This window comes from Streptomyces sp. NPDC127595 (assembly GCF_042671685.1).
In the GTDB taxonomy this organism is placed as follows: domain Bacteria; phylum Actinomycetota; class Actinomycetes; order Streptomycetales; family Streptomycetaceae; genus Streptomyces.
In genome coordinates, this window is sequence record NZ_JBHXWK010000007.1 from 293,509 (window position 1) to 408,851 (window position 115,343).

Below are 115,343 nucleotides of genomic sequence, written 5' to 3' on the forward strand. Positions count from 1 at the left end.
GCCCACACCCATCCCATCTCTGGGGCTGCGCCCCAGACCCCATGGGGTTGCCTTTCGGCCGCGGGCCGGTGGGGGCCTGTCGCGCAGTTCCCCGCGCCCCTAGGAGGGGCGTCCGCACCCACTCAACAGCTCACGCAGTATCCGCTCCCCCGCCGCGACCCCGAGCTCCGGAAGCGCCGTGACCGTGGGCGCTGTCCAACCGGCCTCCGCGAGTTCTCCGTGTCCCGGGCGCCATCCCCGGTCGGCGGCGAGCAGGAGGTCGGCGTCGAGGAGAGAGTCCCCGGCGGCCAGCGTCAGGGCAGCCCCCGTGCGCCGCGCGACCTCGTACATCGCCGCGCTCTTGGTGAGCGGCTTCGGTACGGCGTAGATCTTGCGGCCCTGGAGGGACACGGTCCAGCCGCGGTTCTCGGCCCAGACGGCGAGTTCCTTGACCCAGTCCTCGGGGAGCAGTTCGCGCTCGACGACGAGATAGACGAACAGGTCCTCGGCGACGCGGTGTTTGCGGACCCAGGCCGGGTCGGCGGTGGCCTCCATGTGCTCGCGCACCTCGGTGAGGGAGGCGCACTCACTCGCCAGCCGTGCGGTGACCCGCGCGTGCCAGTCGGCGTCGGACACCCCGTCGACGAGCAGGTGCCCGCCGTTGGCGCAGATCGCGTACTTCGGGGCGGGGCCCGGCAGGCTGATGCGCTGGTACTGCTTACGGGTGCGGGTCGTGGTGGGGACGAAGTCCGCCACCTCGCCGAGTTCGGCCAGGAGGGCGGCCGCGGTCTCCGTCATGTATGACAGCGGCCTGCTCTCGTGCACCTCGACGCAGAGCAGCCGGGGCGCCACCGCGTCCGGCATGGTCAGCGCGAGGGCGGCGGCGGAGTAGATGAGCGTGCGGTCGAGGTCGCTGGCGACGAGCACCTTGGGCGAGGCCGCCGAAGCAACCGCAGCCGCCGAAGCGAACGAGGCCGTGGAAGCCGCCGAGGCGATCGACACCGCCGAGGCCGTCGCGGAAGCCGTAGAAGCCCTGGACGCCCTGGAAGCTCTGGAAGACTCGGACATCAGACCGTCACCGACTTGCCGTCGGCACCCGTCGCACCGCGCGTGTACTTCGGGTGGATCAAACCCACGCAGGTGTACGGAAGTTCGGCGACCTCCTCGACGGGCACCCCGCGCTGTTCGGCGAGCAGCCGTACGTGGTCGAGGTCGGCGCCCGCTCCGGCGCGGGCCAGGATCTTCCAGGGGACGCGGCGCAGCAGCACCCGGGTGGTCTCGCCGACGCCCGGCTTGACGAGGTTCACGTCGTGGATCCCGTACTCCTCGCTGATCCGCTCGACGGCCCCCCAGCCCTCCCAGGTGGGCGTGCGGTCGGCGGCGAGCAGCTCCTTGGCCTGGGCGCAGGCCGCGTCGGCGACGTCGGGGAACCGGGCCGCGACGGCGTCCAGGAAGTCGACGGAGACATCCGAGCCGGCGAGCTCGCGGTAGAACTTCGCGCCGTGGAAGTCGTGTTCGCCGACGAGGTCGGAGCGCAGGACCGTGCGTGAGATCAGGCCGGACACCGTCGAGTTGAGGCAGGCGGAGGGGATCAGGAAGTCCTCGCGGGTGCCGTACGTCCGTACGCACGAGCCCGGGTCGGCGAGCACCGCGATCTCCGGGTCGAAGCCGGTGACGCCCTCGGCCTCCTCGAACTCCCGTATGGCATCGGCGAGTTCGCGGGTGATGGCGCCTTTGCCGGTCCAGCCGTCGACGAACACGACGTCGGCGGGGTCGTGGTGGGCGGCCAGCCAGCGCAGCGCGTTGGCGTCGATGCCGCGGCCCCGGACGATGGAGACGGCGTAGTGCGGGAGGTCGAGGCCGTGCCGGTACTGGGCCCAGCGGCGCATCAGGACGCCTACCGGGGTGCCCGCGCGGGCCAGCGACACGAGCACCGGGCGCGGTGAACGCTCTGCGAGCACCAGCTCGGTGACCGCGCCGACGGCCTGGGCGATCCGGGCGGCGGAGGTGTCGAGCGCGGCGTGGAACAGCTCCTGGTAGTGGGCGCTCGGCTGGTACTCGACCGGCAGCGACTCCGCGTAGTGCGCGCCGCCGCTCTGGATGGCCTCCTCGCGTTCCTCGGTCGGCGCCTCCAGCGTCACGTCCGAGAGGTCCTGCAGCAGCCAGCCGACGTCCTCCGGCGCGTACGAGGAGAAGGCTGGGCCGCGGAGGGGCTCGGGGAGCATGGAGGGCCTTTCGGTGGACGGGCGCCCGGGGACGTACGAGGGGACGACGGCGAGCAGGACGGTCCGTGTGTGGGCGGCGAGCTGCGCCAACAGGCCGTCCACGGCGTGCAGTTCGGGGGTGTCGGCGGTCGAGTCGACGACGGCGATGACGGCGTCGAAGCCGGCGCCGGCGACGTTGTAGGCGTAGCGCTCGCCGGGGCCGTCGCCCGGGTTGTCGTGGGCGGGGAAGACGAGCCGGCTGCGTATCGCGTAGCCGGGGTCGTCGAGGGCGAGTACCGGGGAGCGGGTGGTCGTGGAGTAGCGCACCTCGGCGGCCACCACCTGCTCCAGCTCGCGGGCCAGCCGCAGCGGTGCGTACATCAGCTCCTCGAAGCCGAGTACGAGCACGCGCCGGGCGTCGTCGGGCAGAGCTTCGGCGATCCGCGCGGTCAGGGCGGGCAGGGCGCCGTCAAGCCGTATTCGCTGGCCGGGTGTGAAGCCGTGCCGGCCGCCGTCGGGAACGCCGCGCGGCCAGCCGAGCTCGACGCGGGTGACCCTCGCGGCGCGTACCCGGGCCCGGGCACGCGCCGCGAGTACCGCGGGGCCCGCGGGCGCCGAGAGCGCCGCCGCCTCCTGCTCGGCGACCAGCGCCTGCCCCTTCTGCAGCACCCCTTCGGGGAGCCTCACCGTCCCCGACGCCGCCGTCACCAGGTCGACCCGCGCGCCGATCTCCCGCGCGAACTCGTCCAGGCGCCCCATGTCGGCGGCGGACCGCATGTCGACCAGGGCGACGACGACGTACCGCTCGCGCGGGTAGCGGGCGTGCAGGTCACGGATGGTGTTGAGGATCGTGTTGCCGGTGGAGAACTCGTCGTCGACGAGGACCAGCGGGCCGGGGCCGGCCAGCAGGTCAGGGTTCTCGGGGAGGAGCAGATGCGAGGTGGCGTGCGAGTGGGACTCCTCGAAGCCGCCCGCGCTGGCGACGCCGGGAACGGGCCGGCGGGTGGAGTGCAGATAGGGCGCGAGGCCCACCCCGTCCGCGACGCAGTGGCCGAGCCCGGTGGCCGTCTCGGCATAGCCGAGGACCACCGCGGCACGGCACTCATCGGCGCCCAGCAGATCCCGCACGCGCCGGCCGAGCGCGAACCCGTGTCCGTACACCACGGACGGCGACTGCGGCACATGCTTGCCCAGCACGTTCGACACGAGCAGATGCGCCCGCTTGGGGTTGCGCCGCAGCGCGAGCCCCAGCAGGTCGCTCAGCTTCTCGTCCCCGACCAGCTCGACGCCGAGCCGCTCGGCGACCCAGGTCCCCGTCCACACCACGTTGCTCATCAATCCCTTAATCGGTAAGAGGTCACTGCTGATCGGTTGGAGGTCACTGCGGCTGGTCGGGCCGCTTGGGTCTCGGCCGGGAACCCGCGCCTCGGTCGGGCATTCCGGCCTCGGTGGAGAATCCCGGCCTCGGTCGGGAATCCGGCCTCAGTCGGGAAGCCCCGCGGCCAGCAGCTCCACGAAGCCGATGTCCTCGTTGGCGACGCCGAAGACCTCGGCGCGCTGAAGGGTGCGCTCGGCCCAGGCGCGGTGCGGCTTCACCTCGTTCATCTTGTTCGTGTACGACGACCGCAGCACACCCCCGCCGCAGCGCTCGGGCCGCAGGATGTCCTGTGCGTCGCTGTACTCCTCGTGGCTGACCACGGACAACGCGTGGACGGCCGGCACGTGCGAGGGGTGGATGCAGGTCTTGCCGAGCAGGCCGTTGGCGCGGTCGAGGGCGATCTCGCGCAGCAGCCCGTCCAGATCGTGTTCGATGAGTGTCTGGCGCAGTTCCTCGACCTCACCGGCCTGGAAGGGGCTGCGGCGCAGCTGCGGCTTGAACATGCGCTCCTGGACCCGGAAGTACTCCCACACCGGCCCGGTCACGGTGAAGCCGGTGCCGTCGGCCCGCCCGAGTACGTTCACCACGTCGGCGATCACGGAGGCGACGATCTGGACGTCGTAGGCGGTCATGTCGGGCGCCCTGCGCAGTCCGTACGCCGAGCAGAAGTCGGTGACGCCGAGGCGCAGCGCGAGGACGCGGTCGCGGTACTTGGTGACCGTGCGGTGGATGCCCTCCAGGGTCTCCCTGCGGGACTCCAGGTGCAGCAGGCCGGGCGATTCGAGGACCGGCATGGCGAAGAGGCGCCGCCCGCTCGTGTTCTCGGCCACTGTGAGCGCCTCGAGGAACGGGACGCCCCGCTCCTCGGTGAACTTCGGCAGTACGAATCCGGAGAGCAGCCGTACCGCCGGGCCGAGCCGCTGGACGAGGTCCGGGATCTGCTCGGGTTCACGGACCCGTACGAAGAGCAGGGGCAGCTCGGAGAGGTGCGGCCGCTGCGCGAGGTCGGCGAACTGCCTGACCAGGTTCTCCTCGGCGCCCACGACCTCGGCGTCGTCGATCGAGTCCTCCAGGCACAGCACCATGGAGACCACGCCGCGCCCGGCCTGCTTGATGATGTCGTCGGCGAGCTGGGGCCTGGTCGCGGGGCTGTAGAGGGTGGCTCCCAGGGCCGCCGCGAGCACGTGCGCCGGCGAATCGGCGGTGAAGAGGCTCGGCTCCCGGTAGAAGAGACGCTGCCGCTCTTCCGGGGCGATATGACCGAAATGACGCATGAAACTCCCCGTCGCGGCTAGGCGGCCAGATCTGATGTGGCCGGTAATAGTACGTATGGATCAATGTCAAGGGTTCCCACCGGGCATGAAGTTCTGGTAACTCAGCCATGTCGACTGTTGTCCTGTCCCGGCCGGGGATATTCACCCCCGCGTTGTCCCGACCAGGCCCCAGAGGGCAGGATGACCGCATGACGCACGCGATGCTGAAGGGGTCGAACGTCCCGCTGGACGCCACAGCGGTGCGCGCTGTGCTGCGCTGGACACCTGGACAGGGTGTCCCGGATGTGGATGCCTCGGCGCTGCTCCTCGGGCCCGACGGTCGTGTGCGATCCGACGAGGACTTCGTCTTCTACAACCAGCCCCGCCATCCCTCGGGCAAGGTCAGGCTGCTCGGCAAGAAACGCGGTGCCGAGGGTCTTACCGACACGATCCAGACAGATCTGACGGGTGTCGAGTCCGCTGTCGGACAGATTCTGCTGGTCGCATCGGCGGACGACGTCACCTTCGACCGCGTACGGGGCTTGCGCATCCTGCTGTACGACGCGTCCGTCACGGGCGGCGAACCGCTGGCGTACTTCGACGTCAAGCCGGAGACCGGCGCCGAGACGGCGCTGATCTGCGGCGAACTGTACCGGCGCGGCGGGGGCTGGAAGTTCCGGGCGCTCGGCGAGGGCTACCCCAACGGTTTGCAGGGGCTGGCGGGCGACTACGGGATCTCGGTGGACGAATCGGAGACCGCCGTCCCGCTGACGGACCCCGCGCCGCCCGCCCCTGCGTGGTCCGCGCCCGCCCCGGCCCCCGAGACCTCCGTACCGCTGCCGCCCGAGCAGCCCGCCCCGGTGCCGCAGCAGCCCGCGTACGGCTATCCCGGCCCCCAGGCGGCACCGGCACCGGCCCAGCCCTCCTACGGCTATCCACAGCCGTCCAGCCAGCCCGCCTACGGCTACCCGGGGCCCCAGACCGCGCCGGCCGCGGCGCCCGCCTACGGCTTCCCGCAGGCGGTCGGCACCCTGCCGGACCCGGACTTCAAACTGCCGCCGCAGGGGCCGCAGTTCATCGGGCGCTGACGTCCGGGGTGCCGCTGCGCGGCCACCGCTCAGCGGCCGGCCTTGGACTTGTACCCCCGGCCCCACTGCAGCCCCCAGCCGTACAGCCGGTCGAGCTCGGCCTGGAATCCGTACACGAAGCGCACCTCGCGGCGCACGATCAGCTCGCCCTTGACGTTCTCGATCATCACGACGGCGCAGGAGCGGGCCTGCGGATGGCGTTCGTCGAGGCTGATCTCGACGCGTGGGCCGTTGCTCGGGAAGAGCGTGACGATGGCGTGCGTACGGTCGAAGGCCGGGGTCTGGTCGTAGATGTAGACGAAGACCAGGAGCCGCTGGATGTCGTCGCGGTGGTCGAGGTTGACGTAGATCGTCTCGCCGGAGGCCGAGCCGAAGCGGTCGTCGCCGCTGAGCTTGACGTACGGCGGGCCGTTGAGTTCGCCGAAGAAGCTGCCCAGCGGCTGGACGACGCCCTTGGAGCCGTCCTTGAGTTCGTACATGACGCCGAGGTCGAGGTCGACGTTGACCATGCTCTGGGTGTGCGCCTGGACCACTTCCGGCTTGAACGTGCGGAAGGGGTGGCGCAGCAGGCTGCCGCGTTGCGGCCCGCCTATGTCGGAGGTGCGCATGCGCCAGGACAGGTTGATGCGCAGGTTGCCGGTGGCCGCGCCCTGCTTGGTGAGCGAGACCGTGCGGTTCCGCTTGGTCAGCTCGATGGAGTTGGTGGCCGCGCTGCCCGAATCGAAGTCCGCCGATCGCCCGCGCCACAGGTCCTGCCAGATGCCCATTCCGCCCCCACGTTCCCTCTGTATGCCTGCGGGGCGGCCGCGAGGACTCGTCCTCGCGGCCGCCCCGTTCAGAGCGTTCCTCAACCAGGCCCGGGTCACACCCCGGAACCCGGACCGGGGTCAGACCCCGGACGTGACCTCGGCCTTGTCGTCCGAGCTCTCACCTTTTCCCTCTTCCGCCGCCAGCTTGTTGTTGCGGCGCACTGAGGACCAGAAGGACCAGGCGATCAGGACGACACCGGTGAGGCCGGTGATGAACTCGTTGATCTCGAAACGGATGGTGACGAGCAGGATCGCCGCGAGGGCGCCGATCGCGTAGTGCGCGCCGTGCTCCAGGTAGACGTAGTCGTCAAGGGTGCCCTGGCGGACCAGGTAGACGGTGAGCGACCGGACGTACATGGCGCCGATGCCGAGGCCGAGCGCCATCAGGATGATGTCGTTCGTGACGGCGAAGGCGCCGATGACACCGTCGAAGGAGAAGGACGCGTCCAGTACCTCGAGGTAGAGGAACATGAAGAACGCGGCCTTGCCGGCGAGGGCAACCGCGGAGACCGGCTTGCCCTCTCGCCTGGCCTCTTCCTCGGCCTCGTGCTCGCGCTCCTCTTCTTCTTCGAGACGGTTCTCGAAGAAGCTGGAGAGGCCGCCGACGATCAGGTACGTGATGAGACCGCCGACGCCGGAGAGCAGGACCGTCTCGGCCTTGTCGACGTGGATGCCGCCGTGCTGGTGGGCGTTAGAGGCGAAGTACAGCGCGGAGAGCAGCAGGACGATCAGCGCGATGCAGACCGACAGCATGTCGACCTTGCCGAGCTTGGCCAGCGGGCGCTCGATCCAGCCGAGCCACTTGATGTCACGGTCCTCGAAAATGAAGTCGAGGAAGATCATCAACAGGAACATGCCGCCGAAGGCCGCGATCGCCGGGTGCGCGTCGGTGACCAGTTGCTGGTAGCGGTCCGCGTCGTTCAGTGCCAGGTCGACGGCGTCGATGGGGTTGAGCGACGCGGTGATCGCCACGATCACGACGGGGAAGACCAGCCGCATTCCGAAGACGGCGATCAGAACACCGACCGTGAGGAAGATCTTTTGCCAGAACGGGCTCATCTTCTTCAGGATTCCGGCGTTGACCACCGCGTTGTCGAAGGACAGCGAGATCTCGAGGATGGAAAGGATCAGGACGATCCCGAACGCCGTCCATCCGTCGATCAACACCGCCGCGACCAGGCCGATCGCGGTGACCGCGAACGACCAGCCGAAGGTTTTCAGGACCACTGGTTACCCCATCGTGTGTTGGGGGGCTACCCCCGGACGAAGTCCGGAGAGGGTTTCCCCCCGCCGTACCCGGCTTTACGAAACGTTGACTCCGAAGTCTAGAGCGATGCCCCGCAAGCCCGACGCGTACCCCTGTCCCACTGCGCGGAACTTCCATTCCGCTCCGTAGCGGTAAACCTCGCCGAAGATCATTGCCGTTTCCGTGGAGGCGTCTTCGGACAGGTCGTAGCGGGCGAGTTCCTGCCCGTCGGCCTGGTTGACGACGCGGATGAAAGCATTGCTGACCTGGCCGAAGGTCTGGCCGCGGTTGTCGGCGTCGTGGATCGAGACCGGGAAGACGATCTTGTCCACATTGGCCGGAACCTTGGAGAGATCGATCAGGATCGACTCGTCGTCGCCGTCGCCCTCACCCGTGAGGTTGTCACCGGTGTGCTCCACCGAGCCGTCGGGGCTCTTGAGCTGGTTGTAGAAAACGAACCACTCGTCGCCGAGCACCCGGCCGGAGTTGCACAGCAGCGCGCTGGCGTCCAGGTCGAAGTCGGCTCCCGTGGTGGAGCGTGCGTCCCAGCCGAGCCCGATCAACACCTGCGTGAGGTTGGGTGCGGCCTTCGAGAGGGAGACATTGCCTCCCTTGGCGAGCGTGACGCCCATGATCTGGTCCTCCCCGAGGTCATACGTTCAGTTGCCGAGCGCGTCCGGCGCCGCACGTGAAGTGTGCGGCGCCGGACGGATGAGCCAAAGGGCTTTTACTCAGACGTTGACGCCGAAGTCCTGCGCGATGCCGCGCAGGCCCGAGGCGTAGCCCTGGCCGATGGCACGGAACTTCCACTCCGCGCCGTGCCGGTAGAGCTCGCCGAAGACCATGGCGGTCTCCGTCGAGGCGTCCTCGGACAGGTCGTAGCGGGCGATCTCCGCTCCGCCCGCCTGGTTCACCACGCGGATGAACGCGTTGCGGACCTGGCCGAAGGACTGCTGGCGGTTCTCGGCGTCGTAGATCGAGACCGGGAAGACGATCTTCTCGATGTCGGCCGGGACGCCGGCGAGGTTGACCTTGATCTGCTCGTCGTCGCCCTCGCCCTCACCGGTGGTGTTGTCCCCGGTGTGCTCGACCGAGCCGTCCGGGCTCTTCAGGTTGTTGAAGAACACGAAGTTGGCGTCACTGCTGACCTTGCCGTCCGGGTTCGTGAGGATGGCGCTGGCGTCGAGGTCGAAGTCGGTACCGGTGGTGGTGCGGATGTCCCACCCCAGACCGATGATGACCGCGGTCAGTCCCGGGGCCTCCTTCGAAAGCGATACGTTGCCGCCCTTGCTGAGGCTGACTCCCACGAGTCCTCCATTGGTGTTCAGGGGCGGGATGCCCCGACTGCGTTCGGTATCGGATCAACGTGTCGATCCTAGTGACGGGTTCCCGCACCCTGCAGGGCTTGGGACCGAACAATCACAGGGTGTCGAGTGCCTTGACGTACTCGTTCAGGTCCCGCGCGTCCGGCAGGGCGTTGACGACGGTCCAGCGGACCACGCCCTCCTTGTCGATGATGAACGTGCCGCGCACCGCGCAGCCCTTGTCCTCGTCGAAGACGCCGTACGCGCGCGAAGTGGTGCCGTGCGGCCAGAAATCGGAGAGCAGCGGGTAGTCCAGGCCCTCCTGCTCGGCGAAGACGCGCAGGGTGTGGATGGAGTCGTTGGAGACGGCCAGGAGCTGGGTGTCACGGTCGGTGAACTGCGGCAGGTTGTCTCGCAGGGAGCACAGCTCGCCGGTGCACACGCCCGTGAAAGCGAACGGGTAGAAGAGCAGCACCACGTTCTTCTCGCCGCGGAAGTCGGACAGCCGCACGGTGGCGCCGTGGTTGTCCTTGAGCTCGAAGTCCGGCGCCTTGGTGCCGACCGCGATCGCCATAGTCACACGCTTTCCTTCCAGGGGGCTGTTCGGGTGAGTCCACCCTACGCAGCGGTCATCGCGACCCCGGGGAAGGCCGGCACGGCAGAACGCCGGACCGGCTGAGCGTCTCAGCGGGTCCGGCGTTCGGGGACGAGGTCCTTCAGGCCGCATGTCCGGGGGTCCGGCGGCGGAAACCGCCGGAGTGGTTGCCCGGATCGGCCCGGCGGAGTATCAGCGCTTGCCGGACTTGGCCCCCTTGGGGGTGGCCAGCCGGCTGCCGCTCCAGTCCTTGCCCACGCTGGCGCTCTTGGTCGCAGACAGACCCGCGGTCGTCGCCGCTTCGGCGATGTCGCTCGGCTCCACGTAGCCCTCACGGCCCGTCTTCGGCGTCAGCAGAAGGATGGTGCCGCCGTCTTCGATGTACGTGGTGGCGTCCACCAGTACGTCGGTCAGGTCGCCGTCCTCGTCGCGGAACCACAGCACCACGGCATCGGCGACGTCGTCGTACTCCTCGTCCACGAGCTCGCTGCCGATGACTTCCTCAATGGCCTCGCGGAGCTCCTGGTCGACGTCGTCGTCGTAGCCGATCTCCTGGACCACCTGCTCGGGCTGGAACCCCAGCCTTGCGGCAGGGTTCGTCCTCTCCTCCGCGTGGTCCGCGGTCGCGCTCACGGGTTGCCTCCTGATCATGTTTCTGGTTGGGGTCTCCCCCGGCTTTGTCGGAGCTTGGGGAGTCTTCTGGCCACGCGCGTGCGCGAAGCATTGGCCGTAGTCCACACGGACGGGGCGGATCGCGCAAGTACCCGGCCGTCGAGACCGCCGAAACGGTGACGATCCTGGCGGTGTCGACGCAACTCCAGGCATGGAATCGCGGCACCCAGTGACGCGCACCACACCCTTCTGTCCTGTTTGTGAATTTCACAGCCCTTGAAGGGTACGAGACCCGAACGACTTTGCGGAACGCGTCACGGACTGAGCGTATCGTTGCGTTTTGGCCCGGCACGTCCCGACGTACTGCGTGAACGTCCCGGTTACCTCTCAGTAGAGGTGACGATTCCGTTCGCCGGGTACACGATGGGGAACGGTGTGAACACAGAGCAGTACAGCCCCCTCTGACAGCGAAGGAACAGCGTGGCTTCCGGATCCGATCGCAACCCGATCATCATTGGCGGCCTTCCCAGCCAGGTCCCGGACTTCGACCCTGAGGAGACTCAGGAGTGGCTCGACTCCCTTGACGCCGCCGTCGACGAGCGAGGCCGGGAGCGCGCCCGCTATCTGATGCTGCGGCTCATCGAGCGGGCCCGCGAGAAGCGCGTGGCCGTGCCCGAGATGCGCAGCACGGACTACGTCAACACGATCGCCACCAAGGACGAGCCGTTCTTCCCCGGCAACGAGGAGATCGAGCGCAAGGTCCTGAACGCGACCCGCTGGAACGCCGCGGTGATGGTGTCCAGAGCCCAGCGCCCGGGTATCGGCGTCGGCGGTCACATCGCCACCTTCGCGTCCTCCGCCTCGCTTTACGACGTGGGCTTCAACCACTTCTTCCGCGGCAAGGACGAGGGCGACGGCGGCGACCAGATCTTCTTCCAGGGGCACGCCTCGCCGGGCATCTACGCCCGCGCGTTCCTCCTGGACCGGCTGAGCGAGCAGCAGCTCGACGCGTTCCGGCAGGAGAAGTCGAAGGCGCCGTACGGACTGTCCTCGTACCCGCACCCGCGGCTGATGCCGGACTTCTGGGAGTTCCCGACCGTCTCCATGGGCCTCGGCCCGCTCGGCGCGATCTTCCAGGCGCGGATGAACCGCTACATGGAGGCGCGTGAGATCGCCGACACCTCCAAGTCGCGTGTCTGGGCGTTCCTTGGTGACGGCGAGATGGACGAGCCGGAGTCGCTCGGCCAGCTGTCGATCGCGGCGCGCGAGGGCCTGGACAACCTGACCTTCGTCGTCAACTGCAACCTCCAGCGGCTCGACGGCCCGGTGCGCGGCAACGGCAAGATCATCCAGGAGCTGGAGTCGCAGTTCCGGGGCGCCGGCTGGAACGTCATCAAGCTGGTCTGGGACCGCACCTGGGACCCGCTGCTGGCGCAGGACCGCGACGGCGTGCTGGTCAACCAGCTCAACACCACACCGGACGGCCAGTTCCAGACGTACGCCACCGAGACCGGCGCGTACATCCGCGAGCACTTCTTCGGGCACGACCACCGGCTGCGCGCGATGGTCGAGAACATGACGGACGACCAGATCCTGCACCTGGGGCGCGGCGGCCACGACCACAAGAAGGTGTACGCGGCCTTCGCGGCGGCCAAGGCGCACAAGGGCCAGCCGACGGTGGTGCTTGCGCAGACCGTCAAGGGCTGGACGCTCGGCCCGAACTTCGAGGGCCGCAACGCGACCCACCAGATGAAGAAGCTGACGACCGCGGACCTCAAGGGTTTCCGCGACCGGCTGCACATCCCGATCACGGACCAGCAGCTGGAGGGCGGCGCGCCGCCGTACTACCACCCGGGCCGTGACTCGGAGGAGATCCAGTACATGCACGACCGCCGCAAGGGGCTCGGCGGGTACGTCCCGACGCGCGTCGTGCGGTCGAAGCCCCTCGTGCTCCCCGAGGACAAGACGTACGCGAGTGTGAAGAAGGGGTCGGGTCACCAGGCGATCGCCACGACCATGGCGTTCGTCCGGCTGCTCAAGGACCTGATGCGGGACAAGGAGATCGGCAGGCGGTTCGTGCTGATCGCGCCCGACGAGTACCGCACCTTCGGCATGGACTCGTTCTTCCCGAGCGCGAAGATCTACAACCCGCTCGGCCAGCAGTACGAGTCCGTGGACCGCGATCTGCTGCTCGCGTACAAGGAGTCCCCGACGGGCCAGATGCTGCACGACGGCATCTCGGAGGCGGGCTGTACGGCGTCGCTGATCGCCGCGGGTTCGGCGTACGCCACGCACGGCGAGCCGCTGATCCCCGTCTATGTCTTCTACTCGATGTTCGGTTTCCAGCGCACCGGCGACCAGTTCTGGCAGATGGCCGACCAGTTGGCGCGCGGTTTCGTCCTGGGCGCGACCGCCGGACGTACGACTCTGACCGGTGAGGGTCTCCAGCACGCGGACGGCCACTCGCAGCTGCTCGCCTCGACGAACCCGGGGTGTGTCGCGTACGACCCGGCGTACGGGTACGAGATCGCGTACATCGTCAAGGACGGGCTGCGCCGGATGTACGGCCAGGACGCCGGGGCAAAGGACGCGGACGTCTTCTATTACCTGACCGTCTACAACGAGCCGATCCAGCATCCGGCAGAACCGGAGAGCGTGGACGTGGACGGCATTCTGAAGGGCATCTACCGCCTCAAGTCCGGTGACCAGGGCGTCATTCCGGCGCAGATCATGGCCTCCGGTGTCGCGGTGCCGTGGGCGGTCGAGGCGCAGCGGATCCTGGCCGCCGACTGGAACGTGAAGGCGGACGTCTGGTCGGCGACCTCCTGGAACGAGCTGCGGCGCGAGGCCGTCGAGGTGGAGCGGCACAATCTGCTGCACCCCGAGGAGGAGCAGCGCGTCCCGTACGTGACGCAGAAGCTGGCGGGGGCCGAGGGCCCGTTCGTCGCCGTCTCCGACTGGATGCGGTCCGTACCCGACCAGATCTCCCGCTGGGTGCCGGGGACCTACCAGTCCCTGGGCGCCGACGGCTTCGGCTTCGCGGACACGCGCGGCGCGGCCCGGCGGTTCTTCCACATCGACGCGCAGTCGATCGTGGTCGCGGTGCTGACCGAGCTGGCGCGCGAGGGCAAGGTGGACCGGTCGGTCCTGAAGCAGGCGATCGACCGCTACCAACTGCTCGACGTGCAGGCGGCCGACCCGGGGGCCGCGGGCGGCGACACGTAGTTCGTACGTCCGTCGAGGGGCGGTGGGGCCACGGGCCTCGCCGCCCCTTCCGCTGTCTTCTTATTGCTGTCTTCTTATTTACGATGCGGGCATGAAGGAGCAGTCGGCACAGGTCCGCTGGGAGCGGCGCACGCAGCGGCCGCTGCTGGGGTTCGCCCTGGCGTTCGCCGTCGCCTACGCCGTGCCGATCGTGTGGCCCGCCGCGGGTCACGAGGTGGCGTCCGTGTGCACGGCGGTGGAGTGGGTGGTGTGGGGCGCGTTCGCGGCGGACTACGCCGCCCGGCTCGTACTGGCCCAACAGCGCAAGGAGTTCGTACGGACGCACTGGCTGGACCTGATCGCGGTGGTGCTGCCGCTGGTCCAGCCGATGCGGCTGCTGCGGCTCGTCTCCACGCTACTGCTCGTCGGGCAACGGGCCCGGATCGCCTCCCAGATACAGCTCACGACGTATGTCGCGGGCTCGGTGGTGGGCCTGTTGATGTTCGGCTCGCTCGCGGTCCTCTCCGTGGAGCGGGAGTCGCCGAACGGGAACATCAAGACGCTGGGCGACGCGGTGTGGTGGTCGTTCACGACGATGACCACGGTGGGGTACGGGGATCACGCCCCGACCACCGGCCTGGGCCGCGTGCTCGCGGTCGGCCTGATGCTCTCCGGCATCGCCCTGCTCGGTGTCGTCACCGCGAACATCGCCGCCTGGTTCATCTCCCGCTTCGAGATGGACGACGTCGAGGAACGCCGGCAGACGGCCGCGATCACCGCCCTCACGGAGGAGGTACGCGCCCTGCGGGCGGAGGTGGCCGCGCTGTCACGGGGTAGGACGCCCGAGGACACGCCCTTCGCGGCGGAGGAGCACTCGCGCTAGAAGCGCGCCGGTCGCGACGGACCTGGCGGCGCGCTGCCCCCCTCCGGCAGCGCGCCGCAAGTCCGGTCGTCCTCCAGGTCGTACGGAGGACTTGACCCACTGTGACGTGCGGCGCGTGCCGGGTGCGAGGGATCTTTAGCCTTGTCACCCTGATAGGGGAAACGGCCCCTGGAGCGGGCCCGGGGACAGGTCCTGGACAGGGACAGGCCCTGGATGTGGTCGGCGCCCTAGATGTGGCCGGCGCCGACGCCCGCCTCCGCGTTGTCGCCCCGCTTGGTGAGCAGTGCGACGAAGACCGCCACGACGGCGACCCCGGACGCGACCAGGCAGGCCAGGCTCATTCCGGAGATGAAGGTGTCGTGGGCGACGGTCGTGATCTGCGCGGCGAGGGCGGCGGGCGTGTCCGGGGCGACCGGCGCGGCGCCGACCTGGACCGCCTCGGAGGCCGCGTCCAGCTGCTCCGGGGTGAGCGGGGGCAGCGTGGCATCGGCCCAGTTGCCCGCGAGGTCGCCGTCGACCTTGGAGGCCATCACGGCGCCCAGGACCGCCGTACCGAGGCTGCCGCCGATCTGCATCGCGGCCTGCTGGAGACCGCCTGCGACACCGGAGAGCTCCATCGGTGCGTTGCCCACGATGACCTCGGTGGCGCCGACCATGACCGGCGCGAGTCCGAGGCCGAGACCGGCGAACCAGAGCGACATGACGAAGCTGCCGGTGTTCGTGTCCAGCGTGGACATGCCGTACATGGAGATCGCGGTGAGGGCCATACCGCCGGCGAGCGGGATGCGCGGGCCGGTCTTGGTGATCAGGAAACCGGCCAGCGGCGAGCCCACGATCATCATTCCGGTCAGCGGGAGAAGGTGCAGGCCCGCGTCGACCGGGCTCATCCCGTGCACGTTCTGCAGGTAGAAGGTGACGAAGAACAGGCCGCCCAGGAAGGCGATGGCCATCAGGACCATCAGGACCACGCCTGCCGACAGCGGCACTGAGCGGAACAGCCCCAAGGGGATCAGCGGTTCCTTCACCCGCTTCTCCCAGAAGGCGAAGACCGCGAAGCCGAGCACCGAGGCGCCCAGGAAGGCCCAGGTCAGGCCGTCGCCCCAGCCCCAGGTCGGGGCCTTGATGAGGGCCCAGACCAGACAGAACATGGCGCCGGAGAGCAGGGCTATGCCAAGGACGTCGAAGGAGCGGGGCGCGTTCTCCGCGCGGTGGTCGGTCAGGATCAGCGAGCCGAGGACCAGCACGATGACGCCGATCGGCACGTTGATGAAGAACACCGACTGCCAGCTGACGTGCTGGACAAGCAGACCGCCGAGGATCGGGCCGCCCGCGGTGGACGCGCCGATGACCATGCCCCAGATGCCGATCGCCATGTTCAGCTTCTCGGCCGGGAAGGTGGCCCGCAGCAGACCGAGCGCGGCCGGCATGAGCAGCGCGCCGAACAGGCCCTGCAGGACACGGAAGGTGACCACCAGGGCGATGCTGTGGGAGAACCCGATGGCCCCGGAGGCCCCGGCGAAGCCGATCACGCCGATGAGGAAGGTCTGCCGGTGGCCGAACCGGTCGCCGAGCTTGCCCGCGGTGATCAGGGTGACCGCGAGCGCGAGGAAGTAGCCGTTGGTGATCCACTGGACGTCGGCGAAGCTCGCGCCGAGGTCCTTCTGGATGGCCGGGTTGGCGATGGCCACGATGGTGCCGTCCAGGGCGACCATCATGACGCCGAAGGCGACGGAGAACAGGGTGAACCAGGGGTGGCCGCGCAGCCCCGAGGACGGCGTCGGTCCGGAGACGGGTGCCGGGGCCTTGTCGGCCGGTCCCGTCGCGTCGACGGTGGTCTGACTAGTCATGTTTTCGAGGCTAGTGTCAGCCGCTGACAGTTGACAAACCAATTCACAAGTCGGTAACTGTCACGTCACTCGCGAATACCCTGAACCGGTCAGACGGTTCACAGGATGCGGACGATCCGGAGGCGGGAAACCAGAGAAGAGGGACCATGGACACGGCGGACCTTACCGGCCCGGCGCCACGACCCGGACTGCGGGAGCTCAAGAAACAGCGCACCCGGGACGCGCTCCTGCACGCCGCCCTCGAACTGTTCACCACCCAGGGGTACGAGCGGACGACCGTCGACGAGATCACCGAGGCCGTCGACGTCTCACAGCGCACCTTCTTCCGCTATTTCGCGGGCAAGGAGGAAGCCGCCCTCTTCACCCAGCGGCTCACGGAGTCGCACTTCCTCGCCGCCGTGCGCGAACGCCCGCCCCACGAAGCCCCGTTGGAGGTCCTGCGGCGCTCCGTCCTGGAGAGCTGGGACACCATCGGCGAGGCGATCGAGGCCGTCATCCCGATCGAACTGCACATGCGCACCCTCCGGTTGATCGAGTCGACACCCACGCTGCTCGCCGTCAGTCTGCGCCGCTCCGTGGAGCTGGAGGAGGAGATCGCGCAGGTGATCGCCGAGCGCGAGGGGCTCGACGTGGACGCGGACCCGCGCCCCCGTATCGCGGTCGCCGTCTTCGGCGGGGTGATGCGCGTGACGAGCCGCCTGTGGGGCCAGGGCGAGGACATCGGCGTCGAGGGAATCCGCGAACTGACCGCCTCTTATCTCAGCCATGTGGGGCCCGCATTGGCGGAAACATGGCGTACGGAATAACTCCTGCCGCACGGCGAGAGGTCCGATCGGCGTGCCCCATACCGCCCACTCCGCACGCAGAGTGACGGATCGCCCACCGGGTCTTGACTTTCCTTACCCAGCGTGAGGATTTAGCTCAAACTGAACACGCTTTGCCCCAATTACCCCACCAGAAACGTGATCCGGCTCACTCGGCTAACGCGAGACCCGTTTGTTCTCCTAGTGTGTCCTCCCAGTGACTTCCTTCGACGCTTCCCCCCAACTGAACGTCTGGCGCGCACTGCTCGCGCTGGCCGTTGTGTTCGTGATGCTGGCCACCGGTGGCTGGACCGCGGTGCACGGCCATCGGGGGTCGTCGGCCCTCGCAGCCTCGCGCTCCGCGTGGGAGCAGGGCACCCTCGCCGGTCGCCCGCTCCCGGACACCGACTCGGCGCCGAGCGTCGTGGCCCGCTTCTTCGCCTCGCTCGACGCCGGCCAGCGCGACAGTCTCGTCCGCCGCTACTCGCTCGCGGTCGGCAACATGAACGGCGCGCCCGTGACCCTGCGCTACCGGGCGAACCGCCTCGCCCTGGAGAAACAGCGCAAGGTCGAGCTCAAACGCATGCACGACACCCGGCTCTCGCCACTCGGGCAGCACGAGGCGGGCCGCCGCATGCACCGCTACGAGGCGCTGCTCGGGAAGGGCCGCAAGATCCTCGCCTTCGACCCGATGGGCGCGGGCCGGATCGCCGAGGTCGTCGGAGACCTCGACACGGCGGAGCGCGTCTCGGTCGTGGTCCCCGGCGTCGACACCAACCTGCTCACCTTCCAGCGCACGGCCAAGAAGTACACGGCGCCCGTCGGCATGGCGCAGTCCCTGTACTCGGCGGAACGCAAGGCGAGCCCCACCACGCGTACGGCCGTGATCGCCTGGGCCGACTACACCGCACCCAGCGGGCTCGGCATCGACTCGGCCACCGCGATGCGCGCCGAGGAGGGCGCGGTCCGGCTGAACGCCCTGGTGCGGGCGCTGCCGGGAAGCTCGTCGGTGGCGCTGTACTGCCACAGCTACGGCTCCGTGCTGTGCGGGGTCGCCGCCAAGGAACTGCCCACCCGGGTCTCCGACATAGCGGTCGCGGGCAGCCCCGGTATGCGGGCCGACACGGTCGCGGGACTGCACACCACGGCCCAGGTCTGGGCGATGCGGGACTCCGACGACTGGATCCGGGACGTACCGCATCTGGAGGTCGGCGGGCTCGGGCACGGCGCCGATCCGGTGTCGACGGCGTTCGGGGCGCGGGTCCTGTCCGCGCGGGACGCGAAGGGCCACACCGGCTACTTCGAGCCGGGCACCGACAGCCTCCACAACTTCGCGGAGATCGGCATCGGCGCGTACGGCTCGGTGGAGTGCGCGCACACGGATGACGCGTGCCGGACGGGTTTGTCCGGCGGGTCGTCAGCCTGACGCGCGTAGAAGCGAAAGGAACCGCGGTCCGCCAAGGGAGGCGACGCGGGCCTGTGTGCCGCATACGATGGCCCGCATGGGTGACGTACTGGCCGGATTTCATGCCGCCTGGGAGTTCGAGTCCGACTCCGTGCTCATCCGCTTCGAACGCGGAATCCGCACGCCGAAGCTGTTCCAGGCGCTCGGCGAACGCCGTATCCCGCTCGACGCGATCGCGGCGGTGACACTGACGCCGGGGAAGCGCGGCACGGTCGTGCTGCGGGCGGTTCCCAGACCGGGCGCCGATCCCCTCATCGAGGCGGCGGCGGGACAGCTCAAGGAGGGGTGCGACCCCTATCGCCTGGTGCTGCCCGCCGAGCGCGAGACGCTCGCCGAGTACTACGCGGACGAGCTGCGCGCGCAGCTCACGAAGGACGACGAACCCGCCGAGCGGTTTCTCGTCGGGGCGCCCGAGGCGCCGTTGCACTTCAAGGCGTACGACGGCAAGGCGTCCTTCGACGGCAGGTCGGTGTCCTTCCGGTGGTTCTGGACGGGCGCCTCGTCGGCGAAGTGGAAGGCCGGCGACCAGACCTTCCCCGTCGCCGCGATCAGCGGCGTCGAATGGCGCTCCCCCGAGGTCTTCGAGGGGCATCTGCGGCTGCTGCGCCGTGAGCCGGCGGACGCCCAGCCCGTGCAGGCCGATCAAGATCCGGCGGCGGTGGTGTTCGGGCTGGGGTACGGGCCGGTCCATGAGTCGTTGCCGTTCGCTGCGGCTGTGCTGGCCGCGGTTCGTGGCTCGGGCGGGGCGCCCGTACCGGCCCTCTCCCCGCCCGCGTCCCGGCGCGATCCCGCCGATATCGCCGAGCGCATCCGGCACCTCGGTGAGCTCCGCGACGCCGGCCTCGTGACGGACGAGGAGTTCTCGACGAAGAAGGCGGAGCTCCTGGCGGAGCTGTGACGCCGGGGCGGAAGAGTTGGATTCGCCCCCTCCGCCCCTACCCGTCCCGTACCTGGGGGCTGCCGCCCCCAGACCCCCGCTTCGCGCTGAACGCGCTCGTCCTCAGACGCCGGACGGGCTGAAAACCAGCCCCTCCGGCGTTTGAGGAGCAGGAAGGGCAGGGGCGGAGGGGGCGAAAAACCCACTCCACCCCAACCCCCGCTACTCCCGGCCCGCCGAAGTGAAGCCCATGTCCGCGTAGCGGTCGCCCGCTACCTTGGCGGCGATGGGCTCCAGGAGGGCCAGTTCGGCATCGGTGAGGACGATGTGGGTCGCGGCCGTGTTCTCCTCGACGCGCTTCGCCTTGGTGGTGCCGGGAATCGGCACGACGGCGAACCCGTACACGGCGGCCCGCTGCTGCGCCCAGGCCAGCGCGACCTGACCGAGCGAGGCCCCATGGGCGTCGGCGACGGTACGTACCGACTCGAGGAGCGCGAGGTTGGCGGCCGCGTTGTCACCGTTGAAGCGGGGCTGCTGACGCCGGAAGTCGCTCGCCGCCAGATCCTTCCCGGCGTCCGCGAAGGACCCCGTGAGGAACCCGCGCCCGAGCGGCGAGTACGGCACGAGCGCCACACCCAGCTCACGCGCCACCGGAACCACCCCGGCCTCGATGTCACGGCTGAACAGCGACCACTCCGACTGCACGGCGGCGATCGGATGGACGCCCTGCGCCGCACGCAGCTCCCCGCCCGTCACCTCGCTCAGCCCGAGGTGCTTGACCTTGCCCTCGCGCACCAGCTCGGCCATGGTCCCGACGGTCTCCTCGATCGGGATGTTCACGTCACGCCGGTGCATGTAGTAGAGGTCGATCACGTCGACGTCCAGCCGCCGCAGGCTGGCCTCGACGGCCTGCCGGATGTAGGGCGCGTCGTTGCGGATGATCCGCTTGGTCGGGTCGTCCGGCGGGATCGTCATGGCGAACTTCGTCGCGATGACGAGTTCGTCGCGGTGCGCCTTGAAGAACGGCGAGAGGAACTTCTCGTTCTCACCCTGACCGTAGGCGTCCGCGGTGTCGAAGAGCGTGACGCCGAGTTCCAGCGCCCGCTCCAGGGCGGCCCGCGACTCGTCGGCGTCGGCGGGGCCGTACGCGAAGCTCATGCCCATGCAGCCCAGGCCCTGTACCCCGACCTCGGGGCCGTCGGTTCCGAGCTGCACCTTCGCGATCTTGCTGTCCGTCATCAGGACCTCTCCGACGCCAGGGCACGCCCGGCGTCCGCGTAGAAAGTGATTTTGCGGTCGAGTACCGCGAGGGTGTCCTGGAGTTCGGCGATCCGGGACTGTACGTCCCTGCGGGTCGCTTCCAGGAGTTCGTAACGCTCGATGTAGGTGTGGTCGCCCGCGCGCACCAGCTCGGCGTACCGCACCATGTCGGCGACCGGCATCCCGGTGAGCCGCAGCTTGCCGACGAGGCCCAGCCAGTCGAGGTCGCGGTTGGTGTAGCGGCGCTGGCCGGTGTGCGAGCGGTCGATGTGCGGCATCAGCCCGATCCGCTCGTACCAGCGCAGGGTGTGCGCCGTCAGGCCGGTGTAGGCGACGACCTCGCTGATCGTGTAGTTGTCCTGGCCGTCCGGGCGCCGCAACTCCCGCTCAGGGGGCGCGACGCAGAGATCGGGACTGCTACCGGTCTCGGTGGCCTCGGCCGTGGTCTCCATCACCGTCATGACCCCCACGCTAAAACCTTGGAGTGCACTCCAAGCAAGTGGAACCATGAAAATCCCGTGACGTCGCCCGCTCACGGTGTCTACGTTGCGGATCATGACTCTTGTACGCCGTGCCGTGCCCGCGGACGCCGAGGAAGTACTGCGGCTGCGCCAGGTGATGCTCGACTCGGTACACCGCACCGATTCGCCCGGTACCTGGCACGTCGAATCGCTTCCCACCCTACGGCGCAGGCTCGCCGACCCCGACGGGGACTTCGCGGCCTTCGTCATCGACCATCCGGACCGGCCGGAGGCGCTGGCGGCGCTCGTCGCCGGGACGATCGACTACCGCATCGGGAACGCGGCCAATCCGCACGGCGCGATCGGGCACGTATTCAGCGTCGCCACCGATCCGGACGCGCGGCGCCGCGGCTACGCCCGCGCGGCCATGGAGGCGCTTCTCGACTGGTTCCGCGAACGGGGCGTACGGCAGATCGACCTCAACGCCTCCGTGGAGGCCGAGCCGCTGTACGCCTCGCTCGGTTTCGTGCGCAAGCCGGACCCCTCGATGCGGCTCCGGCTCTGAGCCGCTTAGGCTCGTAGGCATGTCCCTGCAGAGCCTTGCGCTGATCGAGAACTGGCCCGTTCCCACCGCCGCGGCGGCCGTCGTCCGCGCGGACGGCACGCTTCTCGGGAGCCATGGGCCCGGTGCGCGGCCCTTCCCGCTCGCCTCGGTGACCAAGCCGCTTGCCGCGTACGCCGCCCTCGTCGCGTACGAGGAAGGCGCGATCGAGCTCGACGAACCCGCCGGGCCCGAGGGCTCGACCGTCCGTCATCTCCTCGCGCACACCTCCGGACTCGCCTACGACGAGCACCGGGTGACGTCCGCGCCCGGGGAGCGACGGCTGTACTCCAACGCCGGGTTCGAGGTGCTCGGGGAGCACATCGCCAAGGCGACGGACATTCCCTTCGGGGAGTATCTGCGCCAGGCGGTGCTGGATCCGCTGGGGATGGCGTCGACCACGCTCGACGGGTCGCCCGCGAAGGACGGGGTGTCCACGGTGGACGACCTGGTGCGCTTCGCGGCCGAGGTCCAGGCTCCGCGGCTCCTGGATCCCCGTACGGTCGCGGAGGCGATGACCGTCCAGTTCCCGGGCACGAAGGGCGTCCTGCCGGGGTACGGACACCGCAACCCCAACGACTGGGGGCTCGGCTTCGAGATCCGCGACTCCAAGTCGCCCCACTGGACGGGGAGTTCATCCTCGCCGCGGACCTTCGGGCACTTCGGGCAGTCGGGTACGTTCCTGTGGATCGACCCCGTCGCGGAGGTGGCCTGCGTGGCTCTCACCGACCGGGCGTTCGGGCCGTGGGCCGTCGAGGTGTGGCCGCCGTTCACGGACGCGGTGCTCGAAGACGTCAAGAAGTGGTGAACGAAGCTGGAGTTGAGGGCTCCACCTGAGACGGTCACCGACCCGTTCGACTAGCCTCCCCCTGCACACATGCCTCACATATTTCGGGGGAGAACAATGGGCGAGACACAACAGGGCGGACATTTCCGCCCGTTGGAGGACGGCGACCCGACGGTCGTGGCGGGCTACCGGCTCGCCGCACGGCTGGGCTCGGGCGGCATGGGCACGGTCTACCTGACGTACACGCCGGGCGGGCACCCGATCGCGCTGAAGACGATCCGGCCGGAGCTGAGCGAGGACCCCGAGTTCCGCCGCAGGTTCAAGCAGGAGGTCCAGGCCGCCCAGCGCGTCCAGGGCCTCTACACCGCGCCGGTCCTCGACCACGACACCGAGAGCGCCACCCAGCCCTGGCTGGCCACCGCCTACGTACCCGGCCCCTCGCTGGCCTCGGCGGTCACCGAGCACGGCCCGCTGCCGGTGCCGACCGTCCTGCTGCTGGTCGCGGGGATCGCGGAGGCGCTGTCGGTCATCCATGGCGCGGGCATCGTCCACCGCGACCTGAAGCCCTCGAACGTGCTGCTCGCCGCCGACGGCCCCCGGGTCATCGACTTCGGCATCGCCCGCGCCGCCGACGCCACCGCCCTGACCAACACCGGTGTCTCCATCGGCACCCCGGCCTTCATGTCACCCGAGCAGGCCTCGGGGCGGGGTGAGCTCGCCCCCGCGTCGGACATCTTCGCCCTCGGCCAGGTCGCCGCCTTCGCGGCACGGGGCAGCTCGGCGTACGGGGACGGGCCCTCGCACGCCGTGCTGTACCGCATCGTCCACGAGGAGCCGGACCTCACGGGCCTCCCGGACGAACTCGGCTTCATCACACGCCTGCTGGCCAAGAACCCGGCCGACCGGCCCTCACCGGCCGAGGTCATCGCCCTGTGCCAGGAGGCCTCGCCCACCCCGCTGCGCCAGTCCGGGTCCTGGCTGCCGGACCCGATCGGCGAGCAGATCACCCGGCGCGTCTCGGCGTCTGCGGAACTGCTCGCGGCCCGCGCCGACGCCCCGGCGAAACCGGCCGCCCCGGCCGACGCGGTGCCTCCGCCGCCGACCGCTCCGGTCACCCAGCTCAGCGCTCCGGGCGTCGACCCGGCCGCGCACACGGTGCACGCGGCCCACGTCCCGACGCCTCCGCCCACCCCGCCGCCGTACGTACAGCAACCCGCGCACCAGACGTACCCCACGCATCCGACGGCGCCGTACCCGCCGCAGAACACCTGGCAGCCGCAGCCGCCGGCCCAGAAGTACCCGTACCCGTACTCCCAGCCCCTCCCGCCGCCCAAGAGCAACGCGGGCAAGGTCCTCGCGATCATCGCGGGGGCGCTCGTGGTGATGGTCGGCGGATGTGTCTCGCTCCTCGGCAACTTGGACGACACGACCAGCAACGCCGGCACGAGCTCCACCTCCGGCACCAGCGGAAGCTCGGACTCCAGCAACTCCAAGGCACTCCCCGACCCCAAGCCGGCCACTTACAAGGGCATCAACATCCCCGGCGGCTACTACGTACGCTTCGCCGACTCGCCGCCCACGCCGGTCGACGGCGACGGTCCGTACGAGGCCGACGGGGACCTCTACTACTACGTGGACAGCCTCCAGCTCACCGAGAAGCACGTGGGCAGCAGCAGCGACAAAATGGTCCTGCTGAACAACTCCCAGAAGGGCTCCCTCGACGTCTGCCGCGCCGAGACCCGGTTCGCGGAGACCGTGACCCTCGGCCAGCTCTCCAAGGGCACCCAGATGTGCGTCCACACCGCGTCCGGCCACATCGGCCTGGTGACCTTCCAGGGCTCGGCCCCGAGCGGCGACCCCAGCGACTACGTGTCGGTGGACATCACGGTGTGGCGGAACGCGGAAGAACCCACCTCCGACTAGCCCCGTCGCACGACGGTTGCGCCCGGCCGTCCGACGGCCGGGCCACCCTCATGCCGTCATCTCCCACACCAGTAGCTCCGCCGGAGACCCCGCCACCGCCTCCAGGTCCTTCGCGTCGGTGATCCGGGCCGCGTCGCCGGGGCCCAGCTCCTCGCCGTCCAGGCGCACTTCACCGCGTACGACATGGACGTACGCGTACGCCGCGTCCGGAATCGCGGTCCGCTCCCCCGCCGTCAGGCGGCGTACATGGAGCATGGCGCCCGCCTCCGGGACGGCGTACGGCGTGGAGTCCGCGATGCCGTGGACGATCTCGTAGGCGGGCTCGCCGCCGGGCTCCAGCGGGGCCAGCCACACCTGGACGAAGGTCAGCGGCTGTGTGCCGTCGTTGCGTTCCACATGGCGCACGCCGCCCCCGGCGCTCAGGCGCTGCACGTCACCGGGGCGGACCACCGACTCGTGGCCGGTGGAGTCGCGGTGGGTCAGCTCGCCCTCCACCACCCAGGTGACGATCTCGGTGTGGCTGTGCGGGTGCTCGTCGAAGCCGGCGCCGGGGGCGAGCCGCTCCTCGTTGCAGGCGATCACCGCGCCGAAGCGGAGGTTGTCCGGCTCGTAGTGGGGGCCGAAGGAGAAGGCGTGGAGCGAGGAGATCCCGGTCGCCGGGTCCCCTCCGCTGTAGCGCTCGTCGGCGCGGCGGACATCCATCACAGCCCCACCGTAGCCCCGCCCCCGCGCTCTCCCGGCGCTTACGACCTGGGGCGCGATGGGGAGTGGCGTCGCGACGCCCGGCACGGCCGCTCGCGGCGTAGCCGAAACGTTCTAGTAGCTCCGCTACGAGGACCTTCCGGCGCCTTGCGATCGACCGCACGGGCGCCGCTCCTTGACCCACTCGCAATCGCACCCAGGTCGTTACTCGCGACCCGCCGCCGCACACCTCCGTCCGGATAAGGCAGTCTTGTCCCGTGCCCGAACCCGAAACCAGCAACACCGCACGCCCACCGCTCGACGCCCGCGCGCACGCGGCGACCCTGAAGCGGCTGGAGAAGTCGGCCGGGAGTCTCGCCGCGCAGGCCATCGCGCGGATGGACGAGACGCTGCCCTGGTACCGGGCCATGCCCCCGGAGAACCGTTCCTGGATCGGTCTGGTCGCCCAGGCCGGCATCGCGGCCTTCACCGAGTGGTTCCGGCGTCCGGATGCTCCGCAGGCCATCTCCACCGATGTGTTCGGGACCGCGCCCCGCGAACTGACCAGGGCGATCACCCTGCGGCAGACCGTCGAGATGGTGCGGACGACGATCGAGGTCATGGAGAGCGCGATCGACGAGGTCGCGGCGCCCGGGGACGAGTCCGTGCTCCGTGAGGCGCTCCTCGTCTACGCCCGCGAGATCGCCTTCGCGACCGCCCAGGTGTATGCGCAGGCGGCGGAGGCGCGGGGTGCCTGGGACGCCCGCCTGGAATCGCTCGTCGTGAACGCCGTGCTGTCCGGCGAGGCCGACGAGGGCGCCGTCAGCCGGGCCTCGGCGCTGGGCTGGAACTCACCCGAACATGTCTGCGTGGTGCTGGGTACCGCGCCCGACGGTGACAGCGAGCTGACGGTCGAGGCGATCCGGCGGGCCGCCCGGCACGCCAAGCTCCAGGTCCTGACCGGGGTGCTCGGGGACCGGCTCGTCGTCATCGCGGGCGGCAGCAACAACCCGCTCGCCGTCGCCAAGTCGCTGATCGGACCTTATGCGGCCGGCGCCGTCGTCGCGGGGCCCGTCGTACCCGACCTGCTGGCCGCCACCCGCTCCGCGCAGGCCGCCGCCGCCGGGCTGAAGGCGTGTTTCGCCTGGCAGGACGCGCCGCGGCCGGTACTCGCGGACGATCTGCTGCCGGAGCGCGCGATCGCCGGTGACCCCGCCGCCCGCGACCAGCTGGTGGAGGAGATCTACAGACCGCTGGAGGAGGCCGGTTCCGCGCTTCTGGAGACACTCGCCGTCTATCTGGAACAGGCGAGCAGTCTCGAAGGCGCGGCCCGGATGCTGTTCGTCCATCCCAACACCGTGCGCTACCGGCTCCGACGTGTGACTGACGTCACCGGTTGGTCGCCTTCGGATGTACGCTCCGCGTTCACGCTGCGCATCGCACTGATCCTGGGGCGTTTGGCGGGCGGAGATCCACAAACCTAGGCTTTTGTCGGGGCCCTACAATTCCCCTTCGTGTTCTTCGTCCCTGTCCCCACGGGCGGTCCTGGCCGTCCACAAGAGAGAGTGTGAGAGTGCTCGTACTCGTCGCTCCCGGCCAGGGTGCCCAGACGCCCGGCTTCCTCACTCCTTGGCTCGACCTTCCCGGCGCGGCCGACCGCCTCGCCGGCTGGTCGGACGCCATCGGGCTCGACCTTGCCCACTACGGCACCCAGGCCGACGCGGACGCGATCCGCGACACGGCCGTGGCGCAGCCGCTGCTCGTCGCGGCAGGACTGCTGTCCGCCGCCGCGCTGGGCGAGGTGACCCCGGGCGCCGTCGCGGGCCACAGCGTCGGTGAGATCACCGCCGCCGCGTTCGCGGGAGTGCTGGACGACACCGCCGCGCTCCAACTCGTACGCAAGCGGGGCCTGGCGATGGCCGAGGCCGCCGCCGTCACACAGACCGGGATGTCCGCCCTGCTGGGCGGCGACCCCGAGACGACGGTCGCGCACCTGGAGAAGCTCGGTCTGACGGCGGCGAACGTGAACGGCGCGGGCCAGATCGTGGCGGCCGGCACGCTGGAGCAGCTCGCCGAGCTCGCCGAGGACAAGCCCGAGGGCGTCCGCAAGGTCATCGCGCTGAAGGTGGCCGGTGCCTTCCACACCCGTCATATGGCGTCCGCCGTCGACGCGTTGGCCAAGGCGGCCGAGGAGCTGGCTCCCGCGGACCCGAAATTGACATACGTCTCGAACAAGGACGGCCTTGCCGTGGCCGGCGGCGACGAGGTCGTCGCGCGGCTGGTCGGCCAGGTCGCCAACCCGGTCCGCTGGGACCTGTGCATGGAGACCTTCAAGGAGCTCGGCGTGACCGCGCTCCTCGAGGTGTGCCCCGGTGGCACCCTGACCGGTCTTGCCAAGCGTGCCCTGCCCGGCGTCAAGACGCTGGCGCTGAAGACCCCTGACGACCTCGACGCGGCTCGCGAGCTCATCGCCGAGCACAGTGCCTGACAAGGAGCTTGAGAGCATGTCGAAGATCAAGCCCAGCAAGGGCGCCCCGTACGCGCGCATCCTCGGCGTGGGCGGCTACCGTCCCGTCCGGGTCGTGCCCAACGAGGTGATCCTCGAGACGATCGACTCGTCCGACGAGTGGATCCGTTCGCGCTCCGGCATCGAGACCCGGCACTGGGCGAACGACGAGGAGACCGTCGCCGCGATGTCCATCGAGGCGTCCGGCAAGGCGATCGCCGACGCCGGGATCCGCGTCGAGCAGATCGGCGCGGTCGTCGTCTCCACCGTGTCGCACTTCAGCCAGACCCCCGCCATCGCCACCGAGATCGCCGACAAGCTCGGCACGGACAAGGCCGCGGCCTTCGACATCTCGGCCGGCTGCGCGGGCTTCGGCTACGGCCTGACCCTCGCCAAGGGCATCGTCGTCGAGGGCTCCGCGGAGTACGTCCTCGTCATCGGCGTCGAGCGTCTCTCCGACCTCACCGACCTGGAGGACCGCGCGACGGCCTTCCTCTTCGGTGACGGCGCGGGAGCGGTCGTCGTGGGCCCCTCCCAGGAGCCGCACATCGGCCCGACGGTCTGGGGCAGCGAAGGCGACAAGTCCAACACGATCAAGCAGACCGTGCCGTGGGACGAGTTCCGCGCCTCGGACCTGTCCGCCCTGCCGCGCGACTCCAAGGGCGAGATCAAGTTCCCCGCCATCACGCAGGAGGGCCAGGCGGTGTTCCGCTGGGCCGTGTACGAGATGGCGAAGGTGGCCCAGCAGGCCCTGGACGCGGCCGGGATCACCTCGGCCGACCTGGACGTCTTCATCCCTCACCAGGCCAACGAGCGGATCATCGACTCGATGGTGAAGACACTGAAACTGCCGGAGCACGTCACGGTCGCCCGCGACGTACGCACCACCGGCAACACGTCGGCCGCCTCGATTCCGCTCGCGATGGAGCGGCTTCTGGCGACCGGCGAGGCGAAGAGCGGCGACACCGCGCTCGTCATCGGCTTCGGGGCGGGTCTCGTGTACGCCGCCACGGTCGTTACCCTCCCCTAGACACACCGTCCGGATCTTTCCGGCCGGAGTACCGCCACCCCTCTGGATACATACCGAAGGAGCGCCTGACATGGCCGCCACTCAGGAAGAGATCGTCGAAGGTCTCGCCGAGATCGTTAACGAGATCGCCGGGATCCCCACCGAGGACGTCCAGCTGGACAAGTCCTTCACCGACGACCTGGACGTCGACTCGCTGTCCATGGTCGAGGTCGTCGTCGCCGCCGAAGAGCGCTTCGACGTGAAGATCCCGGACGACGACGTCAAGAACCTCAAGACCGTCGGCGACGCCACCGACTACATCCTCAAGAACCAGGGCTGATCGTTCCGGTCAACTTTGGGCTGACTGCCCGATCCCTGGGCTGACTGCCCCGCCACCCGGCGGTGGCGCCGCTGAATCCTCGTATCCGTTGGAGAAAGAATTCCCGTGAGCCCGACCAATCGCACCGTGGTCGTCACCGGTATCGGCGCAACCACACCGCTGGGTGGCGACGCAGCCTCGACCTGGGAGGGCCTGGTCGCCGGACGTTCCGGTGTCCGCGCCCTGGAACAGGACTGGGCCGCCGAGCAGGCGGTCCGTATCGCGGCGCAGATCGCCGTGGAGCCGAGCGAGGTCATTCCGCGCCCGCAGGCCCGCCGACTGGACCGCTCGGCGCAGTTCGCGCTGATCGCGGCCAAGGAGGCGTGGGCCGACGCCGGTTTCACCGACAAGGCGGGCGAGGACACGAACGTCGACCCCGACCGGCTCGGCGCGGTCATCGCCTCCGGCATCGGCGGCGTCACCACCCTCCTCGAGCAGTACGACGTGCTGAAGGAGAAGGGCGTACGCCGCGTCTCCCCGCACACCGTCCCGATGCTGATGCCGAACGGTCCGTCCGCCAACGTGGGCCTGGCCGTCGGCGCCCGCGCCGGTGTACACACCCCCGTCTCCGCCTGCGCGTCGGGCGCCGAGGCCATCGGCTACGCGATCGAGATGATCCGTACCGGCCGTGCCGACGTCGTCGTCGCCGGTGGTACGGAGGCGGCCATCCACCCGCTGCCCATCGCCGCGTTCGGCAACATGATGGCGATGTCCAAGAACAACGACGACCCGCAGGGTGCCTCGCGCCCCTACGACATCGCGCGTGACGGCTTCGTCCTCGGTGAGGGCGCCGGCGTCCTCGTCCTGGAGTCGGCCGAGCACGCCGCCAAGCGCGGGGTCCGCGTCTACGCGGAGGCGGTCGGCCAGGGCATCTCCTCCGACGCCCACGACATCGTGCAGCCGGAGCCCGAGGGCCGTGGCATCGCGCACGCGCTGCAGAACCTGCTCAACAACTCCGACCTGGACCCGGCCGAGATCGTGCACGTGAACGCGCACGCCACCTCGACCCCGGCCGGCGACGTCGCCGAACTGAAGGCGCTGCGCTCGGTCTTCGGCGACGACACCGACCACATGGCGGTCTCCGCCACCAAGTCGATGACCGGTCACCTCCTCGGTGGCGCGGGCGGCGTGGAGTCGGTCGCCTCGGTGCTCGCCCTGTACCACCGGGTGGCGCCGCCGACCATCAACGTCGAGAACCTCGACCCCGAGGCGGAGGCTGCCGCCGACGTCGTTCGCGGTGAGGCGCGGAAGCTGCCCGTCGAGGGACGGATTGCCGCGCTCAACGACTCGTTCGGGTTCGGTGGGCACAACGTGGTGTTGGCGTTCCGCACGGTCTGATCTCGGACCTGGTTGTACTGAACGGTGTGTGGCCCGAACCCCTCGGAGGGTTCGGGCCACATGTCGTTTCGTCGGCCGGCCGCCGGTGGGGGCTGGTCGCGCCCACGCGGCGGAGCCGCGTAATGTCACAGCCCCGCGCCCCTAGACGACCTGGTGGAGCCAGCGCACCGGGGCGCCCTCGCCCGCGTACCGGAAGGGCTCCAGTTCGTCGTCCCAGGGCTTGCCGAGGAGCTTGGCGAGTTCGGCTTCGAGGTCGGTCTCGCCACGCTGGGAGCGCAGCAGCGCGGCGCGCAGGCGGTCCTCGGGGATCAGGATGTCGCCGTGGATTCCGGTGACGGCGTGGTAGATGCCCAGCTCGGGTGTGCAGCTGTAGCGCTCGCCCTCGGCCGTGGCGCAGGGCTCGGCGGTGACCTCGAAGCGCAGCATCTGCCAGCCGCGCAGCGCGGAGGCGAGCTTGGATGCGGCGGAGACCTCGCCCTTCCAGGAGAACTCTGCTCTCCAGGTGCCCGGCGAGGCGGGCTGCCGGATCCAGTCGAGACTGACGCGTGTGCCGAGCACCCCCGCGACGGCCCACTCGACGTGCGGGCACAGCGCGCGGGGCGCGGAGTGCACGTAGAGAACTCCACGTGTCGTCACTGGGGCCTCCGGACAGAGCGACGCATCTTGTAACTTAGCGGGACAGCGGTGGCAGGGCTGCCACGTGGCGAGGCTACCGTGCGGCGGCGCAAGGAGTGTGACGTACCGTCGGTCCCAGCGCGCAGAAACATTGAGGTTTCACCCAAGGGGACGCGGTGTTGACCGACCGTGTCCGTCGGGGTAGTGACCGACCCTGCACAACGATCGAGGGGACCAGGGGATGCGGAACCGTAGCCACCGTTCGCGGGCCGTTCTCGCCGTCGTGGCGGCGGCCCTGCTGGGCGTCGCCGGTTGCGACGCCACGGGTGGCAACTCCCCGGCGCCGAAGGGCACCACGGCGGGCCGGCCGTCCCCGAAGCCCACGCCCGCCTGGGATCGCAGCCCCGAGTCCGTGGCCGCGATCGGCGACTCCATCACGCGCGGCTTCGACGCGTGCACCGTGCTGTCGGACTGCCCGGAGGCGTCCTGGGCGACCGGCAGCGACAAGGAGGTCAACAGTCTCGCCGTACGGCTGCTGGGGACGGCCGGGGCGGCCGAGCGCAGCTGGAACTACGCGGTGACCGGGGCGCGGATGGCGGATCTGCCCGGGCAGATGGCACAGGCCGTCACGGAGAAGCCGGAGTTGGTGGCGGTGATGGCGGGTGCCAACGACGCCTGCCGCGCGTCCGTCTCGGCGATGACGTCCGTCGCCGAGTTCCAGGCCGACTTCGAGGACGCGTTGGGCACCCTGCGTGCCACGCTGCCCAAGACCCAGGTGTACGTGTCGAGCGTGCCGGACCTGAAGCGGCTCTGGTCCGAGGGCCGTACCAACCCGGTCGGCAAGCAGATCTGGAAGCTGGGTATCTGCCCTTCGATGCTGGGTGACGCGGACTCCCTCAGCGCGGCGGCGACGCTGCGGCGCGACACGGTGCAGGACCGGGTGGAGGCGTACAACAGGGTTCTGGAGGAGGTCTGCGCCAAGGACAAGTACTGCCGCTTCGACGGCGGTGCGGTCTTCGACTACCGCTTCGGGACCGACCAGTTGAGCCACTGGGACTGGTTCCACCCGAGCAAGAACGGCCAGGCGCAGCTCGCGGAGATGGCCTATCACGTGGTGACGTCGAAGGATCCGGTGGCATGACACGGACCGCCGGTCGCCGCCGTACGGACCGGCAGCGACCGGATGGCATCAACTCGCCGTAGGACTTCTCAGAGCAGGGCCTCCAGGAGGATGGGGAGGTCGGTGAGGCGTTTGCCGGTGGCGTTGAAGACCGCGTTGCCGATGGCCGCCGGGACGCCGACGATGGTGATCTCGCCCAGCCCCTTGACGCCGATGGGGTCCGCCTGAGGGTCCTCGGTGTTGATGAAGGTGGCGTCGAGTTCGGGAACGTCGGCGTTGACCGGGACCAGATAGTCGGCCAGGCTCGCGTTGACGATCCGACCGTCGCGGTGGTCCGTGTACGTCACTTCCAGCAGGGCAATTCCGATACCGCCGACCATGCCTCCGATGGCCTGGCTGTGGGCCAGCTTGGGGCTGATGACCCGGCCCACGTCGTAGGCGGCGAAGATACGGCGGATGCGGACGAGGCCGAGCAGGGGATCGACCGACACCTCGGCGAAGACGGCGCCGTAGCCGTAGGTGGAGACCCTGGTGTCGATGGTGCCCGGCCCCCAGGTGGCCGTGGCTTCCAGGCTCGGAAGGTCGGCTCGGCTCAGGATCTCGCGGTAGCTGTCCCTGGTGCTGTCGTCGTCGCCCACCCGGAGATAACCCTCGCCGGCGGTCACTTGGGCGGGGTCGGCGCCGTGCAGGGGTGAGGCGGTGTCCGCGACCGCCATGGTGATGAACTTGTTCCGCAGGGCGTTGCAGGAGGTGAAGGTGGCGGAGCCCACGCTGGCCATGGTGGTGGCGCCCGCGTGCGGGGGCGCGGTGGGGTAGGCGGAGTCGCCCAGTCTGAAGGTGACTTTCCCGGCGGGCAGGCCCAGCGCGTCGGCGGCGACCTGCATGACGGACGTGGTGGTGCCCGGGCCCATGTCGCTGGTGGCCGTGGCCACCGTCGCCGTCCCGTCCGCGTCGATCCGCGCGCGCGAGCCGACGTCGCGGCGGTTGTTGTGGTAGCAGGCGGTGGCCATCCCCATGCCGATCAGCAGATCGCCCTCGGTGCGGCTGCGCGGGGTGGCGTCGCGCTGCGACCAGCCGAAGCGGCGCGCCCCGGTGTCGAAGCATTCGCGGAGTTTGCGGGTGGAGAACGGAAGCTTGGTCACCTCGTCCCTGGTGGGTTCGTTGCGCAGCCGCAGCTCGATCGGGTCGACGCGCAGATCGTGCGCCAGTTGGTCCATCGCCGTCTCCAGGGCGAAGGCGCTGGTGACGACACCCGGGCCGCGCATCGAGGACGGTGACTGGGCGTCGATGGCGGTGATCCGGTACTTGGTGCCGGTGTTGGGGACGCCGTAGAGGAACTTCGGCAGGTCGGTCATGCCCTCCTCGTACTCGTCGTAGCGGCAGGTCTCGGTGCGTACCTCATAGAGGAGGCTGTCGACGCGTCCGGCGGCGTTGGCGCCGAGTGCGAGGCGCTGCCGGCTGGCGGGCCGGTAGCCGGTGCCGTAGTAGAACTGGCGCCTGGTCAGGACGACCTTGACGGGTTTGCCGGCCTCGCGGGCGGCGAAGGCGGCCAGGGTTACGTGGTCGTAGGCGCGGATGGCGCTGCCGAATCCGCCGCCGACGAACTCACTGAGGACGCGGACGTTGCCCACCGGGATGCCGAGCGCGCCCGCGACGGTACGGGCGGCGCCCTGGACCCACTGGGACTTGTCCCAGAGCGTGAGCCGGTCGCCCTCCCAGCGGGCGATGGTCGACGGCAGCTCGATGGGGTTGTGGTTCTCCCGGCTGACGGTGAAGTCGAGATCCACCTTGTGGGGCGCCGAGTTGAAGGCGGCGTCCGGGTCTCCGCGGCTGTAGTCGGGGTTCGAGGGAGCCGTCACGGAGGTGGCCGTGGAGCTGTTGAAGTCGGTCATGACCTCCTGCCGGTTGTACGTCGCTTCGACGAGGGAGGCTCCATGCGTCGCCGCCTCCAGGGTGTCGGCGAGGACAAGGGCGATCGGCTGGCCGTAGAACACCACCTCGCTCGTCGAGTGGGCGAGCGTCAGGCTGCTGAAGTCGGTCAGCACGCGCACCACGCCGGGGTGGGCGCGGGCCGCGTCCACGTCGATGGCGGACACCGTGCCCCGGGCCGCCGTGCTGTTCACGATGACGCCGTACAGCAGCCCCTGGAACCGGTGTTCAGCGGCGTAGGTGGCGGCGCCGGTCACTTTGAGCCGGGCGTCGACACGGGAGAGCGCCTGCCCCACAACGGCGTCGGCCATCACTGCCCTCCGATGGTCATGAGCTGACGGCGCACCGTGCGTTCGATGAGCGCGATCTTGAACTCGTTCTCGGACAGCGCGGTCGCGCCGTCGGCGGCGTGGGAGGCCGCGTCCGTCCAGGTCTTGCGCCCGGGACGCTTGCCGACCAGCGCGCGCTCCACCTTCGGCAGCCGCCACGGCACGGTCGCGACTCCGCCGACCGCCACGCGGGCACCGCGGATGACGCCGCCCCTGATGTCCAGCGCGACGGCCGCCGACGCGAGGGCGAACTCGTAGGACTGGCGGTCGCGCACCTTGAGGTAGCCGGACCGCCGCGTGTGCGGACCGGCCGGGATCTCCACGGAGGTGATGAGCTCACCCGGCTTCAGGCTCTGCTCGCGCTGCGGGGTGTTCCCGGGGCGCAGGAAGAACTCCTGGACGGGGATGGCCCGGGCGCCGTCCACGCCGCGCACGTGGACGACGGCGTCGAGGGCCACGAGCGCGACGGAGAAGTCCGAGGGGTGGGTGGCCACGCACTGTTCGCTGGCCCCCAGGATCGCCTGCATACGGTTGTCGCCGTCGCGGGCGTCGCACCCAGCGCCCGGGGTACGCCGGTTGCAGGCCGAGTGGACGTCCCGGAAGTAGGGACACCGCGGGCGCTGCATGATGTTGCCGCCGATGGACGCCATGTTCCGCAGCTGCGCCGAGGCGCCCAGCTCCAGCGACTGCGCGATGACGGGGTACAGCGAGCGCACACGCGGATGTGCGGCGAGTTCACTCATCCGTACCAGGGAACCGACCTGGACTCCCGAGGAGGACACCGAGATGTCCTTGTAGGGGAGGCCGTTGATGTCCACCACGCGCGGCGGGCGTTCGACGGTCTCCCGCATCAGGTCCACGAGCGTGGTGCCGCCGGCGATGTACCGGCCGCCGGCGGCACCGGCTGTCAGCGCGGCTTTTTCGGTGCCGGGCTTGCTGAAGGCAAAGGGATGCACGGCAAGTTCACCTCTCCTTGGCGGTCTGCTGGATGGCCGAGACGATGTTGGTGTAGGCGCCGCACCGGCAGATGTTGCCGCTCATCCACTCGCGGATCTCCGCCGGGGAGCCGGTGTGCCCCTCCTCGATGCAGGCCACCCCGGAGAGGATCTGCCCGGGCGTGCAGTAGCCGCACTGGAGGCCGTCGTGATCGATGAAGGCCTGCTGGAGAGGGTGCAGTTCGCCGCCGTCGGCGAGCCCCTCGATCGTGGTGACCCGCTCGCCGTCGTGCATGACGGCGAGGGTGAGGCAGGAGTTGACCCGGCGGTCGTTCACCAGGACCGTGCAGGCTCCGCAGGCGCCCTGGTCACAGCCCTTCTTGGTGCCGGGAAGGTCCAGGTGCTCCCGCAGGAGATCGAGCAGCGAGGTCCGGGTGTCCACCGACGCCGACCGCTGCCGGCCGTTGACCGTCAGCCTGACCTCGGACTCCTGCACCGCGGCGGCCGCCGGCTGCCCCTGAGCGCTGTCGGACGTGAACGCCGTGCTCAGCAGGGGCGCGCTCACGACCGCCGTGGACGCCACCACGAAACTGCGCCGATTGAGGGTGGATGCTTCGTCGAACGTATCTGACATATGCCATGCCTTCCGGTATCCGAGAGCGATGGGACCGTACTCACCGAACTCTTCGAGAGAGATCGGCCAGACGCGCTCCGGCATTCCCCCACGGAAAGCTCTGTCGAGGAAATGCGCCCGGTTATCGTAACAGCGAAAACGCCGCTATTCCCGATATGAAGGCATCATGAAGCTTCGATGAGACGCATGGACGCGCTCGGACGGAATCTGGTACATCAATACTGTTCAAGACGGAGGAATATATGCGTGATCTGCTCCCGGCTCTCAATGAGTGGTTCGGCGAAAACAAGGCGTTCGCCGTCGCCCTGGTGACCGCGGTGGAAGGAAGCGCGCCGCAACGCCCCGGCGCCATGTTCGTCCGCGGCCCGGAAGGGCAGGCGCTCGGCGGGATCTCGGGTGGATGCCTGGACGCCACGCTCTATGAGCTGGCGGGCGAGGTACTGGCCGACGGCCGCGCCCAGGTGGCGCGGTTCGACAGCGGGTCGGACGACCTGTTCGAGCCCGGCCTGCTGCGCGGGGGAAGCATGGAAGTCCTTGTGCGGCGCGTCGACCCGGGCACGGACGAGGCCTTCGCGGCGGCCCTGGCGTCACTCGCCCGCGGGGCCTCAGTCACGCTCGCCCTGACCGTCGGCACCGTCCACCCCGAGCGCCTCGGCTCGACCCTGGTCATCACTCCTGAATCGGTCCACGGCACACTCGGCGCCGGCGAGTGGGACCGTGAATTCCTGCGCCTGTGGGCCGTCGGCGATTCCGGTGTTCTGAATATGAAGAACGACTCCGATGAGAAAACCTCATTTTTCCTTCACGAGATATCCGCGCCGCCCAGGATGCTGTTGTACGGGGCCGTTGATTTCACCCGGGCGCTCTCTCAGATCGGCGCATTTCTGGGATATCACGTGACCGTCTGCGACGCGCGTGCGGTATTCGCCGTTCCCGAACGGTTCCCGTACGCCCATGAAGTCGTCGTCAATCAGCCGGCGCGCCATCTGCACAGTGTGGAAACCGACCGCGACACGGTCGTGGTATCGCTGACACACGACCCCAAGTTCGATATCCCGCTGTTGTGTGAAGCACTTCGCCGTCCGCTCGCCTATGTGGGGGCCATCGGGTCACGTCGTACGTGCGCCGAGCGGAGCAGGTCGCTGGTCGCCGCAGGTGTGACGGAGCACCAGCTCGCCCGTCTGCGGGCTCCTGTCGGCCTCGACCTCGGCGGGCTCGGCCCGGAGGAGACCGCCCTGTCCATCGCCGCCGAAGTGGTCGCGGTACGCCATGGCCGCCCGGCCACGCCTCTTCGAGCCGGCACGGGGCCGCTGCACGCGGAACCCGCCGAAGTATGCGGCCCACTGTCGATGCGGGCATGATCAGGCCGTAGGGCTGCGCCGACGACCCGTTCGCGACCGGTTGACCTAGGCTTCCGATCATGTACGACGAACTCTTCGGCACCCTTCCGGACGGCACCCCGGTTCACCGCTGGACGCTGGAGCGCTCCGGTGTGCGGGTGCGGGTCCTGACGTACGGCGGGATCGTGCAGTCGGTCGAGGTGCCGGACGGGGCGGGGCGGACCGCGGACGTGGTGCTGGGCTTCCCCGACCTGGCGGGGTATCTCGCGCATCCACAGCCGTACTTCGGGGCGCTGGTCGGGCGGTACGCGAACCGGATCGCGGGCGGCCGTTTCCCGCTCGACGGCCGGACGTATCACCTGGCCCAGAACAACGGCACCAACTCCCTCCATGGCGGCGAGCGCGGCTTCGACAAGCCCGTGTGGGACGCCCAGGCGGTCGAACACGGGGTCCGGCTGTCGCGGGCCGCTCCGCACGGCGAGGAGGGCTTCCCGGGGCGCCTGGAGGTGTCGGCGACGTACTCGCTGGATGAGGGCGGCGCGCTGCGGATCGCGTACGAGGCGGTCACGGACGCGCCGACCGTGGTGAACCTGACGAACCACACGTACTGGAATCTGAGCGGCGGCGGCTCGGGGAACGCGGGCGGACACGAAATCCGCATCGCCGCATCGCGGTTGACGCCGGTGGACGCGGACCTCATCCCGACCGGCGAGTTCCTGGACGTGGCGGGCACCCGCTTCGACTTCCGGGAGGCGCGGAAGACGGGCGCCGGGTACGACCACAACTTCGTGCTCGACAAGGGGCTGACCGAGGCGCCCGTCGAGGTCGCCGAGCTGCACGATCCGGCGTCCGGGCGCGTACTGACCGTGGCGACCACCGAGCCCGGTCTCCAGCTCTACACCGCCGACCACCTCGACGAGTCGGGGCCCTTCGCACCCGGCGACGGCATCGCGCTGGAGACACAGCACTTCCCGGACTCCCCGAACCGGCCCGGATTCCCGAGCACCGAGCTGCGGCCGGGCGGGGTGTACAGGTCGGAGACCGTGTATCGCTTCGGGGTGCGGGACTAGCCGGCGCCCGCGGTCCCCCGCCCGTGGATGACCGTCGTGCCCCTGGTCACGCCTGGTCGGGGATCCGGGCCCCCGCGCCGGACACCCGTACGCGCGGGTCGCCCGCCCTGAGCTCCACCGTCAGCAGGCCGGGGCGGCCCAGGTCCGCACCCTGGTGGAGGGTGAGGACGGCCGCGTCCGGGACAAGGCCCAGCTCGCGCGCGTACGCACCGAAGGCGAGGGCCGCGGCCCCGGTGGCCGGGTCCTCGACCACGCCGCCCACCGGGAACGGGTCGCGGACGTGGAAGACGGAATCCGACTCCCGCCACACCAGTTGGACGGTGGTGAGGTCGAGCCGGTGCATCAGGGCTTCGAGCCGCGCGAAGTCGTAGTCGAGGTCGGCGAGCCGGGATCGGGTCGCGGCCACGAGTACGAGATGGCGGGCTCCCGCGAAGGCGATACGGGGCTCACTGGCCGGGTCCAGTTCGGCGGCCGTCCAGCCGAGCGCGGCCAGCGCCTCCGCGACATCGGCCGCACCGGCTTCTTCGACCGCGGGCTCGACGCTGGTGAGCGTGGCCCGCAGCTGCCCGTCGACCCGGGCGACGGTCACCGGGACGATGCCCGCCCGGGTGGCGAACACCAGGTCGCCGGTGCCGGACGGGGAGATCTCGCCCGCCTCGGCGAGGGCGATGGCCGTGGCGACGGTGGCGTGACCGCAGAACGGCACCTCGGCCTTGGGGCTGAAGTACCGGATGCTGTAGGCGCGGCCGGGGCGGTCGGCGAGCTCCGGGGGCGGCGGGCTGACGAAGGCGGACTCGCTGTACCCCACCTCGGCGGCGATCGCGAGCATCGCGGCTCCGTCCAGGGCGGCGGCGTCGAGGACCACTCCTGCGGGGTTGCCGCCGGCCGGGTCGGTGGAGAAGGCGGTGTAGCGAAGGACCTCGGGCGGCACGGATGGGGCGTCGCTGATCGTCATGCCCGCACCAACCCGAGGTCCCGCGCGGCTATTCCTGTTGCTCTTCCGGTTCCGGCACACAGTCCGGTGCGGCCAGCAGGTCCACCGCCTCCGGATGCAGGAAGCCGGGCGGCCAGGCCCGCAGGGCGCGCCGGGCCGCCCGGCGGTTGCGTGTGACCCGGTTCAGGAGGGCGGCGCGCAGTACGGGCCAGCCGTGGCCCGGATGGTGGGCGAGTGACTGGACGATCGGTTCGAGGACACGGTCGGCGATGCGGTCACGGCCGAGGCCGAGGTCGTCACCGGGGCCGTTCGCCAGCTCCGCCAGCGGGAGCAGACGCTCGGCCGCGGCGAGGATCGGGGGCAGGTCCGACGGGCGGGCGTCCCGCAGGAGGTGGTGCCAGGCATGGGCGTCGAACGGCTCGTGCTCCAAGTGGTCCAGAATCTGGCGCACCGGCCGCAGCCCCCGCCTGGCCGCTGCCCGGATGCCCAGGCCGAAGTCGGGGCGGACCGGGTCCGAGAGGTGGGTGAGGACCACCTCGTCCCAGCCGGGCAGGGCCAGCAACGCGGCGTATCTGCGCACGAGTTCGGTGACGGCGGCCGGCTCCCAGTCGCCGTCCGGGGCGTCGAGGCGCAGGTACCGCTCAATGCTGAGCAGGGCCCGCAGCCGGGTGAGGGTGCGGGGTGCGGTCGCCGCGAGTTCGGCGTAGCGGCCGAGGGCGGAGACGGCGTCCGGGTAATCGCGCAGCCCGGTGGTGGGGCCGCCCTCGCCGTCGGCCAGGGTGGCGAGGATGTCCCCGGCGCCTTCGAGAAGGGCTTCGTCGATACGGTCGGCGGGTTCCAGGAGCGCGTCGAGCAGGCCGCCGGTGGTGGCGGCGAGCGGGGCCAGGTACTCGTTCATGACGCCGTTGCGGAAGCCGTCGCGCAGGAGCCAACCCCGGATCACCGGGTCCTGGGTGCCTTGCAGGCGCTCGACCGCGTGGATCCTGCCCCAGCCGGTGACGCTGCGGGCCAGGGCGTGCAGGGCCTGGTCGGGCTCGTCCAGGGTGCGGCGCAGCGCGACCGCGGCGTACAGCGTGAACTCGTCGAGCGAGCCGAGCAGCAGCAGGAGTTCGCGGTCGCGGGTGTCACCGGCCAGGCCGACCAGGACGATCCCGGTCTTCACGGCGGCCCGGTGGGTGCCGGTCTCGGCGAGCCACCGCCCGATCGCTCCGACGGGGCCGCGCCTGACCCCGAGCTCCTTGAGTGCCGGGCCGATGCGGTCGGCGGTGCGCAACGCGTCGGCGCCGCCCCCGGCGAGCCAGTCGTGCAGTTCCTGGGCAGCGCCGAGATCGGATTCGAGGCCGGTGGTGAGGTCGAGGCCGGGGGCGGCGGCGAGATCCGCGACGCGGCGGGCGAGTCCTGCGACGGCGTCGCTGTCCTGGCCGATCCCGAAGTGCTTGGCCCGGACGGAGTCGAGGACGACACTCGGCATGAGGACCTGCTCGCCGCCCGGGGGCTCATCGGGATAGGGCCGCCCGTCGTCCGGCCAGGGGCCGGTGCCGTGCAGGGCGCTCAGCGCGAGCGCATGGGCGAAGAAGGTGGGCCGCGCGTCGGCGGTGGGGCCGGTCAACGGCCGGGGCGGAGGCCGCCGTTCCGTACAAGCTGAAGAGTCATGGCCCGATCCTGCACCGGCTCCGTACCCCCGGACAACCGCTTATCGCCCGGCCGTCCGCGGAAGGCCAGTGGTACCCGGACTCTGAGCGCTCTGTCCTTCCCGAGCCCCGGCCCGGTCTGTCAGGTTCCGGACCGGGACTGTTCAGGAGGGCGGCTCGTCCTGGGTCAGACGGTAATGCCCGACGCGAGGCGACGGTCCGCGATCGAGCGTCCTGCCTGGATCTCGTACGAACCCTTCACAAACGCCCACGAGTTCGCCGTCTCGTCCCAGACCTCGAAGGCGCGGCGCGGGAGTTCGACGACGGCCTCGACGCTCTCGCCGGGTCCTGCCTCCACCCCCGCGAAACCGGCGAGCCACCGGGCCGGGCGGGCGGAGTCCTGCTCGGTGGGCGCCAGATAGACCTGGACGACCTCACGCCCGGCGCGCTCGCCGGAGTTGCGGACGCGGATCGTGGCGGTCCTGCCGTCGACCTCGATCGACTCGTACGTCCAGTCGGTGTAGCCGAGGCCGTGTCCGAAGGCGTACGAGGGGGTGGCGCCGGCCTTGTCCCAGGCGCGGTAGCCGATGAACACGCCCTCTGTGTAAGGGAGTTCGCCGTCGGCCGGAGCCACCCGGGTGACCGGGGCGTCGCTCAGTGAGCCCCAGGTGGTCGGCAGGCGGCCGCCCGGCTCGTGGGCGCCGGTGAGGACGTCGGCGAGGGCGGCGCCGCCCTCCTGGCCGGGGAACCAGCTCAGCAGGACGGCCGCGACCTCCTCGCGCCACGGAAGCTCCACCGGGGAGCCGGAGTTGACGATCACGACGGTGTTCGGGTTGGCGGCGGCGACGGCGCGCACCAGATCGTCCTGGCGGCCCGGGAGTCGGAGATCCCTTCGGTCGAAGCCCTCGGACTCGACGCGCTCGGTGGTCGCGACCACGACGACGGCGGTGTCGGCGGCGCGGGCCGACTCGACCGCCTCCGCGATCAGTTCGTCGGCGTCGCGCCGCGGCTCCTGGTGGGCGAGCGTGAAGCCGATCACCTTCAGGGGGATGCTCTCGGGGAGATCGACAACGTGGGTGAGGGAGACGGTCACCGGTTCGCCCGAGGTCAGTTCGACCTGGGCGCGGGGCATCGGAGTGCCGAAGAAGGTGACGAACGGGTCGTCCTTCGCGGCGCGCTGGACTTCGTCGAAGTACGTCGTGCCGTCGATGGTGAGCGTGAAGGCGCCGAGGCCCTTGATACCGAAAGTGTGCGGGCCGCTGTCGCGCGGGGTGAAGGTGCCCGTCAACTCGACGGTGTGGAGGGCCGCGTGGGTGACGCCGGGCGGGAGGTCGTCGCCCATCCACTGGATCTGGCCGCTGGGCGCGGAGCCGCCGCCGATGACCTCGCCGGCCGCGTCGCGGCAGATGGCGCGCAGCTCGAACCCCTTGTCGGCGACGGCGAGTTCCTCGTTCGGGTCGGCTCCGACGGCGTAGGTCAGGCTGCCCTCGGGGAGGGCCGCGGTGAGGCCGTCGAGGGGCGAGACGACATGGGAGGGGAAGACGGTGGCTGAGCCGCCGCCGAGGACACGGGCGTCGCGGGCGGCGGCGCCGATGAGCGCGACGGTGCCGGGCCGGAGCGGGAGGGCTGGGCGTTCGTTGCGTACTTCGCTGCGCCCGTCGTTACGTACGTCGTTGCCCACTTCGCTGCGCACTTCGTTGCGTACGAGCACGAAGGCGCGGCGGGCGATGTCGCGGGCCAGGGCTTCGCCGTCGATGGTGGCGGGCGGCTCGGTCACGACCGGTTCGGCGCCGTCCAGGATGCCCACGCGGGCGGCGAGGCGCAGCACGTTGCGTACGGCGTCGTCGACCGCCGACTCCTCGACGCGACCGGCTCGTACGGCCCGCGCGAGCGGCTCGCCGTACACCGTCCGCGGGCCCGGCATGGCGACGTCGAGGCCTCCCTCGATGGCGGCGGTCGTGGAGCGGGCGGCCATCCAGTCGGAGACGTTGAAGCCGTCGAAGCCCCACTCACCGCGCAGGATGTCGTTCACGAGGTGGCGGTGTTCGGTCATCGTCGTGCCGTTGACCGAGTTGTAGGCGGTCATGATGCCCCAGGGGCGGGCGTTCTCGACGATGGCCTCGAAGGGGGCCAAGTAGAGCTCGCGCAGGGCGCGTTCGGTGACCATGTTGTTCACCGTGAAGCGGTCGGTCTCGGCGTCGTTGGCGACGAAGTGCTTGACCGTGGTGGCGACGCCGCCGGACTGGACGCCGTTCACATAGCCCGAGCCGATCCGTCCGGTCAGGTACGGGTCCTCGCTGTACGCCTCGAAGTGGCGGCCTCCGAGCGGGGAGCGGTGCAGGTTGACCGTGGGCGCGAGCAGGACGTGGACGCTCTTGCGGCGGGCTTCCTGGGCGAGGAGCGCGCCGGCGCGGAAGGCGAGGGCCGGGTCCCAGGTGGCGGCGAGCGCGGTCGGGGACGGGAGGGCGATGGAGGGGTCGGCGGCGGTCCAGCGGACGCCTCGTACGCCGATCGGGCCGTCGGACATGACCAGGGACTTCAGCCCGATCTCCGGGAGCGCGGGCAGCGACCACATGCCCTGCCCGGACAGCAGCCTCGCCTTCGCGTCGATGCCGAGGCTGCCGAGCGCCGCCTCGACGACCGCCTCGCGCGCCCGGTCCGGCGAGGTCTGCCCGGTCTTGGCGCTCACGGTCACTGGAAGTCGCAGCCCGGGTTCGGGGCGTCCTCGGACAGGGGGGCGCCGTGCGGCAGGACGTAGAGCACGTCCAGGACCAGTGGGGTGGTCCCGAGATTGCGGCCGATGTGCACGTGGTCGGAACCGGACGGCTCGGTGAGGGTGGCGCCGGCCGGGTAGACACCGTCGGAAGCACAGTCCGAGTCGAAGTGGCTCAGAGTGCCTTCCTTGACGAAGCCGTACAGCGTTCCGTCGTGGTAGTGCCAGCCGGTGCTCTGTCCTGCGGGGACGGTGATCTCCCGCAGGATGTAGTCCGTGTCGCCGACGGTCCTCTGCGCGAGCACGACGCCGGTGACTCCCGGGCCGGGAGGCGTCGCGTGGGCGGGTCCTGCGACGAGCGACAGGCAGAGGGCCGCGGTTCCCGCGAACCCGGTACGGAGCACGTTGTGCATGGGGGGAGTCCTTTCAACGGACGACGAGCCGGCGTTCCGTTGAGGATTCTGTCGTACGAGCGCGCAAGATTCACTGAGTTGGCCAGTTGGTCCAGCGGTCGCCGCGGCTACTTGCCACATCCCACGGCTTACGCCCGCTACATCCCATGGCGTACGCCCCATGCGCCACGGGATACTGCCGCCATTCGGCAGCACCCCACAGCGGCGGAAGGCCAGAACTCCCTTGAATCACATACGTACTCGGATCGGCGTACTCGGACTGACCCTGATGGCGGGGCTTGCGGTGGCGCCCACCGCGTCCGCCGCCCCGTCCACCGCCGGGACGCCCACCGTGGAGGAGCTGCGGCTCGACAAGGCCGCGCCCCAGGAGATCCTGCGGCGTTCCGGATTCGACACCGTGGCACCGGAGTTCGAGCGGGCGCTGGAGAAGGCCGGCTCGTACGCGCAGGCCGAGCGTGCCACCGTACAGCAGGGTGCGCGGCTTTGGCAGCGGGCCGTGGACCGGGCGCAGGGCCGGGGTCCGGCGGGCGGGGACCTGAGCCGGGACGACGACCGGCCGCTGTACTGGGCCCGGCTCGGTATGACGCGTGAAGTGCGCGAGTGGGAGCCGGACTTCGCGCTCACGGATGCCCAACGGGACAAGCTGCTGAGCAAGTTGGAGGTGTCCTCGCGCGGTCAGGACGCCATTCGTTATCCCCGGGCCAAGGGCGTGAAGCGGATCCTGGTCACCGGATTCGACCCGTTCACGCTGGACCGTGACATCCGGATCTCCAACCCGTCCGGAGCCAACGCCCTCGCCCTGGACGGTACGACGATCCAGACGGCGGACGGTCCGGCGCGCATCGAGACGGCCATGTTCCCGGTCCGCTGGGACGACTTCACCGACGGCATGGTCGAGCGGGCGCTGCGGTCGTCCCTGCCGCAGGTCGATCTGTTCACCACCGTCAGCCAGGGCCGCGTGGGCCGGTTCGACGTGGAGCGGACCAACGGGGCCTGGCGGGGCGGCTTCGGTGACAACCTGAACACCGGGGTCGCCGAGACCGTCCCGGTCACCGACCCGGCCTCGCAGCCGCAGTGGACGTCAACGACCCTTCCGTACACGGACATCGTGGCCGCGAACACCGGGCGCTTCCCGGTGTACGACAACACGTCGGTGACCGAGATCCCGGCGGGCGGCACCACCGCGGTCGTACGTCCCACCGGCCCGACCCCGGGTTCGACGGCCCGTGCCGGGGGCGGCGGTGACTACCTCTCCAACGAGATCGCCTACCGCGCGACGCTGCTGCGCGACCGTCTCGGCCTGCACGACAGTCTGCCCGGCGGTCATGTGCACACGCCTGTGCTGCAGTTCGGCACGGGGAACACGGACCCGGCGACCGGGGTGATCACGGACGCGGAGTTCGTACAGAACCGGCTGGACATCATTGCCCAGGTGCGGGCGATTTTGACGGTGGCGGTGGAGGCGGGGGCCTGAGCGTGGTGGCGGGCGCCGGTTCCTGGCCAGGGGGATGGGGGTCAGCCCGTGGACGGGTTCAGCCCGTGGACGCCCGCTCCTGGCTGTCCGCGCCGTTCCTGTCCCGGTCGCCGTCCGTCACCGTTTCCTCGCCCAGCAGGTCGCGGGCCATCAGCGTGGCGCCCGCGACCGCGCCGGGCATCAGGAAGACAGCGACGAACGGGACCAGGAAGGAGACGGCGAGGGGGGTGCCGAAGCCCCAGATCAGGGTCTTGCGGGAGCGGAGGAGGGTGAGGCGGTGGCGGAGGTCGACGCGGCGGCGTTGCATCGCCACCGCGGTCAGCTCCTCCGTGAGGAAGAAGCCGGTGACGAAGAACCCGATCACCGGTACGGCCGTCTGTCCGACGAACGGGATGAAGCCGAGGGCGAAGAGCAGCACGCCCCAGAGGGCGGCCCGTACGACGATACGGAGGCTGTCTCGGGCCGAGATCCACAACTCCCGCCACAGCGGCAGTCCCGACTCCGGGGCCGTGCCGTCCCTGGAGACGTCCCGGTCGACCTTCTCCGAGAGGTTCTCGTAGAAGGGCTGGCCGATGAGGAGCGTGACCGCGGTGAAGGTGACCACGGAGAGGAGGAGCGCGAGGGCGAACAGTACGGCGGTCAGGAAACCGCGGAAGAGGCCCTGCCAGGGGCTGCTCCAGTCGTCGGCGAACGGCGTGGCCCAGCCGATGAAGTCGTCGCCGTACACCGCCAGGGCGACGAGCGCCGCCGCGTACAACACGAGCGTGATCAGCCCCGGAAGCAGCCCGAACCCGTACTGCTTCCCATGCCTCCCCACCCACCGCTGGCCCTGCACCAAGTAGTTGAACCCCACCCCGAAGTCACGCATGGGGGAACCTTAGCGTCACTGATGAGCTGAGGTTTCCTGGGCGGGGCTGGGTTTCCGCCCGGATGGACAAGAGATCCCGCCTGTCGGCAGCCGGGTGCCCAGGGGGTCCCAGACCGGGGCGTGCTCAGCCACCTTGCGGGTTTCTCCACAGTCACGACTGGCCACACCTTCTCGCACAACATCGCCCGGAATAAGTACGGTCATCTCCCATACGGTTCGTGGGCTACAGAGTGTCGTGGGAGAAGTACCGGCGCAGGGGGAACGGGTGTAACGGCGGGACCCTGGTCGACAGCGGTACGGCAACGCTTCCCGCTAAGGAGACCGGCTGGAAGTTCTGGGAAACCTCTTCATGAGGACCCGGCCCTGGCGGCTCCCCGGCTGCGCTCTGGTGGCTGCCCTCTTCCTCACGGGCTGCGCCTCGGACCATGACTCGACACCCGATCGCGAGGCCGCGCCCTCCGCCACTCACCAAAGCACTGGTGCAGAACAGGCCGAGCAGAAGCTCACAGCTCAGGCCCAGTCGGCACTCGACGCCGTCACGAAGGCAGACAGCTCGAGTTCACCCCGGCCGGCGTGAGCTCGAACAAGCCGGTCCCGTGTGACCGGTCCGTGGTCTTCGAGCGGTTCACCGCCGAGGACTCGCTCCGCCTCGACGTCCGGGGGAAACCCGGCTCGACCGGCATGATCGCCTGGCGCATCAACACGGCCTGATTGCGTATCTGGTTCCCTCCTCTTCCGCCCCGACTCCCCCGGGCGGAAGTGCGCCCCTCCAGCACCGGGACGGCAGCGGTAGTGGCCGCGGCCTCCGATCTGGACCTGCCTGCTGGACCGGCCTGGGTGTCGTGCAGGTCGGCCCTCACGCCTCCGGCGTCGTCAGCCACGCCCCGATGCCCGCCATCGCGCCAGGCCCGTAGTCCGAGCCGACGCTTTGGACGAGGTCGGCGATCGAGACGGCGCGCAGGGACGCTCGCCAGGCCGCGTCCGCTCCGTTCATGGCGCGGGAGATCGCGCAGGGGACGGTGCATGCCTCGGGTGGGGTGGCCAGGGGGCCGCGCTGGCGGATCTCTGTGCAGACGAACGCCTGGGCGGGACCGTCGACGGCCTCGACCACGTCGAGGACCGTGATCGAGTCCGGTTCCCGGGTGAGTACATAGCCGCCCGCCTTGCCCTGCACCGAACGCACCAGTCCGGCACGCGAAAGCGACTGCAGCTGCTTGGCCAGATAGCTCGCCGAGACGTCGTGCAGCTCCGCCAGGCGGGTCGCGGGGACGGGCTCGTCGACCGAGGTGAGCACCACGCAGCAGTGCAGGGCCCACTCGACTCCGCCGGACATCTTCACTCGATCACTCTAACCAGACCCACTTGACTCGGACAGCACCTGTCCGAGTATATTCCCGGATAGAAGGTGTCCGGGTTTGGTGCGCGTGGCATCCGCGCGATCCCATGTGCCACATTTGCGGACATAACACCCAACTGAAAGGCATGTCATGAAGATCGCGGTCATCGGCGGTACCGGGCTGATCGGGTCGCAGGTCGTCAGGAATCTGAACGCCGCCGGGCACGAAGCGGTGCCGCAGTCGCAGTCCACCGGGATCGACGTCATCACCGGTAAGGGCCTGGTCGAGGCGGTGGCGGGGGCGGACGTCATCGTCAACCTGACGAACTCCCCGACCTTCGACGAAGCCTCCCCGGCCTTCTTCCAGACCTCGATGGACAACCTGCTGGCCGCGGGGCAGAAGGGCGGCGTCGGTCACTTCGTCATTCTCTCGATCGTCGGCGTGGACCAGGTCCCCGAGCTGGACTACTACCGGGCCAAAGCCCTCCAGGAGGAGATCCTCGCGGCCGGTCCGATCCCCTACTCGATCGTCCGCGCGACGCAGTTCATGGAGTTCGTCGACGCGGTGCTGTCGTGGACCACCGACGGCGACACCGTCCGGCTGCCCGCCACGCCGATCCAGCCGATCGCCGCCAAGGATGTGGCCGCCGCGGTGGCGGAGGTCGCCGCGGGCGCCCCCCTGGGAGGCATCCGCGACATCGCCGGCCCCGAGATCTTCACCCTGGACGAGCTGGGCCGGATCACCCTGTCCCGCAAGCCCGACGGGCGCACCGTGGTCACCGATCCCACCGCCGGGATGTTCGGCGCCGTCAAGGGTGACGTCCTCACGGACAAGGACGCCCACCTCGCCACCACCCGCTACACCGACTGGCTCTCCTGAACCCACCGCCCGCACCCGCTACACCGACTGGCTCTCCTGAACCCCAAGGCCCAGCCCACCCGCTACACCAGCTGGGTCTCCCCCAACCCCTCTCGCCCACCACGTGACATCACGAGTCACACCGGCGTCACCGCCACCACAACCCCCCGCTCCGCCGCGGGCGCCACCGCCGCCGATACGCGGACCGCGACCGAGCGGGCCACGCGGCCTGCGCGGGAGGAGGTGGCCAGGAGGAGCGGCTGGAGGTGCTCCAGGCGGGAGACGAAGAACTCCTCGCCCGCGATGACGAGCGGGCGGGCCGCCTTCGTGACAGCCGCGGCCGTCTCCGTGAGGTCGGCCAGGGGCGGCAGGGAAGCGCGTACGACCCCTGCCCCCACCGTGGCGGCCCGTTCCGCCAGGGCAACCTGGAGCGGGAGGAGCGGGGCCAGCGCGGCTGTCAACGCGTCGGTGATGCGCCGGAGTTCGGGGGAGGTGTCGCGCAGGACGTCCGCGGCGGCCCGTACCACCGGAGTCAGTACGAGGAGCAGGCCCGCGGCGACCCCCGCCGCCGCGGGCAGCAGCGGTGAGCCCGCCTCGACCAGTTCACCGATCGCGTCGGCGGCCTCCTCGACCGCGGGCGCCACCGCGTCGAGGACCGGCAGCAGGCTGTCGCCCAGCGCGGCGAACAGGACCTGGGCGGGTTCGCTCACGGGATGTGCCGCCAGCGGCGCCCCGCTGGTGCCGAGCCGGGTCAGTGTGTCCACCAGCCGGTAGAAGGCCTCCTGCGCCTGCGGCGACGCGCTCGCCTCGGCCAGCTCGGCCGTGGTCTCGCGCAGGACACGCAGCGCCTCCGCGCCCGAACCGTCCCGCGGGTCAAAGGTGTTGACGGCGATCTTGGTGATGTTCCCGGCCGTGTCGAGGAGTTGGCCGGTGATGTCGGTCGTGCTGCGTGCCATGCGCAGCACGTCCTCCCTGCTGGGGAGCGACGGAATCGGGGACATGGGGGCTCTCCTCGCCACGCGTGTACCACTCGGCCGTTGCCCTCAGCATGCCCCGAAGCGGCCGCACCCAGAGCCGCACAGGACCCCGAGCTGCACAGGACCCAGAGCCACACGGGACCCCGAGCGTGCCGAAACCGCAGGATCGAGTCTGCCCCGCCCGGAATGCGCCATCGGAGGCATCCATGACGGCGTGTGTGACGGCAACGCCCTCTTGTTGCGGGAGAGTCGAACAGGTACACCTCGCCGTACCGACCCTGTACCGATCCCAGGCATCACCCAGGAGGTACGACGCGTGCGCCTACCGAGACCCGTCCTGACCGCCACTGTCATCGCCACGGCGACCGGCTCACTCCTGCTCGCCCCGCACAGCGCCACCGCGGACCGCAAACCGCCGGTGCGCGAAGGCGCCGCGGGGAGCAGCGCCGCCAGGAACTCCGCCGGCGCCGCCCTCAACGCCCTCGCCACCCCCGTCACCGATCTCTCCGGCGCCTCCGCCGGCTACCCCCGCGAGCAGGTCCTCACCCCGGACCCGGTGAACCCCGCCGACAAGTCCATCAAGCTCGGCCTCACCCCGTACCACGCGATCGCCCCGAAGCTGAACTCCCTTCAGGAGCTGGGTGACCGTGTCAGCGTGGAGGTCGCGGGCGAGTCGGCCGGGGGCCACCGCCTCTACCTCGTCACCGTCACCGCGCCCGAGTCGGCCCGCGAGACGCGCGCCCAGGAGCGGATGCGTGAACTCATCGAGAACGCGCCGCAGTCGGCGGCCAAGGACCCGGCGTTGAAGAAGACCTACAAGACGCCGGTGTTCTTCAACAACAACATCCACGGCAACGAGTGGGAGGGCACGGACGCCGCCCTCGGGCTCATCGAGCAGCTCGCGACGGCCAAGGACAGCAAGACCGCCGGCCTTCTGGCGCACAGCCGCCTGTACTTCAACATCACCGCGAACCCCGACGGCCGTATCGCCGGCACCCGCGCCAACGCCAACGGGTTCGACCTGAACCGGGACTTCATCACCGCCTCGCAGCCCGAGGCCCGCGCGATCCGCCAGATCGGCATCGACAAGCAGCCCGCGGTCATGGTCGACCTGCACGGCTACGTCAACGGCACGCTGATCGAGCCGACGACCCCGCCGCACGGCGAGAACTACGAGTACGACCTCTTCCTCAAGAACACCTACGCCAACGCGCTCGGCATGGAGGCCGCCGTCAACGGTCTCGGCTACACACCCGCCGCCGACGGCGTGGAGCCCGCCCAGATCCCCTTCCGCGACCAGGAGGAGGGCTGGGACGACTGGCCCCCGATCTTCACACCGCAGTACGCGGCGTTCCACGGCACGGTCGCCGCGCACACCGTCGAGATCCCGATGCAGGTGAACAACGCCGTCTACGACTCGCTGCCGGTCGAGGAGTTGAGGCGACGCGCCGCGATCAACGTCGATGTCGCGGGCGCGGCCATGCGCGCGACCCTCAACTTCGCCCAGTCGCACCGGACTTCGCTCATCGCCGATCAGATCGAGGTCTTCCGGCGGGGCGTGACCGGCGCCGCGCAGGTGCCGGTCTCCGCCGAGACGGTCCCCGGCGTCCCGGGCATCGGCCCCGAGGACGTCTACACGACCGACTTCCCCCGCGCGTACGTCATTCCGGCCGGCGCCGCACAGCGCTCCGCGACCGCCGCCGCCCGCCTCGTCGACCACCTCATCGCCAACGACGTACGCGTCACCCGCGCGACCGCCGGATTCCGGCTCGCGGGACGGTCGTACGCGAAGGGCAGTTACGTCGTCGACCTGCGTCAGCCCAAGCGCGGGATGGCCAATGTGCTGCTGGCGGACGGGACGGACATCAGCGACAAGGTGTCGGTGATGTACGACATCTCGGGGTGGAGCCTGGGCCGGCTGTGGGGCGCGACGGTCACGCCCGTGCGCGGCGGCACCAGTCTGGCGGCCGTCCCGCTGCGCACGGTCGGCGCGGCCACGGACGTCGGGTACGTCGCCCCGCGCGGGGACCTGCGGCTCCGCCTCGACGATCCGCAGGAGATCACGGCCCTCAACTCCCTGCTGAAGCAGGGGGTTTCGGTACGGCAGGCCGCCGACGGCAGCGCGATCGTGCCGGCCTCCGCCCGGGCGAAGGCCGTCGCCCTCGCCCGTGAGTACGACGTCGCCTTCGACTCGACGAAGGTGACCGGTGGCACTCCCCTCCGCCTCACACGGGTCGCCGCCGCCGTCACCCCGGGCGAGCTGTTCGCACTGCGTGAGATGAACTTCGACGTGGTCCCGGTGTCGACGGCCGTCCTCAACGCGGGCTTCGACTGGTCCGGCGCCGATGTGCTGTTCGTGTCGTCGGGGCTCAGCTACACGGGCCTCAACGCGTCCGCACGGGCCTCTCTCGGCGCCTTCCTGGGCACCCATGGCCTGGTGGGGCGCGGAGCCACCGGCGCGACGCTCAACGCCGCCACGGGGCTGCTCGCGCTCAAGCCGGTGGCGGGCGACGGGGACGCCAACGGCGTTGTGCGGGTGGTGAATTCGGGTGCGCTCACCTCGGGCGCCCCCGACCACAGCTTCGTCTACGCCCCGCTCTGGTTCACCGAACTCGGCTCCGGGGTCCGCGTTGAACAGTCGTACGCGACGGGTGATCCGCTGGTCTCCGGGCACTGGCGCCCGCTGGCCGACGGCACGGCCGGGCCCACGGCGGCGGGCGGCCAGGCCTCTGTGGTCAGTGGTCCGCACGCCGTCCTCTTCGGCACCGAGCCGCTCTTCCGTGACCATCCCAAGGGTGAATTCCCGCAGGTGGCACGGGCGTTGCTCACGCTTCCGCGGTAGCGGGACCCGTACGACAGAGGCCGCACCCCACGTCCTTGGGGTGCGGCCTCCGCCGTGTGCAACGACTGCGGTCAGGCGAGCGTCACGGTGATGTTGCCGCGCGTCGCCTTCGAGTAGGGGCAGACCTGGTGAGCCTTCTCGAGCAACGCCGTGGCCGTCGCCGTATCCACGTTCGGGATGGTGGCGGAGATCTCGACGATGAGCCCGAACCCGTCCTCGTTCTTGCCTATGCCGACCTTCGCGGTGACGGTCGAGCCGGAGATGTCGGCCTTCTCCTGACGGGCCACGACGCCGAGGGCGCCCTGGAAGCAGGCGCTGTACCCGGCGGCGAACAGCTGCTCCGGGTTGGTGCCGGCGCCGCTGCCGCCCATCTCCTTGGGCGGATTGACGACGACGTCGACCTTGCCGTCATCGGTGGCTACTCGGCCGTCGCGGCCGTTCTCGGCGGTGGCGACGGCGGTGTACAGGACGTCGGACTGCTGGATGGACATACGTGCGTTCCTCCTTGGTCCGCCGCGACTCGCGCCCACGATCGCGACGATTTTGGAAAGAAGTTACCGCATGTCGGAAGTCCAGCAGAACCCCCGATGACCTCTAGAGCTTGACGATCATCTTTCCGGTGTTGTCGCCGCGCAGGACCCCGAGGAACGCCTCCAGGTTGTTCTCGATGCCCTCGACGACCGTCTCGCGGTACTTGAGCGCGCCCGAGGCGACCCAGGGGCCGACCTCCTGGACGAACTGCGACTGCAGGTCGTAGTGGTCGCCGACGAGGAAGCCCTCGATACGGCCGCGGGTCTGGATCAGGCGGGCGAGGTTCTTCGGGCCGGGGACGGGCTCGGTGCTGTTGTAGACGGAGATCGCGCCGCAGATCGCGATGCGGCCGTCCCGGTTGAGCTGCCCGATGGCCGCCTCCAGGTGCTCACCGCCGACGTTGTCGAAGTAGACGTCGACGCCGTCGGGCGCGGCCTCGCGAAGCTGTGCGTTCACCGGGCCGTTCTTGTAGTTGAACGCGGCGTCGAAGCCGTACTCCTCGACCAGCAGCTTGACCTTCTCGTCGGAGCCCGCCGAGCCGATGACGCGCGAGGCGCCCTTGAGCTTGGCGATCTGGCCGACCTGGCTGCCGACCGCGCCGGCGGCGCCCGACACGAACACCGAGTCGCCCTCCTTGAAGGAGGCGGTGCGCAGGAGACCGGCGTAGGCGGTGAGGCCTGTCATGCCCAGCACACCGAGGTACGTGCTCAGCGGCGCGGCCTCCGGGTCCACCTTGACCGCCTGCTTGGCGTCGACCACGGCGTACTCGCGCCAGCCGAAGAAGTGCAGCACATGGTCGCCGACCGCGATGCCCTCGGCCTTCGAGGCGACGACCTCGCCGACCGCGCCACCCTGCATGACCTTGCCCAGCTCGAAGGGGGCGACGTAAGACTTGGCGGCGCTCATGCGGCCGCGCATGTACGGGTCGACGGAGAGGTACTTGTTCCGTACCAGCACCTGGCCCTCACCCGGCTGCTGCACCTCGGCCTCGACCAGAGCGAAGTCCTCGGGCTTGGGCCAGCCTTCCGGGCGGCTGAGCAGGTGCCATTCGCGGCTGACGGCGGGGAGCTGGGGGGAGTCGGTCATGAGGGGGCGCCTTTCCTGCGGGTTGCGGGTGGTGCTGCCTGCGGCTCTGACTGTTCGGATACTTCAGCACCTGAAACAACCATGCTCCTGAATATTTCATGATGTCAAGTAACCGGGTACTCTGGAGTGCATGGCCACGCAGAAGACTCCCCGTATCGACCCGCTGACGCTGGAGGTCGTCGACCTCATCGCCACGGTGGTGGCGCGATATCACGAGGAGTACGAGGAGGCCGCCGGCGAGCACGCGCTGACGGGCGCGCAGGCGCGGCTGCTGAGCCTGCTGTCGCTGGAGCCGCTGCCGATGCGGCGGCTCGCGCAGAAGCTGAGGTGTGAACCGTCGAACGTCACCGGGATCGTGGACCGGCTGGAGGCGCGAGGGCTGGTCGAGCGGCGGCTGGACCCTTCGGACCGGCGGGTCAAGCTGGCGGCGGCGACGGAGGAGGGGCTGCGGGTTGCTCGCAGTCTGCGGGATTCACTTCGCTTTGCGCGGGAGCCGTTGGCCGGGCTGTCCCGGGAGGAGCGGGTGTCCCTGCGGGGGATGCTTCAGCGGATGCTCGCCACGTAGGGGGTGGGGTGGGGTTTGTTCGCCCCCTCCGCCCCTGCCCGTCCCTTGCTTCCTGGGGGCTGCCGCCCCCAGACCCCCGCTTCGCGCTGAACGCGCTCGTCCTCAAACGCCGGACAGGCTGAAAACCTCTAGCCCCGGATGGGCTGAAAGATCTCCGCCCCCGGACGGGCTGAAAACCCCTTAGGTGCACCACCACAAGAACTGGTCGCACGACTCCGAAGGCGAAGGGTCCGGGGTCGGGTCGGACGAGGTCGGGTCGGGGCTGGGGGGCTGGGAGGTTTCGGTGGGGATGGTGGACGTGGGGGCCGAGGTCTGGGGCGTTGTGATCGTTGAGGCCGACGCCTCTTCGTCGTCCTCGCCCTCGGCGGACTCCGAGGCGGATACGGACGCGGAAGGCGAGGGTGACTCGGAGGCGGACGGCGAGGCGTCGGCCGAGGCGTCGGTGGAGCCTGCCTGGTCCTCTAGAGGGAGGGCGGTCTCGGCCGGGGTGCTGGTGCCGCCCTCGGGCGACTCGTCGGCCGTCGCGGCCCGCGGGTTGGCTCCCGGCGCGTCCACACCGAGTTCGGCGAGGCTCAGACCGCCCGCGGCGAGGAACAGGCCGGCGCCGACTATCAGGGCCCCGCGGCGTCTTCGCCGGTGCGCGGCGGCCTTCCGGTCCCGTCGGCTGCCCCCACCCGGGCCCGAACCCTTACGCCGCCCACGGGGACGGGTGTCGTCGTCCTCGTGCCCGTCGTCGACATCGTCGTCCGCTTTCGGACGCGACTCGACGGCGTCCGCGTGTTCGCGGACCTTTTCGGCTGGTGTGCCGCACCCCGGGCATGCGAGGGCGCCATTGAGGTGCCTGTGGCACGGGAGGCAGTAGTCCATGACGCCGGAAGACTAAGTTCCCCATAGGTCACGTTCATAGTCGGAGCTGTGAATGTTGTGTGGTGAACCATCCCTTTCAATGTGCCGAGTTGGGGACGCCACCGAACATTCCCCGCCATCCTCAGGCATCCCGCGCGCATCACATCGAAACCGTTATGTGTTCGCCCCATTGACACCCCCCGGGCCGCCTCCTTACTGTCACGCCAGCATTTCGAACGAGTGACGAAATTTCGAACAGAGTCGAAGAGCTCAGGGGGCAACTGCCGTGCGCATCACGGGAATCAGCACACACGTGGTCGGGACGCCCTGGCGGAACCTGACGTACGTCCAGGTGCACACCGACGAAGGGCTCACCGGAGTCGGCGAGACCCGCATGCTGGGCCACACCGACGCGCTGATCGGCTATCTGCGGGAGGCGGAGGCCAACCACATTCTCGGTTCGGACCCCTTCGCTGTCGAGGATCTTGTCCGGCGGATGAAGTACGGCGACTACGGGCGGGCGGGCGAGATCGTGATGTCCGGTATCGCCGTCGTCGAGACGGCCTGCTGGGACATCAAGGGCAAGGCGCTCGGCGTGCCCGTCTGGCAGCTGCTCGGCGGCAAGGTCACCGACAAGGTAAAGGCGTACGCCAACGGTTGGTACACCACCGAGCGGACCCCGGAGGCCTACCACAAGGCCGCCCAGGAGGTCGTCGCGCGCGGATACCAGGCCCTCAAGATCGACCCCTTCGGCACCGGGCACTTCGAGCTCGACCACGAGGCCACCCTCTACTCCGTCTCACTGATCGAGGCGGTGCGCGACGCGATCGGCCCCGGGACCGAGCTGATGCTGGAGATGCACGGCCGCTTCTCGCCCTCGACCGCCGTCCGGCTGGCCCACGAACTCGCGCCCTTCAAGCCCGCCTGGCTGGAGGAGCCGGTGCCACCGGAGAACCTCAAGGCCCTGGAGAAGGTCGCCGGCAAGGTGGACATCCCGCTCGCCACCGGTGAACGCATCCACGACCGCGTCGAGTTCCGCGAGCTGTTCGAGAGCCAGGCCGTCGACATCATCCAGCCCGACGTCGGCCATATCGGGGGCGTCTGGGAGACCCGGAAGCTGGCCGCCACCGCGGAGGCGCACTACGTCCTGGTCGCGCCGCACAACGTGGGCGGTCCCGTCCTGACCGCCGCCTCCCTCCAAGTCGGCTTCACCTCACCGAACTTCAAGATCCTGGAGCACTTCAACGACTTCGCGGACGCGGAGATCAAGAAGGTCGTGAAGGGGGCCCCGGAGGTCGTCGACGGCTACTTCCACCTCTCCGACGCACCCGGTCTCGGTGTCGAGCTGGATGTCGACGCGGCGGGCGAATTCCCGCAGCAGCAGGCCCGGTTCGACCTGTGGGCGGACGGCTGGGAGCAGCGCAGGCCGAAGGGCGTCCGGTGAGTGCGGGGACGGCGGTCCTCGTCACCGCTCCGGGCGAGCACCGGCTGACCGGCCATGAGCCCAGGCGGCCGGATGCCGGCGAGGCGCTCGTGCGCGTGCACGCCGTCGGCATCTGCGGCAGCGACCGCGAGGTCTATCAGGGCAACCGGCCCGAGGGGTACGTCCGTTACCCCCTCACCCCCGGTCACGAGTGGTCCGGGACGGTGGAGGCGATCGGCGCCGGGGTGCCCGCGACGCTCCTCGGGCGGAAGGTCGTCGGCGAGGGCTTCCGCAACTGCCAGGTCTGCGACCGCTGTCACGCGGGCGAGACCACGCTGTGCACGGCGGGGTACGAGGAGACCGGCTTCACCCAGCCCGGCGCGATGGCCACCACCCTCACCCTGCCCGCCCGCCTGCTCCATGTCCTCCCGTACGACGCCGACTTGACGGCGGCGGCGCTGCTGGAGCCCGCCGCCTGCATCGCGGCAGCCGTACTCAAGGCCGGTGCGCTGCCAGGGGAGCGGGTCGCGGTCGTGGGCACGGGGACGCTCGGGATGTTCGCCGTGCAGTTCCTGAAGGCGGGCTCCCCGGCCGAGCTGCTCGTGGTCGGCTCCCGCCCCGACCGCGCGGAGCTGTCCAGGAAGTTCGGCGCCACCGATTTCCGCACGAGGAACTCGAAGAACGCACAGAACGCAGAGAACACCGAACTGCCCGCCGGCTTCGACGTGGTCGTCGAGACCGCGGGGTCCGCGTCCGCCGCGCGCACCGCCGCCTCCCTGCTCAGGCGCGGCGGACGCCTGGTCCTCACGGGCATTCCGGCGCCGGGCGCGGAGGGTCTCGACCCCACCGATCTCGTCGTACGGCAGCTTGAGGTGCACACCGTGTTCGGGGCGCCGCCGGATGCCTGGGCGCATACGGTGCGGGTGTTCGGCGCCGGGCTTCTCGACCCCCTGCCACTGGTCACGCACGAACTGCCGCTCGCCGAGTTCCCGGCCGCCATCGAGCTGGTGGGGTCCGGCGATCCGAAGGCCGGAAAGGTCCTGCTCCGCCCATGAACCAGGTCGATCCCATCCCATGAGCTGTCTCCTTCTCCTTCCCCTTCCGCTCCCCTGAGCAGGACGCCGGTGCGGGGTGTGACCACTCCGTGCCGGCGTACACCCCTCGACACGCACCGCGTCCGGAATATCGAACGCACCTCAGTCCAACGAACGCGAAGGACAGCTTGTGACCGACGCCCCGCCTCCGGCAGCCCGTCGACCCGGCGAGCAGGCGCTCGCCGCGCTCGGCCTGGGCGCGCCGCCCCTCTCCCCCGCCGACGCCTCGCCGCACAGCTTCCCGGGCGGCGGCCGCTGGCGTACCGAGGTCCCGTCCGTCGAGGGGCCCGAGGCCCTTGCCGTGGTCCTCAAGGAGTCCTCGCGGCTCGATGTGCCGATCCACCGGATCAGCCAGGGCAGCGGTGTCTGGATGCTGACCGACTCCGAGATCACCGAGATGGCCGAGGCGACCGCCGAACACGCCATCGAGCTCTGTCTGTTCACCGGGCCGCGCGGTACCTGGGACATCGGCGGCTCGGTGCGCTCCGACTCGCAGGGCGGCGGGCCCCGCGCCCGGGGCTACGACGGAGTCGCCGGATGCGTCGAAGACGCGCTCCGGGCAACGGAGTTGGGCGTCCAGTGCCTGCTCGTCGCCGACGAGGGTGTGCTGTGGACGCTGCACCGGGCGCGCGTCGCCGGGATCATCCCGGCCGACACGACCCTCAAGCTCTCGGCGCTGGTGGGCCCGGTCAACCCGGCCTCGTACGCCGTGTACGAGAACCTCGGCGCGGACTCCCTCAACGTGCCCAGCGATCTGACGCTCGCTCACCTCACCGAGATACGGCGGGTTTCCGCCGCCCCCATGGACATGTACATCGAGGCCCCCGACGACCTCGGCGGGTATGTGCGGATGTACGAGGTCGCCGAGCTGATCCGGCGCGGCGCACCGCTCTATCTGAAGTTCGGCCTCTCCAAGGCGCCCGGCATCTACCCCTACGGGCACCATCTGCGGGAGCTGACCCTGAGCACCGCCCGGGAACGGGTGCGACGCGGCCGGCTCGCTCTGGACCTGCTCGCGCGGCACGGAGCCGACGGTGACATGGCGCCGCTCGGTTCCCGACTACCGGGCGTGCTGCGGCGATTCGAAACGCCCTCATAATTCCACGCCAACCCCCTTCACAAAAGGCGACGCAGCCGCACACAATCCCACACACCTGTTCGTGGTCCCACCTCCCACTCCCCATCGGAAGCGTCCCCGCACCGCCAGACCGAACCGGCCCACACATCAAGGATGATGATCATGCGTAACCGCAGAGCCGCACTCGCCGCCATAGCCGGAGCCGCTTCCCTCGCCCTCACCCTCTCCGCCTGCGGGCAGAGCAGCGAGGGCGGCAGTGAGGACAAGGCGACCGATGCCGGTGACGCCACCATCGGCATCTCCATGCCCACCAAGTCCTCCGAGCGCTGGATCGCCGACGGCGCCAACGTCGTCAAGAACCTGGAGGCCAAGGGCTTCAAGACCAAGCTGGTATACGGCGAGGACGAGCCGGACCAGCAGGTCTCGCAGATCGAGAACATGATCACGCAGGGCGTGGACGCGCTGATCGTCGCCGCGATCGACAACAAGTCGCTCAACAACGTGCTCCAGCAGGCCAAGGACGCCGACATCCCGGTGATCTCCTACGACCGCCTGATCCTCGGCACCGAGAACGTCGACTACTACGCGTCGTTCGACAACGAGAAGGTCGGCGAACTCCAGGGCTCCTACATCGTCGAGCAGCTCGGCCTGAAGGACGGCGGCGAGAAGGGCCCCTTCAACCTCGAACTGTTCGCGGGCTCGAACGACGACAACAACACCCGGTACTTCTTCCAGGGCGCGATGACCGTCCTCCAGCCGTACATCGACTCGGGCAAGCTTGTCGTCAAGTCCGGCCAGACGGAGCTGACCCAGGTCACCACCCTGCGCTGGGACGGCGCCACCGCGCAGCGGCGCATGGACGACATCCTCACGGCCTCGTACAAGAGCGGCCGGGTCGACGCCGTGCTCTCGCCGTACGACGGCATCTCCATCGGCATCATCTCGGCGCTGAAGTCGGACGGTTACGGCAGTGCGAGCAAGCCGCTGCCGGTCGTCACCGGGCAGGACGCCGAGGTCGCCTCGGTGAAGTCGATCATCGCGGGCGAGCAGTCGATGACCGTCTACAAGGACACCCGTGAACTCGCCAAGGTGGCCTCGAACATGGTCGACGCGGTTCTCAACGACAAGAAGCCCGAGACCAACGACACCAAGACGTACGACAACGGCTCGAAGGTCGTGCCCGCGTACCTGCTGGTGCCGGTGAGCGTGGACAAGGCCAACTACCAGAAGGTCGTCGTCGACTCCGGCTACATCAAGGAGAGCGACCTCAAGTAGGCGGCTTCAAGTAGGCGGCTTCAAGTAGCGGCAGCGAGCTCAGGCAACCGCCGCACTCTAGGGATTGGAAGGCACGACCATGGCGGGACCCGTCCTGGAAATGCGCTCGATCGTCAAGACCTTTCCCGGCGTCAAGGCGCTGTCGGACGTCACACTGACCGTCCGTCAGGGCGAGGTCCACGCCATCTGCGGGGAGAACGGCGCCGGCAAGTCGACCTTGATGAAAGTCCTCTCCGGCGTCCATCCGCACGGGAGTTACGAGGGAGACGTCCTCTTCGAGGGCGAGATCTGCTCCTTCAGGGACATCAGGGCCAGCGAGCAGCACGGCATCGTGATCATCCATCAGGAGCTGGCCCTGGTGCCGTACCTCTCCATCGCGGAGAACATCTTCCTCGGCAACGAACACGCCACGCGCGGGCTCATCAACTGGAACGAGACCCTGCGACACGCCTCCGAACTGCTGCGCCGGGTCGGTCTGGGCGACCACCCGGAGACCCGCGTCACCGACATCGGCGTGGGCAAGCAGCAGCTCGTGGAGATCGCCAAGGCGCTGTCGAAGAAGGTGAAACTGCTCATCCTGGATGAGCCGACCGCCGCGCTGAACGACGAGGACAGCGGCAAACTCCTCGATCTCATCCTGGAGTTGAAGAAGCAGGGCATCACCTCGATCATCATCTCCCACAAGCTCAACGAGATCCGCAGGGTCGCCGACTCGGTGACGATCCTGCGCGACGGAAAGTCCATCGAGACCCTCGACGTGAAGGCGCCCGAGACCACCGAGGACCGGATCATCAGCGGCATGGTCGGCCGCGACCTCGACCACCGTTTCCCCGAACGCACCCCGTACGAGGGGGAGTTGGGCGCCGCCCCGGCCCTGGAGATCCGCAACTGGACCGTGCACCACCCGATCGACCAGCAGCGCAAGGTGGTCGACGACGTGTCGATCAGCGTCAGGCGCGGCGAGATCGTCGGCATCGCGGGCCTGATGGGCGCCGGCCGCACCGAGCTCGCGATGAGCGTCTTCGGGCGCTCCTACGGCCGGTACGCGGGCGGCACGGTCCTCCGGGACGGCAAGGAGATCCGGACGAAGTCCGTGCCCGAGGCGGTCGGACACGGGATCGCCTATGTCACCGAGGACCGCAAGCACTACGGCCTCAACCTCATCGACACCATCAACCGCAACATCTCGCTCAGTGCCCTGGGCAAGGTCTCCCGGCACGGCGTCGTCGACGAGCACGAGGAGCGGCAGGTCTCCGAGGGCTTCCGCAAGTCCATGAACATCAAGGCGCCGACCGTCTTCGAGCCGGTGGGCAAGCTGTCGGGCGGCAACCAGCAGAAGGTCGTCCTCAGCAAGTGGATCTTCGCGGGCCCGGAGGTGCTGCTCCTGGACGAGCCGACCCGGGGCATCGACGTGGGCGCCAAGTTCGAGATCTACACGGTCATCGACAAGCTGGCCGCCGAGGGCAAGGCGGTCGTCTTCATCTCCTCCGAGCTGCCGGAGCTGCTGGGGATGTGCGACCGCGTCTACACGATGGCCGCGGGGCGGCTGACCGGTGAGTTCTCTCGGGCGGAGGCCTCGCAGGAAACGCTGATGCGTCAGATGACAAAGGACAAAGAGGTAACGCGATGAGCACGGATCTGACCGCCAAGACGCCGGCCCCCGCGCCGCCCGGAAAGAGCGGATCGGCGGCGGGCGGCGGCCTGCTCCAGCTGGTGCTGGCCGGTCTGCGCCGCAACATGCGCCAGTACGGCATGCTGATCGCCCTCGGTCTGATCGTGGCGCTGTTCGCGGTGTGGACCGACGGCGACCTGCTGCTGCCGCGCAACGTCTCCAACCTGGTCCTGCAGAACAGCTACATCCTGATCCTCGCGATCGGCATGATGCTGGTGATCATCGCGGGCCATATCGACCTGTCCGTCGGCTCGTTGACCGCGTTCGTGGGCGCGTTCGCGGCCGTACTGACCGTGCAGCACGATGTGCCGTGGCCGGTCGCCGTGGTGCTCTGCCTGATGATGGGCGCGCTGGCGGGCGCGGTGCAGGGCTTCTTCATCGCGTACGGCGGCATACCGTCGTTCATCGTCACCCTCGCCGGCATGCTGATCTTCCGCGGTCTGACGGAGATCCTGCTGGAGGGCCAGACCCTCGGCCCCTTCCCGAACGGGCTGCAGGACCTCGGCAACGGCTTCCTGCCGGAGACCGGTCCGGACACCAACTACCACAACATCACCCTGCTGTTGGGCCTCGCCCTGATCGTCTTCGCCGTCCTCCAGGAGGTCCGCGACCGCAAGCGCCAGCAGGAGTTCTCGCTCGACGTGGTGCCCAGGAACCTCTTCCTGCTCAAGCTCGTCGCCATCAGCGCCGCGATCCTCGTCGTCACCATGCTGCTCGCCAGCTACAAGGGCGCGCCGATCATCCTGCTGGTCCTCGGCGTGCTGGTGGTCGGCTACGGCTACGTCATGCGCAACGCCGTCTTCGGCCGCCACATCTACGCGATCGGCGGCAACCTTCCGGCGGCGAAGCTGTCCGGCGTCCGGGACAAGAAGGTCACCTTCCTGGTCTTCCTGAACATGGGCGCGCTCGCGGCCCTGGCGGGTATGGCGATCGCCGCCCGCCTCAACGCGGCCTCACCGAAGGCGGGCCTGAACTACGAACTGGAGGCGATCGCCTCGGCGTTCATCGGTGGCGCGTCCATGAGCGGCGGCGTCGGAACCGTCCTCGGCGCGATCATCGGCGGTCTCGTCCTCGGTGTGCTGAACAACGGCATGAACCTCCTCAGCGTCGGCTCCGACTGGCAACAGGTCATCAAGGGCCTGGCCCTGCTGGCGGCGGTCGGCTTCGACGTGTGGAACAAGCGCAAGGTCGGTTCGTAAGTCAGCCGGGTCCCGCCGGAAGGCGTGGCCCCTCCATTTGCAGGAGCCGCAAAATGGAACTGAACAGACGTACGGTCATCGCAGGAGCCGCAGCAGCAGGAGTAGCCGCCACCGCCCTCGGCGGCACCGCACACGCCACCGGAAGTCGGACCCCCGTCAAGTCGCTCTTCGGCAAGCTCGCCGACGGCACCAAGGTCTACCGCTGGTCCCTGGCCAACGGCGGAACGAAGCTCAAGGTCCTGTCGTACGGCGGGATCGTCCAGTCCCTGGAGATCCCCGACCGGCACGGCACATACCGGAACGTGTCGCTGGGCTTCGACAACATCGAGGACTACGTCACCTCCAGCCCGTACTTCGGCGCACTGATCGGACGGTACGGAAACCGCATAGCCAAGGGGCAGTTCACCCTCGACGGCAAGAGCTACCAGCTCTCCGTCAACGACGGCGTGAACAGCCTGCACGGCGGCGCCAAGGGCTTCGACAAGCGGGTGTGGGAAGTCGAGCCCTTCACCAAGGGCTCCGACGTGGGCCTGTACCTGCACTACACGAGCGTCGACGGCGAGCAGGGCTACCCCGGCACGCTCAAGGTCAAGGTCACGTACACGCTGACCAGGCACGGCGACTGGCGCATCGACTACGAGGCCACCACCGACAGGGCGACCGTCGTCAACCTCACGAGCCACGTCTACTGGAACCTGGCGGGCGAGGGCAGCGGCTCGGTCTACGACCACGAACTGAAGATCGCCGCCGCCCGCTACACACCGGTCGACTCGGGCCTGATCCCCACCGGCGAGCTGGCGAAGGTCGCGGGCACCCCCTTCGACTTCCGGCGTACGAAGACGGTCGGCGAGGACATTCGGGTCGCGCACCAGCAACTGCTGTACGGGAAGGGCCTCGACCACAACTGGGCTCTGGACAAGGGGATCACGGCGAAGCCCGAGCACGCGGCGACCCTGCGGGACCCGTCCTCCGGCCGCACCCTGAAGATCGCCACCACCGAACCGGGCCTGCAGTTCTACTCCGGCAACTTCCTGGACGGCACGCTGGTAGGCACCGGCGGGCACATCTACCGGCAGGGCGACGCACTGTGCCTGGAGACCCAGCACTTCCCGGACTCCCCCAACCACGCGTCGTTCCCCTCGACCGTGCTGCGACCTGGGCAGACGTACCGTACGAGCACAGTGCACACGTTCGGCGCCTGAGGTCCCTGTGGAGCCTCTGAGGGTTCCCTGAGGGCTTCCGGGTTCCTTCGGTTGCCTGTGATCATTAACTCTCACCAAATTCACACGAGTTGAACAGCGCCCCCTCTGTATCCGTACCTTTGGGTGGCCCGCGCTCCCCCGCGCGGGCCACCCACAGACGGAGGGCCCGTCCTCCCCACCGGGCCCGCCCCCTACGGAGGTTCCATGGCCGACAACGTCACCTCGCTGTTCCGCAGCACGGCGGCGCACAGCCCCTCAATGGCAGCGCTCACCCGTGAGGGCGGCGAAGGGGCCGGTCCGGTCGACTTCTGTATCCCGTGCAACCCCTACTTCCCGACGCCCGCCATGTTCGACGATCTGGCGAGCCGGCTGCGCGAGATCATCACGTACTACCCGAGCAGCGCCGACACCATCACGGCCGAACTCTGCAACCTGCTCCAACTCCCGCCGCAGTGCGTCGCGATGGGCAACGGGTCGACCGAACTCATCACCTGGATCGACCACTTGCTGGTCCGGGAGTCCCTCGCGATACCCGTGCCCACCTTCGGCCGCTGGACGGACCAGCCGATGGAGACCGGCAAGCGCGTCGACATGTTCCCGCTGCAGGAGTCCAGCGGGTTCGCCCTCGACCTCGCCAAGTACGCCGAGTTCATCCGCGCCCGCGGCACCAGGGTCGCCGTCATCTGCAACCCGAACAACCCCGACGGCGGCTTCATACCCCGTCAGGCGCTCGTCCAGTTCATGGACGCGATGGCGGACCTGGACCTCATCATCATCGACGAGTCGTTCCTGGAGTTCGCCGACGCGGAGCACGAGCCGAGTGTCGTCGAGGACGCCGTGATGCGGCCCAACGTCATCGTGCTGCGCAGCCTGGGCAAGAACTTCGGCCTGCACGGCATCCGCTTCGGCTACCTCGTCGCCAACCCGGCACTCGCCGGCAAGGTCCGCTCGATGCTGCCCAAGTGGAATCTCAACTCCTTCGCGGAGACCGTGGTGTTCATGCTCAAGAACCACGGCCAGGAGTACATGCAGAGCCTGCACATGGTCCGCCGCGACCGCCTCGACATGGCCCAGCAGCTCTCCCATCTGCCCGGTCTGACGATCTATCCGTCACAGGGCAACTTCCTCTTCGTACGCCTCCCCGTGGGCGCCGAAGGCACCGTGGTCCGGGACCGGCTGCTCACCGAACACCGCATCCTGGTCCGCGAGTGCGGCAACAAGATCGGTTCGTCGAGCCGCTTCCTGCGACTCGTGGTGCGCCCCCAGGTGGACGTGCGTCGCCTGGTGTCCGGCCTGGAAGGCGTGCTCTACGGGACCAGCAGGAGGGGAGCCGCCGTACCCGAGATGGTCAACGGGACCAACTACAGCTCGGGTACGGCGGCGGTGGACAGACTCGTCGGCGCCACGAACGGAGCGGGCATGCCGGGGCTGGCGGCGCAGGCCGCGGCAATGCCGAGTATCGCGGGGACGCAGAATTTCGCGGGCGCACAGAATTTCGCGGGCCCGCAGACCGGCGGCTGGCCGGCACCTGCCCCCGCCCCCGCGCAGGTCCCCGGAGCCATGCCGGGGCTGGCGCCGGCCGCGGCGCCTGCCGCCGTGATGCCGCCGCCGGCGGCCCCGATGCCCGGGTACGCCCCGGTCCCGGCCGCCGGACTGCCCGCCTACACCCAGACCGGCATGCCCGGCATGGCGGCGGCCATGCAGGCGCCCCAGCCCGGTGTGATGGCCCCCGCGCAGGCCCCCCAGCCCGTCATGGCTCCGGTGCCGGGCGCCCACCCCAGCGGGCTGACGGCCGCGCAGGTCCGCGGCCGTACACAGCCAGAACCTCCCCCACAACCTCAGGCCATGGGCTGGCCTGCCGCGGGAGCCGTCTACAACCAGGCGGTTTAGCCGGACGGGAGCCGCGAAGGAGGCTGTGCCCCTCCCCGACTCCCGTCACGCACCTGCCATTTCACGCCGCACGCCGCACGCTGAACCTGCCGTACGCAGAACCGTCGTACACAAGCCGTCGTACACAAGCCGTGGTACGCAGAAGCGTCGTACACGACCGGGGTCAGCGGGTGGTGAGCATTCCTTCCCGCAGACGCGCCAGGGTGCGCGTCAGGAGGCGGGAGACATGCATCTGGGACACGCCGAGGCGCTCGCCGATCTGCGACTGGGTGAGCTCGTCGACGAAGCGCATCTGAAGGATGTGGCGGTCACGGTCGTCGAGTTCGGCGATGAGCGGGGCGAGGGCGTGGAAGTCCTCCACCAGCTCCATCGCGGGGTCCTCCTCGCCGATGAAGCTGGCGAGCGCGGTCTCGCCCTCGTCTCCGTCGCCGTGGATGGCGGCGTCGAGGGAGGTGGAGTTGTAGCCGTTGGAGGCCATCCGGGCTTCTATGACCTCGTCCTCGGTGAGGTCCATCAGAGCGGACAGTTCACCGACCTTGGGGGCGCGCCCGAGCCGGGTGCTCAGTTCCTCGGTGGCCTTGGCGAGTTCGACGCGGGCCTCCTGAAGGCGGCGCGGAACGTGCACGGCCCAGGAAGTGTCACGGAAGAACCGCTTGATCTCACCGACTATGTACGGCACGGCGAACGTGGCGAACTGGGTCTCCCGGGTGAGCTCGAAGCGGTCGATGGCCTTGATGAGGCCGATCATGCCGACCTGGACGATGTCCTCCATGTCGTCACCGCGGTGACGGAACCGGCCCGCCGCGTAGCGGACCAGCGACATGTTCATCTCGATGAGGGTGTTGCGCGCGTACTGGTACTCGGGTGTTCCCTCTTCCAGTACGGCGAGTTGAGCGAAGAACCGCGTCGACAGGTCGCGCGCGTCCTTGGGCGCGATCGTCTGCGGGTCGACGATCTCCGGCAGCCCTGCGAACCCGGTGTCCGTGTGTGTCCGGACTGCCGTCGTCGTGGTCGCCATCGTCGTCATCGTTGCCCTCCCTGGTCCGTCGGCCCTCTGCCATCCCCCGACAGAAGCGTGTCCGCCGTCTACCCGCGCATCGCGACCTCACTCCTCTCGGCACGTACCAATGTGTGAAGTCCTCCCCGTGACCGGGCCTGTGTGACGGAAGGCGGCTCAAGGTCCGCCCGGGAATGCGTTACAGCCCGCGCATCAGGGGCAGGCGTTCATCCGGAACAAAGGCCACCCCGTACGAGGAGGGCTTATGCGCACGCGACACCCGCGAGTGGACGGCCGCCCATTGACCCACGCGATCTTCGACGCCCGGCCCGAGGCCATCGCGGACGCGCGGGACCTCGCGCACGCCTTTATGAACAGCCTCGCGCCGGCGGTGGACGCCCTGACCGCGTCGAGCGTCGCCCTCGTGGTGTCCGAACTCGTCACCAACGCCGTACGGCACGCGCAGGGCACGTCCTGCTCACTGCGGCTGTGGGCGCGCCCCGGCGCCATCACCGTCGCCGTCACCGACGCGGACCCACGGCCGCCGCGGGAGCGCGCTCCCGACCTCACCGGCGGAACCGGCGGTTTCGGCTGGCCGATGGTCCAGAACCTGGCCAGCTCGGTCACCGTGAACACGGGTCCCATGGGCAAGACCATCCGGGCGGAGCTTCCCCGATAATCCCCGGGGCCGGCGGGCGGGGCGCAAGGCCACGAACTACCGTCGCGGGCATGGTCGAACACGATGCCTTCAGTGCCACCCGCGAGGGGTACGACGCTGCCGCTCCCACCTATGCGGAGCTGTTCCGCGACACGCTGCGGGACAGGCCCCTGGACCGCGCGATCCTGAGTGCCTTCGCCGAACTCGTGCGCGCGAGTGGGAACGGTCAGGTCGCGGACCTGGGTTGTGGACCGGGGCACATCACCGCCCATCTCGACGAGTTGGGGTTGGCGGCGTTCGGTGTCGACGCCTCTCCCGCGATGATCGAGCTGGCTCGGCAGGCCTGTCCGGGCCTGCGATTCGACGTGGGCTCGATGGCCGCGCTGAACATCGCCGACGGCGCGCTGGGCGGCGTACTCTCACGCTGGTCCGTCATCCACACCCCGCCGCCCGAACTCCCCATCATCCTCGCGGAGTTTCACCGCGTGCTGGCCCCCGGCGGCCACCTCCTGCTCGGCTTCTCGGCAAGCGAGGACCCGTCCCACCCGACGCAGCTCTTCGACCACACCGTCGCCCCGGCCTACCGCTGGTGGCCCGACCACCTCGCCACACTGCTCCGCGAGCACGGCCTGTCCGAGGTGGCCCGACTGACCCGCGAACCCGAGCCCACCGACAGGCGGCAGTTCCGAGAGATCCAACTACTCGCCCGCAAGGCATAGGCAGGCGTTCTTCTTCGACTCCGTTGCGGCGTGTCCTCCGGTGGGCCGGTCGGCGCGCCCCGGTGTCGTCCCATGCCGTACCCGTTCGGGTGGGTGTACTCCCTGCACCCGTGGGCAGCCGAGCGGGATGAGATATCTCTCCCGGGGCGGATCGTCCCTGGTCAGGGCGGTCTGGCGTAGGGCGGGGGCGGTGGCTGCCCAGGCGCCTCCCAGGCTGTGCGGGTACGGTCCGAGCCGGGCGGCGCGGGACCCCTGTGAGAGCCGGTGTGCGATCCCGTTGGGCTGCCGTTCACGCGCCGGTGCGGGTGAGCCGGATCCGCTGTGCGTCGCACCGGCAGGTATCGATCATTCGGACGATGGCTCCCGCACGGGCCGGACAGGCGGAATGAACAGGTGATACAGGCCGGAAGCGTCGCCGCCGAGCACCGGCAGCAGCACCAGCCCCTCGAACAGGACACGCTCCCGCCGACGCGGGGGAAGCCGCCGTCCGCTGCCGGGGGCGCGCCGCGCAGGCCACGGCTGTACGTGATCGACGGACTGCGGCTGATGGCCGCGCTGATGGTGGCACTGCACCACTACATCGGCACATACCGGGCCAACCAGCCCGGCAACCTCATCTGGGACCGTCCGGTCTCGGAGATCTTCCCCAGCCTCTTCCCGGCCGCCACCTACGGCTGGATCGGCGTGGAGTTCTTCTTCGTCATCAGCGGCTTCGTCATCTGCATGTCGAGCTGGGGCCGGCGGGCCAGGGACTTCTTCGTCTCGCGTGTCATCCGCCTCTACCCGGCGTACTGGTTCGCGGTGCTGTTCACCACCGCGGTGCTCACGCTGTGGCCGGCGGAGTTCACCGCCATCCCCTCCGTGAAGGTCATCCTCAACCTCTCCATGCTCCAGCAGGGCGAGGGAGCGCCGGCGGTGGACGGCGTGTACTGGACGCTCTGGTCCGAACTGCGCTTCTACGTCATCTTCATGCTGGTGGTGGCGACCGGACTGACGTACCGCAAGGTCGTGATGTTCTGCTGCGTCTGGGGCGCGCTCGCGGCCGTCGCGCACAACTCCGGGATTCCGCTGCTGGTGACGGTCGCCAACCCCGAAGCCGCGTGGTTCTTCATCGCCGGCCTCGCCCTGTACCTCATGCACCGCTTCGGCCAGGACCTGCTGCTGTGGGGCATCCTGGGCCTGGCCTGGGTGATGTCCCAGAACCAGCTACCGGCCCGGATCAGCGTGGAAAAGGTGTCGAGCTGGTCCGGCTCACTGATCCTCTACACGCTCTTCCTGCTCCTCATGGTGGGCATCGCGCTCGGCCTCACCGACCGGATCCAGTGGAAGTGGCTGACCACCGCGGGATCACTCACCTATCCCTTCTACCTCCTGCACTACGGCATCGGCACCACGCTGATCTACCACCTGCACGACCACATCGACGCCCGTCTGCTGGTCCCCGCGGTCGTCGTCGCGATGCTCGCGCTGAGCTGGCTCGTCCACCGCTTCGTCGAAGTACCGCTGGCCCGGAAACTCAAGCAGGGCCTGACCAGCGCGTTCAGCAGGCTGGACGCCAAGCACTGAACCGGGCCTAACGGGCCGGGATCCAGTCCTCGTTGTGCCGATGGCGGCCGAGGCCCACGGCCTCGAATTCGTCCTCGGCTCCACCGGCCCTCGCGCCAAGTCGGCGAAGGGCCTGGGCGATCGGGCTGCCGGCAGCAGGGAACGGCAGGCCCTCCGAGACGTGCAGCGGCCCGAGCACCACGGCCCCGTCGGTCCAGACGACGGCGCGCTGTTCGCCGACGCCACCGAAGTACTCGGCCTCCGCATAGGCCACCGGCCCCGCGGCGGACCACCGTGCGAGCAGTCCGTCGAAGCCGCCCGGCAGCCGCCAGAAACCCAGCGGCCCGACCGCCCCGCCGTCCGTGCCGGCTTCGAAGAGGTCGTCTGTCATCGGCAGCAGCGACAGGCCCTGCCCAAGAGGTACGACTGTGGCGTCGGCGAGGTCCTGCGACGCAGCTCGCAGCAGCTCTTCTCCGGCGATCACTGCCTGCAGTTCATAACCCACTTGTGGCCTCCCGCCCCGATCGGAGACCTCATCCTGCCTCACCGGCCCGGGAAGAACCGCATGCCCTCCCTCGCCCTCAGTCCGAGGCCGGGTGGAAGTAGTGGCCCTTGTCGAGGTCCTTCAGAAGCCCGGGCTGGGCCGGCTGCCACCCGAGCAACTCCCGGGTCAGCGCGCTCGATACCGGACTGTCGACCCCCAAGGGGCCGGCCAGCCAGCCGAAGTGCTCTCCCGCGTCCTCGGGAGCGATGGAAGCCACGGGGATGTCGAGATGGCGTCCGATCACTTCGGCGACGTCACGGATCGGCACACCTTCCTCGGCGACGGCGTGCAGCGTCGAGCCCGCCGGTGCCTTGTCCAGCGCGAGGGCGATGAGGTGCGCGGAATCGAGCCGGTGCGCGGCGGGCCAGCGGTTGGACCCGTCGCCGATGTAACCGGAGACGCCCTTGCCGCGGGCGATGCCGACCAGGGCCTTCATGAAGCCGTTGTCTCCTTCCCCGTGATTGGTCGGAGCGAGCCGCACGACGGAGGAGCGGACTCCGCGTGACGCGAGGGAGAGCGTCAGCTCGGCGGTGGCCAGCCGGGCCCGCGGGCCCTCGCTCCAAGCAGAACCGTCCGCGGCGGCACCATGCCCGTCCTCTTCGGTCCCCACCCGCCCGGAGGTGAGCCCGAGGGTCCCGGAGGCGATGAGCAGCGGCCGGCCGGAACCCGCGAGCACCTCGCCGAACGTCTCGACGGCACGGCGATCCGCCTCGGCGGCGCTCCCGAAGCCGCCCGAGAAGGCGATGTCGTGCTTGAAGGCGAGGTGGATCACACCGTCCGACGCGGCGGCTGCCTCGCGCAGAGCGTCGAGGTCGTCGAGCGTGCCGCGGTACACCTCCACTCCGGCCGCGGTGAGGGCGGCGGCTGCCGCGTCGGAGCGGGCGAGCCCGGTGACCTGATGGCCGGCGCCGATGAGTTCGGGGACGACGGCGGATCCGATCCAGCCGGACGCACCTGTCATGAATACGCGCATGAGAGACCTCCTGAGTTATTTCGGCGGCTCGCCCTGCGACGAGGCTCCGATGTCAGCGACTGTCATCAACTTACACCTGATGCCAGTCACTGTCATCACATAGAATCCACGGCATGGGTCGATGGGAGCCGAACGCGCGCGGCAGGCTGGCGCAAGCCGCACTGGAGCTCTACAGCGAGCGCGGATACGAACAGACCACCGTGACCGAGATCGCCAGGCGGGCGGGGCTCACGGAGCGGACCTTCTTCCGGCACTACGCCGACAAGCGCGAGGTCCTGTTCGAGGGCGCGAGCTCGCTGGAGGAGCTCCTCGTGGGCGCCCTCAGCGCCGCACCCGAGTCCGCGGCCCCGATCGACGCGGTGGCCGCCGCCCTCGACGCCGCCGCGGCCGTCTTCGAGGAGCGCCTCGAACACTCACGGAAGCGCCAGACGGTCATCGCCGCGAACGCGGAGCTGCGAGAGCGCGAGCTGATCAAGCTCGCGTCGCTGTCCGCGGCACTCGCCGACGCGCTGCGTCAGCGCGGCGTCGCGGACCCGGCCGCGAGCCTGGCCGCCGAGGCGGGGATCGCCGTCTTCAAGATCGCGTTCGACCGCTGGGTCGACGCGGCCAACCAGCGACAGCTCGCACGGATCATGCGGGAGTCGCTGGACGAGCTCAAGGCCGTGACCGCGGGCAAATAGCCGTCGACTCCAGACGCTTCGCAGACGGAACCCGGTCGTCCGTCGGAGGCTCTCACTCCCCCGGCTACCGCAGAGGGACCGGTCCGGCTCATCCCCCATCGCGTACGGCCCTCCGCTCGCAGGCACATTCGCGGCTACGCCCCCGGTCGCCGGACCATTCGCGGAAAGCGCCTGTGACCTGCGACTTCCCTGAACCGTCGACCGCCCGCCGAGCTCTGTGACCGTCTCGTCGCACACGCTGCCGCAACCGCCGTACGCGGACCTGTGTCCCTCTGCACGCCGGCCGCCCACGGGGTCGCGGCCGACGATTTCCAGGGGGAGAACACCATGCGCAGCATCACTCGAATCACCACTCGCGACATCACTCACCACACCACTCGCGGCGTCACGGACAACGCGTCCAAGGCCGGCTCCGGCCGCCGCGTCACCGCACTCGGACTCGCGGTCCTGTTCGCGGCGGCGGCCGTGGCCACCACCGGATGCGGCGGGAACTCGGACACGGCGGACCGTACGACCGCCGCCAAGCCGGCCGCTCCGAAGGCCGACGGGCTCGGCGCGGTGGAGGGCAAGGCGTACGGATACAAGCCGTACGTCTGGGCCACCCGCGCGCCGAGCACGATCGGCGTCTACGGCCTCGTCCTGCGCGGCCAGAGCTTCACCGTGGGCGGCCAGGTGAAGATGGCCCTCTTCAAGGACGGTGGGGTGCCGGGCGTTCCGAGCTGGTACAAGACCACCACCGCACGCTCCGTCTCCGGGCGCCACGGCGGGGGCTTCGACTTCACGACCGGTCTGCTGGACTGCACCGCCTACGGCTACGCGAAGAACTCGACGCTGATGGCCCTCGACGTGGCCACCAACACCTGGTCCAGCAAGGCCCGCGTCTCCACGGGCTGCGGCAACTGAACAACGGCGGTCAGGGGTTCCCCCGGGCCGCCGGCCACCGCCACGCCGGAGACCGCGAGGATTCCGTCCAGGGACTTGTACGGAACGACCTGCACGGTGGCGATGGTGTCCGCCTTCACCGGTGGGCCCTCGCCCCGCCGGGCGGCCGGCTCCAGGAGCGCCCGGCCGGCTCCAGGAGCGCCCGTACCGCCTAATCCGCCCGCGCCGAGATCCTCATACCACCATTTGGGACGAATTGCTGTGGACAATGGCCGCACCCGAGCCGCCGCTGTCCAGGGGAGAACCTCATGGTGTTGAGCAGACGTACCTTCGGCGCACTCGCCACGACCACCGCCCTCGGCTTCTCCCTGAGCGGCAGTGGGAGCGGCGAGGCGTACGCCGTCGACACCGCGCCCACGGGACCCGCGCCCGCACCGCCGGGCGCCGACGGCGACCGGCACACCGTCGGCTTCGACGAGTACTCGATGCTGATCGACGGCAGGCGCGTCGTCCTGTGGTCCGGCGAGGTCCACCCCTTCCGGCTCCCGAGCCCGTCCCTGTGGCGGGATGTCCTGCAGAAGCTGCGCGCCCATGGCTACAACGCGATCAGCATCTACGTGTCCTGGAACTACCACTCACCCGCGCCCGGGAAGTACGACTTCACCGGTGTCCGCGACCTCGACCTCTTCCTGCGCATGGCCGCCGAGTCCGGTCTGTACGTGATCCTGCGACCGGGCCCGTACATCAACGCCGAGGTCGACGCGGGCGGTTTCCCCGGCTGGCTGACCGCCACCGAGGGCGTGGCGAGGACCTCGGACCCGACCTATCTGAAGCACGTCGACGAGTGGCTGACCGCCGTCGACCGGATCGTCGCCCGGCACCTCTACACGGCCGGCGGCGGCACGGTCGTCCTCTACCAGCTCGAGAACGAGTACGCGGACCACGTCAACAGCCCGCTCGGCCGTGACTACATGGCCCACCTGTACGCCAAGGTCCGCGCCGACGGCATCGACGTGCCGCTGTTCCACAACGACAAGGGCAGGAACGGCTATTGGGCCCCGGGTACCTTCGACACGGGCGGGGAGAGCGGGCGTTGGCTGTACGGCTTCGACGGGTATCCCTCACCCTTCAAACCCCCGCCGGACTGGGGCTACTTCGGGGTCGGCGGTGCGAAGGGGGGCTCGACGGCGAGTCCTCGGACCCCGGGGTTCGTGCCCGAGTTCGGGGGCGGCTGGTTCGATCCGTGGGGCGGGGTCGAGTTCGCCGGCAAGGGGTACGCGGAGTCGGCCAGGACGCGTGACGCGGCGTACGAACGGCGTTTCTATCTCACCAACCTCGCCAACGGCATCAAGGTCCACAACGTCTACATGACCTTCGGCGGCACCTCCTGGGGCTGGCTGCCGGCGCCGATCGTCTACACGTCGTACGACTACGGTGCCGCCCTCGACGAGGCCCGCCGGCCGACTCCCAAGCTGGTCCCGATGCACCAGATCGGGCAGTTGCTGCACTCCGTGCCCGACCTCGCCAAGCTGGACCGGGCCGAGCCGGTGACCGGCACGGACCCGCAGGTCAAGGTGTATCCGCTGGTCAACCCGGACACCGGCGCGCGCTTCTACGTCGTACGCAACGACACCGCGGCGGAGGTGACGACGCCGCTCCCCTTCTCGGAGCTTCCGCTCACCGTGCCCGGCCTCGACGCCCGGCTCCTGGCCACCGGAATCGCCCTCGGGCGGCGGAAGCTGGCCTACTCCACCGCGCAGCCGATGCTGTGGCTCTCGGCCGGTCGGCAGGACATCGCCGTGCTCACCGGACGCGGGGGAGAGACGACCGAGACCGCGCTGGAGTGCGCGAGTGAGCCGACGGTGACCGTGCTTGAGGGGGCCGCGGTATGTGCGTACGAGAGCGGTGTGCTTCGGGTCTCGGCTCAACTCGGCGGACTCACTCGGGTGTTGGTGGAGGGCGGCGGTACCCCGGCGCCGCTGCTGCTGCTTCTCGCGGACGACGAGACCTCCGGACGGCTGTGGCGGTACGACACCCCGTCGGGCCCCGTACTGGTGCGCGGCCCCGCGCTGCTGCGCACCGCCGTCCTGCGCGGCTCGGCCGTCCAGCTCACCGGCGACACCGTGGAGGCTTCCGATCTGGAGGTGTGGGGACCGCGCGGGGTGAGCGAAGTCATCTGGAACCAGGGCGGGTTGAGGGCGCAGGCCACGGCCTCCGGGAGTCTGCTGGCCGAGCGACGGCTGCCCGGCGTGCCGGAGGTCCGGCTCCCCGTGCTGGCCGGCTGGCGGCAGGCCGAGGAGAACCCGGAGTCCGCCGCGGACTTCGACGACTCGGGGTGGACGGTCGCGGACAGGACGTCCTCGTACAGCAGCACCCCCGTACCGGCCGGGCAGCCCGTGCTGTTCGCCGACGACTACGGCTTCCACTACGGAGACGTCTGGTACCGGGGGCACTTCGAGGGTGCGGCGGAGTCCGTGTCCCTGGCCTTCACCACGGGCACGCAGGGGGTGCTGATGGCCTGGCTGGACGGGCAGCCGCTGGGGACACACCGGATGCCGGTGCCGGACAAGAAGACGGTCAGGCAGGGGACTTGGGAGGGCACAGCGGTCTTTCCCCTCCCCTCCGACGAGGGGCCGCACGTCCTCTCCGTCCTCGTCCGTCGGATGCAGCACGACCAGGACGCGAAGGCGGACGACACCCACAAGGCGGCCCGCGGGCTGACCGCCGTGACCTTCGACGGGGCTTCCCCCGCTGTCACTTGGCGGATCCAGGGCGCTGCGGCCGCCGACCCGGTACGCGGGCCGCTCAACCACGGCGGGCTGTACGGGGAACGCGCGGGCTGGCATCTGCCCGGGTTCGCGGACGGCGGCTGGCAGGCGGCCGGCTTCCCTCGGGCAGAGCGGCGGCAGGGTGTCGTCTGGTACCGCACCGGGTTCCGGCTCTCCGTCGACCCCGGCGTCGACGCCTCGATCGGGCTCACGCTCACCGACGACCCGGCCCGCGCCTACCGCGTCCAGATCTTCCTGAACGGCTGGAACATGGGCCAGTACATCAACGACGTAGGCCCCCAGCACACCTTCGTCCTGCCGAACGGGGTGCTGCGCACACGTGGCGAGAACACACTGGCCCTCGCCGTCCTGTCCGACGGGACGACACCCTCAGGACCGGGCGAGGTGGAACTGACCCTGCTGGGCAGTGCGGCCGGAGGAGTACCGGTGACGGTGGTGGACTCTCCCGGGCGCGCGTCCGCCCTCCAGCCGTAGCCGAGCGGCCGGTCGTCGCTAACCGGCGAACGCGGGCTGCGGTAGGCCCTTGCCGGCGCCGGGTACCACCAGTACCGAGCCCGACATCGGATGCGGCGCCGCAAGGCCCGTACGCGCTGTGGTGATGTACAGGTCGGTGAGGTCGGCGCCGCCGAACGCGCAGGCGGTGGGGCGGAGTACGGGCAGCCCGATCACGCGGTCGAGGTGCCCGGCCGGGGTGTAGCGGTGGACGGCGGCGCCGTCCCAGACGGCCACCCAGACGCAGCCGTCGGCGTCGACGGTGAGTCCGTCGGGGAAGCCCTCGCCCACCGCCGCCAACTGCCGCCTGTCAACCGGCAGTTGGTTCTCGCCGAGGTCGAAGACGTCGATGCTTCGGGTCGGCGAGTCGATGTAGTACATCAGCCGGCCGTCGGGGCTCCAGCCGATGCCGTTGCTGACGGCGACGGAGTCCAGGACGGTCCGCGCGGTGCCGTCGGGGGCGAGCCGGGACAGGGTGCCGCCGCCCGCTGCCTCGTCGTAGCGCATGGTGCCGAACCACAGGGCGCCGTCGGGTGCGACCCCCGCGTCGTTGCCACGGCGGCCCGGGACGAGCTCCCGGTGCAGCCAGCGGAAGCCGTCGATGCCGTCGTAAATCCCCACGCCGTCACGGAGGTTGACCACCAGGCCGCCGCCCTCGCGCGGCTTCGCGGCGCCCACGTGCTGCTCGGTGACCATGACCGTGCGACGGCCGGTGCCGGGGTCGTAGGTGTGGATCCGTGAACCGAGGATGTCGACCCAGATCAGCCGCTGCTCCCGGGAGTCCCAGGTGGGCCCCTCCCCCAGGGTCGCGTGCTCGTGGACGGCGACCTCGACCGCCGTCATCCCACGCTCCGGTGGCCGAGCCGCTCGGACAGCTCGGCGGCGCCCTTCGCGGCGAGCTGCTCCAGTTCGGCGCGGCGCTCGTCGCTCCAGCGGATCATCGGTACGGAGATGGAGAGGGCGGCGACGACCTGGCCCGTGCGGTCGCGCACCGGGGCGGCGACGCAGCTCACGTCCGGGTTGGACTCGCGGCTCTCCACGGCGATGCCCCGGCCGCGGATCTCGGCGAGGGCCTCGCGCAGGGCGGCCGGCTCGGTGATGCTGTTGGGCGTCATCGCGACCAGCTCGGCGTCGTCCGGCAGGCGGGAGGTCAGCTCCTGATCGGGGAGCGAGGCGAGCAGCATCTTGCCGACGGAGGTGCAGTGGGCGGGCAGCCGGCGGCCCGCCGCGGACACCATGCGCACGGCGTGCGTGGAGTCCACCTTCGCGATGTAGATGACGTCGGTGCCCTCAAGGATGGCGACGTGCACCGTCTCGTCACAGGTCTCGGCGACCGAGCGGGCGACCTGCTGGCCCTCGGCGGCGAGGTCGAGCTGCTCGGCGTACCGGCTGCCCAGCTGATACGGCCGCACACCGAGCCGGTAACGTCCTGGCTGGCTGGGCACCTGGACGATGTACGAGCGGGCGGCGAGTGTGGTGACCAGCTCGTGCACGGTCGTGCGCGGAAGCTGGAGCCTGCGCACGATGTCGGGGGCGGAGAGCGTGCCGTCCCCGTCGAGGAAGAGCTCGAGTATGTCCAGAGCTCGGGTCACGGCAGGTACAAGACGTCCCACAACCGGCCCCCTCCTTGCGTTCGAAATGTCAACAGCCGATCGGCATGGCGAACACAGGTTACTCATAGTGGTCTTGCGGGGGCAATGGGTGTGCGCTGTGCGTGACCGCTGGGGCGTGCGGGGTACGGGAGCACAGAGGCGTGCGCGGTACGTGGCTACCGCCGGGCTCTGGGATCGCCCAGTTCCCCGCGCAGGCGTTGCGCCCTGAGTACCAGCTCCAGTTCGAAGCGGCGGTCGGGGTCGTCGACCTCGTCGCCCCACAGCTCCCTTATCTGGCGCAGGCGGTAGCGGACGGTCTGCGGGTGGACGCCGAGACGGGCCGCGACCTCGGGGGCGCCGCCGCGTGTTTCCAGCCAGGCGAGCAGGGTTTCGGCGAGGCGCCGGCCGTGGGTCGGGCCGCAGTGGGCGAGGGGCGCGAGGCAGCGCAGGGCGAGGTCGTCGATGAGTTCCTCGGGCTGGAGGAGGACCAGGGCCTCGGTGTGTTCCGTGCAGTGCAGGACCTCACCGGCGGGGAGCAGGCGCCGCTCCATGAGCCGTACGGCTGCCTCCGCCCAGCGCAGCGACTTCGCGGCGTCGGCGAGCGGTACCGGGGGGCCGATGGCGCCGGACCAGCCGGTCAGCGCGCGGTGCAGCAGTTCGGGGCGGCCGGCGGCGGCCGGTTCGGGGACGACCATGCGTGGCTGCTCGTACTCCATGTCGAGCAGTACGCCCTGGCTCACGGCGGGCGCGACGGCCTCGCGGGCGGGGCGCAGCAGGACCCCGACGGCGACCTTGTCGGGCAGTTGCCAGCCGATGCGGGCGGCGCGTTCGGTGAGTGCCTCGGCCGGGTCGCCCCGGTGGTGGTGTTCGGAGAGCAGGAGCTCCATCAGGCGGCGCTGGAGGCGCAGGCGTTCACCGGCCTGCCGGGCGGCGGCCTCCGCGTAGCCGCGTACGGACTGGTCCACCAAACCGTCCAGGTATTCGTATCCTGCGTCGACGAGTTCGTACATCGCCGGTGGCGGGATCTCGACCCGCTGCCCGATCTCGGCGAACCGGCGCCAGGCGAGTCGGACCCCGAGCCGGTAGATCGCCTGGAGCGAGTCGAGGCTGCGGCCGTTGAGGCCCTCGCCGCGGCCGAACTCCTGGAAGACCTCCGGGTGGACGCGGGGCCGGCCCTCGGCGGTCTCCAGGTGCTGAACGAAGACCTCGATCGCGCGGCGGATGCCGATCAGCGCCATGGGCTCGCCCGAGTCGTCGAGGAAGACGGGCAGCGTCGGGTACTCGTGGCGGATCTCCTGGAGGATCTCCTCGGCGAGCACCGGCGCCTCGGCCATCGCGAGCGCCGCGAACTGGCGCACCTGGAGGCGGGGGACGTCGCGCCAGGCCGAGCGCGTGGTGACGGTTCCCGGGCGGGGGGTCACGTCGGGGCTCCTGAGGGCGACGGACGTGCGGGCGCCGTCAGGGCTCCGGCGGTCACCCTCGGCGTTCGGATGGGTGACGGGCCGGGTGTGGTCACCGTCGGCGCTCCGGCAAGTAACGGGCCGAGCGAGGTCACCGTCGGCCTACCCGTACGCGACGGGCGGGGCGGCATGTCAGCGCTCCTGCCCGGCGTTCTCGTACGTGATGAGCGGGGTGTTCGGCTGGTCGGGGGTCGCTTCGAGCAGGGCGACGATGCCGAGCGCGGCGCCCACCGCGAGTGCGGTGGCGCCGAGGACGGTCAGTGCGGCGGCGAGCAGTCTGGACATCGCGGGTCAGCCTCTCTGTCGGAGGTCGTCCCCACCCCGGCCACTCGTCCGCGGCCGTGGTCGTCCCACGGTCGTGCGGTCGGCGACCCCTGCCCGTTCCCCGTGGTGCGTTCCCGATGTTCGCCGGTCTCGTCCGGCAAGTCCACAGTCTCGACAATGCATTGACACTCCGTCAAGGGTGCGCCTACGGTTCCCGGCCCATACCGCAGGTGCACTTTCCCCACGGTGTCGACCCGCCCGCACGACCCGCGTGTCGAGCCGTCTCACGCCCCCTGGAGTGCCCGGATGCACCGGAAAGCCTCGCCCGTCTCCCTCATTCTGCTGGGCCTCGGGACCTTTCTCCTCGTGCTGGCCCCGCTGCTCGCGTGGTACGTGAAACCACATGCCGCCGTGAATCCGATCGACATCGACCAGACCGCCGTCTACACCGGCACGGGCAGCGTCTTCGACGTCGACAAGGTCGAGACCGTGCCCGACCAGAAGATCACCGTCACCCAGAAGGTGCGCGGTGACGTCGCCGCCAGCGAGACCAGCGGAAACGGGGTCTGGGACGTGACGACCACGGTCGACACGGACAAGTCGCTGCCCGCGGCCGACCCGCACGACGCGCTGGAGTTCACCCCGCACCGCTGGGTCATGGACCGGACGACCAATGAGCCGGTGCACTGCTGCCAGGAGAAGCCGTACATCCAGGGCGAGGCGTACCTCAAGTTCCCCTTCGACGTGCAGAAACGCGCGTACCGCTGGTGGGACAACTCCCTTGGCGCGACGGTGACTTTGAATTACCGGGGTACCAAGAAGATCCAGGGGTACGAGGGTTACCGGTTCACCGGCACGGTCCCGGCGACGCAGACCGGGACGCGGCTGGTGCCGGGCGCGATCGTCGGTGAGCCCGAGCGCAGCCAGGTGCTCGCCGAGGAGTGGTACGCCAACCATCTCGTCGAACTCGTCGTCGACCAGCGGACGGGACGCGTGCTGTATGCGCAGGTCGGACCCCGTAAGACGCTGCGGGCGCCGGGCGGCACGGAGGACGCCGCGGTGCTGCTGGACGCCGAGAAGCTCGCCTTCACCACGGCCACCCAGAAGTTCGCGGTGGACAAGGCCGAACAGGAGAGCGGCCAACTGCGCGCGGTGGGGCAGACCTTGCCGATCGGGGCGGGTGCGCTGGGACTGGTACTCGCCGCGGTGGGAGTCGTTTTGGTCGTACGCGGCCGCCCGCATCCCGATACGCCCGAGTCCTCCCAGCCTGCGCCCACGATGTGATGAGGCGTCAGCTCACAAAGCTGAAAAATTGTCACCTAGGTGAGTAGCAGCATCGAACCGCTGGGCGAAAACTATCCACCCCCACCCGAGCACAGTCCGTTCACACCCCCGATACAGCCAAGGCCCACGAACCCCACAGAACGGCACACCCGCAGGACCGACCGACCCCCACATCCGCAGGACCGACCGACCGCAAGATCCGCACCCTGCACCCTGCTCGATGAACAACCGTCCGAGCCCCCCACGCTGAGTTCCGCACCCTGAGACGAGTTGGAGCACCCATGCCCCAGCACGTACCGTCCTCGCTGCGCACGGCGTTCCCGCGCTCCGCGCAGCACCTTCCGGCGCTTCCCCAGCCGCCGCGCCGAATCGTCTTCCTTGCCCGCCGGGATCTCGGCAACCCGGCGGCCGGCGGCTCCGAGCTGCTGGTCGACCGCCTCGCCGAGGGGCTGACCCAGCTAGGCCACCAGGTCACCCTGCTGTGCGGCGGGCCCGCGGCCTACCGCGACTACCGTGTGGTCTCGGCCGGCGGCGACCTCGGCCACTACCTGCGGGCGCGCGACACGTTCCACCGCCAGGTCGGCGACTGCGACCTGCTCGTCGAGGTGTCCAACGGTATGCCGTACCTGGCGCCGTTGTGGCACCGCGGCCCCACGCTCTGTCTGGTCAACCACGTCCACACCGACCTGTGGCGGATGCGGTTCGGCGGACCGCTCGCGCCCGCCGCCCGGATCGGCCGAAGACTCGAACACTGGGCGCTGGCCGGCGCCGCACAGCGCCGCAACCTGCTGGTCGCCGTCTCCCCCTCGACGGCACACGCGCTGCACGCGATCGGGGTCGAGCGGGACCGTATCCGGGTCGTGCACAACGGGGTCGAGGAGCCGGGCCCCCAGGGCTCGCGCTCACCGGAGCCGCTGTTCGTGGCGATGGGGCGGCTCGTCGAGTACAAGCGCATCGATCTGCTGCTGCGGCTCTGGGAGCGGGTGCGCCCGGTCACCGGCGGCCGTCTGGTGATCGTCGGAGACGGCCCCGAGCGGGAGCGCCTGGAGCAACTCGCGGGCCCCGGCGTGGAGTTCGCCGGCCATGTCTCCGAGGCCGAGAAGCACCGGCTGCTGTGTGCCGCGTGGCTGCTGCTGCATCCCTCGGCGGTCGAGGGATGGGGCCTGGTGGTCACGGAGGCGGCGGTCCGCGAGACCCCGGCGGTCGCCTTCGACGTACCCGGTCTGCGCGACTCGGTGGTGGACGGCGAGACGGGCGTACTGGCCCGCGGCGAGTCCTCCTTCGCCGCGGCCTGGTGCACCCTCGCCCTGTCCGCCCACCGCCGCACCCTGATGGGCAAGGCGGCCCGCGACCGTGCCGCGCGCTACCGCTGGAACCACACGGTCCGCCGGTTCAGGGCGGTGGCCGCGGAGGCGGTGAGGGGCTGGGCACCGTGAGCGGCCGCGCAGACGGCGAGGGGTCGGGCACCGTGAGCAGCCGCGCAGGCAACGACGGACCAGCTGCCAAGACCAGCCCCGGAGGCAGCAAAGGGGCGGACACCGTGAACGGCCACGCAGGCGGCGACGGACCAACTGCCAAGACCAGCCCCGGAGGCAGCGAAGGGGCAGGCACCATGAGCAGCCGCGCAGGCGGCAAGGAGCCGGGCACGGCGATCGGCCACGCAGGCGGCAAGGAGCCAGGCACAGCCATCGGCCACGCAGACGGCAAGGAGCCAGGCACAGCCATCGGCCACGCAGACGGCAAGGAGCCAGGCACAGCCATCGGCCACGCAGACGGCAAGGAGCCAGGCATCAAGGGCGGCCACGGAGATGCCGAGGGGCCGGCCACCAAGAACCGCCATGGAGGCAGCGAGGGGCCGGGCACCGTGAACGGCCGCGCAGGCGGCGGGGAGTCGGCCGCCAAGGACGGCCTCGGAGGTGGCGAGCAGCCGGCACCAGCCACCAAGAGTGCCCCCACCCCACGCATGAAGGACCCCTCCATACGCCGGTCCGTCACCCTCTTCCGGGCCTTCCTGCGCGAGCAGGAGGACCCGGAGGCCTGCTACTCACTGCTGGCCCGTGACGCCGCCGACCAGGTCGAGGCGTACGACGGCGCCGTCGAGGGCCGTACCGTCGTGGACGTCGGCGGGGGCAGCGGGTACTTCACCGAGGAGTTCCGGCGCCGCGGGGCGCACGCGTATCTCTTCGAACCGGACATGGCGGAGCTGGGGCCGGAGCCGCCCGGCTCGTCGGTCGTGGCGGACGGTTATCTGCTGCCGCTGGCGGACGGGGTCGCGGACGTCTGTTTCTCGTCCAACGTCCTTGAGCACGTGGCCGATCCGCAGACGTTCATCAGCGAGATGGTGCGGGTGACCCGGCCCGACGGGCTGATCTACGTGTCGTTCACCAACTGGCTCTCCCCGTGGGGCGGTCACGAGTGGGCGCCCTGGCACTACTTCGGCGCGGAGCGGGCGCGGGCCCGCTACCGCCGCCGTACCGGAAAGCCCGCCAAGCACACCCTCGGCGAGAACCTCTTCGCCGTGCACATCGGAACCACCCTGCGGCAGGTGCGCTCCCGCGACGACGTCAGGGTCGTCTCGGCGCGCTCCCGCTACTGGCCGTTCCTCGCGGGAGCCGTCGCGAAGGCGCCGGGGCTGCGCGAGTTCGCCACCTGGAATCTCCTTCTCATCCTCCGGCGGTCCTCACCATGACGAGCACGGTCCAGGCTCCACCCCCGGCAGCCGTCCGCCCCACCGCGACCACCTCGGGCCCCCCGGAGGGGCCGCGGTCGCGGCGGTGGCTGCTGGGGTTCTGGGCCGTGCTGTTCGTGCTGTTCCTGGTCGTGCACCCCGGGCGCACGACCTTCGACACCAAGCTCGGTGTCGCGCTCGATCCATGGCAGTTCCTCTCCGATCTGGGCCAGTTGTGGCACGACCGGGGCGGCTTCGGCGGCATCCAGGACCAGTACGTCGGGTACGTCTGGCCGATGCTGCCGTTCTACGGCCTGTGCAAGCTGATCAGCCTGCCGGTGTGGCTGGCGGAGCGGCTGTGGATGTCGCTCATCGTGTCGGTCGCGTTCTGGGGCGCGCTGCGGCTGGCCGAGCGGCTGCGCATCGGCACGCCCGCGTCCCGGCTGCTCGCCGCCGTCGCGTACGCGCTGTGGCCGGTGTTCACGATCGTCGTCGGCTCGACCTCGGCGGCCGCGCTCCCCGGCGCGTTCCTCCCCTGGGTTTTGCTCCCGCTCACCAACGAGCGTTACAGCGCCCGTGTCGCGGCGCTCCGCTCGGCGCTGGTCATCCCCTTCATGGGCGGCGTGAACGCGGCCTCGACACTCGCCGCGCTGCTCCCCGTCGGTCTGTACCTCCTCTCCCGCCCAAGTGGCCCCCGGCAGCGCAGACTGATCGCCTGGTGGGTGCCGGGCGTGATCCTGGCGACCGCCTGGTGGGTGGTCCCGCTGCTGATGCTGGGCATCTACGGCGAGAACTTCCTTCCGTACGTGGAGACTTCGGGGACCACGACGGCCACCATGTCGGCGACGGAGACCCTGCGCGGCGCGGGCAACTGGGTCGCATACCTGCACTTCGGCGAGGCCTGGCTGCCGGCCGGCTGGACGGTCGTGGCCTCGGTGGTCGTGATCGTCTGCTCGGCGCTCGCAGCTGGCCTCGGCCTTTCCGGGCTCGCCCGCCGCGACCTGCCCGAGCGGCGCTGGCTGGTGCTCACCGTGCTGTCGGTCGTGCTCATCACCCTTGCCGGGTACGGCGGTTCGTTCGGCGCCCCCTTCCACGGCGTGGTCCAGGACTGGCTGAACGGCGGGCTCGTCCCCTTCCGCAACATCTACAAGTTCCAGGTGGGGCTGGCCCTTGCCCTCGTGTTCGGGCTGGCCCATCTGGTCGGGATCGCCTCGGAGCAGCGGGGGGCCAGGCGGGTCCGCGGTCGCCGTTACGCCCCGCTGATCGCGGCGGTCCTGGTCCTGCCCGGTCTCGCCTGGCCGTATCTCAACGGGTCGATCCTGAGCCCGGGTTCGTTCCAGGAGCTCCCCAAATACTGGCAGAGCACCGCGGATTGGCTGGAGAAGTACTCCCCCGACTCCCGCGCCCTCGTCGTGCCCGCCACCGCGCACGGGATCTACACCTGGGGCTCCACCATCGACCAGCCCCTCGACGTGCTGGCCGAGTCCCGCTGGGCGCAACGCGACTACGTCCCCTTCGGCACCGCGGGCAACCGGCGCGCCATGGACGCGGTCGAGCAGTCGCTGATGACGGGCGCCGAAGTCCCGGGCCTGGCCGACTACTTGAGCCGGGCCGGCCTCTACTACGTCGTCGTACGCAACGACCTGGACCCCGACCAGCTCGGCTATGTCCCGACCACGACCGTGAAGCGGACCCTGGAACAGTCGGGCTACCAGCGGGTGACGGGCTTCGGCCCCGAGATGACCGGCGGTCGGATCGCCGAGAACACCCCCTTGCAGGTCGAGGGCCTGTATCCGCGCCAGCGGGCCGTGGAGATCTACGAACCGGCGAGCGAGGACGTGGCACGGCCGGGGCAGGCCGGGCTCAAGCCGATCGCCGACACCGCCGTCGTCTCCGGCGGCCCCGAGGCGCTCCTCCCGCTCTCCGCCGACCCGACGATGCGGGACCGCGCCGCCGTGCTCACCGGCGACAACCATCCCGGCCTCGGCACCCCGGCCGTCCAGGTGGTCGGCGACGGGCTGCGGCGGGCCGACACCCGCTTCGGTCTTGTCAACGCCAACACCTCGTACACGTACACGGCCGACCAGCGCAACGACAGTGACAGTGCGCAGGACCCGGGCGCGAAACCGCACCAGATCCTGCCGACCAGCGGCGTCGAGCACCAGACGGTCGCCGAACTGCGCGGCGCCCGCTCGGTGACGGCCTCCTCGACCGGCAACTGGCTGTTCTATCTCCCGCAGTACGACCCCGTGAACGCCTTCGACGGCAACCCGGACACCGCGTGGGCGGAGGGCGCGGCGGGCTCGGCGGACGGGCAGTGGCTGCGGATCGGCTTCACCGGGTCGGTGGACATGCCCTCGTCGTTCAAGGTGACTCCGCTGCCGCAGGACGGTGTGCGCTCGGCGGCGACACGGGTCCGGGTGGAGACGGAGAGGGGTTCCGCCACGAGCTATCTCCAGCCGAACGGAATGACGCAGAGAATCAAGTCGCCGTCGGGCTCGACGAGTTGGCTGAAGATCACGATCGTCGACTCCACGGAGCAGCACGCCGGCCTCACCGGTGCCGGGTTCTCCGAGATCGACATCCCGGATGTCCAGGTGACCCGTCTGCTGAAGCTCCCGACGGACGCCGCCGACTCGGACGCCGGCGCCGAGATCGTCTCCCTGCACCGCTCGGCCGACCCGACCGGGCTGTCCCCGACGGGCACGGAGGCGGGCCTGCACCGCACCTTCTCGACGTCGACGGCGGGGACGTACGAGATCAAGGCGAGCGCGGTCCCGGTCCCGGGCGAGGAACTCGACAAGCTGCTCTACGAGGTGGCGCCCGAGCAGCAGAGCCGGATCGTCGCGACGGCCGACTCGACGGCTCAGCTCGGCGCGGGTCTATCGGCGCGCAATCTCACGGACGGCGACCTGACGACGGCGTGGATCGCGGGCGACAACCCGACGATCCACCTGAGCTGGCCGGACAAGCAGCCGGTCTCCTCGATCGTCCTGGCCCCGGCGGGCGGTCTCTCCACCCGGCCCACGAAGATCGCCATCAGCTCCCCGGACGGGGCGGCGATCGTCGGCGTGGACGAGAACGGCTGGGCCCGCTTCGAGCCCATCACCACCGACCAGCTCGACATCACCGTCACCGAGACCGCGCCGCTGACCGTCCACAACCCGGTCGCCGACACCGACCTGCAACTCCCGGTCGGACTCACCGAGGCGTACATCCCGGCGCTCGACCAGTACCGCACCCCGCAGCCCGCGGGCACCCGCGAGTTCTCGCTCGCCTGCGGGAAGGGGCCGGTGGTCGCGGTCGACGGGAAGCTGTACGAGACGAGCGCGACCGGGACGGTGGAGGACCTGGTGGAACGCCGGGCCATCGACCTGACGCTCTGCCAGGAAGGGCGTGCGGACGCCGAGTTGGACCTCGGTACCGGCGCGCACCGGATCGAGGCGGGGGACGCCGGACCGCTCACCGTCACCGACGTCACGCTGACCCGCGGGACGGTCGCGGAGGGGGCCACCGCCGGGCGTGAGCTGAGGATACGCGACTGGCTCGGCGACCGCCGCGAGGTGACGGTCGGCTCGGGGGCGGCCTCGTACCTGACGACGTACGAGAACTTCAACGACGGCTGGAAGGCGACGCTCGACGGCAAGGAGCTCACGCCGGTACGGCTCGACGGCTGGCAGCAGGGCTGGCAGATCCCGTCCGGCGCGGGCGGCACGGTCAAGCTGTCGTACGAGCCCTCGACGACGTACGAGGCCGGGCTGATCGGCGGCGGGGCCGGCGTCGCCGCTCTCGTCGGCCTCGTCCTGTGGCGCCGCCACGAGCCCAACCCCGACGAGCCGCAGCCGGTGCCGCCGGGGCCCGGGGTGCTGCTGGGCCTGGTCGCGCTCACGCTGGTCGCGATCGTGATCGCCGGGTTCTTCGCGCTGCTGGTCCCGGCGCTGGCGCTGCTCGCGTGGAAACGGCACACGCTCCTTGTGCCGATCGCGTTCCTCGCGCTCGCCGGGGCGGGGGTCGCTGCCGCGACGGGGGCCGGGGAGGCGGTGTCCGCGGACGCCGGTGCGTTCTCTGCGGTGGCTCAACTGCTGGCGCTGATCGGGCTGTTCGCGGGGTTGGTGACGGTCGGGGCGTCCGCTCCCGGCGGTCCGCCGCCTTGGCGGTGGTCGTCGTCACCGGACTCGGCCGGGTCCGAGGCACCGACGGCGCCGTTGCCGCAGCGGGTGCGGGGGGAGAACCCCGGGCCGGGGGTCGATCCCCGTGCGGGGGGCGGGCCTGCCGAGGGGAAGCCCGGCGCGGGGGCCGGGTCGGCCGAGGGGAAGCCCGGCACCGAAGCCGGGCCGACTGGGCGCAAGCCCGGCACCGGAACCGAGCCCGCCGACGAGAAACCCGGCACCGGAACCGAGCCCGCCGACGAGAAACCCGGCACCGGAACCGAGGTTGCCGGGGAGAAGCCCGGCACCGAAGCCGAGCCCGCCGAGGAGAAACCCCGCGCCCGAACCGAGCCCGCCGGGCAGAAATCCGGCGCCCATCCCGGTTCGTCGGCTGCGCGGTCCGGGCCCGGTACCGACGTTGATTCGCCCCCTCCGCCCCTACCCGTCCCTTCCCGGGGCTCCGCCCCGGACCCCGCTCCTCAAACGCCGGAGGGGCTGAATTCTCCCCGGACGGGGCTGGAGCTTCCCCGGTCGGGGCCGGCGCCCGCGAGCGACCGGGCCCGGCCGGAGTCCGGGCCGACGATCTCCGCTCGTGGGCCCGGGTCCGGGGCCGCCCACTCAGTCGACGCAGGGAGGGACAAGGCCACATGACCGCGGTCGAGCACCCGGCACGGAACGGCGCGGGCGGGCCGGTCCGGCCCCCCGCGCGGGTCCCCTTCCCCGTCGTCGACGAGGTCTCCCGGCACTGCCTCCAGGAGGCGGAGCCGGAGACGGTGCACATCGAGGTGCACGTGCCGGGGCGGCTGGACCCCGCCCGGATACGGGCGGCCTTCACCGAGGCGCTGCGCCGGCATCCGCGGATCCTGATGCGGGAGGCGCCGGGGCCCTGGTACCGGCTGCGGTACGAGTGGGAGCTCACGGACAGCCCTGACGTGGAGGTCGTGACGTTCCCGCCGCCGGACCGGGACGCCCTCAAGCACGCCCGCGACCGGGCGCTGGACGACGCCCCGCCCCTGTCGGCGGCGCCGCCGGTACGCCTGGAAGTCGTCGACGAGGACGGCGCGTCCGACGGCACCGTCCTCTTCCTCACCATGAACCACACGGCACTCGACGGCCCCGCCTGCCTCCGCATCCTGGCCACGGCGGCGGAGTTGTACGGCGGGCGGGACAACTCCCCCGCCGCACCCCCCGTACGCACACCCGGCGCCCCCGAGGCCGAGCGGGTGGACACCCCGTCCACCTGGGCGCCGCCCGCCCGCGTGGCCCACGGCACCCCCGAACCCTCCCCGGGCAACGGCATGCTCGTCACCGAGCTGAGCGTGCCGCGCCGTCCCAAGGGCTCCCCGTACACGGTGAACGACCAGCTCATGGTCACGACCGCCCTGATGCTCGCCCACTGGAACAGGGAACACGGCGCCCGTCCCCGCCCGCTGCGGATCACCATGCCGGTCGACGACCGGCCCAGGGACATGGGCATGCCCATCGGGAACGGCACGCGACTCGTCGAAGTCACCTTCGCGCCGGAGGAGGTGGACGTGGAGAGGATGGGCGAACTGCTGCGCCGCACCGCGCTGCGCACCCAGGCCCTGAAGTCGCTGGACCGCCCGCAACTCGGCCATGGCGCGGCGCTGTTGACCGCTCCCGTGGTCCCGGTGTCCTGGCGCGCCGCCGTCACCCGGGGCCTGCGCAGGGCCGCCGCGCCCTGGACCTCGACCACCCTGCTGAGCAACATCGGCCGCATCCCGTACCCGCTGGACTTCGATGAGGCGGCGGGCCGCGCCACCGCGGTCTGGTTCTCGGCGCCCGCCCGGATGCCCCGCGGCCTGACCGTCACCACCGCCTCCACCGCGGGCCGGCTGCATGTCGCCCTGCGCTGGTCGCGCACTCTGCTCAGCCACGGTGACGGCGCCCACCTCCGCGACCTCTTCGAGCACTATCTGCACGCGACGGAGGAGAACGGCCCATGACGACAAAGGCTCCCGCGGCCGAGCGGACAACAGGCTTCGTACGTAGGGGACTTCGCGACTTCTACGAGGATCCGCGCGTCCCCGTCGCGTCCGGCAGCGCGCGCAGTCTGCGCCAGGCCCGGATGCTGGCCGCCGCGCTCGGCCCGGCGACGGCGGGCGCGAAGACCGTCCTGGACGTCGGCTGCGGAGACGGCAGCGCGGCCGCGACCGCGGCACCTCTCCTCGCGGGTCACCGCCTGGTCGGCGTCGACTGGTCGCAGGACGCGCTCCGCCGGGCGCACGCCCATGTGCCGTACGCGATCCGCGGTGAACTCACCGACGGCGGGCTGCCGTTCGCGACGGGAGCGGCCGACGCGGTGCTGTTCAGCGAGGTGATCGAGCACCTCGTCGACCCGGACTCCGCGCTCGACGAGCTCCGCCGGGTGCTGCGCCCCGGAGGCCACCTGATGCTCTCCACCCCGAACCTCGCCGCCTGGTACAACCGCGCCCTGCTGCTGGCCGGCGTGCAGCCGGTGTTCTCGGAGGTGAGCCTGCGCGCGATCCACGGCCGCCCCGGCAAGGAGGTCGTGGGCCATCTGCGGCTCTACACGGCCCGCGCGCTAAGGGAGTTCGTGGCCGCCTCCGGATTCGAGGTCGTAGGGCTGAAGGGGGCGCCCTTCCACGGCGTACCGCGTCCGCTGCGTCCGCTGGACCGGCTGGCCTGCGCGGTCCCGTCGGCGTCCTCCATCCTGCTCCTGCACGCCCGAAGGACGTAGGCGATGTGGTGGGGGGTGGCCGCGGCCCTGCTGGCGAACGTCCTGTACAGCACCGGATTCGTGCTGGAGAAACGCGCGTTGGCGGCCATGCCGGAGGTCGACATCCGCCGCCCCGCGCGGCTGTTGCGGCTGGTCCTCGGCAGCCCGCTGTGGATCGGCGGCTCGCTGTCCCTCGCCGCCGGGTTCGGCGCCCAGCTCGCCGTCTACCGCACGCTTCCCATCGCCGCCGCCCAGGGCATCTTCGTCTCCGGTCTCGTCCTGCTCGTCCTGCTCTCCTCCCGGCTGCTCGGCGAGCGGACAACGAGCCGCGAGCGGTACGCACTCGGCGCGATCCTCGCCGCCCTGCTGATGGTGGTGCTGTCCCTGAGCGAGGACTCGGACACCGTCAGCCGCAGCGCCCCGGCGCCGCTGATCCTCACCGTCTGCCTGCCGTCCCTGGCGGCGGGCATCTGGCTGTACGGGGCCGCCGAGCGCCGCTCCCGGCACCGCCACCGGCAGCCGACCACCGGCGTCGAATACGGCGTGGCGGTGGGCCTGTTGTACGGGGTGAGCTCGCTCGCCATCAAGGGTGTGTCCAGCTATCTGACAACAAGTGGACTCGGCGGCGCGGTGGTTGACCTGCTGCGCTCCCCGTACCCCTATCTCCTGCTCTTCACCGGCGCGTTCGGCCTGGTCATGTCGCAGGCGGCGCTGCAGCGCTGCCGGGCCTCGCTGATCGTGCCGGTCTGCACGACGGTGACGTGTCTGTTCACGGCGGTGCTCGGCACGCTCGCGTTCGGCGAGGCGCTGCCGCACGAACCCGTGCGGCTCGCGCTGCGCCTGGCGGGCACCGCTCTCGCGGTCTCCGTCCTGCTCGCCATGCCCAAGCACGACACCGCGCCCCAACCCCCCGTTGCCCCCAAGGAGTTGACTCCCCCGTGAACCCCGACGACCCGTTGCTGAAGATCCTGGCCTGCCCGCTGGACAAGGGCCCGCTCCACCTTCTCGTACCCGATGAGTCGGTGGGTTCGGAAGCGGCGCTGTACAACCCGCGTCTGCAACGCCGTTATCCGATCGTGGACGGCATTCCGCAGCTGCTGCCGTCCTCGGGCGAGCAGGTCGGCGACGACGAACACGAGGAACTCCTCAAGCGGATGGCCCCATGAGCAATCCCACGAACGACCCTGCGAGCAGCCCTGCGCCGAGGACTCTGACCGCCCGTCTCGCCCGCTTCCTCCCCACGCGGCTGGTCGCGGCGACCGCCCGCCTCGTCTACCCGCGCTTCGAACCCGAGCTGGCCCGGCTCTCCGACCTCTGCCCGCCCGGCTGCGGCACGGCGGTGGACGTGGGCGGCTGGTACGGCCCCTGGACGCACCGGCTGGCCACCCGGGCCGACCGTGTGGTGACCGTCGAACCGGTCCCGCACCTGGCCCGGCTCCTCTCCTCCGCGGCCCCCGCGAACGTCCGCGTGATCCACGCCGCCGCCTCCGACCGCCGGGGCACGGCCCACCTGTGGCTCCCCCCGGACGACGCCGGTGACCGAGGGGTGTCCTCCCTCGTCCGCAGGGACATCCACGCCCGCGCCCTGGACGTGCCGTGCCTGACCCTGGACAGCCTGGACCTCCACGACGTCGACTTCATCAAGATCGACGTGGACGGCAACGAAATGGCGGTCCTGCGCGGCGCGAGCGCCCTCATCGCCCGCGACCGCCCTGCTCTCTTCATCGAGCTGGAAGCCCGTATCCAGCCGGTCGCCCCCGTCATCGCGCACCTCGCCCAGCAGGGTTACGCGGGCTGGGTGCTGCCCGGCGACGCCTGGCTGCCCCTCGCGTCCTTCCCCCTGGAAGCCCACCAGGCCAATACCTCGTACGTCGTCTCTCAGGGACTGCTGCGCAGGGTGCTTCCGCCGCGCGGCCCCCGCTATGTGAACTCGGTCCTCTTCCTCCCGGACGGCCGCCGTCCGGGCGCCGCGCGCGTACGCGACGATGGACCCCATGCCGCCCGCGAAACGCCCCACGACTCCTTTCACGCCTCTCGACTTCCAGCTGGTCCTGCTGCGCCGCATGGCGGACCACAATCCTGACCTCGTCGAGGACGCCCGCCATGAGCTGGGCGTCTCCATCGCCGACATGCGCGAGGCCAACCGCCGCTGGCAGGCGATGCTGCACGCCCCGCGCACCCGGGCGGCCACCTCGCGCTACCGCTCGATCCTCGGCACCCCGGAGTCCGTCACCCCGCGCCAGATCGGCGACCTGGCCTGCGAGGCCCTGCTCTGGCCGGTCCCGCTCTGGCCCGACCTCCGCTTCGAAGTCCTGGTCGCCCCGAACGGGGTGGCCTGGAACGAGTGGCTGGTACGTGAGCCAGGCGCCCCGAGCCCGGCCCTCGAAACCCTCGACGACCTCACCCCCTGGTCCTGCACGGTCGACGAGGCGGCCCGCGCCTTCGCCCCCGCCCGCCCCCTGGAGGGCACGGCCCCGACCCGCTGGGGGCTGGCGTTCACGGCCCCGGACGCGTCGGGCGTACGGCAGGAGTGCGCGGCGGAGTTCACCTGGGGGCTGTTGCAGCGGGTGGGCGTCAAGGGGCAACCGTGACCGCTACCCGGAGCAGGGCAGCCGTGACCGCTACCGGAGCTGGGCAGCCGTGATGATCGCCTCCGCGACCGCGGGCACCGACTCCGGGTGCAGCCAGAGGAAGAGATTGGGCTCGATCAGTTCCAGCTCCATGACGCAGGGCTCCCCGTCGTCGCCGTCGACAAGGTCCACGCGCGCGTAGAGCACCTCACCCGCGTCCGGTACGGCGGCCAACGCGCGCTCCGCGACGGAGAGTTCGGCCGGGGTCGGCTCCCAGCGCTCCAGCCGGGGATGCGCGACCTTGTTCTCGTCGTACGCCGTCCCGGACTCCAGGACGGCGCCCTTCCGGCTGGCATGCAGGAGCCGCCCGCCGAAGAACTGGAGGGCCCGCTCGCCACCGGCGTCGATGTTCTTCACGTACGGCTGCACCATCGCGGTGAGCCCCTCCGCGTGCATCCGCGCGAGATGCCGTACGGCCGTCTCCCGCTCCTCGGGGGCGTACCGGGCGGCATACCGCGCGCCCGCGCCGGCCGTGGGCTTCACCACGAACTCGCGGTCCTCGGGAAGCTCGACGGGATCGCCGGGCGCGACATACCGGGTCGGCACCACCGGAACCCCGGCCCGTGCCAGATCGCCGACATACCTCTTGTCGGCGTTCCACCGCACCAGGCCCACCGGATTGACCAGCCGGGTCGCCCGCCCGCACCGCTCCGCCCACGCCACGAACTCCGCGACCCGCCAGCTGTAGTCCCAGGTGGACCGGATGACGACGAGGTCGAAACCCGCCCAGTCGACCTCCGGATCGTCCCAGCGCGCGACAGCGGCCTCGGCCCCCGCCTCCTCCAGCGCGGCCGCCAGCACGGGCAGGTCCCGGTCCCTGGGCGACTCCTCACCCGGGAGATAGGTGGCGAGCGCGATACGGGCACGTGCGGCACTGCGGGCCACGGTGGACTCCATCCTCGTACGGCAGGCAACTCCTGGTGATCTTTCCGCAGGCTAACAATGCCTTGCGGGGCCGGGCCAGGCGGTTTCACCTGACGGGCGGCTCACCCGAGGGGGACGGCGGCCTTCCACTCCTCGGCCGTGAGGGGCGGCCCCGTGAGCTGCGGCTTGAGCGGGCCGGCCACGGCGGCGAGGAGCACGCTGGGCGTGAGCAGGACGTGGGCGCCGCGCTCCAGCGAAGACACGTCGGTGAAGCGGCGGGCTATGCGGCCGTTGCCGGTGGCGGTGAGCAGGAGGCGGTTGACGTACGCGGCCAGGATCCGGTCCCTGAGCGTGGGGCCGTTCTCCGTCGCGCCCGGGTAGAAGACGTCCTGGCCGGTGGCGAGGTCCCACGCCGCGTTGACCGGCTTGGCCACCGCCTTCTGCAGGGCGCGGGCCAGCCCGGGGCTGCCCCAGCCGCGGGCGCGGATCGTGTCGCGCAGGGCGACGGCACTCTGCGCCGCGACCGACATGCCGTGCCCGTAGATCGGGTTGTACGCCGCGAGCGCGTCGCCCAGCACCGTGAAACCGTCGGGCCAGGGACGCGAACGCTCGTAGTAGGAGCGGCGGTTGGAGGTGGACCGGGTGAACGCGACGCCGGACAGCGGCTCGGCGCCCGCGATGAACTCGCCGATGACGGGGTGGCGCAGTTCCTCGGTGGCGAAGCGCTCGAAGTCGCTTTCGTGGGGGGTGGGTTCGCCGCCTCGGGTGCCGGTGAGGGTGACCAGCCACCGTCCTTCCTCGATGGGCATCAGGATGCCCGCCCTGCCGGGGCCGCCGCCGCGCGGGGCAGCCTGCACATTGAGGACGGGGAAGCCGCGCCGGGCCGTGTCCGGGGCACGGTAGAGGCGACTGGCGTACGCGAGGCCCGAGTTGACCTGCCGCTGTCGCGGTGCGGGGAGGCCGAGGGCCGCGAGCCACTCCGGCGCGCGGGAGCCTCGTCCGGTGGCGTCGACGACCAGGTCGGCGGGGAGCGTGCGCTCGGCGCCGTCGTGGCCGCGGACGCGGACTCCGGTGACGGCGTCGGCGGTGCCTCGGAGGCCGAGCGCCTCGGTGCGTTCGACGAGGCTGATCCGGTCGTCGTCGAGGACCCGCGCGCGGAGGGTCGCGTCGAGGAGGTCACGGCTGCTGAGCACCATGTAGTGGGACTCGCTCCAGCGGCGGAACCAGCCCTGGGGCGACAGCGCGACCATGTCCGTGGTCAGCGGAAGGCGGTTGGCGCCGGCGTTCGTGAGCAGGGCGGTGATGCCGGGGACGAGTTCCTCCATCGCCGAGGCACCGCCCGACCAGAGCAGATGGACGTGCTGGGCCTGGGGCAGGTTCCTGCGGGGCTCGGGGCCCTCGGGCAGGACGTCGCGCTCGACGACCGTGACGACGTCCGCGAACTCGGTCAGGGCGCGCGCCGCGAGCATTCCGGCCATGCTGCCGCCGAGGACGACGGCGGATCTCATGGGCCGTGCGCTGGAAGGTCGTTCTCTCCGGCGACGGGTGCTCCGGGGATCGGCGCTCCGGGAATCGGCGCTCCGGGAATCGGCGTTCCGGGGGCTGGCACTCATGCGGCGGGCACACTCTCTGCTGCTGCGGCCGCGAGTTCGCGGACCGCCCTGATGTCGTCCGTGTGGCGGAGGGCTCGGGACACGGCCTCGATCTCCCCCAGCAGGTCCTCGATGTCCGGGCTGTTGAGAGGGGCCGAGGCGGCGTCCTTCCGGGATTGTCTCTTGGTCTCGATGGCGTCCTGGATCGTCACGACATGGGCGAGCGACTTCGCCCGGCCGGCCTCGTGTCCCAGGCCGACCGCGCTGTCGTACGCCCGTCGGCTCAGGTCCTCGTCGATGTAACGCGCGAGGTGGAGCAGCTCGTCCCGGATGAAGGTCTCGCGGCGTGTCAGGCGCAGTTCGGGTGTGGCCCTCAGCTCGAAGGGGACGCGGTCGCCGCCGACTGCGCGCGTCAGCAGGTAGAGGGACCGGAGGCGCCAGTGGCTGAGCCGGGTGCGGGCACGGCGGCGCAGGTACTGGCCGCCGTGGGGCAGGATGAAGCCCACCGCGATCAGGATGGCGGAGAGGCAGGCGACGGGTGGCGCGAGGTTGGTGCTCAGCCAGTCGAGGTCGTGGCCGGTCCACCGGGCGACGACGGCCGTGAGTTTCGCGCCGTCGAAGATCAGGTTCATCGCGTATCCGACGCCCAGGCACTTCAGGCCGCCGCGCAGCCATACGTCGAGACCGTCGGTGCGGACCCAGTTCCAGATCAGCTTGGCGGTGATCAGACACGCCACGGTGTGCGCGAGCAGATAGAGCAGGATCTCCTCGCGCATGAAGGCGGTGGTGGCGTAGTACGTGTCGAGGTCCCGCCGCCGCTCCTCGTGGACGTCGGCGAGCGCGAACAGCACCCACAGAGCGACGATCACGCCCGAGTAGACGATGACGACCCACCGGGTGACGCGGCGGGTCTCCTCGGACCGGTCGGAGATGCCGTTCCGCCAGGCGGCGATCAGCAGCAGGCAGGAACCGCAGAACGCGGTGAGGAGGCTGTAGACCAGGGGGGCGGAGATGTTCGGTACGCCGGTGACCCGGTTGGTCCAGGCGATGGTCGGCGGCGCCGCGAAGACGAACACGCCGCAGGCGAGGACGAGCAGCCCGCCCACCGCTCTGAGCAGTGGGTCCTTCCAGAGCTTGACGATGCTGGGCAGTTTGATCGCGAGGGCGACGGTCAGGACCGCTGTCGGTATCCAGAAGGAGATGTAGAGGTCGTCGAAGAAGCTGGAAGGACTCATCGCCGGTCAGTCCTGCGGCCCGCGGTAGCCAAGTGACGCCTGGATGGCCCGTCCGACCGGGTCGGCAGGCCCGGGTCGCGCGCCGGAACCGGTCACCCACGAGCGGAAGACGCTCGCCAGCCGCAGCCCGAAATCCTCGGCCTCTGCCTCGTCGGCCGCGTGGGATCCGTGGCGGGCGGCGACGGTGAGGGCGATCTCCTGCCAGCCGGTGCCGTCCGACAGGGTGCGGGCCGCGGCGGCCGCCCCGTCGACGTGGTGGTTGTGGTGTCCCTGCCTCATGTGCCACAACTCATGGCCGAGGATGACGAGTTGCTGCACGGCCTCGGCACGCTCCTCGATGACGACGAGGTCGAAGTCGTGGAACTCCATCCACAGCCCTGTGACCTCGAACTCGTCGGGGAAGCGCTCGAAGCGGAGCCGTACGGGCCGCCCGTCCCGGCGCCCGCTCATCTCCTCGCACAGCGCCTGCGCCAACTCCCGGACATCCACCGGGGTCCTGTCGATCCGCTTGCGCAGCACACGGCTCAGCTCCACCGCGAGACGCCGCATCTCGGAGTCGGTTCCGGCCGGCCGCAGCCCCGCCACGAACTCGCGCAACCTACGGGCAATCCTCATCGCCGCTCCCCGTGGGGGAACTCGGAGAGCGGCTTCCCGCTCTCCGCGAGATACGCCGCGGGCAGCACCCGTACGCCGAGCGCTGCGCCTCGGTGCAGGCTCTTCTCGGCGGTCCGCGCGTCGGGACGCGCGGGTGTCTCGGCAAGAGTCGGGGACTCACTCACCAAGGGGCTCCCGGAAGTTAACTCATCAAATTGTCAGCTTCCGCCGACCCTACGTGCCCCGGTCGGGCCGCGCCATGACTTTCGGGTTCGCCCGCCGCGGACGCCTGTTCCCCCGGCGCTAACTCCTGTTCAGGGTGCGGGTGACGCCCGCGAGTACCGCCGTGGTGAGCACCCAGCCGGCGGCGATCAGGGCGTACGCCAGCCACTGGGCGCCGCCGTCCGCCCAGTACCAGTTGGCGCGCTGGCCCAGCCCGCCGATGGGAATCAGCAGGTCGAGGGTGTAGACGAAGGGCTGGAACGGGGCTCCCTCGCCCTCCTTGACCGGCACCGGATCATCGGCCGCGAAGACCAGCGTGCCGAGCAGGATCAGCCCGAGGAGCCAGACGCCGGCCAGCCACGGCCGGTATCCGTATCCGACGGTGGCATCCAGCACGTGTCCCCAGGCGCGTCCGGCCGGGCCGAGCGTACGGCGTCGATGGCGCTGTTTCGCCAGCAGCACCCGGCGGGCGTCGTCGTCGTGGCCGACCTTCCGGTAGCAGCTCGCCAGTTGCTCGTACGGCTGCGGGCTGTAGCCAGGACTCCGCCGAACCCAGCCCACCCGGCGCACCACGGCCTCCGGCCGGCCCACCGCCTCACGCGCCCGCCCGCCCTCGACCATCTTGATGGACCCATAGACGAATCCGTCCAGCTCCACCACGGCCGGCCAACTGTGCTCGCCCTCATAGAGGTACGAGACCTGGGCGCCCCGCAGGTCGACGGCCCCCTCGGGCGTCTCGGCCACGGTGAAGTCGAAGTCGGTGGCCTGCATCAGAAGGCAGACCACGGAGGGCTCCTCCCCACCCCGCGCACCCTTCAGGGTCGCCCCCTCGAAGGTCACGTTGTCGGAGATCCGGGCCCCGCGGAGGCGTACGGTGCCCTCCGCGGTGAACCCCTTCGACAGATCCAGCGTCCCGGCGGTCACGCTGTCCGCGGCCAGCGCCACACCGTCGGGACTGCTGAGCCGCGCCCCCTGCATGAACAGTCCACCGGACAACTGAGCGCCCAACAACCGCACCCCGCCCCGCGTGGTGAGGTTCTTGCAGAAGACGCCGCCCTCCATGACGAGGCCGCCCGCGAAGACGGCCCACTCCCCGGGGGTGGAGATCCGCGTCCCGTTGAGGTTCAGCTCCCCGGCTATGTGAGCGTTGACGAGCGAAAGCCGGTCCCCGTCCAGCACCGAACGCTTCAGGTCGAGGTGCCCTTGGACCCGGGCCAGCCCGGCCTCCACGCCAGGAACCCAGCTGTCCCTGATGTGGACTGTCCGAGCCGACGCCCCGTAGAGACTCACCGCCTCCTCGAGCCGGCAGTGCTCCAGCCAGAGCACATGGCCGATCTCCGCGCCGTCGAGGCCGAGTTGCCCGGTGATCCGCGCACCGGCGAGCCGCAGACCGGCGACGGCACCGGAGGGCCCGGCGTCACCGCCCACCAGCAACGCGACCAGCACAGCCGCCCGGACGGTGCGCTCGGGCCCCCAACTCCCGCCCCGCACCGGATCATCGGCCTCAGCCTCGCCACTCCGCAGGTCGACCCACCGCCCTTCGGCAAAGGCGTCCCATACCCGTCGCTCCGGGGGCGTCAACTCGATGTCAGGCAGCACAGGGGCACAGTAACGATCAGATTCGCGGGGCGGTGAACTCGTACCGCGAATGAGTACCCGTACTCACTCCGCCCCGGGTCGGATCGCTCAGGTGCGCCCGGTCCGCCGAAACCACACTGAGGGCCCGAGCCCCAAGTCGAAGAGGTGGCGTTCCGTGGCTCATGCCTTGCAGTTGCGTCGTGCGGTCCCCGATGATCTCGACTGGATCCACGAACTGCGCCACCGGGTGTACGCAAAGGAGTTGGGGCAGCACGCCCCGGATCCCACGGGACGGCTGCGCGACGCGCTGGAGGGCGACAGCGTCTACCTGGTCGTTGCTCGGGGCGCGGACCGGCTGGGCTTCGTCAGCATCACACCGCCGTGGACGGGCCGGTACGCGCTCGAACGCTATCTGACACGCCACGAACTGCCACTGCTCACCGAGGACGCCCTGTTCGAGATACGCATCCTCACGGTCGAGCCGCGCCGGCGGTCCACCATGGCCGCTCCGCTGCTGATGTTCGGCGCACTGCGCTGGATCGCCTCCCGGGGCGGCCGCCGGGTGGTGGTGATGGGCCGCAGGGAACTGCTCGACATGTATCAGGCAGTCGGACTGCGGCCGACCGGTCACTCCGTTCACTCCGGCGCGCTGTCGTTCGAGGTGCTCACCGGCGCCGTCATCGAACTGATGAGGACCGCGATGAGCCGCTACGCCGACGCGGTGGAGCGTCTGCGAGCCGGTGTCGACTGGCAGTTGGACATGCCGTTCCTCCCGCGCGCGGACGGCTGCGAGCACGGCGGTGCTTCGTTCGCCGCCATCGGTACGGACTTCCGCAGCCTGCACCGACGCCGTCAGGTGGTCGCGGCCGATGTGCTGGACGCCTGGTTCCCGCCGGCCCCCGAGGTAACGGCGGTACTCGCGGAGGACCCTGCCTGGACGGCCCGGACGTCGCCACCGACCGGCGCCGAGGGCCTGTTGGCCGAGATCGCCACGGCGCGGGCGCTTCCGGAGGAGGCACTGTCCGTCGGCGCCGGCTCGTCCGACCTGATCTTCCGGGCCTTCGGACGGTGGCTGACCCCGGAGAGCCGCGTGCTGCTGCTCGACCCGAGCTACGGCGAGTACGCCCATGTCACCCAGGAGGTGATCGGGTGCCGGGTGGACCGGCTGCCGCTGCGCCGCGCGGACGGCTGGCGGATCGACCCGGCGCGGCTGGCCGCTGCCACCCGGTCCGGCCGCTACGACCTGGTGGTCGTGGTGAACCCCAACAACCCGACCGGCCGCCACCTGCCGGCCGCGGAGCTGCGCGCGGTGATCACCGCCTCACCGAAGAAGACGCGTTGGTGGATCGACGAGGCCTACCTGGGCTATGTCGGCCTGTCCGAGTCGCTGGCCGACCTCGCCTGCGTCGACCCTCGGGTGGTGGTCTGCAGCTCGCTGTCCAAGATGTACGCGCTGTCCGGCGTACGGGCCGCGTACCTGGTCGCCGAGCCGGCCGTCACCGCACAGCTGCGCCGGTGGACCCCGCCCTGGGCGGTCGGCCTGCCCGCGCAGCTGGCGGCGGTGGCGGCGCTGCGCGATCCGTCGTACTACGCCGACCGCTGGGCACAGACACACACGCTGCGCCGTCAACTGGCCGTCGACCTCGCCGCGGTGGACGGCTCCGCCACCATCGAGGAGTCGGTGGCGAACTTCCTCACCGTGACACTGCCGCCCGACGGGCCGAGCGCCGCCCGGCTCGTGCACGCATGCCGCCGCGGCGACGTGTACCTGCGCGACCTGTCACCGATGTCGACGGCATACGAAGGACGCACCCTGCGCATCGCCGTCAAGGACAGCACGGAGAACGCGCGCATCGTGTCCGCGTACCGCACCGCCCTTGATGTGCTGCGATCCGCTGTGCTGCGATCCGGTGGGGCCGCGCTCGGGCCGGTGTCGCCGCGCGTGCACACCGACGTGATCACCCGGTGACCACCGTTGCCGCACTGGCGCCCTACCTCGGTGGGGCGCTGGTACTGGGGGGAGTTGCCGCGGCGGCCTCCCGTCGGCGTGAGCTGATGGTGCGGTGGTGCGCATGGGCGCTCGGGATGCCACTGGTCGTCGGGGCGTTCTGGCTGGGCCGCCCGGGCATCGCCGTCATCGCCGCCGTGGTCGGGGTCATCGGGGTGCTGGAGTACGGCGGGATGCTGCGGCTCGGATGGCCGGACCGGGCGATGCTGGCCACGGCGGTGGTCGCCGTGGTGGCAGCCGCCTGGCTGGCGCCCGGACAGGTACCCCGGGTGCTCGCGGCCGGGGCACTCGCGGTGGCCGCCGTGCCGCTGCTGTCGGGCGACGCCGAACACGGTCTGCGCCGGCTCGGCGCCGGACTGCTGGGGCTTGCCTGGCTCAGTCTGCCCGCCGCGCTGGTGCCGCTGGGGGCGACCGCACTCGCGCTCTTCGTGGCCGTCTCGGTCGCCGACATCGTGGCGTACTTCGCCGGCCAAAAGCTCGGCGGCCCGCGACTGTCCCCCCTCTCCCCGGCCAAGCGGTGGAGCGGAACCGTCACCGGCGCCGCGGCCGGCCTCGGCACACTCGCGGTGCTCTCCGTACCGACCTGGCCGATGGCGCTCGCGGTGGCAGTCGGCGGCCCGGCCGGCGACCTGCTCGAATCGATGATCAAGCGAGGCGCAGACACCAAGGACGCCGCCGGCTGGCTACCCGGTTCGGGCGGCCTCCTCGACCGAATCGACTCACTGCTGATCGCGCTGGCCGTGTTGCTGCTACTGAGCTGAGCCGACCGCCCTCGACGGGCCCCACAGGTGTACGACGCTGGCGTCACGGTCGCGCAGAAGTCCGGCACACGTTCACTCGGCGGTGAACTCGTACCGCAGCTCGTACAAATGCCCCGCCTTGACCAGCACCGACGCTTCGATGGGCCGGTCACCGTCGCTGTGTACGACGCGGAGCGTGCGCAACACTGGCAGGTCGCCGGGGAGTTGCAGGAGCCTGTACTGCTCCTGTGTGGGGATACGGGCCGACACCCTGTCCACGCTCAAGCGCGGCGGGTACCCGAGGTCCGCGAGGAGCGCGGGTGTACCGCCCCTGATCTTGCGGCGGTTGGTCATCGCCGTGCCGCGGGCGATCTCCAACGGGTAGTAGGAATGCGCCAGTTCCGCCGGTTCGTCGTCGATCAGCAGCAACTGGGCGCGCAGCAGTGCCGAGCCGCCCGTTGGCAGGTGCACCGCTTCGGCGACATCCGCGGGAGGAGTCACCTCAGCCACTTCCAGCAGTTCGCTGCGCGCGCTCGCCCCGCCCTTGGACGACTCCCGGAGCCAGGGGTAGGGCTCGCCCGGCTCGGCAGGGGCCATGTGGTCGGCAGGCCGGACCGTCCGCTGGCGGTGCTCCCCCCTCCTCGTGGCGCCGGGTGTCGTCTCCACCACCCGCCTCCTGTGGGAACACCGCGCCCACCCGCAGGACCATGTCCATCTGGACCTGCCACCCGCGCTGGCGTTCCACGTCCTGGACGCGGACGGCTGACTCTCCACCCACTTCAGGAGCGTCATCGTGTAGGAACAGTCCAGAAGGTCCCCCTCAGAAAGTCCCTGCGCAGTCCCTCTGACAAGGAGTACGCGTGTCTCACCTCTTTCCGGCCCTGGTGGGCGGCTCGGTCGCGGAGCGGCCTGCGGTGCGGTTCGGTGATCGGTCGCTGTCGTACGGGGAACTCGCCGAGGCGGCGGGGGTGCTTGCGGGGCGGCTCGGTGGGGCCGGGCGGGTCGCGGTATGGGCGACGTCGAGCCTGGAGACGGCTGTCGGTGTGGTGGGCGCGCTGCTAGCCGGGGTGCCCGCCGTGCCGCTCAACCCGAAGTCTGGGGAGGGCGAGCTGGGGCACATCCTGGCCGACAGCCGGCCGTCTGTTGTGCTGACCGCAGTGGGCGTGGAACTGCCCGACTCACTGCGGGAGTTGGAACGGATCGACGTCGTGGTGACCCCAGGGGGTGGCGGTGCGGCGGCGGACGTCCGCGAGGTCCCGGAGGACTCCGCCGCCCTCGTCGTCTACACCTCCGGTACCACCGGCCCGCCCAAGGGCGCCGTCATCCCGCGCCGGGCGATCGCCGCCACCCTCGACGCGCTGGCCGACGCCTGGCAGTGGACCGGTGACGACGTCCTCGTGCACGGGCTGCCGCTGTTCCATGTGCACGGGCTGATCCTGGGAGTGCTGGGTCCGCTGCGGCGCGGCGGGGCGCTGCGGCATCTGGGGCGGTTCAGTGCGGAGGGCGTGGCCCGGGAGCTGAACGACGGTGCCACGATGCTGTTCGGGGTGCCGACGATGTACCACCGGCTCGCGGAAGCCCTGGACGAGGACGTGGAGTTGGCCAAGTCGCTCGGCCGGGCGCGGCTCCTGGTGTCCGGCTCCGCCGCGCTGCCCGTGCACGACCACCGGCGCATCACCGCCGCGACCGGGCGCCGGGTCATCGAGCGGTACGGCATGACGGAAACTCTGATGAACACGAGTGTCCGGGTGGACGGTGACCCCCGGCCCGGCACCGTCGGCGTACCGCTGCCCGGCGTCGACCTGCGCCTCGTCGAGGAGGACGGGTCGACGATCGCCGCGTACGACACCGACGGCGCACCGACCGGCGCGACCGACGGTGACCGCGTCGGCGAGATCCAGGTCCGCGGCCCGAACCTCTTCACGGAGTACCTGAACCGCCCCGACGCCACCGCCGCCGCGTTCACCGAGGACGGCTGGTTCCGCACCGGCGACATGGCGACCCTCGACGCCGACGGCTACGTACGCATCGTCGGCCGCAAGGCCACCGACCTGATCAAGAGCGGCGGTTACAAGATCGGTGCCGGTGAGATCGAGAACGCGCTCCTTGAACACCCCGCCGTGCGCGAGGCGGCCGTCACGGGTGAACCCGACGACGATCTCGGCGAGCGGATCGTCGCCTGGGTGGTGCCGCTCAGCACCCCCGCCCCCGCGGCCCTCGGCCCGGAACTCTCCGACCACGTGGCCCGCCGCCTCGCCCCGCACAAGCGCCCGCGCGTCGTCCACTTCCTGGACGCCCTGCCCCGCAACGACATGGGCAAGATCCTGAAGCGGGCCCTGAGGAAGAGCAATGACTGAACGCCTCACGGCCCGCGAGGCCATCGCGCTCGTCACGGACGGCGAGTTCAGCGAACTGGCCTCCCCCGTCGGCGACTTCAAGCCCGACGGCCCACTGTCCTGGCAGGGGTACGACGACTCGCGCGCCCGCGCCGCCACCCGTACCGGCGAGGACGAGTCCGTCGTCTGCGGCCGCGCCACCATCGGCTCCACCCCCGCCGTACTGATCGCCTTCGAGTTCGCCTTCCTCGGCGGTTCGCTCGGCGAGCGCACCGGCGACCGGCTGGAGGCGGCGTACACCTACGCGCGCGAGCACCGTCTCCCGCTCGTCTCCCTCGTCGCGACCGGCGGCAGCCGGATGCAGGAGGGCATGCTCGCGCTCACCCAACTCCAGCGCGTGGCACGGCAGTCGGCGCTCACCCGGGAAGCGGGGACGGCACAGATCGCCGTACTGCGCGACCCGACGACGGGCGGCGGCTGGGCCACGCTCGGCGCGGGCGCCGACGTGACCCTCGCGCTGCCCGGCGCCCAGGTGGGCTTCGCGGGCTCCCGGGTCCGGCCGCCCGACGCGGACCCGGCGGCGTACACCGCCGAGGCCCAGGTGACGGCGGGCGCCGTGGACGCCGTCGTACCGCCGGAAGACCTACGTCAGACGCTGGCCCGCTGGCTGGAGCTGCTCACCAGCCCCTCGACGGACCCCGCACCCCCTCCAGCCGCCCTCGGCATGCTCGACCTCCCCACCACCAGCCCAGCGACCACTCCCGCCGCCCCCGACCTCCCCACCACCAGCCCAGCGACTACCCCCGCCGCTCTCGACCTCCCCGCCACCGGCCCCCCGGCGGCGACTGCAGCCCCTCCCCCCGACCTCCCCACCACCGGCTGGGACGCCGTCCACCGCGCCCGCTCCCCTCAACGCCCGCGCGCCTCCGCCTACTTGGACGCCTATTTCACCCACCGCACCACCATCAGCGGAGACCGCTGCGGCGGCACCGACGCCGGCATGCTGTGCGGCTTCGGCTCGCACGAGGGGCGGACCATCGCGTACGCCGCCCAGTGCGGGACGGCCACCCGCCCCGCCGGTTATCGCACCGCCGCCCGCCTGATCCGCTTGGCGGGCCGACTCGGCATCCCCGTGCTGACGCTGGTGGACACCCCGGGCGCCGCGAACGACGCCGAAGCGGAGCGGCAGGGCGCGGGCTCGGCGATCGCGGACCTGTTCGCCGCGGTCGCGACGGCCCGTACGCCGGTCACCACGCTGGTGATCGGCGAGGGCGGTTCGGGCGGCGCGCTCGCACTGGCCGCGCCCGGCAACACCTGGGCCACGCCGGACAGTTACTTCTCGGTCATCGCGCCGGAGCTCGCGGCCGCGATCCTCAAGCGCCCGGCAGGTGAGGTGCGGGCCACGGCGGACCAACTCCGCATCCGCCCGCAGGACTTGCTGGACCTCGGGGTCGTCCGGGGCATCGTCAGCGAATAGGACGACGCCGGCTCCCCCCTCCCAAGGGGAGCCAGCGCCGCCGGCACAAGGGGCCGCCTGCACAAGGGGCCGCCTGCACAAAGGGGGCCCTCGGCGCACAGAAGCCCCCAGGGCCGGCTACCGCACCCCCACCGCCCGGATGATCTCCTGCTTCACCGACCCACCCCGGTCGTCCCTCGCGGACGCCCGCAGCGACACGAACCCGGCGTCACGCGGCACGGTCAGCGTCCCTTTCCAGGAAGCGCCCCGGCCGGTCAGCGGCACGGCGCGCCACGTCTTCCCGTCGTCGTAGGACACTTCGAGCTTCCCGCCCCGGATATCGCCCGTGCCCGCCGCGCCCTTCACGTACTCGGCGTAGACCCCCACCGGCACCCGGCTGCCCCCGCGCACATCGCGAGGTCGGTGTCGACGTCGTAGCCGAGGTTGATGAGCGGCAGGAAGGTCCAGCGGTCCCCGGGTGTGGCCGCCGACCTGAACGTCCACTCGGAGTGGCCCTCGGTGGACAGCTTCCAGCGCTCCGCGTCCAGCGTCGTGTCCGTGACGACCTGGTAGGTGTGCTCGTCGGCGGGCGCGTCCCAGACGTACGCGCCGGAGCCCGTTCGCCGGTCGACCGGCGAACCGTCCTGGTACACCGCCGTGGACTGGGTCATGCCGTTGCCCCCGCTCCACACGTCGCCGAAGCCGGTGTGGTCGGGCCCGGAGTCTCCCCAGCCGGGGGTGTTCAACTGGATCTGGTTTCCCTGGCGTTGCTGTCCCCAGCCGAGCCCGGTACCGAGCCATGGATGCCAGACGGGCTTGAACCAGTCGAGGCCGGGACGCGTGCCCCCGCGGTAGCGGACGAGCCCGCTGCGTTCCTCCAGCGCGCTGTCCCCGAGGTCCACGGACTCATGCCACAACTGCCCGGCGCCGGTGGACACATAGTCGGTCCGCTCGGCGGGGTAGTCGATCCGCTCCTTGAAGCCGATCCCGATGGGGAAGCTGTCGGTGATCGAGTAGCGGAACTCGCCGCCCGCGGCGGCCTTGTCGGCGTGGAACCTGGTGTCCAGCACGGCGAGTTCACGGGCACCGGGCTCATACGTCAGATCCCCGCTCGGGATCGCCCCCGCATGCCCCTCCGAAAGGTCGTACACATAAGGCGTGTTGAGGGTTCCCGTCATGTCGGCGCTCCGGGCCGCCCGCAGCCTGGCGGCGTCCGCGGCATTCACCGTGGCGACCTGCAACGGCCGGTCGGCGTAGTCGTCCGTCCCGAACCAGGCGTTGAGGCGGCCCGCCGAGTCATCGGACACGAACAGCGCCTTGGCGCCCGCGTCCTGGGCCGCCTGGGCGAGCGCGGCGGGCTCGACGCCGTCGCCGAGCCGCGCGAGGACGGCCTTGCCCCGGACCCCGGTGAAGGGACCTTCGCCGACATCGACCAACGGCAGTCTGCTGCGCCCCTCGATCAGCGTGGCGCCCGGCTGGGCGACCGCCTCACGGACGCCCTTGACCTCGAGGAGCGGCTTCCCCAGCCGCCACACGGTCCGGTACTCGAAGCTGCCCTGCGTGACCTCGGCGGTGGGCGCGGCGAAGACACTGTCGTACTTCACCGGCACCTGGACGGCACCGAACAGGTCGGCCCCACCCGCCTGCCGGTCGTACTCCATCAGCAGCTGCCGGGTCTCCGTCCGCCGGTCGACTTTCGCCTCGATCTCCCTCAACTTCCGTCCATCGAGGGTGACTTCGCGGTCCTGGTCGAGAGTCACCTCAGGCGCCGCGAGGAAGCCGAGCCCGAGGGAGTCCGTGCCATTGCCACCGCGCACGTCGAGGAAGGTGTTCAGGCTGTACGTCCCCGGCCTCAGGCGGAGCTTCACGGTGCCGGAGTCGCCGACCGGCTCCCAGGTCGGGTCGACGCCCGCCGTGAGCTGCTGCACCACCAGATCGGCGGCCGTCGCGGCCCCGTCCCGGTCCTTGACGTGCACGGTGAGCGTGTACCGCTCCTCCTCCTTGACCAGCCCGAACACGGTGTGCGCGACGGGCGCGCTGGCCACGGACGCGACGATCTGCCCGGAGGTGTTGCCCACGGCCGCCTTGCCGCCGTCGCCCGTCACCGTCGTGGCCGCCGTCCCGTGCGCCGGCACGCTGAGCGTGGAGTCGCCGAGGGTCGCGACGCCGTCAGAAGCGCCCTGCACGGCAAGGCTCAAGTCAACTGCCGCATCAGAGGAGTTGGTGTACGTCACCGTCTTCGTGACGGGCTCGTTCGCCTCGTACGGCCAGTTGTAGGAGCCGAGGTCCGCGCTGCCGGTGGCGGTGACCGCCGCGCCGATCGCGTCCGGCACGCTCACCCGTCCGGAGCCCAGCAGATAGGCGGATGTGTCGAGTTGCACGGACGTGGACATCAGCGCGTCCTTGAGTTCCGCGCCGGTCCAGTCGGGGTGCTTCTCGGCGAGCAGGGCGGCCACCCCCGCAACATGGGGCGTCGCCATCGACGTACCGCTCATGCTCGTGTAATAGCCTTCGCCGTCCGCGAGTTGGGAGCGTGCGGCGAGGATGTCGACGCCCGGCGCGGAGAGGTCGGGCTTGAGGGCGTTGTCGCCGAAGCGCGGGCCCGCGCTGGTGAAGTAGGCGGCCTGATCGGCGGAGTCCACCGCGCCGATGGTCAGCGCGGAGCCGGTGGCGCCGGGTGAGCCGATGGACGACGGGGCGCCGGTGTTGCCGGCGGCGATGACGAAGAGGGCGCCGGTCTCCGCCGAGAGGGTGTCGACCGCCTCGGCCATGGGGTCGGTACCGTCGCTCGCCTCGGTCGAGCCGAGGCTCATGGAGATCACATCGGCGCGCACGTCACGCGCGGCCCACTCCATGCCGGCGATGATCTGCGACTCACTCCCCGACCCCTCGTCGCTGAGCACCTTGCCGACGGCGAGCGTGGCCCCGGGCGCGACACCCCTCTCCAGCCCTTCGGAGGCGGCGCCGCTTCCGCCCACGGTTGAAGTGACGTGCGTGCCATGCCCGTTGCGGTCGGCGACCTCCTGGCCCTCGATGAAGCTCCTGGTCGCCGAGACCCGTCCGGCGAGGTCGGGATGCCCGGCGTCGACCCCCGTGTCGAGGACGGCGACCGTGACCCCCTTCCCGGTGAGCCCGGCCTGCCACGCCGCCGGCGTACCGATCTGCGCGTTGCTCTCGGCCATGTCGGCCGTGACGCGCCCGTCGAGCCACACCTTGTCGATGCCGTCCTGGGCGGTCAGCGCCCGCCAGAAGGTCCGGCCCTTGTCCGCGTCGACGGCCGCGCCGTCGATACTCGGCAGCGCACGCGTCCGCTCGGCGCCGCGCGGGGTGAGCGACCGCGCCTTCTTCTCGTACGTCACGATCAGCGGCAGCGCGTCCGTCTGCCGGTCGGTCAGCCCCTGCCGTATCAGCTCACTCACGTCGAACAGCCGCCGGTCCAGGGTGCCCGCCCGCAGATACGGCAGCGCCTCGTCCGGTACGACGGTGACGGCGCCGTTCGCCACCTGGGTGCGCACCGCGCCGGTGGCACCCTTGGGGCGCTCGACGGTGACCGTCTTCCTGCCGCCGCCGAGGTCGGTGACGGTCACCTTGTCGCCGGTGACGAGAGTGACCGTGCGGGCGGCGCTCACCGCCCGGGGCGCGGTCTCCGATACGGCCGCCGTCGACTGCCCCGCGGGCAGCAGGGCGATCACGAGACCGGCCGACAACAGCGCCGCCCCTCGTCTCGCTGGTCCTCTGGTCATCATCGCCCTCTCTTCGCCGGCGGCATGCCCTGGTGCTGCGAAGAGTGTCGGGGCGCTTGCGCCGCCCCGGAGTTGACGGAACCTGGCGGGAAGGCGCCCTGGCGGCTTCCCGCCAGAACAGACAGGTACGAGCAGAACAGACAGGCACGAGCCACGGAAACCGGGACAGTGCGTCACAGGGACCCGGCCGGGAGACCGGCCTCGGCGATGTCGCCGTACGCACTCAGAGCACTACTGTTCGATATGTGGCCCGACACCTAGACTGCTGTGTCCGGCGGGGAGCCGGAGCCGACGGAGTCGGTGGATGAGGGGGAGTGCGTATGAGCCAGGAACAACTGCGGCGCGTGTACCGAAGATCGGGACTACCGGCGGGCTTCATCGTCGGAACGGGGTTCCTGGGGGTCGTCGCCCCGCTCCTGCCCCTGATGGACGAGGACATACCGGGGTGGGTGAAGGTACTGATCTGGGCCGTCGTCGTCCCCTTCTTCGGCTGGCTGTACCTGGCGGTCAAACGGATCGGAACCGTCGTTGACGTTCACGGCATCCAGGTACGTGCCTTCGTCCGACGGACGCGGCTGGACTGGACGGAGGTCCAGGACATCCGGGCCGAGCCCAATATCGCCGGGTACATGCAGAGCGGGGCGCCGACCACGATCGCCTACGCGTACGGCAGGTACGGCTCGCGGGTCCAACTCACATACGTCGACGACCTCCATGTGGATGTCGCACGCGAGATCGACGTCATGCACGCGGTACGCCAGCAAGTGCGCTACAGGCGCTGAACTCCGAGCCCTGCCCCCACAACCCCACCCGCACCCGGGGGACGGCGCCTTTGGCGTCGTCCCCCTACCGCTGCCCTCGGCCCTCGGTTCTCTCGCCTCGCGGAGATCGCGCCCACCAAGACCACCCGTCCAGCGGCACCCCACCCGGCCCCCCACAGAAGGCGACACTCCGTCAGCGACCGCACGATGCGAGAGAGGACCGCCGCCCGGCGGAGTCCCACCGTCTGCGCTCTCGGGAGGATCTGCCATGACCGACAGTCTGGAGCAGTTGCGCCGCTGCCACTTCGCCGTCGATCTGGGCGCGGCGAGGACCCGTGTGTATGTGAAGGGCGCGGGGCTGGTCGTCGACCAGCCGAGTGTCGCCGCGATCAACACGAAGACGGGCGCGCTGATCGCGGTCGGCGAGTTCGCGGAGAAGATGACGGGGCGTACGCCCGACTACATCCGTGTCGTACGGCCGGTGTCCGGCGGCACGGTCGTCGACATCGAGATGGCGCAGCGGATGCTGCGTCAGCTCATCGGTGACAAGGTCCGCCGCACGCTGCGCCGCAAGCCCCGGCTGCGGGCGGCCGCCTGCACCCCGCACGACGCGGACCCGCTGGCGCAGCGTGCCACGATCGAGACGCTCGTGGGTCTGGGAGCGCGACGGGTCGAACTCGTCGACACGCTGATCGCCGCCGCCGTCGGGTGCGGGCTGCCCGTGGAGCAGCCCGAGGCCACCATGGTCATGGTGTGCGGAGCCGCCGCGACCCAGCTCGCCGTGCTGTCGCTGGGCTCGATCGTCACCGCCGAGCGCATCCCGGTGGGCGGTGAGGCCGTCGACCACGCGATCGTGCAGCACCTGCGCCACCAGCACGAGCTGATGCTGCCGAGTCAGGCCGTACGCCCCCTGCAGCTCGCCCTCTCCGGGAACGGGCTCACCCCGCACGGCCCCGCGTCGACGGAGATCCACGGACGGGACGTGGCGACCGGCCTCGCGCGCTCCGTGCAGGTCGACACCGCCGCCGTACGCGATGCCATCCAGACCCCGCTGACCGCCGTACTCGACGGCATCGGCAAGGTGCTGCGCGCCTGCCCGCCCGATCTGGTGGCCGACCTCGCCGACCGCGGGATCATGATGGTCGGCGGCAGCGCCCTCCTCCCCGGACTGGACCAGATGCTGCGGCACGCGACGGGTATGCCGGTGCACATCGCGGAACGGCCCGACGTCTGTGCCGTCCAGGGCCTCGGCTACATGCTGGAGGGCAGGATCGAGCCCCTGGTCCTGGACCCGCTGGCGGACTGACGGCCCGGCGCCGGCGGGAGCCTTCACCGAAGGCCCCGATGACCGATTCCGTACCGCCAGCCCCCGAGGCCCCGTATGACCGATCCCCTCCCCCGCCTCCCGCCCCTCCTGGAAGCCGTCCTCAGTGTCGGCACCGATCTCGAACTGCGGGTAACGCTCCAGCACATCGTGGACGGTGCCGCCGAGCTGACCGGCGCCCGGTATGCGGCGCTGGAGATGGCCGGCTCGGGCCCCGGACACGACGGACTCGTGGAGATCCGTACGGCGGGCCCGTGCGCCGGCGGGACGGGGCAGCCCCGCTCCGGCAGCTCCCTCGGCGTTCCCATCCGCGTCGACGAGGAGGTGTTCGGCACCCTTCATCTCGCCGACAAGGAGGGTGGCCCGTTCACCGCCGGGGACGAGCGGCTGCTGCGGCTGCTGGCCACCCAGGCAGGCATCGCGATCGGCAACTCCCGGCTGTACGAGGCGGCCCGGCAGCGCGAGCGCTGGATCGAGGGCGCGGCGGCCGTCACGACGGCGCTGCTCACGGGCGAGAGTGCGGCCCAGGCACTGATGACCGTCGCCGAGCGGGCCAGGGTCCTCGCCGACGCGGCCGCGGGCGTCGTCCTCCAGGCCACGCCGGAGGGCGGCATGGAGATCGTGACCGCCTCCACCCTCGACGACCCCGGGGACATCGTCGGCACGGTCATCGAGCCTGGCAGCCCCGTCCTCCAACAACTCCTCGGCGGGGAGCCGGTGTTCATCGACGACTCGGCGACCGACCCGAGGATGACCACGCATGTACGGTCCCGGTTCGGGCCGAGCATGATGCTCCCCCTCCAGGCCGACGGCCGCCTCATCGGCACGCTCGCCCTCCCCCGCCGGCGCGGCGACCGGCCGTACACCCCGGTGGAACAGCTCCTCGCCACGCAGTTCGCCTCGCAGGCCGCGCTCGCGCTGGTCCTCGCGGACACCCAGCACCACCGCGAGCGGCTCGCGGTGTACGAGGACCGTGACCGGATCGCCCGCGACCTGCACGACCTGGTCGTCCAAAGGCTCTTCGCCACCGGCATGATGCTGGAGTCCACCCAGCGCCGCAGCACCGCCGCCGACGGCGACGAGGTGCACGCCATCCTCGGCCGCGCCGTGGACGAGCTGCAGTCCACCATCCAGGAGGTCCGCACCGCGATCTTCGCCCTTCAGCAGCCGCCCGCCGACGCCCCCACCACCTTCCGCGGCAAGGTGCTGCGCGAGACGGCGGGTGTGGCGGCCGCCCTGGGCTTCCAGCCGTCCGTCCATTTCACCGGCCCCGTGGAGAACCGCGTCACCGAGCCCGTCGCCGGTCACCTGCTCACCGCCCTGCACCGCAAGCTGACCGCCGCCGCACACCGCGCCGGGGTCTCCCGCATCGAGGTCACGGTGGATTCGACGGCCACGCTGCCGGACGGCCGCGCCGGTCTCCGCCTGACGGTGTACGACGACGGCGCCAGGGATGAGGGGGAGGGCGCCGGTACGACAGTCACCTGGCGGTCACCGCTGTGAGCAAGTGGCACCCGCCGAACTCACGTCTCCGACCGGGCAGCCGCACAGGACACAGAGCACAGGAACCGCACAGGACACAGGGCGCGGGAAACGGATTCAGCCTGTTGGCGGCGCTCCGATTGCGAAAGCCGCGGGACCGGTCAAACTGAATTCGAGAAGGTGGCAACTCACGCCTAGATCAACTGCTACTCTCGGGTTCCTCTGAGCTTACCCATCAACGAAAGCCATCAAATGAACCTCTCGGTGACGCCGGCGGCGCAACACTCCGCCGCCCCTCGGTCCATGCGCCGGTCGCACACCCCCCTGTCGGCCATCGACCCGCTAGGGACCGCCGCCGTGAGGTCTGCCGGACGAGTGACCGACATCCCCGGACGACGTCCCGTCGGGCCGAACACTTTCAACTCGGCACTCTAGAGGCACCCAGACTTCGACACAGGCGCATCCGGCGGTTCACCTGCCTGCCCGGTGCGCCTTTGTCACGCGCCGGAGCCCTCAACGACCTTGAGGTGTAGCGGAGTTCGTGGTACACGCGACCCCTCCGCGCCACTATCGTTCCCCGGGTGAAGCTGCAGCAACTCGTCCTCAAGATCCATAGCAGATGCGACCTCGCCTGCGACCACTGCTATGTGTACGAGCATGCCGATCAGAGCTGGCGAGGGCGCCCCACCGTCATTTCCGAGGAAACGCTCGGGAAAGTCGCCCAGCGATTCGCGGCATATGCCCAATCACATAAACTGCCTTCTGTTTCCGTGATCCTTCACGGTGGTGAACCCCTTCTTGTGGGCCCGGCCCGCATGAGAAGCATTTGCGCGGAACTCACCCGCGTCATCACCCCGGTCACCGAACTGAATCTTCATATCCACACCAATGCGGTACAGCTCAACATCCGCCATCTCGAAGTGTTCAAGGAATTCGGCGTCAAGGTCAGCGTCTCGCTCGACGGCGACCGCGTCGCCAACGACCGGCACCGGCGCGACCGCAGGCGGCGCAGCAGCTACGACCGGGTGGTGCGCGGGATCAACCTGTTGCGCACCCCCGAGTACCGGCACCTCTACAGCGGACTGCTGTGCACGGTGGACGTGGCCAACGATCCCGTCGCGGTGCACGACGCCCTCGTGTCCCTGCGTCCGCCTCGCATCGACTATCTGCTGCCGCACTCCACCTGGGACAGCCCGCCACCCCGGCCCGCCGGCTCACCCGCCGCGTACGCCGACTGGCTGCTCAAGATCTTCGACCGGTGGGACCGGCAGGGCCGTACCGTCTCCGTGCGGACCTTCGAATCGGTCCTGAGCACGCTGCGGGGCGGACCGAGCCTGACGGAGGCGATGGGGCTCGCGCCGAGCGACCTCGCGGTCGTGGAGACCGACGGCACCTTCGAGCAGGCGGATTCGCTGAAGACCGCGTACGACGGGGCTCCCGCGACCGGCTATGACGCCTTCCATCACAGCTTCGAGGAGTTCGCGCAGCATCCCGGCGTACGCGCACGCCAGCTCGGCCTCGCGGGTGTCAGCGAGACCTGCCGCAGCTGCCCGGTGATCGAGTCGTGCGGCGGAGGGCTCTACGCGCACCGGTACAGCAGTGGCCGCGGCTTCGACAATCCGTCCGCCTTCTGCTCGGACCTGCGCGCCTTCGTCGACGGCGTCGCCGAGCGGATCACCGAGCACGCGCTCAGCCCGGCCGTCCGCGGTGACGAGGAACTCCGGTTCGCCCAGGGCGAGTCGGTCCGGCATCTGCTCTCCCGGGTCGCCGCCCGGCATGCGGGCGAGCCGGACTGGGACGAGGTGTGGCGGGCCTTCCTGAACCTGGACGGCATGGCGGATGTCACGCCGTACGTCGACGAGATCCTCGCCCACCCCTACCTCTACACCACTCTGAAGAACTGTCTGCACGACCGAGTCACCACCCCGGCGCCGCTCGGTTCGGCGATCACCGCCGTCGCCGTCCGCGCGGGGGCCGACGTCAAGCTCGCCTGGGACCGGAGCGACCCCG

95 protein-coding genes and 2 pseudogenes (1 of these 97 running past the window's edge) are annotated in these 115,343 nt (G+C 70.5%); 55 read left to right on the top strand and 42 right to left on the bottom strand.

The annotated features are described in order from the left end of the window. Positions 1-99 precede the first annotated feature (99 nt). From ACFVKT_RS23960 to ACFVKT_RS23970, 3 genes are all read right to left on the bottom strand, one after another. Positions 100-1,047, bottom strand: a complete 948-nt coding sequence (locus tag ACFVKT_RS23960) for an HAD family hydrolase (RefSeq protein WP_385734674.1) — start codon at positions 1,045-1,047, stop codon at positions 100-102. Then, positions 1,047-3,518 carry a phosphoribosyltransferase gene (locus ACFVKT_RS23965; protein WP_385734676.1) on the bottom strand — a complete coding sequence of 824 codons (2,472 nt, stop codon included), beginning with the start codon at positions 3,516-3,518 and terminating at the stop codon, positions 1,047-1,049. The genes ACFVKT_RS23960 and ACFVKT_RS23965 overlap by 1 nt, the downstream gene beginning before the upstream one ends. Before the next feature lie 147 nt (positions 3,519-3,665). Beyond that, a complete protein-coding gene (locus ACFVKT_RS23970; RefSeq protein ID WP_385734678.1) occupies positions 3,666-4,835 on the bottom strand; it encodes an HpcH/HpaI aldolase/citrate lyase family protein in 1,170 nt (389 codons plus the stop codon). Positions 4,836-5,023: 188 nt separating this feature from the next. On the opposite strand from ACFVKT_RS23970, the gene ACFVKT_RS23975 reads away from it, so the two are divergent. Continuing rightward, positions 5,024-5,902, top strand: a complete 879-nt coding sequence (locus ACFVKT_RS23975; RefSeq protein ID WP_385734680.1) for a TerD family protein — start codon at positions 5,024-5,026, stop codon at positions 5,900-5,902. A gap of 29 nt (positions 5,903-5,931) precedes the next feature. On the opposite strand, the gene ACFVKT_RS23980 is transcribed toward ACFVKT_RS23975, so the two are convergent. The 6 genes from ACFVKT_RS23980 to ACFVKT_RS24005 all read right to left on the bottom strand — a co-directional run bounded on the left by ACFVKT_RS23980 (position 5,932) and on the right by ACFVKT_RS24005 (position 10,489). Beyond that, positions 5,932-6,669, bottom strand: a complete 738-nt coding sequence (locus ACFVKT_RS23980; protein WP_385734682.1) for a Tellurium resistance — start codon at positions 6,667-6,669, stop codon at positions 5,932-5,934. A 120-nt stretch (positions 6,670-6,789) separates the two neighbouring features. Continuing rightward, entirely contained in the window at positions 6,790-7,938 is a 1,149-nt protein-coding gene (locus ACFVKT_RS23985; protein ID WP_385734684.1) for a DUF475 domain-containing protein, read from the bottom strand. A gap of 75 nt (positions 7,939-8,013) precedes the next feature. Beyond that, on the bottom strand, positions 8,014-8,589 hold the full coding sequence (locus ACFVKT_RS23990) for a TerD family protein (protein WP_385734686.1): 576 nt from the start codon (positions 8,587-8,589) through the stop codon (positions 8,014-8,016). Between the two features lie 99 nt (positions 8,590-8,688). Continuing rightward, positions 8,689-9,264 (bottom strand): TerD family protein, encoded by a 576-nt coding sequence (locus tag ACFVKT_RS23995; RefSeq protein ID WP_385734688.1) that lies wholly within the window; start codon positions 9,262-9,264, stop codon positions 8,689-8,691. 112 nt (positions 9,265-9,376) lie between these two features. Further along, positions 9,377-9,835 (bottom strand): peroxiredoxin, encoded by a 459-nt coding sequence (locus ACFVKT_RS24000; RefSeq protein ID WP_385735032.1) that lies wholly within the window; start codon positions 9,833-9,835, stop codon positions 9,377-9,379. Between the two features lie 213 nt (positions 9,836-10,048). Beyond that, entirely contained in the window at positions 10,049-10,489 is a 441-nt protein-coding gene (locus ACFVKT_RS24005) for a DUF3052 domain-containing protein (protein WP_385734690.1), read from the bottom strand. 459 nt (positions 10,490-10,948) lie between these two features. Between ACFVKT_RS24005 and aceE the strand changes: the two genes are divergently transcribed. Continuing rightward, positions 10,949-13,693 (top strand): pyruvate dehydrogenase (acetyl-transferring), homodimeric type, encoded by a 2,745-nt coding sequence (aceE, locus tag ACFVKT_RS24010; protein WP_385734692.1) that lies wholly within the window; start codon positions 10,949-10,951, stop codon positions 13,691-13,693. Between the two features lie 91 nt (positions 13,694-13,784). After that, the gene (locus ACFVKT_RS24015; RefSeq protein ID WP_385734694.1) at positions 13,785-14,555 is read left to right on the top strand and encodes a potassium channel family protein; all 771 of its coding nucleotides are present in this window, start codon (positions 13,785-13,787) and stop codon (positions 14,553-14,555) included. Between the two features lie 227 nt (positions 14,556-14,782). Here ACFVKT_RS24015 and ACFVKT_RS24020 read toward each other — a convergent pair whose 3' ends face one another. Continuing rightward, the gene (locus tag ACFVKT_RS24020) at positions 14,783-16,402 is read right to left on the bottom strand and encodes an MFS transporter (protein WP_385734696.1); all 1,620 of its coding nucleotides are present in this window, start codon (positions 16,400-16,402) and stop codon (positions 14,783-14,785) included. A 146-nt stretch (positions 16,403-16,548) separates the two neighbouring features. Here ACFVKT_RS24020 and ACFVKT_RS24025 point away from each other — a divergent pair, with 146 nt between their 5' ends. The 3 genes from ACFVKT_RS24025 to ACFVKT_RS24035 all read left to right on the top strand — a co-directional run bounded on the left by ACFVKT_RS24025 (position 16,549) and on the right by ACFVKT_RS24035 (position 19,568). Further along, on the top strand, positions 16,549-17,208 hold the full coding sequence (locus tag ACFVKT_RS24025) for a TetR family transcriptional regulator (RefSeq protein ID WP_385734698.1): 660 nt from the start codon (positions 16,549-16,551) through the stop codon (positions 17,206-17,208). A 214-nt stretch (positions 17,209-17,422) separates the two neighbouring features. Further along, positions 17,423-18,631 (top strand): alpha/beta hydrolase, encoded by a 1,209-nt coding sequence (locus ACFVKT_RS24030; RefSeq protein ID WP_385734700.1) that lies wholly within the window; start codon positions 17,423-17,425, stop codon positions 18,629-18,631. A gap of 67 nt (positions 18,632-18,698) precedes the next feature. After that, on the top strand, positions 18,699-19,568 hold the full coding sequence (locus ACFVKT_RS24035) for a DUF4429 domain-containing protein (RefSeq protein ID WP_385734701.1): 870 nt from the start codon (positions 18,699-18,701) through the stop codon (positions 19,566-19,568). 201 nt (positions 19,569-19,769) lie between these two features. Here ACFVKT_RS24035 and ACFVKT_RS24040 read toward each other — a convergent pair whose 3' ends face one another. Both ACFVKT_RS24040 and ACFVKT_RS24045 read right to left on the bottom strand, forming a co-directional pair. Next, positions 19,770-20,786, bottom strand: a complete 1,017-nt coding sequence (locus tag ACFVKT_RS24040; protein ID WP_385734703.1) for an aldo/keto reductase — start codon at positions 20,784-20,786, stop codon at positions 19,770-19,772. Then, positions 20,786-21,268, bottom strand: coding sequence for a MerR family transcriptional regulator (locus tag ACFVKT_RS24045; protein ID WP_385734705.1), 483 nt, complete (start codon positions 21,266-21,268; stop codon positions 20,786-20,788). The genes ACFVKT_RS24040 and ACFVKT_RS24045 overlap by 1 nt, the downstream gene beginning before the upstream one ends. A 94-nt stretch (positions 21,269-21,362) precedes the next feature. Here ACFVKT_RS24045 and ACFVKT_RS24050 point away from each other — a divergent pair, with 94 nt between their 5' ends. The 3 genes from ACFVKT_RS24050 (at position 21,363) to ACFVKT_RS24060 (ending at position 24,579) form a co-directional block, all read left to right on the top strand. Continuing rightward, positions 21,363-21,833 (top strand): GNAT family N-acetyltransferase, encoded by a 471-nt coding sequence (locus ACFVKT_RS24050; protein WP_385734707.1) that lies wholly within the window; start codon positions 21,363-21,365, stop codon positions 21,831-21,833. A 19-nt stretch (positions 21,834-21,852) separates the two neighbouring features. Continuing rightward, positions 21,853-22,677 (top strand): serine hydrolase domain-containing protein, encoded by an 825-nt coding sequence (locus tag ACFVKT_RS24055; protein ID WP_385734709.1) that lies wholly within the window; start codon positions 21,853-21,855, stop codon positions 22,675-22,677. Between the two features lie 96 nt (positions 22,678-22,773). Further along, entirely contained in the window at positions 22,774-24,579 is a 1,806-nt protein-coding gene (locus ACFVKT_RS24060; RefSeq protein ID WP_385734711.1) for a protein kinase, read from the top strand. Positions 24,580-24,627: 48 nt separating this feature from the next. Here ACFVKT_RS24060 and ACFVKT_RS24065 read toward each other — a convergent pair whose 3' ends face one another. Further along, positions 24,628-25,281, bottom strand: coding sequence for a pirin family protein (locus tag ACFVKT_RS24065; protein ID WP_385735034.1), 654 nt, complete (start codon positions 25,279-25,281; stop codon positions 24,628-24,630). A 257-nt stretch (positions 25,282-25,538) separates the two neighbouring features. Here ACFVKT_RS24065 and ACFVKT_RS24070 point away from each other — a divergent pair, with 257 nt between their 5' ends. The 5 genes from ACFVKT_RS24070 to fabF all read left to right on the top strand — a co-directional run bounded on the left by ACFVKT_RS24070 (position 25,539) and on the right by fabF (position 30,492). Next, entirely contained in the window at positions 25,539-26,744 is a 1,206-nt protein-coding gene (locus tag ACFVKT_RS24070) for a PucR family transcriptional regulator (protein WP_385734713.1), read from the top strand. Positions 26,745-26,833: 89 nt separating this feature from the next. Then, a complete protein-coding gene (locus ACFVKT_RS24075) occupies positions 26,834-27,748 on the top strand; it encodes an ACP S-malonyltransferase (RefSeq protein ID WP_385734715.1) in 915 nt (304 codons plus the stop codon). Between the two features lie 16 nt (positions 27,749-27,764). After that, positions 27,765-28,796 (top strand): ketoacyl-ACP synthase III, encoded by a 1,032-nt coding sequence (locus ACFVKT_RS24080; protein ID WP_385734717.1) that lies wholly within the window; start codon positions 27,765-27,767, stop codon positions 28,794-28,796. 70 nt (positions 28,797-28,866) lie between these two features. Further along, on the top strand, positions 28,867-29,115 hold the full coding sequence (locus tag ACFVKT_RS24085) for an acyl carrier protein (RefSeq protein WP_326723380.1): 249 nt from the start codon (positions 28,867-28,869) through the stop codon (positions 29,113-29,115). Between the two features lie 105 nt (positions 29,116-29,220). Continuing rightward, complete coding sequence (gene fabF / locus ACFVKT_RS24090; protein ID WP_385734719.1) at positions 29,221-30,492, top strand: beta-ketoacyl-ACP synthase II; 1,272 nt, start codon at positions 29,221-29,223, stop codon at positions 30,490-30,492. Positions 30,493-30,633: 141 nt separating this feature from the next. Here the strand turns inward: fabF and ACFVKT_RS24095 are convergent, their stop codons facing one another. Beyond that, positions 30,634-31,128, bottom strand: coding sequence for a DUF3145 domain-containing protein (locus tag ACFVKT_RS24095; RefSeq protein ID WP_385734721.1), 495 nt, complete (start codon positions 31,126-31,128; stop codon positions 30,634-30,636). 220 nt (positions 31,129-31,348) lie between these two features. Between ACFVKT_RS24095 and ACFVKT_RS24100 the strand changes: the two genes are divergently transcribed. Further along, positions 31,349-32,248, top strand: coding sequence for an SGNH/GDSL hydrolase family protein (locus ACFVKT_RS24100; RefSeq protein WP_385734723.1), 900 nt, complete (start codon positions 31,349-31,351; stop codon positions 32,246-32,248). A 68-nt stretch (positions 32,249-32,316) separates the two neighbouring features. Here ACFVKT_RS24100 and ACFVKT_RS24105 read toward each other — a convergent pair whose 3' ends face one another. Genes ACFVKT_RS24105 through ACFVKT_RS24115 form a run of 3 tightly spaced genes read right to left on the bottom strand, consistent with a single transcriptional unit; the run spans position 32,317 to position 36,054 of the window. Beyond that, positions 32,317-34,467 carry a xanthine dehydrogenase family protein molybdopterin-binding subunit gene (locus ACFVKT_RS24105; protein ID WP_385734725.1) on the bottom strand — a complete coding sequence of 717 codons (2,151 nt, stop codon included), beginning with the start codon at positions 34,465-34,467 and terminating at the stop codon, positions 32,317-32,319. Continuing rightward, positions 34,467-35,441, bottom strand: coding sequence for an FAD binding domain-containing protein (locus ACFVKT_RS24110; protein ID WP_385734727.1), 975 nt, complete (start codon positions 35,439-35,441; stop codon positions 34,467-34,469). The genes ACFVKT_RS24105 and ACFVKT_RS24110 overlap by 1 nt, the downstream gene beginning before the upstream one ends. Positions 35,442-35,448: 7 nt before the next feature. Beyond that, complete coding sequence (locus tag ACFVKT_RS24115; protein ID WP_385734729.1) at positions 35,449-36,054, bottom strand: (2Fe-2S)-binding protein; 606 nt, start codon at positions 36,052-36,054, stop codon at positions 35,449-35,451. Between the two features lie 242 nt (positions 36,055-36,296). Here ACFVKT_RS24115 and ACFVKT_RS24120 point away from each other — a divergent pair, with 242 nt between their 5' ends. Then, positions 36,297-37,415: an XdhC family protein gene (locus ACFVKT_RS24120; RefSeq protein ID WP_385734731.1), complete on the top strand. Its 1,119-nt coding sequence runs from the start codon at positions 36,297-36,299 to the stop codon at positions 37,413-37,415. A gap of 59 nt (positions 37,416-37,474) precedes the next feature. Continuing rightward, on the top strand, positions 37,475-38,464 hold the full coding sequence (locus tag ACFVKT_RS24125) for an aldose epimerase family protein (protein WP_385734733.1): 990 nt from the start codon (positions 37,475-37,477) through the stop codon (positions 38,462-38,464). A 46-nt stretch (positions 38,465-38,510) separates the two neighbouring features. Here the strand turns inward: ACFVKT_RS24125 and ACFVKT_RS24130 are convergent, their stop codons facing one another. The 4 genes from ACFVKT_RS24130 to ACFVKT_RS24145 all read right to left on the bottom strand — a co-directional run bounded on the left by ACFVKT_RS24130 (position 38,511) and on the right by ACFVKT_RS24145 (position 44,155). After that, positions 38,511-39,419, bottom strand: coding sequence for a PhzF family phenazine biosynthesis isomerase (locus tag ACFVKT_RS24130; protein ID WP_385734735.1), 909 nt, complete (start codon positions 39,417-39,419; stop codon positions 38,511-38,513). Positions 39,420-39,447: 28 nt separating this feature from the next. Further along, positions 39,448-41,007 (bottom strand): hypothetical protein, encoded by a 1,560-nt coding sequence (locus ACFVKT_RS24135; RefSeq protein WP_385734737.1) that lies wholly within the window; start codon positions 41,005-41,007, stop codon positions 39,448-39,450. Between the two features lie 209 nt (positions 41,008-41,216). Continuing rightward, a complete protein-coding gene (locus tag ACFVKT_RS24140; RefSeq protein ID WP_385734739.1) occupies positions 41,217-43,718 on the bottom strand; it encodes a beta-glucosidase in 2,502 nt (833 codons plus the stop codon). A 2-nt stretch (positions 43,719-43,720) separates the two neighbouring features. Next, positions 43,721-44,155 carry a cupin domain-containing protein gene (locus ACFVKT_RS24145; RefSeq protein ID WP_385734741.1) on the bottom strand — a complete coding sequence of 145 codons (435 nt, stop codon included), beginning with the start codon at positions 44,153-44,155 and terminating at the stop codon, positions 43,721-43,723. Positions 44,156-44,378: 223 nt separating this feature from the next. Between ACFVKT_RS24145 and ACFVKT_RS24150 the strand changes: the two genes are divergently transcribed. Then, on the top strand, positions 44,379-45,629 hold the full coding sequence (locus ACFVKT_RS24150; RefSeq protein ID WP_385734743.1) for a pyroglutamyl peptidase: 1,251 nt from the start codon (positions 44,379-44,381) through the stop codon (positions 45,627-45,629). Between the two features lie 58 nt (positions 45,630-45,687). Here ACFVKT_RS24150 and ACFVKT_RS24155 read toward each other — a convergent pair whose 3' ends face one another. Then, the gene (locus tag ACFVKT_RS24155; protein ID WP_385734745.1) at positions 45,688-46,497 is read right to left on the bottom strand and encodes an EI24 domain-containing protein; all 810 of its coding nucleotides are present in this window, start codon (positions 46,495-46,497) and stop codon (positions 45,688-45,690) included. A 573-nt stretch (positions 46,498-47,070) separates the two neighbouring features. Here ACFVKT_RS24155 and ACFVKT_RS24160 point away from each other — a divergent pair. Then, a complete protein-coding gene (locus ACFVKT_RS24160; RefSeq protein WP_385734747.1) occupies positions 47,071-47,208 on the top strand; it encodes a hypothetical protein in 138 nt (45 codons plus the stop codon). Between the two features lie 145 nt (positions 47,209-47,353). Here ACFVKT_RS24160 and ACFVKT_RS24165 read toward each other — a convergent pair whose 3' ends face one another. After that, positions 47,354-47,830 (bottom strand): RrF2 family transcriptional regulator, encoded by a 477-nt coding sequence (locus ACFVKT_RS24165; RefSeq protein WP_385735036.1) that lies wholly within the window; start codon positions 47,828-47,830, stop codon positions 47,354-47,356. Positions 47,831-47,984: 154 nt separating this feature from the next. Here ACFVKT_RS24165 and ACFVKT_RS24170 point away from each other — a divergent pair, with 154 nt between their 5' ends. Then, entirely contained in the window at positions 47,985-48,713 is a 729-nt protein-coding gene (locus ACFVKT_RS24170) for an SDR family oxidoreductase (protein WP_385734749.1), read from the top strand. Positions 48,714-48,829: 116 nt separating this feature from the next. Here ACFVKT_RS24170 and ACFVKT_RS24175 read toward each other — a convergent pair whose 3' ends face one another. Continuing rightward, on the bottom strand, positions 48,830-49,693 hold the full coding sequence (locus ACFVKT_RS24175) for a hypothetical protein (RefSeq protein ID WP_385734751.1): 864 nt from the start codon (positions 49,691-49,693) through the stop codon (positions 48,830-48,832). A gap of 292 nt (positions 49,694-49,985) precedes the next feature. Between ACFVKT_RS24175 and ACFVKT_RS24180 the strand changes: the two genes are divergently transcribed. Next, positions 49,986-52,511, top strand: coding sequence for a M14 family zinc carboxypeptidase (locus ACFVKT_RS24180; RefSeq protein WP_385734753.1), 2,526 nt, complete (start codon positions 49,986-49,988; stop codon positions 52,509-52,511). 71 nt (positions 52,512-52,582) lie between these two features. Here the strand turns inward: ACFVKT_RS24180 and ACFVKT_RS24185 are convergent, their stop codons facing one another. Further along, entirely contained in the window at positions 52,583-53,002 is a 420-nt protein-coding gene (locus ACFVKT_RS24185) for an organic hydroperoxide resistance protein (protein ID WP_385734755.1), read from the bottom strand. Between the two features lie 103 nt (positions 53,003-53,105). After that, the gene (locus tag ACFVKT_RS24190) at positions 53,106-54,128 is read right to left on the bottom strand and encodes an NADP-dependent oxidoreductase (protein ID WP_385734757.1); all 1,023 of its coding nucleotides are present in this window, start codon (positions 54,126-54,128) and stop codon (positions 53,106-53,108) included. A gap of 130 nt (positions 54,129-54,258) precedes the next feature. Between ACFVKT_RS24190 and ACFVKT_RS24195 the strand changes: the two genes are divergently transcribed. Then, complete coding sequence (locus ACFVKT_RS24195; RefSeq protein ID WP_385734758.1) at positions 54,259-54,693, top strand: MarR family winged helix-turn-helix transcriptional regulator; 435 nt, start codon at positions 54,259-54,261, stop codon at positions 54,691-54,693. Positions 54,694-54,873: 180 nt separating this feature from the next. On the opposite strand, the gene ACFVKT_RS24200 is transcribed toward ACFVKT_RS24195, so the two are convergent. After that, positions 54,874-55,560, bottom strand: coding sequence for a hypothetical protein (locus tag ACFVKT_RS24200; protein WP_385734760.1), 687 nt, complete (start codon positions 55,558-55,560; stop codon positions 54,874-54,876). Between the two features lie 265 nt (positions 55,561-55,825). Here ACFVKT_RS24200 and ACFVKT_RS24205 point away from each other — a divergent pair, with 265 nt between their 5' ends. The 8 genes from ACFVKT_RS24205 (at position 55,826) to ACFVKT_RS24240 (ending at position 66,372) form a co-directional block, all read left to right on the top strand. Next, positions 55,826-56,983 carry a mandelate racemase/muconate lactonizing enzyme family protein gene (locus ACFVKT_RS24205; protein WP_385734762.1) on the top strand — a complete coding sequence of 386 codons (1,158 nt, stop codon included), beginning with the start codon at positions 55,826-55,828 and terminating at the stop codon, positions 56,981-56,983. Beyond that, positions 56,980-58,017 (top strand): zinc-binding dehydrogenase, encoded by a 1,038-nt coding sequence (locus ACFVKT_RS24210; RefSeq protein ID WP_385734764.1) that lies wholly within the window; start codon positions 56,980-56,982, stop codon positions 58,015-58,017. Before ACFVKT_RS24205 ends, ACFVKT_RS24210 begins: the two co-directional genes overlap by 4 nt. 169 nt (positions 58,018-58,186) lie before the next feature. Beyond that, the gene (locus ACFVKT_RS24215; protein ID WP_385734766.1) at positions 58,187-59,155 is read left to right on the top strand and encodes a hypothetical protein; all 969 of its coding nucleotides are present in this window, start codon (positions 58,187-58,189) and stop codon (positions 59,153-59,155) included. A 141-nt stretch (positions 59,156-59,296) separates the two neighbouring features. Next, positions 59,297-60,409 (top strand): multiple monosaccharide ABC transporter substrate-binding protein, encoded by a 1,113-nt coding sequence (gene chvE / locus ACFVKT_RS24220; RefSeq protein WP_385734768.1) that lies wholly within the window; start codon positions 59,297-59,299, stop codon positions 60,407-60,409. Positions 60,410-60,488: 79 nt separating this feature from the next. Further along, entirely contained in the window at positions 60,489-62,039 is a 1,551-nt protein-coding gene (gene mmsA / locus ACFVKT_RS24225) for a multiple monosaccharide ABC transporter ATP-binding protein (RefSeq protein ID WP_385734770.1), read from the top strand. Next, positions 62,036-63,280, top strand: a complete 1,245-nt coding sequence (gene mmsB / locus ACFVKT_RS24230; RefSeq protein WP_385734772.1) for a multiple monosaccharide ABC transporter permease — start codon at positions 62,036-62,038, stop codon at positions 63,278-63,280. The genes mmsA and mmsB overlap by 4 nt, the downstream gene beginning before the upstream one ends. 53 nt (positions 63,281-63,333) lie before the next feature. Further along, a complete protein-coding gene (locus ACFVKT_RS24235; protein ID WP_385734774.1) occupies positions 63,334-64,482 on the top strand; it encodes an aldose epimerase family protein in 1,149 nt (382 codons plus the stop codon). A gap of 204 nt (positions 64,483-64,686) precedes the next feature. After that, a complete protein-coding gene (locus ACFVKT_RS24240) occupies positions 64,687-66,372 on the top strand; it encodes a pyridoxal phosphate-dependent aminotransferase (protein WP_385734776.1) in 1,686 nt (561 codons plus the stop codon). Between the two features lie 163 nt (positions 66,373-66,535). Here the strand turns inward: ACFVKT_RS24240 and ACFVKT_RS24245 are convergent, their stop codons facing one another. Beyond that, positions 66,536-67,390, bottom strand: a complete 855-nt coding sequence (locus ACFVKT_RS24245) for an RNA polymerase sigma factor SigF (RefSeq protein ID WP_385735038.1) — start codon at positions 67,388-67,390, stop codon at positions 66,536-66,538. A 244-nt stretch (positions 67,391-67,634) separates the two neighbouring features. Here ACFVKT_RS24245 and ACFVKT_RS24250 point away from each other — a divergent pair, with 244 nt between their 5' ends. From ACFVKT_RS24250 to ACFVKT_RS24260, 3 genes are all read left to right on the top strand, one after another. Further along, entirely contained in the window at positions 67,635-68,048 is a 414-nt protein-coding gene (locus tag ACFVKT_RS24250; RefSeq protein ID WP_385734778.1) for an ATP-binding protein, read from the top strand. Positions 68,049-68,098: 50 nt separating this feature from the next. Then, positions 68,099-68,746 carry a class I SAM-dependent methyltransferase gene (locus ACFVKT_RS24255; protein ID WP_385734780.1) on the top strand — a complete coding sequence of 216 codons (648 nt, stop codon included), beginning with the start codon at positions 68,099-68,101 and terminating at the stop codon, positions 68,744-68,746. A gap of 393 nt (positions 68,747-69,139) precedes the next feature. Next, positions 69,140-70,312 (top strand): acyltransferase family protein, encoded by a 1,173-nt coding sequence (locus tag ACFVKT_RS24260; RefSeq protein ID WP_385734782.1) that lies wholly within the window; start codon positions 69,140-69,142, stop codon positions 70,310-70,312. 7 nt (positions 70,313-70,319) lie between these two features. Here the strand turns inward: ACFVKT_RS24260 and ACFVKT_RS24265 are convergent, their stop codons facing one another. Continuing rightward, positions 70,320-70,796 carry a hypothetical protein gene (locus tag ACFVKT_RS24265; protein WP_385734784.1) on the bottom strand — a complete coding sequence of 159 codons (477 nt, stop codon included), beginning with the start codon at positions 70,794-70,796 and terminating at the stop codon, positions 70,320-70,322. A 76-nt stretch (positions 70,797-70,872) separates the two neighbouring features. Further along, positions 70,873-71,808: an SDR family oxidoreductase gene (locus ACFVKT_RS24270; protein WP_385734786.1), complete on the bottom strand. Its 936-nt coding sequence runs from the start codon at positions 71,806-71,808 to the stop codon at positions 70,873-70,875. Positions 71,809-71,921: 113 nt separating this feature from the next. On the opposite strand from ACFVKT_RS24270, the gene ACFVKT_RS24275 reads away from it, so the two are divergent. The 3 genes from ACFVKT_RS24275 to ACFVKT_RS24285 all read left to right on the top strand — a co-directional run bounded on the left by ACFVKT_RS24275 (position 71,922) and on the right by ACFVKT_RS24285 (position 76,633). Next, a complete protein-coding gene (locus ACFVKT_RS24275; protein WP_385734788.1) occupies positions 71,922-72,488 on the top strand; it encodes a helix-turn-helix domain-containing protein in 567 nt (188 codons plus the stop codon). A 327-nt stretch (positions 72,489-72,815) separates the two neighbouring features. Continuing rightward, complete coding sequence (locus tag ACFVKT_RS24280; RefSeq protein ID WP_385734790.1) at positions 72,816-73,391, top strand: hypothetical protein; 576 nt, start codon at positions 72,816-72,818, stop codon at positions 73,389-73,391. 287 nt (positions 73,392-73,678) lie between these two features. Then, complete coding sequence (locus tag ACFVKT_RS24285; RefSeq protein WP_385734792.1) at positions 73,679-76,633, top strand: beta-galactosidase; 2,955 nt, start codon at positions 73,679-73,681, stop codon at positions 76,631-76,633. Positions 76,634-76,651: 18 nt separating this feature from the next. On the opposite strand, the gene ACFVKT_RS24290 is transcribed toward ACFVKT_RS24285, so the two are convergent. From ACFVKT_RS24290 to ACFVKT_RS24305, 4 genes are all read right to left on the bottom strand, one after another. Further along, positions 76,652-77,494: an SMP-30/gluconolactonase/LRE family protein gene (locus ACFVKT_RS24290; protein ID WP_385734794.1), complete on the bottom strand. Its 843-nt coding sequence runs from the start codon at positions 77,492-77,494 to the stop codon at positions 76,652-76,654. Then, positions 77,491-78,264: an IclR family transcriptional regulator gene (locus ACFVKT_RS24295; RefSeq protein WP_385734796.1), complete on the bottom strand. Its 774-nt coding sequence runs from the start codon at positions 78,262-78,264 to the stop codon at positions 77,491-77,493. The genes ACFVKT_RS24290 and ACFVKT_RS24295 overlap by 4 nt, the downstream gene beginning before the upstream one ends. Positions 78,265-78,419: 155 nt before the next feature. Next, positions 78,420-79,664, bottom strand: coding sequence for a helix-turn-helix domain-containing protein (locus tag ACFVKT_RS24300; protein ID WP_385734798.1), 1,245 nt, complete (start codon positions 79,662-79,664; stop codon positions 78,420-78,422). Between the two features lie 171 nt (positions 79,665-79,835). Further along, positions 79,836-79,988 (bottom strand): hypothetical protein, encoded by a 153-nt coding sequence (locus tag ACFVKT_RS24305; RefSeq protein ID WP_384385684.1) that lies wholly within the window; start codon positions 79,986-79,988, stop codon positions 79,836-79,838. Positions 79,989-80,273: 285 nt separating this feature from the next. On the opposite strand from ACFVKT_RS24305, the gene ACFVKT_RS24310 reads away from it, so the two are divergent. The 10 genes from ACFVKT_RS24310 to ACFVKT_RS24355 all read left to right on the top strand — a co-directional run bounded on the left by ACFVKT_RS24310 (position 80,274) and on the right by ACFVKT_RS24355 (position 93,359). Further along, positions 80,274-81,251, top strand: coding sequence for a DUF3068 domain-containing protein (locus tag ACFVKT_RS24310; RefSeq protein WP_385734800.1), 978 nt, complete (start codon positions 80,274-80,276; stop codon positions 81,249-81,251). Between the two features lie 281 nt (positions 81,252-81,532). Further along, entirely contained in the window at positions 81,533-82,687 is a 1,155-nt protein-coding gene (locus tag ACFVKT_RS24315; RefSeq protein WP_385734802.1) for a glycosyltransferase family 4 protein, read from the top strand. A 527-nt stretch (positions 82,688-83,214) separates the two neighbouring features. Beyond that, positions 83,215-83,940, top strand: a complete 726-nt coding sequence (locus ACFVKT_RS24320; RefSeq protein ID WP_385735039.1) for a class I SAM-dependent methyltransferase — start codon at positions 83,215-83,217, stop codon at positions 83,938-83,940. Then, positions 83,937-88,718 carry an alpha-(1->3)-arabinofuranosyltransferase family protein gene (locus ACFVKT_RS24325; RefSeq protein ID WP_385734804.1) on the top strand — a complete coding sequence of 1,594 codons (4,782 nt, stop codon included), beginning with the start codon at positions 83,937-83,939 and terminating at the stop codon, positions 88,716-88,718. Before ACFVKT_RS24320 ends, ACFVKT_RS24325 begins: the two co-directional genes overlap by 4 nt. Next, the gene (locus ACFVKT_RS24330) at positions 88,715-90,034 is read left to right on the top strand and encodes a condensation protein (protein WP_385734806.1); all 1,320 of its coding nucleotides are present in this window, start codon (positions 88,715-88,717) and stop codon (positions 90,032-90,034) included. The genes ACFVKT_RS24325 and ACFVKT_RS24330 overlap by 4 nt, the downstream gene beginning before the upstream one ends. After that, the gene (locus tag ACFVKT_RS24335) at positions 90,031-90,789 is read left to right on the top strand and encodes a class I SAM-dependent methyltransferase (protein ID WP_385734807.1); all 759 of its coding nucleotides are present in this window, start codon (positions 90,031-90,033) and stop codon (positions 90,787-90,789) included. Before ACFVKT_RS24330 ends, ACFVKT_RS24335 begins: the two co-directional genes overlap by 4 nt. 15 nt (positions 90,790-90,804) lie before the next feature. After that, positions 90,805-91,710, top strand: coding sequence for a hypothetical protein (locus tag ACFVKT_RS24340; protein ID WP_385735041.1), 906 nt, complete (start codon positions 90,805-90,807; stop codon positions 91,708-91,710). After that, positions 91,707-91,934, top strand: coding sequence for a Trm112 family protein (locus tag ACFVKT_RS24345; protein WP_385734809.1), 228 nt, complete (start codon positions 91,707-91,709; stop codon positions 91,932-91,934). The genes ACFVKT_RS24340 and ACFVKT_RS24345 overlap by 4 nt, the downstream gene beginning before the upstream one ends. Further along, on the top strand, positions 91,931-92,851 hold the full coding sequence (locus ACFVKT_RS24350) for an FkbM family methyltransferase (protein WP_385734811.1): 921 nt from the start codon (positions 91,931-91,933) through the stop codon (positions 92,849-92,851). Before ACFVKT_RS24345 ends, ACFVKT_RS24350 begins: the two co-directional genes overlap by 4 nt. Beyond that, positions 92,754-93,359 (top strand): hypothetical protein, encoded by a 606-nt coding sequence (locus tag ACFVKT_RS24355; RefSeq protein WP_385734813.1) that lies wholly within the window; start codon positions 92,754-92,756, stop codon positions 93,357-93,359. Before ACFVKT_RS24350 ends, ACFVKT_RS24355 begins: the two co-directional genes overlap by 98 nt. Positions 93,360-93,389: 30 nt before the next feature. Here ACFVKT_RS24355 and ACFVKT_RS24360 read toward each other — a convergent pair whose 3' ends face one another. The 6 genes from ACFVKT_RS24360 to ACFVKT_RS24385 form a co-directional block, all read right to left on the bottom strand. After that, complete coding sequence (locus tag ACFVKT_RS24360; protein WP_385734814.1) at positions 93,390-94,295, bottom strand: RimK family alpha-L-glutamate ligase; 906 nt, start codon at positions 94,293-94,295, stop codon at positions 93,390-93,392. Between the two features lie 89 nt (positions 94,296-94,384). Continuing rightward, positions 94,385-95,770 carry an FAD-dependent oxidoreductase gene (locus ACFVKT_RS24365; protein WP_385734815.1) on the bottom strand — a complete coding sequence of 462 codons (1,386 nt, stop codon included), beginning with the start codon at positions 95,768-95,770 and terminating at the stop codon, positions 94,385-94,387. A gap of 101 nt (positions 95,771-95,871) precedes the next feature. Then, positions 95,872-97,089 carry an MAB_1171c family putative transporter gene (locus ACFVKT_RS24370; protein ID WP_385734817.1) on the bottom strand — a complete coding sequence of 406 codons (1,218 nt, stop codon included), beginning with the start codon at positions 97,087-97,089 and terminating at the stop codon, positions 95,872-95,874. Positions 97,090-97,095: 6 nt separating this feature from the next. After that, positions 97,096-97,704: a toxin-antitoxin system, toxin component gene (locus tag ACFVKT_RS24375; protein WP_385734818.1), complete on the bottom strand. Its 609-nt coding sequence runs from the start codon at positions 97,702-97,704 to the stop codon at positions 97,096-97,098. Next, a complete protein-coding gene (locus ACFVKT_RS24380) occupies positions 97,701-97,868 on the bottom strand; it encodes a hypothetical protein (RefSeq protein ID WP_385734820.1) in 168 nt (55 codons plus the stop codon). The genes ACFVKT_RS24375 and ACFVKT_RS24380 overlap by 4 nt, the downstream gene beginning before the upstream one ends. A gap of 118 nt (positions 97,869-97,986) precedes the next feature. Continuing rightward, positions 97,987-99,504, bottom strand: a complete 1,518-nt coding sequence (locus ACFVKT_RS24385; RefSeq protein ID WP_385734822.1) for an oxidoreductase — start codon at positions 99,502-99,504, stop codon at positions 97,987-97,989. A gap of 154 nt (positions 99,505-99,658) precedes the next feature. Between ACFVKT_RS24385 and ACFVKT_RS24390 the strand changes: the two genes are divergently transcribed. Further along, positions 99,659-101,452 carry an aminotransferase class I/II-fold pyridoxal phosphate-dependent enzyme gene (locus ACFVKT_RS24390; protein WP_385734824.1) on the top strand — a complete coding sequence of 598 codons (1,794 nt, stop codon included), beginning with the start codon at positions 99,659-99,661 and terminating at the stop codon, positions 101,450-101,452. Next, a complete protein-coding gene (locus tag ACFVKT_RS24395; RefSeq protein WP_385734826.1) occupies positions 101,449-102,252 on the top strand; it encodes a phosphatidate cytidylyltransferase in 804 nt (267 codons plus the stop codon). Before ACFVKT_RS24390 ends, ACFVKT_RS24395 begins: the two co-directional genes overlap by 4 nt. Before the next feature lie 72 nt (positions 102,253-102,324). On the opposite strand, the pseudogene ACFVKT_RS24400 reads toward ACFVKT_RS24395, so the two are convergent. Next, positions 102,325-102,864: pseudogene (locus ACFVKT_RS24400) on the bottom strand (GntR family transcriptional regulator); the annotation flags it as partial. Between ACFVKT_RS24400 and ACFVKT_RS24405 the strand changes: the two are divergent. The 3 genes from ACFVKT_RS24405 to ACFVKT_RS24415 all read left to right on the top strand — a co-directional run bounded on the left by ACFVKT_RS24405 (position 102,827) and on the right by ACFVKT_RS24415 (position 106,044). Then, positions 102,827-102,997 (top strand): hypothetical protein, encoded by a 171-nt coding sequence (locus tag ACFVKT_RS24405; protein WP_385735051.1) that lies wholly within the window; start codon positions 102,827-102,829, stop codon positions 102,995-102,997. The pseudogene ACFVKT_RS24400 and the gene ACFVKT_RS24405 sit on opposite strands and share 38 nt — an antisense overlap. A gap of 94 nt (positions 102,998-103,091) precedes the next feature. Beyond that, positions 103,092-104,588, top strand: a complete 1,497-nt coding sequence (locus ACFVKT_RS24410) for an acyl-CoA synthetase (RefSeq protein WP_385734828.1) — start codon at positions 103,092-103,094, stop codon at positions 104,586-104,588. After that, on the top strand, positions 104,581-106,044 hold the full coding sequence (locus ACFVKT_RS24415) for a carboxyl transferase domain-containing protein (RefSeq protein ID WP_385734830.1): 1,464 nt from the start codon (positions 104,581-104,583) through the stop codon (positions 106,042-106,044). Before ACFVKT_RS24410 ends, ACFVKT_RS24415 begins: the two co-directional genes overlap by 8 nt. Positions 106,045-106,161: 117 nt before the next feature. Here ACFVKT_RS24415 and ACFVKT_RS24420 read toward each other — a convergent pair. Then, a pseudogene (locus tag ACFVKT_RS24420) lies at positions 106,162-109,766 on the bottom strand (S8 family serine peptidase). Positions 109,767-110,086: 320 nt separating this feature from the next. Between ACFVKT_RS24420 and ACFVKT_RS24425 the strand changes: the two are divergent. From ACFVKT_RS24425 to fxsBH, 4 genes are all read left to right on the top strand, one after another. Continuing rightward, positions 110,087-110,548, top strand: coding sequence for a hypothetical protein (locus ACFVKT_RS24425; protein ID WP_385734832.1), 462 nt, complete (start codon positions 110,087-110,089; stop codon positions 110,546-110,548). A 247-nt stretch (positions 110,549-110,795) separates the two neighbouring features. Further along, positions 110,796-111,833, top strand: a complete 1,038-nt coding sequence (locus ACFVKT_RS24430) for a rod shape-determining protein (protein WP_385734834.1) — start codon at positions 110,796-110,798, stop codon at positions 111,831-111,833. A 75-nt stretch (positions 111,834-111,908) separates the two neighbouring features. Continuing rightward, on the top strand, positions 111,909-113,354 hold the full coding sequence (locus tag ACFVKT_RS24435) for a GAF domain-containing protein (RefSeq protein WP_385734836.1): 1,446 nt from the start codon (positions 111,909-111,911) through the stop codon (positions 113,352-113,354). 560 nt (positions 113,355-113,914) lie between these two features. Next, positions 113,915-115,343 carry the 5' portion of a radical SAM/SPASM protein FxsBH, inactivated beta-hydroxylase extension form gene (gene fxsBH / locus ACFVKT_RS24440; RefSeq protein ID WP_385734838.1) on the top strand. 740 nt of this gene lie beyond the right edge of the window, so 1,429 of the gene's 2,169 nt are visible here — the first part of the coding sequence; its start codon is at positions 113,915-113,917; the stop codon falls past the right edge of the window.

Coding starts and splice junctions, on each gene's coding strand:
- ACFVKT_RS24105 (WP_385734725.1), bottom strand. CDS start 34,467: ATGGCCGACGCCGTTGTGGGGCAGGCGCTCTCCCGTGTCGACGCCCGG.
- ACFVKT_RS24200 (WP_385734760.1), bottom strand. CDS start 55,560: ATGGACTACTGCCTCCCGTGCCACAGGCACCTCAATGGCGCCCTCGCA.
- ACFVKT_RS24280 (WP_385734790.1), top strand. CDS start 72,816: ATGCGCAGCATCACTCGAATCACCACTCGCGACATCACTCACCACACC.
- ACFVKT_RS23980 (WP_385734682.1), bottom strand. CDS start 6,669: ATGGGCATCTGGCAGGACCTGTGGCGCGGGCGATCGGCGGACTTCGAT.
- ACFVKT_RS24115 (WP_385734729.1), bottom strand. CDS start 36,054: ATGTCAGATACGTTCGACGAAGCATCCACCCTCAATCGGCGCAGTTTC.
- ACFVKT_RS24245 (WP_385735038.1), bottom strand. CDS start 67,390: ATGGCGACCACGACGACGGCAGTCCGGACACACACGGACACCGGGTTC.
- ACFVKT_RS23965 (WP_385734676.1), bottom strand. CDS start 3,518: ATGAGCAACGTGGTGTGGACGGGGACCTGGGTCGCCGAGCGGCTCGGC.
- ACFVKT_RS23960 (WP_385734674.1), bottom strand. CDS start 1,047: ATGTCCGAGTCTTCCAGAGCTTCCAGGGCGTCCAGGGCTTCTACGGCT.
- ACFVKT_RS24100 (WP_385734723.1), top strand. CDS start 31,349: ATGCGGAACCGTAGCCACCGTTCGCGGGCCGTTCTCGCCGTCGTGGCG.
- ACFVKT_RS24365 (WP_385734815.1), bottom strand. CDS start 95,770: ATGAGATCCGCCGTCGTCCTCGGCGGCAGCATGGCCGGAATGCTCGCG.
- ACFVKT_RS24085 (WP_326723380.1), top strand. CDS start 28,867: ATGGCCGCCACTCAGGAAGAGATCGTCGAAGGTCTCGCCGAGATCGTT.
- ACFVKT_RS24305 (WP_384385684.1), bottom strand. CDS start 79,988: ATGTCCAGACTGCTCGCCGCCGCACTGACCGTCCTCGGCGCCACCGCA.
- ACFVKT_RS24045 (WP_385734705.1), bottom strand. CDS start 21,268: ATGACGGTGATGGAGACCACGGCCGAGGCCACCGAGACCGGTAGCAGT.
- ACFVKT_RS24285 (WP_385734792.1), top strand. CDS start 73,679: ATGGTGTTGAGCAGACGTACCTTCGGCGCACTCGCCACGACCACCGCC.
- mmsA (WP_385734770.1), top strand. CDS start 60,489: ATGGCGGGACCCGTCCTGGAAATGCGCTCGATCGTCAAGACCTTTCCC.
- ACFVKT_RS24125 (WP_385734733.1), top strand. CDS start 37,475: ATGTACGACGAACTCTTCGGCACCCTTCCGGACGGCACCCCGGTTCAC.
- ACFVKT_RS24175 (WP_385734751.1), bottom strand. CDS start 49,693: ATGTCCCCGATTCCGTCGCTCCCCAGCAGGGAGGACGTGCTGCGCATG.
- ACFVKT_RS24055 (WP_385734709.1), top strand. CDS start 21,853: ATGTCCCTGCAGAGCCTTGCGCTGATCGAGAACTGGCCCGTTCCCACC.
- ACFVKT_RS24165 (WP_385735036.1), bottom strand. CDS start 47,830: ATGTCCGGCGGAGTCGAGTGGGCCCTGCACTGCTGCGTGGTGCTCACC.
- ACFVKT_RS24335 (WP_385734807.1), top strand. CDS start 90,031: ATGACGACAAAGGCTCCCGCGGCCGAGCGGACAACAGGCTTCGTACGT.
- ACFVKT_RS24310 (WP_385734800.1), top strand. CDS start 80,274: ATGCACCGGAAAGCCTCGCCCGTCTCCCTCATTCTGCTGGGCCTCGGG.
- ACFVKT_RS24120 (WP_385734731.1), top strand. CDS start 36,297: ATGCGTGATCTGCTCCCGGCTCTCAATGAGTGGTTCGGCGAAAACAAG.
- ACFVKT_RS24425 (WP_385734832.1), top strand. CDS start 110,087: ATGAGCCAGGAACAACTGCGGCGCGTGTACCGAAGATCGGGACTACCG.
- ACFVKT_RS24250 (WP_385734778.1), top strand. CDS start 67,635: ATGCGCACGCGACACCCGCGAGTGGACGGCCGCCCATTGACCCACGCG.
- ACFVKT_RS24355 (WP_385734813.1), top strand. CDS start 92,754: ATGGACCCCATGCCGCCCGCGAAACGCCCCACGACTCCTTTCACGCCT.
- ACFVKT_RS24320 (WP_385735039.1), top strand. CDS start 83,215: ATGAAGGACCCCTCCATACGCCGGTCCGTCACCCTCTTCCGGGCCTTC.
- ACFVKT_RS23990 (WP_385734686.1), bottom strand. CDS start 8,589: ATGGGCGTCACGCTCGCCAAGGGAGGCAATGTCTCCCTCTCGAAGGCC.
- ACFVKT_RS24315 (WP_385734802.1), top strand. CDS start 81,533: ATGCCCCAGCACGTACCGTCCTCGCTGCGCACGGCGTTCCCGCGCTCC.
- ACFVKT_RS24060 (WP_385734711.1), top strand. CDS start 22,774: ATGGGCGAGACACAACAGGGCGGACATTTCCGCCCGTTGGAGGACGGC.
- ACFVKT_RS24190 (WP_385734757.1), bottom strand. CDS start 54,128: ATGACCGACTCCCCCCAGCTCCCCGCCGTCAGCCGCGAATGGCACCTG.
- ACFVKT_RS24330 (WP_385734806.1), top strand. CDS start 88,715: ATGACCGCGGTCGAGCACCCGGCACGGAACGGCGCGGGCGGGCCGGTC.
- ACFVKT_RS24020 (WP_385734696.1), bottom strand. CDS start 16,402: ATGACTAGTCAGACCACCGTCGACGCGACGGGACCGGCCGACAAGGCC.
- ACFVKT_RS24325 (WP_385734804.1), top strand. CDS start 83,937: ATGACGAGCACGGTCCAGGCTCCACCCCCGGCAGCCGTCCGCCCCACC.
- ACFVKT_RS24240 (WP_385734776.1), top strand. CDS start 64,687: ATGGCCGACAACGTCACCTCGCTGTTCCGCAGCACGGCGGCGCACAGC.
- ACFVKT_RS24170 (WP_385734749.1), top strand. CDS start 47,985: ATGAAGATCGCGGTCATCGGCGGTACCGGGCTGATCGGGTCGCAGGTC.
- ACFVKT_RS23970 (WP_385734678.1), bottom strand. CDS start 4,835: ATGCGTCATTTCGGTCATATCGCCCCGGAAGAGCGGCAGCGTCTCTTC.
- ACFVKT_RS24290 (WP_385734794.1), bottom strand. CDS start 77,494: ATGACGGCGGTCGAGGTCGCCGTCCACGAGCACGCGACCCTGGGGGAG.
- ACFVKT_RS24015 (WP_385734694.1), top strand. CDS start 13,785: ATGAAGGAGCAGTCGGCACAGGTCCGCTGGGAGCGGCGCACGCAGCGG.
- mmsB (WP_385734772.1), top strand. CDS start 62,036: ATGAGCACGGATCTGACCGCCAAGACGCCGGCCCCCGCGCCGCCCGGA.
- ACFVKT_RS24360 (WP_385734814.1), bottom strand. CDS start 94,295: ATGGAGTCCACCGTGGCCCGCAGTGCCGCACGTGCCCGTATCGCGCTC.
- ACFVKT_RS23975 (WP_385734680.1), top strand. CDS start 5,024: ATGACGCACGCGATGCTGAAGGGGTCGAACGTCCCGCTGGACGCCACA.
- ACFVKT_RS24405 (WP_385735051.1), top strand. CDS start 102,827: ATGTGGTCGGCAGGCCGGACCGTCCGCTGGCGGTGCTCCCCCCTCCTC.
- ACFVKT_RS24040 (WP_385734703.1), bottom strand. CDS start 20,786: ATGACGGACAGCAAGATCGCGAAGGTGCAGCTCGGAACCGACGGCCCC.
- ACFVKT_RS24025 (WP_385734698.1), top strand. CDS start 16,549: ATGGACACGGCGGACCTTACCGGCCCGGCGCCACGACCCGGACTGCGG.
- ACFVKT_RS24185 (WP_385734755.1), bottom strand. CDS start 53,002: ATGTCCATCCAGCAGTCCGACGTCCTGTACACCGCCGTCGCCACCGCC.
- ACFVKT_RS24080 (WP_385734717.1), top strand. CDS start 27,765: ATGTCGAAGATCAAGCCCAGCAAGGGCGCCCCGTACGCGCGCATCCTC.
- ACFVKT_RS24375 (WP_385734818.1), bottom strand. CDS start 97,704: ATGAGGATTGCCCGTAGGTTGCGCGAGTTCGTGGCGGGGCTGCGGCCG.
- ACFVKT_RS24430 (WP_385734834.1), top strand. CDS start 110,796: ATGACCGACAGTCTGGAGCAGTTGCGCCGCTGCCACTTCGCCGTCGAT.
- ACFVKT_RS24130 (WP_385734735.1), bottom strand. CDS start 39,419: ATGACGATCAGCGACGCCCCATCCGTGCCGCCCGAGGTCCTTCGCTAC.
- ACFVKT_RS24415 (WP_385734830.1), top strand. CDS start 104,581: ATGACTGAACGCCTCACGGCCCGCGAGGCCATCGCGCTCGTCACGGAC.
- ACFVKT_RS24195 (WP_385734758.1), top strand. CDS start 54,259: ATGGCCACGCAGAAGACTCCCCGTATCGACCCGCTGACGCTGGAGGTC.
- ACFVKT_RS24435 (WP_385734836.1), top strand. CDS start 111,909: ATGACCGATCCCCTCCCCCGCCTCCCGCCCCTCCTGGAAGCCGTCCTC.
- chvE (WP_385734768.1), top strand. CDS start 59,297: ATGCGTAACCGCAGAGCCGCACTCGCCGCCATAGCCGGAGCCGCTTCC.
- ACFVKT_RS24255 (WP_385734780.1), top strand. CDS start 68,099: ATGGTCGAACACGATGCCTTCAGTGCCACCCGCGAGGGGTACGACGCT.
- ACFVKT_RS24145 (WP_385734741.1), bottom strand. CDS start 44,155: ATGCACAACGTGCTCCGTACCGGGTTCGCGGGAACCGCGGCCCTCTGC.
- ACFVKT_RS24035 (WP_385734701.1), top strand. CDS start 18,699: ATGGCCCGCATGGGTGACGTACTGGCCGGATTTCATGCCGCCTGGGAG.
- ACFVKT_RS24155 (WP_385734745.1), bottom strand. CDS start 46,497: ATGCGTGACTTCGGGGTGGGGTTCAACTACTTGGTGCAGGGCCAGCGG.
- ACFVKT_RS24000 (WP_385735032.1), bottom strand. CDS start 9,835: ATGGCGATCGCGGTCGGCACCAAGGCGCCGGACTTCGAGCTCAAGGAC.
- ACFVKT_RS24050 (WP_385734707.1), top strand. CDS start 21,363: ATGACTCTTGTACGCCGTGCCGTGCCCGCGGACGCCGAGGAAGTACTG.
- ACFVKT_RS24235 (WP_385734774.1), top strand. CDS start 63,334: ATGGAACTGAACAGACGTACGGTCATCGCAGGAGCCGCAGCAGCAGGA.
- ACFVKT_RS24275 (WP_385734788.1), top strand. CDS start 71,922: ATGGGTCGATGGGAGCCGAACGCGCGCGGCAGGCTGGCGCAAGCCGCA.
- ACFVKT_RS24270 (WP_385734786.1), bottom strand. CDS start 71,808: ATGCGCGTATTCATGACAGGTGCGTCCGGCTGGATCGGATCCGCCGTC.
- ACFVKT_RS24350 (WP_385734811.1), top strand. CDS start 91,931: ATGAGCAATCCCACGAACGACCCTGCGAGCAGCCCTGCGCCGAGGACT.
- ACFVKT_RS24370 (WP_385734817.1), bottom strand. CDS start 97,089: ATGAGTCCTTCCAGCTTCTTCGACGACCTCTACATCTCCTTCTGGATA.
- ACFVKT_RS24065 (WP_385735034.1), bottom strand. CDS start 25,281: ATGGATGTCCGCCGCGCCGACGAGCGCTACAGCGGAGGGGACCCGGCG.